This is a genomic window from Streptococcus sp. CCH8-C6 (genome assembly GCF_001557225.1).
Lineage (GTDB): Bacteria > Bacillota > Bacilli > Lactobacillales > Streptococcaceae > Streptococcus > Streptococcus sanguinis_C.
Genome location: NZ_LSJN01000034.1, coordinates 1 through 115,343, shown reverse-complemented (window position 1 = coordinate 115,343; position 115,343 = coordinate 1). Strand labels below are relative to the sequence as shown.

Annotated in this window: 111 protein-coding genes, 1 tRNA gene, 1 other RNA gene and 1 riboswitch (1 of these 114 running past the window's edge); of the genes, 95 read left to right on the top strand and 18 right to left on the bottom strand. The window is 43.6% G+C overall.

Annotation, left to right across the window (positions count from 1 at the left end; all coding sequences use genetic code 11):
• The 3 genes from AX677_RS04545 to AX677_RS04535 form a co-directional block, all read left to right on the top strand.
• Positions 1-758 carry the 3' portion of a DEAD/DEAH box helicase gene (locus AX677_RS04545; RefSeq protein WP_060976315.1) on the top strand. It extends 814 nt beyond the left edge of the window, so 758 of the gene's 1,572 nt are visible here — the last part of the coding sequence; its start codon lies off the left edge, out of view; its stop codon occupies positions 756-758.
• Between the two features lie 385 nt (positions 759-1,143).
• Positions 1,144-1,890, top strand: a complete 747-nt coding sequence (locus AX677_RS04540; RefSeq protein WP_004187784.1) for a DeoR/GlpR family DNA-binding transcription regulator — start codon at positions 1,144-1,146, stop codon at positions 1,888-1,890.
• Between the two features lie 183 nt (positions 1,891-2,073).
• Positions 2,074-2,607, top strand: a complete 534-nt coding sequence (locus AX677_RS04535; RefSeq protein ID WP_002896094.1) for an isoprenylcysteine carboxyl methyltransferase family protein — start codon at positions 2,074-2,076, stop codon at positions 2,605-2,607.
• Between the two features lie 44 nt (positions 2,608-2,651).
• Here the strand turns inward: AX677_RS04535 and AX677_RS04530 are convergent, their stop codons facing one another.
• The 4 genes from AX677_RS04530 to AX677_RS04515 form a co-directional block, all read right to left on the bottom strand.
• Positions 2,652-3,518 carry a DapH/DapD/GlmU-related protein gene (locus tag AX677_RS04530; protein WP_060976314.1) on the bottom strand — a complete coding sequence of 289 codons (867 nt, stop codon included), beginning with the start codon at positions 3,516-3,518 and terminating at the stop codon, positions 2,652-2,654.
• The gene (locus AX677_RS04525; protein ID WP_002910268.1) at positions 3,511-3,774 is read right to left on the bottom strand and encodes a GIY-YIG nuclease family protein; all 264 of its coding nucleotides are present in this window, start codon (positions 3,772-3,774) and stop codon (positions 3,511-3,513) included. The genes AX677_RS04530 and AX677_RS04525 overlap by 8 nt, the downstream gene beginning before the upstream one ends.
• Entirely contained in the window at positions 3,764-4,510 is a 747-nt protein-coding gene (locus AX677_RS04520; protein WP_002921870.1) for a tRNA1(Val) (adenine(37)-N6)-methyltransferase, read from the bottom strand. The genes AX677_RS04525 and AX677_RS04520 overlap by 11 nt, the downstream gene beginning before the upstream one ends.
• A gap of 128 nt (positions 4,511-4,638) precedes the next feature.
• Positions 4,639-6,978 (bottom strand): cation-translocating P-type ATPase, encoded by a 2,340-nt coding sequence (locus AX677_RS04515; protein ID WP_060976313.1) that lies wholly within the window; start codon positions 6,976-6,978, stop codon positions 4,639-4,641.
• Between the two features lie 157 nt (positions 6,979-7,135).
• On the opposite strand from AX677_RS04515, the gene AX677_RS04510 reads away from it, so the two are divergent.
• The 18 genes from AX677_RS04510 to AX677_RS04425 all read left to right on the top strand — a co-directional run bounded on the left by AX677_RS04510 (position 7,136) and on the right by AX677_RS04425 (position 25,183).
• On the top strand, positions 7,136-7,876 hold the full coding sequence (locus AX677_RS04510; RefSeq protein ID WP_060976312.1) for a 1-acyl-sn-glycerol-3-phosphate acyltransferase: 741 nt from the start codon (positions 7,136-7,138) through the stop codon (positions 7,874-7,876).
• 72 nt (positions 7,877-7,948) lie between these two features.
• Positions 7,949-8,497 (top strand): HXXEE domain-containing protein, encoded by a 549-nt coding sequence (locus AX677_RS04505; RefSeq protein WP_060976311.1) that lies wholly within the window; start codon positions 7,949-7,951, stop codon positions 8,495-8,497.
• 147 nt (positions 8,498-8,644) lie between these two features.
• A complete protein-coding gene (locus AX677_RS04500; RefSeq protein ID WP_060976310.1) occupies positions 8,645-9,325 on the top strand; it encodes a helix-hairpin-helix domain-containing protein in 681 nt (226 codons plus the stop codon).
• Positions 9,309-11,549: a DNA internalization-related competence protein ComEC/Rec2 gene (locus AX677_RS04495; RefSeq protein ID WP_060976309.1), complete on the top strand. Its 2,241-nt coding sequence runs from the start codon at positions 9,309-9,311 to the stop codon at positions 11,547-11,549. The genes AX677_RS04500 and AX677_RS04495 overlap by 17 nt, the downstream gene beginning before the upstream one ends.
• A 124-nt stretch (positions 11,550-11,673) precedes the next feature.
• Positions 11,674-12,771 (top strand): DUF805 domain-containing protein, encoded by a 1,098-nt coding sequence (locus AX677_RS09055; RefSeq protein ID WP_082730231.1) that lies wholly within the window; start codon positions 11,674-11,676, stop codon positions 12,769-12,771.
• 251 nt (positions 12,772-13,022) lie between these two features.
• Complete coding sequence (gene holA, locus AX677_RS04480) at positions 13,023-14,069, top strand: DNA polymerase III subunit delta (protein ID WP_060976306.1); 1,047 nt, start codon at positions 13,023-13,025, stop codon at positions 14,067-14,069.
• Between the two features lie 62 nt (positions 14,070-14,131).
• Positions 14,132-14,737, top strand: a complete 606-nt coding sequence (sodA, locus tag AX677_RS04475; protein ID WP_002896081.1) for a superoxide dismutase SodA — start codon at positions 14,132-14,134, stop codon at positions 14,735-14,737.
• Positions 14,738-14,871: 134 nt separating this feature from the next.
• Entirely contained in the window at positions 14,872-15,951 is a 1,080-nt protein-coding gene (locus AX677_RS04470) for a serine hydrolase (protein WP_331709060.1), read from the top strand.
• Positions 15,952-16,141: 190 nt separating this feature from the next.
• On the top strand, positions 16,142-16,930 hold the full coding sequence (locus AX677_RS04465) for a YhfC family intramembrane metalloprotease (protein ID WP_060976304.1): 789 nt from the start codon (positions 16,142-16,144) through the stop codon (positions 16,928-16,930).
• Positions 16,908-17,189 carry an autorepressor SdpR family transcription factor gene (locus tag AX677_RS04460; protein WP_002915637.1) on the top strand — a complete coding sequence of 94 codons (282 nt, stop codon included), beginning with the start codon at positions 16,908-16,910 and terminating at the stop codon, positions 17,187-17,189. Before AX677_RS04465 ends, AX677_RS04460 begins: the two co-directional genes overlap by 23 nt.
• A complete protein-coding gene (locus tag AX677_RS04455; protein ID WP_060976303.1) occupies positions 17,176-17,673 on the top strand; it encodes a DUF1648 domain-containing protein in 498 nt (165 codons plus the stop codon). The genes AX677_RS04460 and AX677_RS04455 overlap by 14 nt, the downstream gene beginning before the upstream one ends.
• Before the next feature lie 47 nt (positions 17,674-17,720).
• Positions 17,721-18,407: a Crp/Fnr family transcriptional regulator gene (locus AX677_RS04450; protein ID WP_060976302.1), complete on the top strand. Its 687-nt coding sequence runs from the start codon at positions 17,721-17,723 to the stop codon at positions 18,405-18,407.
• A 104-nt stretch (positions 18,408-18,511) separates the two neighbouring features.
• Entirely contained in the window at positions 18,512-18,670 is a 159-nt protein-coding gene (locus AX677_RS09515) for a hypothetical protein (RefSeq protein ID WP_002906978.1), read from the top strand.
• Positions 18,671-18,696: 26 nt separating this feature from the next.
• A complete protein-coding gene (gene arcA, locus AX677_RS04445) occupies positions 18,697-19,926 on the top strand; it encodes an arginine deiminase (protein WP_060976301.1) in 1,230 nt (409 codons plus the stop codon).
• A gap of 50 nt (positions 19,927-19,976) precedes the next feature.
• Positions 19,977-20,993 carry an ornithine carbamoyltransferase gene (gene argF / locus AX677_RS04440; protein WP_002900826.1) on the top strand — a complete coding sequence of 339 codons (1,017 nt, stop codon included), beginning with the start codon at positions 19,977-19,979 and terminating at the stop codon, positions 20,991-20,993.
• 166 nt (positions 20,994-21,159) lie between these two features.
• Complete coding sequence (gene arcC / locus AX677_RS04435) at positions 21,160-22,107, top strand: carbamate kinase (protein ID WP_060976300.1); 948 nt, start codon at positions 21,160-21,162, stop codon at positions 22,105-22,107.
• A 205-nt stretch (positions 22,108-22,312) separates the two neighbouring features.
• Positions 22,313-23,824 carry a YfcC family protein gene (locus AX677_RS04430; RefSeq protein WP_060976299.1) on the top strand — a complete coding sequence of 504 codons (1,512 nt, stop codon included), beginning with the start codon at positions 22,313-22,315 and terminating at the stop codon, positions 23,822-23,824.
• A 21-nt stretch (positions 23,825-23,845) separates the two neighbouring features.
• Positions 23,846-25,183 carry a dipeptidase gene (locus AX677_RS04425; protein ID WP_060976298.1) on the top strand — a complete coding sequence of 446 codons (1,338 nt, stop codon included), beginning with the start codon at positions 23,846-23,848 and terminating at the stop codon, positions 25,181-25,183.
• 126 nt (positions 25,184-25,309) lie between these two features.
• On the opposite strand, the gene AX677_RS04420 is transcribed toward AX677_RS04425, so the two are convergent.
• The 3 genes from AX677_RS04420 to AX677_RS04410 are packed head-to-tail and all read right to left on the bottom strand — an operon-like array spanning position 25,310 to position 27,014.
• Entirely contained in the window at positions 25,310-25,780 is a 471-nt protein-coding gene (locus tag AX677_RS04420) for an arginine repressor (protein ID WP_002896068.1), read from the bottom strand.
• Positions 25,781-25,796: 16 nt separating this feature from the next.
• Entirely contained in the window at positions 25,797-26,825 is a 1,029-nt protein-coding gene (queA, locus tag AX677_RS04415; protein ID WP_002897950.1) for a tRNA preQ1(34) S-adenosylmethionine ribosyltransferase-isomerase QueA, read from the bottom strand.
• Between the two features lie 9 nt (positions 26,826-26,834).
• Positions 26,835-27,014, bottom strand: coding sequence for a hypothetical protein (locus AX677_RS04410; protein WP_002897949.1), 180 nt, complete (start codon positions 27,012-27,014; stop codon positions 26,835-26,837).
• 134 nt (positions 27,015-27,148) lie between these two features.
• Between AX677_RS04410 and nagB the strand changes: the two genes are divergently transcribed.
• The 23 genes from nagB (at position 27,149) to AX677_RS04295 (ending at position 52,311) form a co-directional block, all read left to right on the top strand.
• A complete protein-coding gene (nagB, locus tag AX677_RS04405) occupies positions 27,149-27,856 on the top strand; it encodes a glucosamine-6-phosphate deaminase (RefSeq protein ID WP_060976297.1) in 708 nt (235 codons plus the stop codon).
• 150 nt (positions 27,857-28,006) lie between these two features.
• On the top strand, positions 28,007-29,362 hold the full coding sequence (locus AX677_RS04400; protein WP_082730230.1) for a DUF1958 domain-containing protein: 1,356 nt from the start codon (positions 28,007-28,009) through the stop codon (positions 29,360-29,362).
• A 94-nt stretch (positions 29,363-29,456) separates the two neighbouring features.
• Positions 29,457-30,626: an MFS transporter gene (locus AX677_RS04395; RefSeq protein ID WP_060976295.1), complete on the top strand. Its 1,170-nt coding sequence runs from the start codon at positions 29,457-29,459 to the stop codon at positions 30,624-30,626.
• A gap of 115 nt (positions 30,627-30,741) precedes the next feature.
• On the top strand, positions 30,742-31,686 hold the full coding sequence (locus AX677_RS04390) for a competence protein CoiA (RefSeq protein WP_060976294.1): 945 nt from the start codon (positions 30,742-30,744) through the stop codon (positions 31,684-31,686).
• Positions 31,687-31,721: 35 nt separating this feature from the next.
• Positions 31,722-33,524, top strand: coding sequence for an oligoendopeptidase F (gene pepF / locus AX677_RS04385; protein WP_060976293.1), 1,803 nt, complete (start codon positions 31,722-31,724; stop codon positions 33,522-33,524).
• Position 33,525: 1 nt separating this feature from the next.
• Positions 33,526-34,209, top strand: coding sequence for an O-methyltransferase (locus tag AX677_RS04380; RefSeq protein ID WP_060976292.1), 684 nt, complete (start codon positions 33,526-33,528; stop codon positions 34,207-34,209).
• A gap of 113 nt (positions 34,210-34,322) precedes the next feature.
• Positions 34,323-35,330 carry a peptidylprolyl isomerase PrsA gene (gene prsA, locus AX677_RS04375; RefSeq protein WP_002904120.1) on the top strand — a complete coding sequence of 336 codons (1,008 nt, stop codon included), beginning with the start codon at positions 34,323-34,325 and terminating at the stop codon, positions 35,328-35,330.
• A 140-nt stretch (positions 35,331-35,470) separates the two neighbouring features.
• A complete protein-coding gene (locus tag AX677_RS04370; RefSeq protein WP_185756081.1) occupies positions 35,471-36,052 on the top strand; it encodes an LURP-one-related/scramblase family protein in 582 nt (193 codons plus the stop codon).
• A gap of 37 nt (positions 36,053-36,089) precedes the next feature.
• Positions 36,090-38,708, top strand: a complete 2,619-nt coding sequence (gene alaS / locus AX677_RS04365; RefSeq protein ID WP_060976290.1) for an alanine--tRNA ligase — start codon at positions 36,090-36,092, stop codon at positions 38,706-38,708.
• Between the two features lie 241 nt (positions 38,709-38,949).
• Positions 38,950-39,972, top strand: a complete 1,023-nt coding sequence (argC, locus tag AX677_RS04360; protein ID WP_060976289.1) for an N-acetyl-gamma-glutamyl-phosphate reductase — start codon at positions 38,950-38,952, stop codon at positions 39,970-39,972.
• A 17-nt stretch (positions 39,973-39,989) separates the two neighbouring features.
• A complete protein-coding gene (argJ, locus tag AX677_RS04355; protein WP_060976288.1) occupies positions 39,990-41,183 on the top strand; it encodes a bifunctional glutamate N-acetyltransferase/amino-acid acetyltransferase ArgJ in 1,194 nt (397 codons plus the stop codon).
• 11 nt (positions 41,184-41,194) lie between these two features.
• Complete coding sequence (argB, locus tag AX677_RS04350) at positions 41,195-41,932, top strand: acetylglutamate kinase (RefSeq protein WP_060976287.1); 738 nt, start codon at positions 41,195-41,197, stop codon at positions 41,930-41,932.
• Between the two features lie 2 nt (positions 41,933-41,934).
• On the top strand, positions 41,935-43,077 hold the full coding sequence (locus tag AX677_RS04345; protein WP_060976286.1) for an acetylornithine transaminase: 1,143 nt from the start codon (positions 41,935-41,937) through the stop codon (positions 43,075-43,077).
• Positions 43,078-43,233: 156 nt separating this feature from the next.
• Entirely contained in the window at positions 43,234-43,443 is a 210-nt protein-coding gene (locus AX677_RS09605) for a helix-turn-helix transcriptional regulator (protein ID WP_032913376.1), read from the top strand.
• A gap of 97 nt (positions 43,444-43,540) precedes the next feature.
• Positions 43,541-44,305, top strand: coding sequence for a DUF3169 family protein (locus tag AX677_RS04335; protein WP_060976285.1), 765 nt, complete (start codon positions 43,541-43,543; stop codon positions 44,303-44,305).
• Positions 44,306-44,333: 28 nt separating this feature from the next.
• On the top strand, positions 44,334-44,876 hold the full coding sequence (locus tag AX677_RS04330; RefSeq protein ID WP_060976284.1) for a DUF3267 domain-containing protein: 543 nt from the start codon (positions 44,334-44,336) through the stop codon (positions 44,874-44,876).
• A complete protein-coding gene (locus tag AX677_RS04325; protein WP_002896027.1) occupies positions 44,873-45,574 on the top strand; it encodes a CPBP family intramembrane glutamic endopeptidase in 702 nt (233 codons plus the stop codon). Before AX677_RS04330 ends, AX677_RS04325 begins: the two co-directional genes overlap by 4 nt.
• Positions 45,575-45,595: 21 nt before the next feature.
• Positions 45,596-46,249 (top strand): CPBP family intramembrane glutamic endopeptidase, encoded by a 654-nt coding sequence (locus AX677_RS04320; protein ID WP_002896025.1) that lies wholly within the window; start codon positions 45,596-45,598, stop codon positions 46,247-46,249.
• 160 nt (positions 46,250-46,409) lie between these two features.
• Positions 46,410-47,327 carry a diacylglycerol kinase family protein gene (locus AX677_RS04315; protein WP_009659911.1) on the top strand — a complete coding sequence of 306 codons (918 nt, stop codon included), beginning with the start codon at positions 46,410-46,412 and terminating at the stop codon, positions 47,325-47,327.
• A 352-nt stretch (positions 47,328-47,679) separates the two neighbouring features.
• On the top strand, positions 47,680-48,615 hold the full coding sequence (locus AX677_RS04310; protein ID WP_002904132.1) for an XRE family transcriptional regulator: 936 nt from the start codon (positions 47,680-47,682) through the stop codon (positions 48,613-48,615).
• Between the two features lie 192 nt (positions 48,616-48,807).
• Positions 48,808-51,219, top strand: a complete 2,412-nt coding sequence (locus AX677_RS04305; RefSeq protein WP_060976283.1) for a GBS Bsp-like repeat-containing protein — start codon at positions 48,808-48,810, stop codon at positions 51,217-51,219.
• A gap of 94 nt (positions 51,220-51,313) precedes the next feature.
• Complete coding sequence (locus tag AX677_RS04300; protein ID WP_002900765.1) at positions 51,314-51,928, top strand: DUF6287 domain-containing protein; 615 nt, start codon at positions 51,314-51,316, stop codon at positions 51,926-51,928.
• Between the two features lie 77 nt (positions 51,929-52,005).
• A complete protein-coding gene (locus AX677_RS04295) occupies positions 52,006-52,311 on the top strand; it encodes a hypothetical protein (RefSeq protein WP_002900763.1) in 306 nt (101 codons plus the stop codon).
• A gap of 58 nt (positions 52,312-52,369) precedes the next feature.
• Here AX677_RS04295 and nrdF read toward each other — a convergent pair whose 3' ends face one another.
• The 3 genes from nrdF to nrdH all read right to left on the bottom strand — a co-directional run bounded on the left by nrdF (position 52,370) and on the right by nrdH (position 56,024).
• Complete coding sequence (gene nrdF, locus AX677_RS04290; protein WP_002910202.1) at positions 52,370-53,329, bottom strand: class 1b ribonucleoside-diphosphate reductase subunit beta; 960 nt, start codon at positions 53,327-53,329, stop codon at positions 52,370-52,372.
• Between the two features lie 156 nt (positions 53,330-53,485).
• The gene (gene nrdE / locus AX677_RS04285; RefSeq protein WP_060976282.1) at positions 53,486-55,645 is read right to left on the bottom strand and encodes a class 1b ribonucleoside-diphosphate reductase subunit alpha; all 2,160 of its coding nucleotides are present in this window, start codon (positions 55,643-55,645) and stop codon (positions 53,486-53,488) included.
• A gap of 160 nt (positions 55,646-55,805) precedes the next feature.
• Positions 55,806-56,024, bottom strand: coding sequence for a glutaredoxin-like protein NrdH (nrdH, locus tag AX677_RS04280; protein ID WP_002897920.1), 219 nt, complete (start codon positions 56,022-56,024; stop codon positions 55,806-55,808).
• A 598-nt stretch (positions 56,025-56,622) separates the two neighbouring features.
• Between nrdH and AX677_RS04275 the strand changes: the two genes are divergently transcribed.
• The 27 genes from AX677_RS04275 to AX677_RS04145 all read left to right on the top strand — a co-directional run bounded on the left by AX677_RS04275 (position 56,623) and on the right by AX677_RS04145 (position 85,910).
• Entirely contained in the window at positions 56,623-56,886 is a 264-nt protein-coding gene (locus AX677_RS04275) for a phosphocarrier protein HPr (RefSeq protein WP_002896017.1), read from the top strand.
• Between the two features lies 1 nt (position 56,887).
• Positions 56,888-58,621: a phosphoenolpyruvate--protein phosphotransferase gene (gene ptsP, locus AX677_RS04270; RefSeq protein ID WP_060976281.1), complete on the top strand. Its 1,734-nt coding sequence runs from the start codon at positions 56,888-56,890 to the stop codon at positions 58,619-58,621.
• A gap of 234 nt (positions 58,622-58,855) precedes the next feature.
• A complete protein-coding gene (locus tag AX677_RS04265; protein WP_060976280.1) occupies positions 58,856-60,280 on the top strand; it encodes an NADP-dependent glyceraldehyde-3-phosphate dehydrogenase in 1,425 nt (474 codons plus the stop codon).
• 385 nt (positions 60,281-60,665) lie between these two features.
• Positions 60,666-62,576: a 1,4-alpha-glucan branching protein GlgB gene (glgB, locus tag AX677_RS04260; RefSeq protein ID WP_002900750.1), complete on the top strand. Its 1,911-nt coding sequence runs from the start codon at positions 60,666-60,668 to the stop codon at positions 62,574-62,576.
• Positions 62,577-62,582: 6 nt separating this feature from the next.
• Positions 62,583-63,725 carry a glucose-1-phosphate adenylyltransferase gene (locus AX677_RS04255; RefSeq protein ID WP_002897914.1) on the top strand — a complete coding sequence of 381 codons (1,143 nt, stop codon included), beginning with the start codon at positions 62,583-62,585 and terminating at the stop codon, positions 63,723-63,725.
• Positions 63,715-64,854 (top strand): glucose-1-phosphate adenylyltransferase subunit GlgD, encoded by a 1,140-nt coding sequence (gene glgD / locus AX677_RS04250; protein WP_002896012.1) that lies wholly within the window; start codon positions 63,715-63,717, stop codon positions 64,852-64,854. The genes AX677_RS04255 and glgD overlap by 11 nt, the downstream gene beginning before the upstream one ends.
• Entirely contained in the window at positions 64,851-66,281 is a 1,431-nt protein-coding gene (gene glgA, locus AX677_RS04245; protein WP_060976279.1) for a glycogen synthase GlgA, read from the top strand. The genes glgD and glgA overlap by 4 nt, the downstream gene beginning before the upstream one ends.
• 213 nt (positions 66,282-66,494) lie before the next feature.
• Positions 66,495-68,891, top strand: a complete 2,397-nt coding sequence (locus AX677_RS04240; RefSeq protein ID WP_060976278.1) for a glycogen/starch/alpha-glucan phosphorylase — start codon at positions 66,495-66,497, stop codon at positions 68,889-68,891.
• Between the two features lie 142 nt (positions 68,892-69,033).
• The gene (locus tag AX677_RS04235; protein WP_060976277.1) at positions 69,034-69,534 is read left to right on the top strand and encodes a phosphatase PAP2 family protein; all 501 of its coding nucleotides are present in this window, start codon (positions 69,034-69,036) and stop codon (positions 69,532-69,534) included.
• 125 nt (positions 69,535-69,659) lie between these two features.
• Positions 69,660-70,601 (top strand): mannose-6-phosphate isomerase, class I, encoded by a 942-nt coding sequence (manA, locus tag AX677_RS04230; protein WP_060976276.1) that lies wholly within the window; start codon positions 69,660-69,662, stop codon positions 70,599-70,601.
• A 264-nt stretch (positions 70,602-70,865) separates the two neighbouring features.
• Complete coding sequence (locus tag AX677_RS04225) at positions 70,866-71,066, top strand: F0F1 ATP synthase subunit C (protein WP_002896005.1); 201 nt, start codon at positions 70,866-70,868, stop codon at positions 71,064-71,066.
• Positions 71,067-71,101: 35 nt separating this feature from the next.
• Positions 71,102-71,818, top strand: coding sequence for a F0F1 ATP synthase subunit A (atpB, locus tag AX677_RS04220; RefSeq protein ID WP_002896002.1), 717 nt, complete (start codon positions 71,102-71,104; stop codon positions 71,816-71,818).
• Positions 71,819-71,836: 18 nt separating this feature from the next.
• On the top strand, positions 71,837-72,331 hold the full coding sequence (atpF, locus tag AX677_RS04215) for a F0F1 ATP synthase subunit B (RefSeq protein WP_002915584.1): 495 nt from the start codon (positions 71,837-71,839) through the stop codon (positions 72,329-72,331).
• Complete coding sequence (locus AX677_RS04210) at positions 72,331-72,867, top strand: F0F1 ATP synthase subunit delta (protein WP_060976275.1); 537 nt, start codon at positions 72,331-72,333, stop codon at positions 72,865-72,867. The genes atpF and AX677_RS04210 overlap by 1 nt, the downstream gene beginning before the upstream one ends.
• A 15-nt stretch (positions 72,868-72,882) precedes the next feature.
• A complete protein-coding gene (gene atpA / locus AX677_RS04205) occupies positions 72,883-74,388 on the top strand; it encodes a F0F1 ATP synthase subunit alpha (protein ID WP_002895997.1) in 1,506 nt (501 codons plus the stop codon).
• A 15-nt stretch (positions 74,389-74,403) separates the two neighbouring features.
• Entirely contained in the window at positions 74,404-75,285 is an 882-nt protein-coding gene (locus AX677_RS04200; RefSeq protein WP_002895995.1) for a F0F1 ATP synthase subunit gamma, read from the top strand.
• 38 nt (positions 75,286-75,323) lie between these two features.
• Positions 75,324-76,730 carry a F0F1 ATP synthase subunit beta gene (gene atpD, locus AX677_RS04195; RefSeq protein WP_002895993.1) on the top strand — a complete coding sequence of 469 codons (1,407 nt, stop codon included), beginning with the start codon at positions 75,324-75,326 and terminating at the stop codon, positions 76,728-76,730.
• Positions 76,731-76,737: 7 nt separating this feature from the next.
• Positions 76,738-77,160 (top strand): F0F1 ATP synthase subunit epsilon, encoded by a 423-nt coding sequence (locus AX677_RS04190; RefSeq protein ID WP_082730228.1) that lies wholly within the window; start codon positions 76,738-76,740, stop codon positions 77,158-77,160.
• A gap of 175 nt (positions 77,161-77,335) precedes the next feature.
• Entirely contained in the window at positions 77,336-77,566 is a 231-nt protein-coding gene (locus AX677_RS04185; RefSeq protein WP_002895990.1) for a DUF1146 family protein, read from the top strand.
• Between the two features lie 67 nt (positions 77,567-77,633).
• The gene (gene murA / locus AX677_RS04180; protein ID WP_060976273.1) at positions 77,634-78,914 is read left to right on the top strand and encodes a UDP-N-acetylglucosamine 1-carboxyvinyltransferase; all 1,281 of its coding nucleotides are present in this window, start codon (positions 77,634-77,636) and stop codon (positions 78,912-78,914) included.
• Positions 78,907-79,089 (top strand): DNA-directed RNA polymerase subunit beta, encoded by a 183-nt coding sequence (locus AX677_RS04175; protein ID WP_002917490.1) that lies wholly within the window; start codon positions 78,907-78,909, stop codon positions 79,087-79,089. Before murA ends, AX677_RS04175 begins: the two co-directional genes overlap by 8 nt.
• A gap of 58 nt (positions 79,090-79,147) precedes the next feature.
• Positions 79,148-80,008, top strand: a complete 861-nt coding sequence (locus AX677_RS04170) for a DNA/RNA non-specific endonuclease (RefSeq protein ID WP_060976272.1) — start codon at positions 79,148-79,150, stop codon at positions 80,006-80,008.
• Positions 80,009-80,184: 176 nt separating this feature from the next.
• Positions 80,185-80,904, top strand: coding sequence for a matrixin family metalloprotease (locus tag AX677_RS04165; protein ID WP_049553467.1), 720 nt, complete (start codon positions 80,185-80,187; stop codon positions 80,902-80,904).
• A gap of 4 nt (positions 80,905-80,908) precedes the next feature.
• Positions 80,909-81,274 (top strand): hypothetical protein, encoded by a 366-nt coding sequence (locus tag AX677_RS04160; RefSeq protein ID WP_060976271.1) that lies wholly within the window; start codon positions 80,909-80,911, stop codon positions 81,272-81,274.
• Between the two features lie 99 nt (positions 81,275-81,373).
• The gene (locus AX677_RS04155) at positions 81,374-83,269 is read left to right on the top strand and encodes an ABC-F family ATP-binding cassette domain-containing protein (RefSeq protein WP_060976270.1); all 1,896 of its coding nucleotides are present in this window, start codon (positions 81,374-81,376) and stop codon (positions 83,267-83,269) included.
• A gap of 517 nt (positions 83,270-83,786) precedes the next feature.
• Entirely contained in the window at positions 83,787-84,650 is an 864-nt protein-coding gene (locus tag AX677_RS04150; protein ID WP_060976269.1) for an XRE/MutR family transcriptional regulator, read from the top strand.
• Between the two features lie 78 nt (positions 84,651-84,728).
• Positions 84,729-85,910, top strand: a complete 1,182-nt coding sequence (locus AX677_RS04145; RefSeq protein WP_060976268.1) for an MFS transporter — start codon at positions 84,729-84,731, stop codon at positions 85,908-85,910.
• An 18-nt stretch (positions 85,911-85,928) separates the two neighbouring features.
• On the opposite strand, the gene AX677_RS04140 is transcribed toward AX677_RS04145, so the two are convergent.
• The 3 genes from AX677_RS04140 to murT are packed head-to-tail and all read right to left on the bottom strand — an operon-like array spanning position 85,929 to position 88,333.
• Positions 85,929-86,186 carry a LapA family protein gene (locus tag AX677_RS04140; protein ID WP_060976267.1) on the bottom strand — a complete coding sequence of 86 codons (258 nt, stop codon included), beginning with the start codon at positions 86,184-86,186 and terminating at the stop codon, positions 85,929-85,931.
• Positions 86,187-86,204: 18 nt separating this feature from the next.
• The gene (gatD, locus tag AX677_RS04135) at positions 86,205-86,990 is read right to left on the bottom strand and encodes a lipid II isoglutaminyl synthase subunit GatD (protein WP_060976266.1); all 786 of its coding nucleotides are present in this window, start codon (positions 86,988-86,990) and stop codon (positions 86,205-86,207) included.
• The gene (murT, locus tag AX677_RS04130) at positions 86,990-88,333 is read right to left on the bottom strand and encodes a lipid II isoglutaminyl synthase subunit MurT (RefSeq protein ID WP_060976265.1); all 1,344 of its coding nucleotides are present in this window, start codon (positions 88,331-88,333) and stop codon (positions 86,990-86,992) included. Before murT ends, gatD begins: the two co-directional genes overlap by 1 nt.
• A gap of 232 nt (positions 88,334-88,565) precedes the next feature.
• Here murT and cdaA point away from each other — a divergent pair, with 232 nt between their 5' ends.
• From cdaA to AX677_RS09040, 7 genes are all read left to right on the top strand, one after another.
• On the top strand, positions 88,566-89,414 hold the full coding sequence (cdaA, locus tag AX677_RS04125) for a diadenylate cyclase CdaA (protein WP_060976264.1): 849 nt from the start codon (positions 88,566-88,568) through the stop codon (positions 89,412-89,414).
• Positions 89,402-90,166, top strand: coding sequence for a YbbR-like domain-containing protein (locus AX677_RS04120; RefSeq protein ID WP_002921744.1), 765 nt, complete (start codon positions 89,402-89,404; stop codon positions 90,164-90,166). The genes cdaA and AX677_RS04120 overlap by 13 nt, the downstream gene beginning before the upstream one ends.
• 94 nt (positions 90,167-90,260) lie before the next feature.
• Positions 90,261-91,613 (top strand): phosphoglucosamine mutase, encoded by a 1,353-nt coding sequence (gene glmM, locus AX677_RS04115; protein ID WP_060976263.1) that lies wholly within the window; start codon positions 90,261-90,263, stop codon positions 91,611-91,613.
• A gap of 128 nt (positions 91,614-91,741) precedes the next feature.
• Positions 91,742-93,277, top strand: a complete 1,536-nt coding sequence (locus tag AX677_RS04110; protein ID WP_002932998.1) for an Ig-like domain-containing protein — start codon at positions 91,742-91,744, stop codon at positions 93,275-93,277.
• A 117-nt stretch (positions 93,278-93,394) separates the two neighbouring features.
• Positions 93,395-93,523, top strand: a complete 129-nt coding sequence (locus tag AX677_RS09045; RefSeq protein WP_002895969.1) for a DUF4044 domain-containing protein — start codon at positions 93,395-93,397, stop codon at positions 93,521-93,523.
• 50 nt (positions 93,524-93,573) lie between these two features.
• On the top strand, positions 93,574-94,884 hold the full coding sequence (gene obgE / locus AX677_RS04105) for a GTPase ObgE (protein ID WP_002906917.1): 1,311 nt from the start codon (positions 93,574-93,576) through the stop codon (positions 94,882-94,884).
• An 11-nt stretch (positions 94,885-94,895) separates the two neighbouring features.
• Entirely contained in the window at positions 94,896-95,057 is a 162-nt protein-coding gene (locus AX677_RS09040) for a hypothetical protein (protein ID WP_002895966.1), read from the top strand.
• Positions 95,058-95,143: 86 nt separating this feature from the next.
• Here the strand turns inward: AX677_RS09040 and AX677_RS04100 are convergent, their stop codons facing one another.
• Positions 95,144-95,695 carry a hypothetical protein gene (locus AX677_RS04100; RefSeq protein ID WP_060976336.1) on the bottom strand — a complete coding sequence of 184 codons (552 nt, stop codon included), beginning with the start codon at positions 95,693-95,695 and terminating at the stop codon, positions 95,144-95,146.
• 13 nt (positions 95,696-95,708) lie between these two features.
• Positions 95,709-96,680 carry a nucleoside hydrolase gene (locus AX677_RS04095; protein ID WP_060976262.1) on the bottom strand — a complete coding sequence of 324 codons (972 nt, stop codon included), beginning with the start codon at positions 96,678-96,680 and terminating at the stop codon, positions 95,709-95,711.
• A 120-nt stretch (positions 96,681-96,800) separates the two neighbouring features.
• A riboswitch (PreQ1 riboswitch) is annotated at positions 96,801-96,845 on the bottom strand.
• Between the two features lie 132 nt (positions 96,846-96,977).
• Here AX677_RS04095 and AX677_RS04090 point away from each other — a divergent pair.
• From AX677_RS04090 to whiA, 4 genes are read left to right on the top strand one after another with little or no spacing between them, the layout of a single operon-like run.
• Positions 96,978-97,358, top strand: a complete 381-nt coding sequence (locus tag AX677_RS04090; RefSeq protein WP_002895964.1) for a RidA family protein — start codon at positions 96,978-96,980, stop codon at positions 97,356-97,358.
• A 55-nt stretch (positions 97,359-97,413) separates the two neighbouring features.
• The gene (gene rapZ, locus AX677_RS04085) at positions 97,414-98,304 is read left to right on the top strand and encodes an RNase adapter RapZ (RefSeq protein WP_060976261.1); all 891 of its coding nucleotides are present in this window, start codon (positions 97,414-97,416) and stop codon (positions 98,302-98,304) included.
• Positions 98,301-99,278, top strand: coding sequence for a YvcK family protein (locus tag AX677_RS04080; protein ID WP_060976260.1), 978 nt, complete (start codon positions 98,301-98,303; stop codon positions 99,276-99,278). The genes rapZ and AX677_RS04080 overlap by 4 nt, the downstream gene beginning before the upstream one ends.
• Positions 99,275-100,186, top strand: coding sequence for a DNA-binding protein WhiA (whiA, locus tag AX677_RS04075; RefSeq protein WP_060976259.1), 912 nt, complete (start codon positions 99,275-99,277; stop codon positions 100,184-100,186). The genes AX677_RS04080 and whiA overlap by 4 nt, the downstream gene beginning before the upstream one ends.
• Before the next feature lie 33 nt (positions 100,187-100,219).
• On the opposite strand, the gene AX677_RS04070 is transcribed toward whiA, so the two are convergent.
• Together AX677_RS04070 and AX677_RS04065 are read right to left on the bottom strand one after the other, a co-directional pair.
• A complete protein-coding gene (locus tag AX677_RS04070) occupies positions 100,220-101,188 on the bottom strand; it encodes an NAD(P)/FAD-dependent oxidoreductase (protein ID WP_060976258.1) in 969 nt (322 codons plus the stop codon).
• 111 nt (positions 101,189-101,299) lie between these two features.
• Positions 101,300-102,616, bottom strand: a complete 1,317-nt coding sequence (locus AX677_RS04065) for an FAD-containing oxidoreductase (protein WP_060976257.1) — start codon at positions 102,614-102,616, stop codon at positions 101,300-101,302.
• A gap of 189 nt (positions 102,617-102,805) precedes the next feature.
• Between AX677_RS04065 and AX677_RS04060 the strand changes: the two genes are divergently transcribed.
• The 6 genes from AX677_RS04060 (at position 102,806) to rpsU (ending at position 107,253) form a co-directional block, all read left to right on the top strand.
• On the top strand, positions 102,806-103,162 hold the full coding sequence (locus AX677_RS04060) for a DUF1304 domain-containing protein (protein WP_060976256.1): 357 nt from the start codon (positions 102,806-102,808) through the stop codon (positions 103,160-103,162).
• Positions 103,163-103,277: 115 nt separating this feature from the next.
• A complete protein-coding gene (locus AX677_RS04055; protein ID WP_060976255.1) occupies positions 103,278-103,655 on the top strand; it encodes a BlaI/MecI/CopY family transcriptional regulator in 378 nt (125 codons plus the stop codon).
• Between the two features lie 15 nt (positions 103,656-103,670).
• Positions 103,671-105,125, top strand: a complete 1,455-nt coding sequence (locus AX677_RS04050; RefSeq protein ID WP_060976254.1) for a M56 family metallopeptidase — start codon at positions 103,671-103,673, stop codon at positions 105,123-105,125.
• A gap of 377 nt (positions 105,126-105,502) precedes the next feature.
• Positions 105,503-106,234 (top strand): polyphosphate polymerase domain-containing protein, encoded by a 732-nt coding sequence (locus AX677_RS04045; protein WP_060976253.1) that lies wholly within the window; start codon positions 105,503-105,505, stop codon positions 106,232-106,234.
• Positions 106,235-106,245: 11 nt separating this feature from the next.
• Entirely contained in the window at positions 106,246-106,929 is a 684-nt protein-coding gene (locus AX677_RS04040) for a DUF4956 domain-containing protein (protein ID WP_002895949.1), read from the top strand.
• 147 nt (positions 106,930-107,076) lie between these two features.
• On the top strand, positions 107,077-107,253 hold the full coding sequence (gene rpsU / locus AX677_RS04035; protein WP_000048054.1) for a 30S ribosomal protein S21: 177 nt from the start codon (positions 107,077-107,079) through the stop codon (positions 107,251-107,253).
• Between the two features lie 113 nt (positions 107,254-107,366).
• Here rpsU and mscL read toward each other — a convergent pair whose 3' ends face one another.
• A complete protein-coding gene (gene mscL, locus AX677_RS04030; RefSeq protein WP_060976252.1) occupies positions 107,367-107,750 on the bottom strand; it encodes a large conductance mechanosensitive channel protein MscL in 384 nt (127 codons plus the stop codon).
• A 154-nt stretch (positions 107,751-107,904) separates the two neighbouring features.
• Here mscL and dnaG point away from each other — a divergent pair, with 154 nt between their 5' ends.
• The 7 genes from dnaG to AX677_RS09325 form a co-directional block, all read left to right on the top strand.
• Entirely contained in the window at positions 107,905-109,689 is a 1,785-nt protein-coding gene (gene dnaG / locus AX677_RS04025) for a DNA primase (RefSeq protein WP_331709058.1), read from the top strand.
• A 2-nt stretch (positions 109,690-109,691) separates the two neighbouring features.
• The gene (rpoD, locus tag AX677_RS04020) at positions 109,692-110,804 is read left to right on the top strand and encodes an RNA polymerase sigma factor RpoD (protein WP_002897871.1); all 1,113 of its coding nucleotides are present in this window, start codon (positions 109,692-109,694) and stop codon (positions 110,802-110,804) included.
• A 118-nt stretch (positions 110,805-110,922) separates the two neighbouring features.
• Positions 110,923-111,261 carry a metal-sulfur cluster assembly factor gene (locus AX677_RS04015; protein WP_002933024.1) on the top strand — a complete coding sequence of 113 codons (339 nt, stop codon included), beginning with the start codon at positions 110,923-110,925 and terminating at the stop codon, positions 111,259-111,261.
• Between the two features lie 81 nt (positions 111,262-111,342).
• Positions 111,343-111,691, top strand: a transfer-messenger RNA (tmRNA) gene (ssrA, locus tag AX677_RS04010).
• A 166-nt stretch (positions 111,692-111,857) separates the two neighbouring features.
• Complete coding sequence (locus AX677_RS04005) at positions 111,858-112,697, top strand: DUF695 domain-containing protein (protein ID WP_060976250.1); 840 nt, start codon at positions 111,858-111,860, stop codon at positions 112,695-112,697.
• 38 nt (positions 112,698-112,735) lie between these two features.
• Positions 112,736-112,823, top strand: a tRNA-Ser gene (locus AX677_RS04000).
• Between the two features lie 158 nt (positions 112,824-112,981).
• Positions 112,982-115,343 (top strand): accessory Sec-dependent serine-rich glycoprotein adhesin (locus AX677_RS09325; RefSeq protein WP_156445982.1); only part of this gene is annotated, 2,362 nt, incomplete at its 3' end.

The window sequence follows — 115,343 nt, the reverse complement described above, 5'->3', positions numbered from 1 at the left end:
ATTTGGACCAAGGCAAGCGCCTCCGCGTTCTGCGCGACTTTAAAAACGGAAATTTGGATGTCTTGGTGGCGACAGATGTAGCCGCACGTGGATTGGACATTTCTGGTGTGACCCACGTCTACAACTATGACATTCCGCAGGATCCAGAAAGTTATGTTCACCGGATTGGTCGGACTGGTCGTGCTGGTAAGTCAGGTCAGTCTATTACTTTCGTAGCGCCAAATGAAATGGGCTATTTGCAGATTATCGAAAATCTGACTAAGAAGCGCATGAAAGGCCTCAAGCCTGCGACTGCAGAAGAAGCTTTCCAAGCTAAGAAAAAAGTTGCTCTTAAGAAGATTGAACGCGATTTTGCGGATGAAAGCATCCGTTCTAACTTTGAGAAATTTGGCAAGGATGCCCGCAAGCTGGCAGCAGAATTCAGCCCAGAAGAGCTGGCTATGTATATCCTCAGCTTGACGGTGCAGGATCCAGATGCCCTTCCTGAAGTAGAAATTGCCCGTGAAAAACCATTGCCATTTAAACCGTCTGGCGGTGGCTTTGGCGGAAAAGGCAAGGGCAGTCGTGGCGGAAACAGCAACCGTCGCAGCAATGACAATCGCCGTGACCGAGGTGGCCGTCGTGACCAATTTAAGAAAGGTCGCAAAGACGAGCGTTTTGATAAAGATAATCGCTACCGCAAGGACCACAAGAAGCCACGCAATACTTCTAGCGAAAAGAAAACCGGCTTTGTAATCCGTAACAAGGGTGATAAATAAAGCGGGGTGTTAACTGGAGTTGACGACAATTTTAGCGACGAGAGAGAATGCAAGTTCTCTCTTTTCGTTTGTTCAATAAATCTTCTTATTCTCAGTCCTGCAGAAATATAAGTATGAGCCAATGTAGTTTCCTTAATCATGCTGATTGAAGCAGTCCTGTTTATCAAAGTAAATTATAGCCTCCTTATTTCTGCTTTGAACTGTTTCTGGTGTTTTTGCTATAGAACAGGATTCAAAGTATTTCAACTAATTTCGACATCAAAATTCAACATATTAGCTATTTAAAATAAAAAAATTCACAAATCTTTGTTTATATGCTGGAACTGTTGTATAATAAGGTGAAGGTGAGTCTGTAAGAAATTCAGGAGTAAAAGGAGAATGTAAAATGAAAGAAAGTAGACATAGAATCATTCTGCAAGAACTGGATCAAACAGGTGTGGTTGCTGTTAAAAACCTCAAGGAAATGCTGGGTGTCACGGATATGACCATCCGTCGGGATTTGATTGATTTGGAGAAGCAGGGCATGCTGACCCGTGTTCATGGTGGAGCCCATAAGAAGGTCAAGAATGCTCTCAACGAGATTTCTCACTCAGAAAAGCAAATGCTGAATGTTGAGGAGAAGAAGCAGATTGCCCGTAAATGTGCGGATTTGATTGTTGACGGGGATACGGTCTTTATTGGGTCAGGCACCACAACGGATTTTATAGGAGACTATTTGGATGGCAAAAATATCAGCATCGTCACCAATTCGCTACCAATTTTTGAAAAGTTAAAAGAAAGAGCCAATTTAGATTTAATTCTGATTGGCGGACGCTATCGGGCTAAGACTCAAACCTTTGTCGGTCAGTTTGCCAATAATCTTTTGAAAGAAATCAAGGTTTCTAAGGCCTTTATTGGGGCGAATGGTATTGACGGTCATAATGTTACGACCAGCAATGAAGAGGAAGGCAACGGCGACGCGATTATCCTTAACAATGCCATCAGCAAATACATTGTAGCTGATAACAGCAAGTTTGATAGCTATTCTTTCTATTCTTTTTACCGGCTGGACAACCTTAGTGCTGTTGTGACAGACGACAATATCGCTCCGAAAGTTAAGGAAAAATACAGCACTTATGTTGAAATTTTGTGATGTCTGACCGATGAGAGAAACCTGGCTCAAATGAATAATTTATAGATGCTGTGACTGGGATTTTGTCTAGAAATTCTAGTCGCAGCTTTTTTATATCTTGGTCGATTTTTGTAAACAACAGTCTTGACTTTGCTGCGGAATTCCTTATATAATAAAATGTATTATTAAATTTTAGGAGGTCTTATGACAATCAATATAGTGATTTTTGTGGCTGTGTCGCTTTTTCGTTTGGTGTTTTTGAGGAAATCCTCTCAGAATGAGCAGGATATTCTGGCCAAGGGAGGCATGGAGTACGGGGTGAAAAACTCAAATATCATGAAGTACCTGCACATGCTTTTTTATGCGGTTTGCTTTCTGGAATTGCTGCTGAAGAAGCCAGCTTTTGACTTTGTGAGCCTACTGGGAGCTGTCTTGTTACTCTTTTCTATGTTTATGCTCTACCTTGTTGCCAAGCTTTTAGGACCAGTTTGGACCATCAAGCTTATGCTGGTTAAGGATCATAAGTTTGTTGACCATTGGCTCTTTCGCAATGTCAAACATCCTAATTATTTCCTGAATGTTGTACCAGAATTGGTGGGCTTGGCACTGCTCAGTCATGCTTACTTTGCTCTTTTTATCCTCTTCCCGCTCTACTGTATCACCCTCTATGTCCGTATCAAGGAAGAAGAGCAGTTACTCAAGGAAGTTATCATTCCAAATGGAATTGCTGGTGAGTAAAATTAATAAAATGCATATCGACTGCAAAATAAAGGCTAGGACGTTTATGTCCTAGCCTTTTCTTGCATTAATTTTCGTATTTCATCAGCCATTTGTTGGGGTTGGTCCAATTCGAAAAGTAAAGTATTTTCTTCAGGCTGGTGGGCGGTTTGGCTGAAAGCTAAAACTGGCTTCCCCTTGCTGATAGCCCTTTGGACAATCTGGTCTACCTCTCCCCAGTGATTGATATCCAAGTAAATATCTGCCCTATCGAGCAAATCCTCAATAAAGTCATCCTGGTGGATATTGGTGTAGAGGTTGATATTAGGATAGTCCTTAAAGCTAGCCAAGTAAGGCGAAATATTGGTCTTAGCAGCTATGTGAAATTCCAGGTCTGGCAGATTTTCTGCTAAATAGGCCAGCTGTTCCAAAGTATCAGAAGCTGTCAGCGTAAAGGCATGAAAATTGCCCTGTGGACGCTCCTTGATGATAAGCTCTTCCTTGCTCATAGCGATAGAGTTGCTGGGAATATCCTGGAAAATCAAGCAGTTAGCTCCAATGATGACATTATCACCAATGGTCACACCTTTGAGAATCACAGTATTGGCCCCAATCCAGCAGTTAGCTCCAATCTTGACTGGCGCAACACTATAATCAATCTTCTCGATATGGTAATTAGAATACTGATGATTGTGGTCAAAAATACGGACGCCATCACCAAACATGGTGTCCTTGCCGATTTCGATAGAGTGCTGACAGCGGACAGTGCAGTGATCGTTAAAGAAAACCCGGGTTCCTAGCTTGAGTTGTGCGCCGCTGGCTACATTGAGGCTGGTAAAAGATTGGAAGATGACATCTTGACCGATATCAAGATGACTATCTGGGGAAATTTCGATATGATGAAAGTCGCCTTTAAACTGGATTTCAGGCATGTTGAGTCCTTTCTTTGATGTAAGCCAGTTTGGCTTGTCTAGTTTTCTTTTTAAAAAGTGCTTCAGCCGACATGGCAGCCGGCTTGCTAGGGTGTTCTTCTTGGTAAAGTAAGGTAACTGGCAGCCGAGCGCGGGTGTACTTGGCGCCTTTGCCAGCTTGATGTTTTTTGAGTCGGGCTTGGACATTCGTTGTGTAGCCAGTATAGAGGGAGCCGTCCCCGCATTCAAGCACGTACATATATGCTTTATTTTCCATAGTAAATCTCGTGAATCTCCGGAGTGTAGCTGCCGTCCTGATTGTGAATAAAGAGAGGAGGCAGGATTTTTAGACCGTCGCGGGAACCATCTTTAATAGCTTCGATAAGTAGCATATTGGCCTCTTTACCCAACTTTGGATAGACAAACTGGATGCGCTTGGGAGCCAGGTTGTGGGCTTGCATGGTATCTAAAATATCTAAAAAGCGTTCTGGTCGATGAACCATAGCCAACCGACCATTGGATTTGAGGACTCGCTGGGCAATTTTGCAAATCTCTCCCAGATTGGTTGAGATTTCGTGGCGGGCTAAAAGGTAGTGCTGGCTTTCATTGAGATTGGATTTCTTGTCAACCTTGAAATATGGCGGATTGCAGAGAATCATATCAACCTTGCTGCCAGTGATATATTGGCCTAGGTTTTTCAGATCGTCCTGAATGACCTGCATTTGCTGAGTCAAATCATTGAGCTCAATGGAGCGCTCGGCCATGTCAGCCAGACGTTCCTGGATCTCAACTGCCAAAATCTGAGCCTTGGTGCGAGTGCTGGCAAAAAGTCCAACAGCCCCATTTCCAGCACAGAGATCAACGATTAGACCCCGCTGGGGCAGCTTGGGAAAGCGGGAAAGCAGCACGCTGTCTACCGAATAGCTGAAGACCTCACTATTTTGAATAATCTTGACATCCGTCGAAAAGAGCTGGTTGACGCGTTCTCCGTCTTTTAGTTTTGCTTCGTTCATAAGTCAATTATAGCATGATTTAGCAAGGATTCCAAAGGGATATGGGAAGTTTTTGCACAATCAAAAAACATGCGAGGACTCTCGCATGTTTCCATGAGCTTAGATGATAATTCTTTTTTAGCTATTCCTTAATCAAATCTGTATTTCTGCTTGATGGTGCAGGCAACAAAGACAAGTCCGAAAATGACCATGAGAATCAGATAGACTGGCAAAGTTGCGGCTGTCAGCGTTGCAATTTCCAAAAGGTGCTGCAGGACAAAGGCTGATAGATAGAAGCCAAAGACAGAAAAGATAATGAGCAGGCTGCGCCAGAGATTGAGTGGCAGGCAGGCCCGAATGACTGACAGGAAGCTGATGCTGCCTAGCAAGTAGTAGGTCAGGGTGGACATTTCTATGTCGCTCCAGCCATGGCTGCTGCCCCAGATGCGAACAAATAGCACGCTGAAGACAATCATGAGGGAGCTTGGCAGAGCCAGCTGTAGGGAGCGTTTGAGGAAGTGCTTTTCAACCGGCTTAATATTGCGCTCAAAGGTGAGGACAAAGGGTGGGAAACCTTCGACAAACTGGTCAATCAAGGTGATCTGAATCGGGATGAATGGGAAAATCAAGAGGTATTCAGGTTTTCCGAGCAGAATACTGGCGATACAGATAATAGCCAGAATAAAGGAATAGATAGTCTTGATGAAGAAAATCGGAGCAATCCGGCCGATATTGTTAACGACTCGGCGGCCTTCAAAAAGAATCTCAGGGACATCGTTAAAGTCGGAGTTAAGAAGAACCAAGTTGGCAATTTGCCGAGTTGCGGGGTCGCCCTCCGCCATGACGATGGAGCAGTCTGCTTCACGTAAGGCCAAGATATCATTAACCCCATCTCCGGTCATGGCTGTTGTCCGACCAGCGGCCTTAAGAGTCTGGATGAGCAGCTTCTTCTGATGAGGAGAAACACGACCGAAGATGGCTGTTTCTTCTGCTTGCTCAACCAGTTCTTGATTGCTGATTTTAGAGCAGTCGATGTAGCTGTCGTAGTTGGCAAATCCAGCCTGGCTCGCGATATGGGAAACGGTCACAGGATTGTCACCAGAGATGATTTTCAGATCAACATCCTGAGAACGCAGATAGTCCAGTGTCTCAGCCGCTCCCTCGCGAATAGGGTCGGTGATTTCCAGAACGGCTAAAGCGGTCATATCTTCAGGCAGTTGGATACTGTGTTTGTCTAGTACTTGGTCGCTGTGAGCCAGCACCAAAACCCGCGATCCGCGTTTTTGAGCCTCTCCAACCGCTGCAGGATTGCTGTCCAGCAGCATTTCGGGAGCCCCCAGAAAGATAGTTCCGACACTGGATAAATGCATAGCGCCCCATTTTCGGTCACTAGAAAATGGGATGACATTATCGCTAGTATAGGCATGGTCCAGATGGCCGTAGCCCTTGCGGATAGCCTGAGCAGTTGGGTTATTATCCTCGCTGGTTTGGATGTAGGCTGCTAAGATTTGACCGACGGTCTCATCAGAAAACTTATCTGACAGACTATGCAAGGCTTCAACGGTCATCTTACCTTGGGTAATTGTCCCGGTCTTGTCCAGACAGAGAGTGTCTACTCGAGCCAAGGTTTCAACAGAATACATTTCCTGAACAAGAACCTTGCGCATGCCTAGCTTGATGACAGCTGTCAGGAGTGACGTGACTGTCAGCAGGGCAATTCCCTTAGGCAGCATGCCCAAAAGAGCTGTTGAGCTGGTAATGACAGAGTTTTTGACAGGCAGTCCCTTTATCACTAGGGCTTCAAAGAAGAGAGCCAGTCCGAAAGGAATGATGATTTTTCCGGTAAAGCGGGAAATTTTCCCAAGATTGTAAAGAATGCGCGAGTTGATAGGCTTGAGGGTTTTAGCCTCAGTCATGAGCTTGTTGGCATAGTTGTCTGCACCGACATGATGCACCTCAGCATAGATCTGCCCACTGGCCAGAAAGCTACCAGACAGCAGCTCGGCGCCTTCTTCTTTGAGAACCAAGTCACTCTCCCCTGTCAGCATGGCTTCATTGGCCTCGGCAACACCCTCTACTACACGGGCGTCACTGGGAATTTGCTCGCCGGCTGACAGCTTGATCAGGTCACCCAGTACAATTTCTTCTGGCTGAATCTTGATTTCCTGGCCGTCACGGATGACTGTGACCAGTTCTCGGCTGACCAGATTGAGCTTGTCAATCATGTGCTTGGCTCGCAGCTCTGTAATAATACCAGTGACGGCGTTAAAGCTGATTACTGCGAAGAAGACTAGATTGCTCCAGGCTTGGACAGAGACCAAGGCTACAGCAATAACAAAGTTAAGGGCATTAAAAAGGGTGAAAACATTCCGCTTAACGATTTGCCAGTTACTAGTACTGGTGTCACTTGTAAAATCGTTGGTCAAGCCCTGCGAAATTTTTTCATCTACTTGGGTTTGGTTTAAACCGATTAATTCTTTCTTGTTCATGAGATTAATGATACCATTTTTTTATGGAAATGGCTATTAGAATCAGCTGTTACAGCCAAAGTTTGGAAAAATATTGCAGACTATAATGGGATAGGTTATAATGGGAAAGGATGTAATAAATTTCAAGTATAATTTTGGTTTGAAATAAGGAGAGTTTATGTTTTATACTTATTTGCGAGGTTTAGTGATTTTTATCCTGTGGACCTTAAACGGCAATGCACATTACCACAATAAAGAAAAGATTCCTTCAAAAGATGAAAATTATATCTTGGTGGCCCCTCACCGGACATGGTGGGATCCAGTTTACATGGCTTTTGCGACCAAGCCCAAGCAGTTCATTTTCATGGCCAAGAAACAGCTCTTTGAAAATCGCGTATTCGGCTGGTGGATTCGCATGTGCGGTGCCTTTCCTATTGACCGGGAAAATCCTGGTCCGTCAGCTATCAAGTACCCTGTCAATATGCTGAAAAAGAGCAATCGTTCTCTGATTATGTTCCCAAGCGGCAGCCGCCATTCTACGGATGTCAAGGGAGGAGTGGCAGTGATTGCTAAGATGGCTAAGGTCCGTATCATGCCAGTAGTCTATGCTGGTCCCATGAGCCTCAAAGGCTTGGCAGCTGGAGAGCGTGTGGATATGAATTTTGGTAATCCAATTGACATTTCAGACATTAAGAAGATGAATGATGAGGGAGTTGAGGAAGTAGCTCGCCGTATTCATGCGGAGTTTGACCGTTTGGATGCTGAAGTGGCCCCTTACCAGACACAAAAGAAAGGCAATATCTTCTTACGGATTCTACATGCCTTTGTCTTTATTCCTGCTATTTTGATTGGAATTTTGACCATCATTTTCAGCTTTTTTGCTAGCTTTGTCTGGGATCCGGATAAGCACAGAAAATAAGAGACTAATCAGCTTGCTGAGCAATCTTGCTTGGGAGCTGATTTTTTTATGTGAGTGAGCTATAATGTTGGTATGTTTTATAAGGAGGATACTATGTCTCTTGCTTTTTTATCTTTTGTAACCTTATCACTGTTTATGCTGCACGAGTTTGATGAGATTATCCTGATTCGGCCTTGGATTTCTCAGAATCAAGACCATCAAGGCTATCAAAAGGAGATGTTCATTGCCAGAAGAGGAAGTTATCTTTCTGCTGAAAGCATTGCTCTGATGATTGCGGAGGAATTTCTACTGGCTTTTATTCTCTTGCTGCTTGCGATTCTATTTCGTATTCCCGAGCTAGCTTTGGCTATTGGCTTCTGTCATACTCTCCATCTGCTGGGCCATATCATGCAAGTGTTTCGCTTTCGTCGCTGGGTACCGGGCGGCTTCACAGCTCTGACGACTTTTCCTATACTCATCTTAGTCTTCATCCTTTATCTATGTCAGCAGTCAGTTTCTTGGCCGCTGCTTCTGATTCTAAGCGTGCTAGTGATGGCTTTTCTTTTGGCAAATCTGGCTTTTTTGCATAGCAGAGCTAAAAAGTTAGAAGCTTGGATATACAGGATAAGCAAAGCAGATTGATATTACAGCTTCTATTTTCATCAATGCCCTTCTATCTATACGACTACTTGTAAAATAAAGATTTTAAAATATGACAAGCTGAAAATTCTCTCGGTTTGTCATATTTTTTTGCAATCTTTTACGAATAAAAAGACAAAGGAGAAAAATATGCTTGAAGAAATCATTGAAAAGCTGAAAGAATACAAGCTCTTTGTCGGTCTGGCAGTAGTTGGCGCTATGCTAGGTGGTTTTTTCCTCATCAAAGGAAATCACCAGCCGCGAAATCAGGTAGCCGCCTTGAGCCAAGAAATAACTTCCTCATCCAGCTCAGCTGATGAAGAAAGCGAAAAGATTGTCCCTAAGGCTAAGGTGGACGAAGAGGAAAGCGAGCAGGTCACTGTGGATATTAAAGGCGCAGTTAAGAATCCTGGTGTCTATGAGCTGAGAGCGGGAGCGAGAGTCCATGAAGCCATTCAAAAAGCTGGCGGATTGACAGCAGACGCCGAGGCTAAGTCCATTAATCAGGCACAAAAATTAACGGATGAAGCAGTAATCTATGTGGCAAAGATTGGTGAAGAAGGAGCTGATGTCACACAGAGTGGCCAGCATCAAGCAGGAGCTTCTGATTCTGCTGGTGCCAGTGGTGGAAAGTCGGACAAGGTCAATCTAAATACGGCGACAGAGGCTGAATTACAGACCATTTCAGGCATCGGACAGAAGCGAGCTTCTGACATCATAGCCTACCGCGAAAGCAATGGCCGCTTCAAGTCAGTAGATGATCTGAAAAAAGTGTCAGGGATTGGAGATAAGACCTTAGAAAAGCTGAAAGAATATGTCACAGTGGATTAAAAAGTTACCCCTCACCCCTATTTATCTGGCTTTCATTCTTGTATGGGTCTATTTTGCAGTCTATTCTGGCAGTTCCTTGGCTTATTTAGGGCTGGGTGTCCTTCTGCTTCGTCTCTTTTTCAGCTATCCCCTCAAAAAAAGTCTAGCTGCCTTGGCATTCCTTTCCCTTTTTGTCCTCTTTTTCTTGCTTCGTCGGGAAATGGCAGAGCAGGCCTTTAGGCAGGAACCTCCTTCAGCTAGCTCGGTTCAAGTTTTGCCAGATACGATCAAAGTCAATGGAGATTCCCTATCCTTTCGAGGGCGAACGGATGGTCGACTTTATCAGGTCTTCTACAAGATCAAATCAGCCGGTGAAAAGAAAGTTTTTCAGCAACTGACAGATTTGGTCGTACTTGATATTGAAGGAGAGTTTGAACAGGCCCAGCAACAACGAAATTTTTCGGGCTTTGACTATCAGGCTTATTTAAAGAGTCAGGGGATTTATCGTACCTTAAAAATCAATAAGATTCAGTCACTAAGACCAATTTCCAGCCTGAATCCACTGGATTGGCTGTCTGTCTGGCGCAGAAAAGCGCTGGTCTATATTCGAAGTAATTTTCCTAGTCCAATGAGCCATTACATGACAGGACTCTTGTTTGGTGACTTAGATACGGAGTTTGCGGAAATGAGTGACCTGTATTCTAGCTTGGGTATCATCCATTTGTTTGCCTTGTCTGGTATGCAGGTAGGTTTCTTTTTGGATGGTTTTCGCAGAATTCTTCTACGTTTGGGGATGAAGAGGGAGACAGTAAATGCTTTGCAGCTGCCTTTTTCATTTATCTATGCTGGACTGACAGGCTTTTCTGTTTCTGTCGTCAGAAGCTTAGTTCAGAAGTTGTTGGCCCAGCAAGGACTGACCAGATTAGATAACTTTGCTCTGACACTGATGGTTCTCTTTATCATCATGCCCAATTTTCTTCTGACAGCAGGCGGTGTCTTGTCCTGCGCCCATGCCTTTTTGATTTCTATGATGGATTTTGAAAAGTTACCGCCGATTCGTAAGCTTTTAGCGGAAAGTCTGACTATTTCATTGGGGATTTTGCCTATACTAATCTACTATTTTTCTGAATTTCAGCCTTGGTCCGTGATTTTAACTTTTTTATTTTCACTACTCTTTGACCTGCTGATGCTGCCAGGCTTAACCCTCATTTTTATTTTGTCACCACTGATAAAAATCTCTCAAGTCAATTTTTTCTTTCAGATACTTGAAGATGTGATACGTTGGGTAGCTGACTTTGCTCCGCGTCCTTTGATTTTTGGGAAGCCCAACCTCTGGTTACTGTTTGCTCTGCTTTTGGTTTTGGCTTTAATCTATGACTTTCGGAGAAAGAAAAGCTGGCTTTTATCTTTTAGTTTGCTTATTCTTCTTTTATTTTTTCTAACAAAGCATCCGCTGCAAAATGAGATTACAGTAGTGGATATTGGTCAGGGGGATAGCATTTTTCTCAGGGACTGGCGAGGCAGGACGGTTTTGATTGATGTAGGAGGGCGAGTCGAGATAGGAAAGAAAGAGGCTTGGCAGGAGCGACAGACTTCATCCAATGCAGAAAAGACCGTAATTCCCTATCTCAAAAGTCGTGGTGTTGCTAGTCTGGATGTATTGGTCTTGACTCATACCGATACCGACCACATGGGCGATATGCTAGAGGTGGCCAAGCATTTTTCTATCAAGGAAATCTACGTTTCCAAAGGAAGTCTGACTCAGCCTGATTTTGTTCAAAAGCTGGAGCAGATAGAAACTTCTGTCCATGTCGTAGAAGTAGGAGATGAGATTCCGGTATTTGACTCAACTTTGCAGGTTCTCTATCCTAGTGGAACAGGCGACGGTGGAAATGATGATTCGATTGTACTCTACGGAGAGTTCTTTCAGACAAAATTTTTGTTTACAGGTGATTTGGAAAGACAAGGAGAGACTGAACTGCTGCAGCGATTTCCTCATCTGAAAGCAGATGTCTTAAAAGCAGGGCACCATGGTTCCAAAGGCTCTTCCAGTCCAGAGTTTTTAGAGCAAATTCAGCCTAAACTGGCCTTGATATCAGCCGGTCAGAATAATCGTTATCGTCATCCCCATCAGGAAACCTTGCAAAGATTTGAGAAGTTTAATACAGCTATCTATCGAACTGACCAGCAGGGGGCCATTCGGTTTACTGGTTGGAATTCCTGGAGGATTGAAACGGTTCGTTGATAGCAGCGCTAAAGATGCCAACTCATACTTTGTAGACTGCTTAGCTTCAGTCAGGAAGTCATATTGATTTATTTATGCATTTGTGATAAGATAATGGGTATAAAAAATTATAGAGGAGAATTTTATGTTTGCTGCATATAAAAAATTCTGGACACATTATGCTGATTTTTCAAGCCGCTCTAGTCGGTCAGACTATTGGTGGGCGTTTTTGTGTCACATGATTATCATCGTACCATTGTTTATCATTTTTTGGGCATCTGCTTTTGGAAGTATTCTTTCAGCCGCAGTTCAAGACTCAACATATGGATATGAATCAGATCCATCAGCAATCTTGGCTGGAGCAGGATTCGCTGTAATCTTTATTTTCATCTTAATTCTATATGCTCTGGCAACTTTTGTACCTAATTTGGCTATCATTGTCCGTCGTTTACGTGATGCTGGTTATCATTGGGCTTTCCTTTTCTTGTATGTTGGTCCTTTTTTACTATCATTTATTCCAGTTCTAAATATTATTGCAGGAATAGTATCTCTTCCATGTAGTATTGCTTTGATTGTTTTGCTTTGTCAAGGATCTAAGCCTGAAATGGTTGGGAATTCATACGGTCAGCAATATGGTCAGCAAAACTTCCAAGGTCAGCAGTTTGGCCAACAGCCTTACAATCAAGGTTTAAACTATGAAAAACAACCACAACAAGGTGGTTTCCAAGGCCAACAGTTTGGTCAGTCACAACAACCAGTTCAAAATCAACCATTTGGTCAACAACCGCAACAAGGTGGTTTCCAAGGTCAGCAATTTGGTCAACAACCACAGCAACCAGTCCAAAACCAATCATTTGGTCAACAACCACAACAACCAGTTCAAAATCAACAGTTTGGTCAACAGCCGCAACAAGGTGGTTTCCAAGGCCAACAGTTTGGTCAACAACCACAGCAACCAGTCCAAAACCAACCATTTGGCCAACAGCCACAGCAAGGTGGCTTCCAAGATCAGCAGTTTGGTCAACAACCACAACAATCTGTTTCTGAACAAAGCCAGGCAGTGGAGCAAGTAGAACCAGTTCAAAATCCATTTACTGCTGAAACACCTGAGCAATCAACACCTCAGGATTTTGGAACTCAAGCACCTGTTCAAGATAATCCTTTTGTTTCATCAGTTCAAGAGGAGCAGACTTCTACTCCAGCTGAAAACAGTGTAGATGATGCAACTGAAAACCAAGAATAAACAAAGAAAGAGTTGGAATTTTTCCAGCTCTTTTTGTTCTATCGCTTGTAGAAAAGTTTTAAAAGAACGAGGCATTGAATGCTTTTCATAACAAAGAAAAATGAAGCCATTGATAGTTCATATTTATATAGCAGCTCTATTCAAAAATTAGATTTTGTTTGCAAAGAAAAAAGCAGACTTTCCGACTCTTTTTTGTTACAATCAATACATGAAAAAAATTGACAAGAAATATAAAGCAGGGGAGATTTTCGGTGTTAGCTATTGAGGAAATTAAAAAAATCACGCCAAGCAATCTTCCTGCTTTGACCATTTTGGCTGGGGATGACTTGGGACAGTTTGAGTTGATGAAGGAGCAGTTTTTCCGCCAGATTCAGTTTCAACCGGGTGATTTGAACACAGCTATTTTCGATATGAAAGAAGCAAACTACCAGGATGTGGAGTTGGACTTGGTCAGTCTGCCTTTTTTTGCGGATGAAAAAATCGTGATTTTGGACCATTTTGCTGATTTGACAACAGCCAAGAAGCGCTATCTGACTGATGAAGAACTCAAATCTTTCGAAAATTATCTGGAAAATCCAGCAGATACAACTCGCCTGGTTATCTTTGCAGAAGGCAAATTGGATAGCAAGCGCCGTCTGGTCAAACTGCTGAAACGGGACGGGAAAATTTTTGAGGCTGCAGAACTCAAGGAAGCAGATCTGCGGGCTTATTTCAGCAAGGAAGCGCAGACAGAAGGATTACAATTTGCTCCGACAGCTTTCGACCAGTTGCTGCTGAAATCAGGTTTTCAGTTCAGTGAAGTTAGTAAAAATTTAGCCTTTCTGAAAGGATATAAAGAGTCCGGTCAGATTGGTTTAGAAGACATTGCCGAGGCCATTCCCAAGACTCTTCAGGACAATATTTTTGACCTGACCCAGCTGATTTTGCAGCAGAAGATTGATGAGGCCAGAAGCTTGGTGCGAGATTTGACACTTCAAGGCGAGGATGAAATCAAGCTTATTGCTATTATGCTGGGGCAGTTTCGTATCTTTACGCAGGTTAAGGTTTTAGCAGAAAATGGCAGAGCTGAGAGTCAGATTGTGTCTGATTTGTCCGACTATCTAGGCCGCAAGGTCAATCCTTATCAAGTCAAGTTTGCTTTAAAAGATGCTCACTCGCTGAGTTTAGCCTTTCTTAAAAAGACCATGGCCTGTCTGATTGAAACGGATTATCAGATTAAGTCGGGGCTGTATGATAAAGATTACCTGTTTGATTTGGCTCTGCTCAAGATTGCGACGGGTGAGTTACAAGCAAAATAGTTGAAAAATTCTAATGATTGCGTTATCATTTTTATAATCATATAGAAAAAGAGGTCTATCAAATGGCAATTATCTTACCTGATCTTCCTTACGCTTACGATGCGTTAGAGCCTTACATTGATGAAGAAACAATGCACTTGCATCATGACAAGCACCACAATACCTATGTAACGAATGTTAATGCTGCGCTTGAAAAACATCCTGAAATCGGTGAGGATTTGGAAAAATTATTGGCTGATGTTGAGTCTATTCCAGCTGATATCCGTCAGGCAGTCATCAACAATGGTGGTGGTCATCTTAACCACGCTCTTTTCTGGGAATTGATGACACCAGCAGAAACATCACCATCTGCAGAATTGGCAGCAGATATTGAAGCTACTTTTGGATCATTTGAAGACTTCAAAGCAGCTTTCACTGCAGCAGCTACAACTCGTTTTGGTTCTGGCTGGGCTTGGTTGGTTGTCAACAAAGAAGGCAAGTTGGAAGTAACTTCAACAGCAAATCAGGATACTCCTATTTCAGAAGGTAAAACTCCAATCTTGGGACTGGATGTTTGGGAACATGCTTACTATGTGAAATACCGCAATCTTCGTCCGAACTACATCCAAGCTTTCTTCTCAGTTATTAACTGGAAAAAGGTTGACGAACTTTACGCTGCTGCTAAATAAACAGGCAGTTTCAATAGATAAAAAGGCGAATCGATTAGAGATTTGTCTTTTTTGATGTTTAAAAGGACTTTTTTAAGATTTGTCTTGTTATTTGTCCTATATTCTTTTATAATACAAATGCTAGGAGAAATATTTTGAGTAAAAAAATTGTAACGATTATCGTAGCTGTCCTTTCTTGTCTTTGTCTGCTGGGCTTCATCTTCCTGTTTATAACCCAACAAAATAAGGCCATTGAAAAGAAATCACAAGAGGCTGCCCAACTTGCAAAGTTTGGCGAGCAAGAACAGGAGGAGGAGAAAGTCAAGCATGATTCCAAACCAGTTGAAGAAAAGCCAAAGCCTGTTGAAAAAAGTCCAGAGGAGAAGCAGAAGGTCATGGAGGCGGACGGCCCGACTATGGATGCTTTAGGACTTCGATTTGACTATGCAAATTTGGATTTGACTCAGGTCATTCAGGCTTATATGACTGAAATGGGAATTGAACCCTCCCAGGTTGCATTTTCATATAAGGATTTGACGACTGGCAAGACCTTTGCAATGAATGATACCCAGCCTATGACTGCGGGATCGACCTACAAGCTCCCTCTCAATATGCTGGTAGTAGATGAGGTTGTTGCCGGCAAACTTTCTATGGACGAGCGGTTTGATATTACCAATACAAACTATGAATATAGGGGCGAGCATGATAACTATGTTGGTGCTTTCAACGGTGCTATGAGAATATCAGACATGCAGGAATATTCCTTGGTTTATTCTGAAAATACTCCAGCCTACGCTTTAGCAGAGCGTCTAGGCGGCATGGAAAAGGCCTATGATATGTTTAGTCGCTACGGTCAGTCCAAGGCTGATATTAAGACGATCAGCCGTGAGAATAATAAGACCACGACGGACTACTATATTCAGGTCCTTGAGTATTTGTCTAAAAATCAGGAAAAGTACAAGGATATCCTTTATTATATAGGCGAATCCTTCCCAGGTGAGTATTATAAGCGCTATCTGCGTGACATTACCATTTATCAAAAGCCAGGATATGTTCGTGAAGCGCTCAATGTGGATGCTCTAGTCATGGAAGAGAAGCCCTATATTATAGCTCTCTATACGGCTTATTTAGGTGGTAGCACCGAGGCCAGTGATGAGATCAGTGGTGTCGGAATTGAGCAAGTTGGTCAGTTAGCCTACGTCATCAATGAATGGCATCGGGTTAATATGAACTAATCTAATAGAAATCAGAAAAAATACGCTTTAGATGAAAATCTGGGCGTATTTTTTGTTTTAAAATGCAGTAAAGCTTGATGACTTTTAGATTGAAATCTATTTAGAAAAAAATCAAAATAGATTTGACAGAAAGAAAGGAAAGATGTATAATCTATTTAGAAAAAAATCTAAACAGTTCAGGAGAAAAACGATGATTTCCATTCATATCTTGATTGCCATGCTGCTGATTTTAGGGTCAGTCCTTGTTCCTTTGGTTTATTTTAAAAAGACCAAGCACATTTCTCTGCTAGTTTTCCTTTTAGGGGGAGTTGGCTTTTATCTGTCTAGTCAAGTTCTGGAAAATATTTTGCATCGTATCGTTTTACAGCCTCAGGCTGATGGAACTATCGCTTTGCAGACGGAAAATCCTTGGCTATACGTTCTTTATGCTATTGCTGCGGCAGCTATTTTTGAAGAAACAGCCCGCTGGGTCATCTTTTACTGGCTGCAGAAGAAGCGTCCACTGACCTTTAGGGATGGTGTGGCCTATGGCTTGGGGCATGGTGGTATTGAGGCTTTGTTTGTTGGTATTGTCAGTCTCTTAAACTTTTGGGTTATAGCTCAGGTAGTGACTCAGGGGAATGCCCAGACACTGGCTCAAATTCCTCAAGCAGTTATTGACAATGTCCGTTCCATGAACGCTGGCAGCATCTATCTTTTGGCTTTTGAACGGATCTTGGCTATTCTCATTCAAATCCTTCTGACCTTCTGGGTTTGGAAAGCGGTCAAGGAGAAGGCTCCAGTGTATTTTTTAGCTGCGCTGGGACTTCACGCCCTGATTGACTTAGCGCCTGCTCTGGCTCAGGTAGGCTTTCTTCCGCCACTGGCTGTTGAGGCTCTGCTCTTAGTAGAAGTAGTGGCACTAGTCTTTCTGACCAAGAAAATTTTGAAAGTTTACCTGAAAGAAAGGTCTAATCATGGGGATCAGTCAAACGCTTAAAGCCCTAGCTGACCCAGTTCGAAGGGGGATTCTGGAAATGCTCAAGCATGGTCCGAAGTCTGCAGGGGAAATTGCCCAAGCTTTTGAGCTGACGCCTGCGACGGTATCCTACCACCTCTCTCAGCTAAAGAAAGCCGGTCTGCTCATAGAAGAAAAGCAGAAGAACTTTATATATTACAGTTTAGATGTCACTGTTTTTGAAGAAATTCTTGTCTGGTTTCAATCTCTTGGAGGAGGAAAAGAAAATGAAAAAAAATAGTTTTCAAGAATTAGGCTGGGCGCTTTGCGTCATGCTCTTGCCAGTTTTATATGCCATCTGGGTCTATCAGAAGTTACCAGAAAACCTAGCTATTCACTTTGACTTATCTGGAAAAGGTGATTCCTTTTTACCTAAGTTTTTAGTAGTTTCGGCTTTTCCAATTGTCATGATGCTGCTAGAAGTCATGATCTATTGGACAACCATTGCCAAAGATATCTTGAATAGAACCTTTAAGCACCTTATTCGCTGGGTCTTTCCCTTTAGCTTTGTCTTACTCTATATGGCGACTATCTATGGGGGCTTAAATGAGGAATTTGATATCCGTAAAATAGCAGCCATGATGGTTGCTTTGGTTTTCATAATAGTAGGCAATTACTTGCCCAAAAAAGTACAGGCTAACAGAAATCCCATGAATAGAAAATGGGCATACCTCTTTATTTTGTTAGGATTTCTTACTTTTACAGCTAGCATTTTCTATTTGTAAGCGAATTTATGCTATAATGGTATCAAGTATCAAATAAAAGGGTTATCATGATTACCAAGGAGCATTATCAATTTATCCGGCAGCACCCTGCCTTTGTCAATCTGCCAGTGGAGCTTTTCGATAAATTAGCAGTGGAGATTCAGTATCGCAAGATTCCAAAAGGGCAAATTATCTTTTTTGCAGGAGACCGACGAGAGCGCCTTTTTCTCTTGTCTCAAGGCTATGTTCGGATTGAGCAGTATGATTCGACAGACACATTTTCTTATATGGATTATGTCAAGAAAGACAGTGTTTTCCCCTATGGAGGTATGTTTTTTGATGAGCGCTATCATTACACAGCCAGCGCTGTCACCAATGTCGAATATTTCTCCATTCCTATCGATTTGTTTGAAGATTATTCAAAGAAGAGTGTGGACCAGCTGTTGTTCATTACCAAGCGCCTATCGCAAATCCTGGAATTTCAGGAACTTCGTTTGCGCAATGTCGTAGCAGCTAGTGCAAGCGAGCGTGTTATCCAGTCTCTGTCGCTGCTCTGCATGGATTTGTGCAAGGAGGGGGATAGCTTGCCCTTTCCTATCAGTATGAAAGAGTTGGCAAAACTAGGAGCCACAACTCGGGAAACGGTCAATCAAGTTCTGAAAAAGCTCTTGGATGAAGGTCGGATTGAATACCAACATAAAAAATTAACTTTTAAAGAGAAAGAGTATTTTATGAAATACCTTGCTGGAAGCTAATCTATTTTGATTGGCTTCTTTTTTGTCAAATAAATTCAAAATATTCTAATATTAACCATGTACTGATTTTATTTTAAAAAATAAATATTCACAAAAATAATATAATGCATAAAATATTCAAAGAAAACGCTTTAAAGAAGAATATTATAAAAATAGAAATAGAAAAAAGCAAAGGATTTGACATTTGCAATGTAGGCTTTTTCTTGAAAGCGGTAGCATTAAATGCTAGAATAGTACATGTAAACGGGCTTAGAAAAACCTAAACCGCAAAGAAAAAGGAGGATAGTAGATGTCTACACATCCAATTCGTGTTTTCTCAGAAATTGGAAAACTGAAAAAAGTTATGTTGCACCGTCCTGGCAAGGAGTTGGAAAACTTGCAGCCGGACTATTTGGAACGTCTTCTCTTTGATGATATTCCTTTCTTGGAAGATGCACAAAAAGAACATGACAACTTTGCTCAAGCGCTTCGCAATGAAGGAGTTGAGGTGCTCTATCTTGAGCAGCTGGCTGCTGAGTCACTGACTTCCCCAGAAATCCGCGAGCAATTCATCGAAGAATATCTGGAAGAAGCCAATATTCGCGGCCGTGAAACCAAGAAGGCTATTCGTGAACTGCTCCATGGTATCAAAGATAACCGAGAGTTGGTTGAAAAAACAATGGCAGGGGTTCAAAAAGTTGAATTGCCAGAAATTCCTGAAGAAGCAAAAGGCTTGACGGACTTGGTGGAATCTGATTATCCATTCGCTATTGATCCAATGCCAAACCTTTACTTCACACGTGACCCATTTGCTACGATTGGTAATGCTGTATCGCTTAACCACATGTATGCAGATACTCGTAATCGTGAAACTCTCTACGGTAAATACATCTTCAAACATCACCCAGTATACGGTGGAAAAGTGGATTTGGTATACAATCGTGAAGAAGATACACGTATTGAAGGTGGGGACGAGTTGGTTCTTTCAAAAGATGTGCTGGCAGTTGGTATTTCACAACGTACAGACGCAGCTTCTATCGAAAAACTCTTGGTCAATATCTTCAAGAAAAATGTTGGTTTCAAGAAAGTTTTGGCCTTTGAATTTGCTAACAATCGTAAGTTCATGCACTTAGACACTGTCTTTACGATGGTTGACTATGACAAGTTCACTATCCACCCAGAAATCGAAGGCGATCTTCGCGTTTACTCTGTGACTTATGTCGACGACAAACTCAAGATTGTTGAAGAAAAAGGTGATTTGGCAGAAATCTTGGCAGAAAACCTTGGTGTGGAAAAAGTTCATCTGATTCGCTGTGGCGGTGGCAATATCGTAGCTGCTGCGCGTGAGCAGTGGAATGACGGTTCTAACACCTTGACCATTGCACCTGGTGTGGTAGTGGTTTATGACCGTAACACCGTTACTAACAAGATTTTGGAAGAATACGGCTTGCGTTTGATTAAGATCCGCGGAAGTGAATTAGTTCGCGGTCGTGGTGGACCACGCTGTATGTCTATGCCGTTTGAACGTGAAGAAATTTAGAAATCCAGTATTTTACTGATACTCAAAGAAAAGAAAGAGGAAATAATAGAATGACACATTCAGTATTCCAAGGACGTAGCTTCTTAGCAGAAAAAGACTTTAGCCGTGCTGAGTTAGAATACCTTATCGGTCTTTCAGCTCACTTGAAAGATTTGAAAAAACGCAATATTCAACACCACTATCTTGCTGGCAAGAATATCGCTCTCTTGTTTGAAAAAACATCTACTCGTACTCGGGCAGCTTTTACAACAGCAGCTATTGACCTGGGGGCACATCCAGAATACCTTGGTGCAAATGATATCCAGCTTGGTAAGAAAGAATCTACAGAAGATACAGCCAAAGTATTGGGCCGTATGTTTGATGGGATTGAATTCCGCGGCTTCAGCCAACGCATGGTAGAAGAATTGGCAGAATTCTCAGGTGTTCCAGTATGGAATGGCCTGACTGACGAATGGCACCCAACTCAAATGTTGGCTGACTACTTGACTGTTCAAGAAAACTTTGGCCGTCTGGAAGGCTTGACATTGGTATACTGTGGTGATGGACGTAACAACGTTGCCAACAGCTTGCTGGTAACAGGAGCTATCCTTGGTGTCAACGTTCACATCTTCTCACCAAAAGAACTCTTCCCAGAAAAAGAAATCGTTGAATTGGCAGAAGGCTTTGCGAAAGAAAGCGGCGCACGTATCCTCATCACTGAAGATGCTGACGAAGCGGTTAAAGGTGCTGATGTTCTTTACACAGACGTTTGGGTATCTATGGGTGAAGAAGACAAGTTTGCAGAACGCGTTGCCCTCCTTAAACCTTACCAAGTAAACATGGATTTGGTGAAGAAAGCTGATAACGAAAACTTGATTTTCTTGCACTGCTTACCAGCATTCCACGATACAAATACTGTTTACGGTAAAGATGTCGCTGAAAAATTCGGCGTAGAGGAAATGGAAGTAACAGACGAAGTCTTCCGCAGCAAATATGCTCGTCATTTCGACCAAGCAGAAAACCGTATGCACACAATTAAAGCGGTTATGGCTGCAACTCTTGGAAACCTCTACATTCCAAAAGTATAATCTTACCTAAGAAACCGTCTACCAACAGCTATGAGGGCTGCGACTAATAGCTTTAGTCCGGCCCTCTTTTATATGATAAGAAATGCTCATTTTCTTATTGAAAATTAAATAATCTACTAAAATAAATTGGAAGCGCATTCATTGAAGCGCATTTAAGGAGAATTTAATGGCAAATCGTAAAATCGTTGTAGCCTTGGGAGGAAATGCCATCCTTTCATCTGACCCATCAGCGAATGCACAGCAGCAAGCCTTGGCGGAAACTGCTAAACACTTGGTGAAATTGATTAAAAACGGGGATGATCTTATCATTACCCATGGAAATGGTCCGCAAGTAGGGAACTTGCTGCTGCAACAGTTGGCAGCAGACTCTGAAAAGAATCCTGCTTTCCCACTAGACTCTCTTGTGGCTATGACAGAGGGCAGTATTGGCTTCTGGCTGCAGAATGCTTTGCAAAATGCTCTCTTGGATGAAGGTATCGAAAAGAATGTTGCTTCTGTTGTGACGCAAGTAGTAGTTGATAAGAACGATTCAGCCTTTGTCAACCTCAGCAAGCCAATCGGTCCTTTCTACTCAGAGGAAGAAGCAAAAGCGGAAGCTGAAAAGAGCGGAGCGACTTTCAAAGAGGATGCTGGCCGCGGTTGGCGCAAGGTCGTTGCTTCACCAAAACCAGTGGACATCAAGGAAATTGAAACGATTCGTACGCTTTTGAATCAAGGTCAAGTAGTGGTAGCTGCTGGCGGTGGTGGAATTCCTGTCGTCAAAGAAGACAATGGCCATCTTACTGGTGTTGAAGCTGTTATTGACAAGGACTTTGCTTCTCAGCGCTTAGCGGAGTTGGTTGATGCAGACCTCTTCATCGTCTTGACTGGTGTGGACTATGTCTTTGTTAACTACAACAAACCAGACCAAGCAAAATTGGAGCATGTGAATGTTGCTCAATTGGAAGAATACATCAAGCAAGAACAATTTGCACCAGGCAGCATGCTTCCAAAAGTAGAAGCAGCTATTGCCTTTGTCAATGGCCGTCCAGAAGGCAAAGCAGTTATCACATCTCTGGAAAATCTGGGCGCTCTGATTGAGTCTGAGAGCGGTACGATTATTGAAAAAGGCTAGGCATAGAACTGATTGAAAGTCGATAGCAGCTGAACTCTGTCGCTGCTGCAAGTCTTTTCCTGAAAATCTTTGATTATTTTCAAAAATACTGGCTTTTTCAATGTTAATATGGTAAAATAAAAACAAAGTAAGCGTTTTCTTGTTTGCTCATACAGGGAAATGTAGGTTCGTAACCTCGTTAAAAAATTTTTAGGAGGGAATACAAATGAGTGAAAAAACAAAAAAAGGGTTTAAGATGCCTTCATCTTACACCGTATTGTTGATAATCATTGCCATTATGGCAGTGCTGACTTGGATTATCCCAGCCGGGGCTTTTGTAAAAGGTGTTTATCAGCCTCAGCCCCAAAATCCACAAGGAATTTGGGATGTCCTGATGGCACCGATTCGTGCTATGTTGGGTACGCATCCTGAGAAAGGATCCTTAATCAAGGAAACTACTGCAGCGATTGATGTTGCCTTCTTCATCCTCATGGTCGGTGGTTTCCTTGGTGTTGTTAATGAAACTGGCGCTTTGGATGTGGGAATTGCCTCTATCGTTAAGAAGTACAAGGGTCGCGAAAAGATGCTGATTGTTGTCTTGATGCCTCTCTTTGCCCTCGGTGGTACTACTTATGGTATGGGTGAGGAAACCATGGCCTTCTATCCGCTTTTGGTACCGGTGATGATGGCGGTTGGTTTTGACAGTCTGACTGGGGTGGCTATTATCTTGCTTGGTTCGCAAATCGGATGTTTGGCTTCTACGCTAAATCCATTTGCAACTGGTATCGCTTCAGCAACTGCTGGTGTTGGTACCGGTGAAGGGATTGCCCTTCGTCTTATCTTCTTGTTTGTCATGACAGCTCTCAGTACTTGGTTTGTTTATCGCTATGCAGATAAAATTCAAAAGGATCCGACCAAGTCACTGGTTTACAGCACTCGCGAAGAAGATTTGAAACACTTCAACGTTGAAACTTCTTCATCTGTTGAGTCAACTCTGAGCAAGAAACAAAGAATTGTCTTAGTATTGTTCATTTTGACATTCGTTCTTATGGTATTGAGTTTCATTCCTTGGACAGATCTCGGTATTACTATCTTTAAGGATGTCAATACCTGGCTGACAGGTCTTCCAGTACTCGGTAAGATTATTGGTTCATCTACTTCCGCACTGGGTACTTGGTACTTCCCAGAAGGAGCGATGCTCTTTGCCTTCATGGGAATCTTGATTGGTGTTGTGTATGGACTGAAAGAAGACAAGATTATCTCTGCCTTTATGAACGGTGCGGCTGACCTGCTTAGCGTAGCCCTAATCGTAGCAATCGCTCGTGGTATTCAAGTTATCATGAACGACGGTATGATTACAGACACTATCCTCAACTGGGGCAAACAAGGACTCAGCGGTCTATCATCACAAGTATTTATCGTCTTGACCTACATTTTCTACCTGCCAATGTCCTTCCTTATCCCATCATCATCTGGTCTAGCCAGTGCAACTATGGGAATCATGGCTCCAATGGGAGAATTTGTCAATGTCAAGGCTAGCTTGATCATCACAGCTTATCAGTCTGCTTCAGGTGTGCTGAACCTGGTTGCACCAACTTCAGGTATCGTTATGGGAGCTTTGGCACTCGGACGTATCAATATCGGTACTTGGTGGAAATTTATCGGCAAGCTGATTGTAGCTATCATTGCTATCAGTATTGGTCTCTTACTCCTAGGAACTTTCTTACCGTTCTTATAAGCTAGAAGCTGAGGTGATTCCATGAAAAATTTTATAACGGAAGAAGTTAAAGAAGATTTTCTTGAATCTTTGAAAACAATCGTTTCTTATCCTTCAGTACTGAATGAAGGTCAAAATGGAACACCTTTTGGACAAGCTATCCAAGATGTCCTAGAAAAAACTTTAGAAATCTGTCGGGAGCTAGGTTTTACAACCTACCTCGACCCTAAAGGTTATTACGGATATGCAGAAATCGGTCATGGAGCTCAGCTCCTGGCCGTTCTCTGTCATTTGGATGTTGTTCCATCAGGTGATGAGTCGGACTGGCAGACGCCTCCCTTTGAAGCAACTGTCAAGGATGGCTGGATTTTCGGCCGTGGGGTGCAGGACGACAAGGGACCTTCTATGGCCGCTCTTTATGCTGTAAAAGCATTGCTGGATAGCGGAGTGGAATTTAAAAAGCGGGTTCGCTTTATCTTTGGTACAGATGAGGAGACGCTTTGGCGCTGTATGGTTAGGTATAACCAGCTAGAAGAGCAGGCTGCACTTGGCTTTGCACCTGACTCTTCCTTCCCTTTGACCTATGCTGAGAAGGGGCTTTTGCAGCTTAAGCTGGAAGGGCCTGGCTCTGACACTATAGAGCTCGAAGCTGGTCAAGCTTTTAATGTCGTTCCTGCCAAGGCTTCCTATTCAGGCAGCCTACTGGAATCGGTCGTCACAGGGCTGGAAGATTTAGGCTATGAATATAAGCGAACGGCAGAAGAAGTAACGGTTATCGGCTTGCCTAAGCATGCCAAGGATGCTGCCCAAGGAGTCAATGCTATTATTCGCCTAGCCAAGGTCTTGCAGCCCCTGGATTCGCATCCGGCTCTTGCCTTTCTGCTTCAGGCGGTTGCTGAAGATGCGACAGGCAGCCGTCTCTTTGGGTTTGTGTCTGATGAACCGACAGGCTTTCTTTCCTTTAATGTTGCCGGTCTGACTTTAACCTCTGACCGCTCTGAGATTCGGATTGACATGCGGCTTCCGGTATTGGCAGACAAGGATAAGTTGGTTGAAAAGCTGGCAGAGATAGCCAGTCAATACGAGCTGACCTATAAGGAGTTTGATTACTTGGCTCCGCTTTACGTACCTTTGGACAGCGAGTTGGTCAGCACCCTGATGGAAATTTATCAGGAGAAAACAGGAGACGACAGTCCAGCTATGTCTTCTGGCGGAGCGACCTTTGCTCGTACTATGTCTAACTGTGTTGCCTTCGGTGCTCTCTTTCCGGGAGCTGATCAGACAGAGCATCAGGTCAATGAACGATTTCGCCTAGATGATCTGTATCGGGCCATGGATATTTACGCGGAAGCCATTTATCGTTTGGCTACGACACCTTAAATGAGCCATCTTCAAATCATATTTGTAGTGCATTGCTATGGTCAAGTATGGCTTGCTGATTTACTAATGGGTTTCATTGAGGCAAAAATCGTAAATAGAAAAAGCTGAGGCAATTTGTCTCAGCTTTTATTTACTAAAGAAAAATGGTGGGGTGAATTCTTTGAGCTTCTCAAAGCAGTCAAGGGCTCCTTGATCATCTTCGCAGATAATCAGACAGACGTCATCACCGCAGACAGTAGCTACAATCTGCGGCAGCTCTAAGGCGTCTAAGATTGCACCGAAAGACTGGGCCAACCCAGGCAGGGTTTTCATGACGACTTGATTTTGAACTGGCCGCAGCATGACCAAAGCATCCTCCATGTAGAAACGGAGGCGTTTTTCCCAACGGGATGGTGCGATGCTATTGATGATATAGTAGGAAGTATCGTTCTCACTGACCTTGACCAGATTGAGTGCTTTCATATCTCGTGAAAGAGTAGACTGGGTTACAATGACGCCGTTTGCTTCCAAATGTTCCTGAAGTTCTTGCTGGGTATGGATTTTTTTCTCCATGATTAAGGAGCGGATGAGACGGTGTCTGCTTTCAATTTTATTCATAAATTTTCACCTATAGTTATTTGATAAACATAGCATCACCAAAGCTGAAGAAGCGATAGCGCTCAGCAATAGCATGCTCATAAGCTTTAAGTGTTAAGGAACGTCCGGCAAAGGCAGAGACTAACATAACCAGAGTTGACTTGGGCAGGTGGAAGTTGGTTGAAAAAGCATCAACGATCTTCCAATCGTATCCCGGCTTGATAAAAATATTGGTCCAGCCAGAGTCAGCCTGAATCTGCCCCTGGAATTTACTGCCAATCGTCTCCAAGGTGCGGATAGATGTCGTGCCGACTGCAATGACACGTCCGCCATTTGCCTTGACCTGACGCAGTGTCTGGGCAGCTTCCTCGGACAGACTGTAAAATTCGGAGTGCATCTCGTGATCATCTAAGCTGTTTACAGAAACCGGTCGGAAAGTTCCTAGTCCGACATGAAGGGTTAGATAGACCAACTTGACTCCCTTGGCTGCAATCTGCTCCAATAGCTCCTCTGTGAAATGAAGTCCAGCAGTTGGCGCAGCAGCAGAGCCGTTTTCTTTGGCATAGACAGTCTGGTAGCGTTCGCGGTCTGCCAGTTTTTCGTGGATATAAGGCGGCAGCGGCATTTCTCCCAAACTTTCCAAGACTTCTAGGAAAATCCCTTCATAGCCAAAGCGTACGATTCGACCGCCATGGTCAAGCTCCTCTACCACAGTAGCAGTTAAGCGGCCATCGCCAAAGGAAATGTGAGAACCTACTCTGAGGCGCTTGGCTGGCTTGGCTAGCACTTCCCAATCATCGCCCTGGGTATTTTTGAGTAGCAGCAGCTCGACATGGCCCCCTGTCTCAGGCTTGATACCATAAAGGCGGGCAGGCAGGACACGTGTATTATTCATAACTAGGGCATCGCCGGGCTGGAGCTGATCAATAATCTGGTCAAAGTGCTGGTCGGAGAAGGCTCCCGTTTCTTTATCGACCACTAGCAAGCGGGAAGCATCCCTTTTCTCCAAAGGTGTCTGAGCAATCAGCTCTTCGGGCAAGTCAAAATCAAAATCAGCGGTATTCATCGTATCTCCTTATATTGTTTTCATCAGCCAGAGTAGGTAGGCAGCGAGTAGGAAGGGACTGGCTGTCAGCAAGCCTCCTAAAATCAAACTTACAATCTGCCAGCCTGGTTGTTTTTTCATGAGGAAACTCAAGCTGCAGAGTAAGACTCCAACTAAAAATAAAATCAATAAAACAATCAGTAAAAACATGTCTCTATTATAACACGATTTGCCGCAAAAGGAAGCGAGCATGACTAAAAAGTATGTCTATTTTGCAGACTTTTTCTTGACAAAAATTGGTCTATACCATATAATAAAATTAAGAAAAGAAGTGGAGGTAGAAAATGAAAATTATTCAAGTGGAAAACCAAGTAGAAGGTGGCAAAGTGGCTCTTGAGCTGCTCAAAGAAAAGTTAGCTCAGGGGGCAAAAACTTTAGGCTTAGCTACAGGCAGCAGCCCAGAAGGATTTTACAAGCAGATCGTTGAGAGTGACCTTGATTTTTCAGAGATGTTCAGTGTTAATCTGGATGAATATGTCGGTTTGCAGGAGGACGATCCTCAGTCTTATCGCTATTTCATGAACCAGCACCTCTTTAACCAAAAGCCTTTTAAAGAAAGCTTCCTGCCTAATGGCGCAGCGAAAGATTTAGAAGCAGAAGTGGCGCGCTACAATCAGCTTCTTGCAGAGCATACTGCTGATTTGCAGATTTTGGGAATCGGTACGAATGGTCATATCGGCTTTAATGAGCCGGGGACTAGTTTTGAAAGCCAGACTCACTTAGTGGATTTGACACCGTCCACCATTCAGTCCAATGCTCGATTCTTCGACAAGATGGAAGATGTTCCGACTCAGGCTATTTCCATGGGGATTGGCAATATCCTAAATGCTAAGTCCATCATTCTCTTTGCTTACGGTTCAACAAAGGCCAAGGCTATAGCAGGGACTGTTGAGGGTGAGGTGACGGAGGAGCTGCCAGGTAGTGCTCTCCAGAAGCACCCAGATGTTGTGATTATCGCTGATAAGGAAGCACTTAGCTTGTTAAAAGACTAAGATTTTGATATTGATGCTATAAAACTGGCTTTGCCAGATAAAAGTCTCTTAATTTCCTATCTATTTTTTAGGTAGGATTTTTAGATTTATGGTTGACTTTGCGTAAAATATGATATACTAGATAGGTATAATTGTTCTTTGGAGGATCCTGTGAAGAAAAAGCTTTTGTTATTGGGAATTGTGTTCCTGACCTCTTTAGCGCCACTAGCTGCTAGGGCTGATGAATTGGTGGATATGGCTAAAAAGATGTATCCGCATGATAATGTTCAGGCGATTAATCGTCCCAAGTCTTCTCTCGTTATTGACGGCAGTACAGGTGATGTTGTCTGGGAGGATAATGTCGATGAGGTGCGTGATCCTGCTAGTATGAGTAAGCTCATGACGCTTTACTTGGTCTTTGAAGCGATTAAGGAAGGAAAAATAAGCGAAAAGACGGTCATTACAGCTACACCTCAGGATCAGGCCACCGCTAATATTTATGAAATTTCTAATAATAAAATTGTCGCTGGTGTGGATTATACGGTATCTGAGCTGATTACCATGACAATCGTGCCTTCATCCAATGCGACAACCGTTATGCTGGCCAATTATTTATCGGACAATGATCCAGATGCTTTCTTGGATCGGATGAATGCCAAGGCTCAAGAACTGGGCATGACGAATACCAAGTGGTTCAATGCCAGCGGTGCAGCGGCGGTTTCTTTTAAGGGCTATTATAATCCTCAAAACTACGATAATTATGCCAGCAATCAGACAACAGCCCGTGATTTGGCGATTCTGGCCTATAACTTTGTCAATCACCATCCTGAGATTCTAAACTATACTAATAAAGCCAAGGTTACGGTTAAAGCCGGAACTCCTTACGAAGAAACCTTTGAAACCTATAATTACTCTCTGCCGGGTGCTAAATACGCACTCAAGGGCGTAGATGGCATGAAGACGGGTTCTAGCCCTAATGGTGCTTTCAACTATATCGCGACCATTAAGCGTGGAGATCAGCGCATGATTGCTGTGATTATGGGAGTCGGTGACTGGTCTGACCAAGACGGTGAGTATTACCGCCATCCTTTTGGTAATGCTTTGATTGAGAAGGCTTATGCGGACTACGAGTACAAAAAACTCTTATCCAAGGGTGAGCAGGAGATTGATGGACAGAAATATAAGCTGCCTGAGGATTTCTACGCTACTGTTAAAAAGGGAACCGAGCCTAAAGTCAAGGTTGAAAACAATGTTCTCAAGGCTGAAAATGGCTTGAAGACCTTGTCTAGCAAGATCTCTGATGAAATGAAAGTCGAGAAAGTTGAGAATCCAGTTGCTCAGGCTATTGAAAATGTGACTGGCGGCAAGTCGGAAAGCAAGCCTTGGTATGGTGTGTTCTTCAGTGATAAGATGTTGATTCTGCTGCCTGTTGGCATCCTGCTAATCATTCTGTACTTTGAATACCGCAGTCGTCAAAAACGCAAGGCTGCAAAGCAGGAACGTCGTAGAAATACAGATGTTGAATAAAGGGAATTTCCTCTGTCACATACGAACGGAATGACTTTCCAAGCTAAAACTCAGTTCTTTTGCTGAGTTTTCTTTCTGCCTTAAGGAGATTTTCATGCGAAAAAAGTTTCACAACAGCTATCTGGCTCATTTTTTACTCTTTAATTTTTTCTTTCTAGCCTATTCTCTTTTTTCGACTCTGATATCAGTCTATATGCAGGACTTAGGTTATTCTAATGCCCAAGTATCTATGGTAGTGTCAGCTTCCTTCTTTGCTTCCATGTTGGCTCAGCCGCTGTTTGGGATTCTCAGCGATGCTTTGGGGATTAAAAAGATCTTCCTTTTTAGCTTTCTAGTTATGATGGTTGGGGCTGTATTTTTCATGAAAGCGACTCAGCTTTGGCAGTTACTGGTCTGGTATAGTCTGGTCCTCATGCTGGTTAACGGGGTCAATCCAGTCATGGATGTTCTGGCAGCTCAAAGTCCTTATACTTATGGTAAGATTCGGATTTGGGGAACCATTGGCTATGCACTAGGCTCTCAGCTGGCAGGATTGATCTATCAAAGAGTCTCACCGCAGGCTATTTTCCCAGTTTTTATTGGCATGATGCTTATCAGCAGCATAGGACTTTTGGGAATCCAGCCCAAGCACGACCGAGCAGCCCTAGAAAGCAGGAATACCCGCAAGCAGACAGGTCTGGGGAAGCTCTTGACCAACAAAACCTATCTCTTTTACCTGCTTTTGGTCGCCCTTTACTCTGGAGTGGGGAATACTGGTCATACCTATATCCCTGCCATGCTACAGCATAGTGGCTTAGAGGTGGATATGGCTTCGACTGTTGTTGCCCTATCAGTTCTGGTTGAAGCGCCTTTTATCTTTTATTCCTATCTCTTTATGGACAAGATTTCGATGAAGAAGCTTCTTTATATCTGTTTGGGAATCATCTTTCTCCAGTACAGCGTTTATGCCTTGGATCTAGGTTTGATTTCGAAAATCGGGATGACTCTTTTTTCCAAGCACGTGACGGGCATGGTTTTGATTATGGTGACCCTAAAAATCGTAGCCAGCTTGGTCGATGAAAAATACCTAGTTACAGCCATTGCTTTGGTCCAGACAGCCCGCAGTCTAGGAACCATTCTCATTCAAAATCTTGCGGGTCACTTTTTGGACAGTTGGGGCTACGAAGGAATGAACCTCTTTCTAGCAGCTATTATCTGCTTAGTCTGTCTCCTGGCCCTCTTTCTAAAATTGCCAGAACGAAAAGGAAACCAATTATTTGGATAATTAAAAACGAGTCGGAGAGATGTTCTCTTGACTCGTTTTTTGATGGTGTAGATCTTTTCTCTTTTCTTTTGCGAATATTTTAGTAAATGAGAGAAATTTTAGAGGGGGCTAGGATATGTTTGTGGCGAGAAATCATAAGGGGCTTTTGTGTAATACTCTGGAGGAGAAGATTGAGAAGGGGGCTGATTTCGTCTGCCCGGCTTGTTCAGGGGCAGTCCGTTTTAAAAAAGGGAAGGTTATGCAGCCGCATTTTGCGCATGTTTCGCTAGAAGAGTGTCGTTTTTACAGGGAAAATGAGAGCGCTGAGCACCTGAACCTTAAGGCGGAGCTTTTTCGCTGGGCTGTCCAGACAGAAGAAGTTGAGGTGGAGGCTTTTTTGCCTGCTCTGCAGCAGATTGCTGATCTACTGGTTGATGAAAAACTGGCGCTTGAAGTCCAGTGCAGTCCCCTAAGTATAGAACGGTTGCAGGAACGGACGCTTTCTTACCGCCAGCATGGTTATCAGGTTCTCTGGCTTTTGGGGCGAAAACTTTGGCTCAAGGATTCCCTAACCCGCTTGCAGAAGGATTTTCTCTATTTTAGTAAAAATATGGGCTTTCATCTATGGGAGCTGGATCAAGAAAAGCAAGTTCTGCGTCTCAAATACCTGATTCACGAAGATCTGCATGGAAAAGTCCAACACAAGACTAAGAACTTTACCTTTGGTCACGGTCAGCTTTTGGATATTTTGCGTTTGCCCTTTCAAAAGCAGGAGATGAACAGTTTTCTGGCCCAGCAAGATCTGCACATCTGCAATTATATCCGCCGTCAGCTTTATTATCAGCAGCCTAGATGGATGAGGCTGCAGGCCCAGCTCTACCAGAATGGCGATAATCTATTGACTAAGACTGCAGAGGATTTTTATCCGCAGGTTCGGCCAATACAAGCTACCTCCTTCTGTCAGATAACTACTGACCTGACTGACTATTACCAGCATTTTGAGAATTATTACGCCAATCTCCAGCAAAAAAATCTGCAAATTGTTTATTCACCGGCTTTTTATACAAGGATTTTACGTTGATTTGTGATAGAATAGGGGAGTCGGAGGATTTTTTTATGGCAAAACAAAGAAATGAAATTGAAGAAAAATATACTTGGGATTTGAGTACTATTTTCCCAACAGATGAAGCCTTTGAAGCCGAGTTGGCGCAGGTTTCAGAAGAAGTGAAGAAAGCAGCTAGTCTGGCTGGGCATTTGCTGGATTCAGCGGACAGTCTCTTAACAACGACTGAAGTACAGTTAGACTTGATGCGTCGTATTGAAAAGCTTTATTCTTATGCTCACATGAAGAATGACCAGGATACTCGTGTAGCTAAGTATCAGGAGTATCAGGCTAAAGGCATGACTCTTTACAGCGATTTTGGTCAAAGCTTTGCCTTCTACGAGCCCGAATTTATGGCGATTACAGAAGAGCAGTACCAAGCTTTCCTTGCTGAGCAGCCAGGTTTACAGCTTTATCAGCATTATTTTGACAAGCTTTTGAAAAAGAAAGTTCACATCCTAACACAGCGCGAAGAGGAGCTATTGGCCGGTGCTGGTGAAATTTTTGGTGCAGCGGGCGAAACCTTTGCTATCTTGGATAATGCAGATATCGTCTTTCCTATGGTGCATGACGAAGATGGAAATGAAGTTCAGCTCAGCCATGGTAACTATATTACCTTGGTCGAGTCTAAGAACCGAGAGGTCCGTAAGGAAGCTTACGAGGCTCTCTACAGCGTATACGAGCAGTATCAGCATACCTATGCCAAAACTCTGCAGACCAATGTCAAGGTTCACAACTACAATGCGAAGGTCCGCAAGTTTTCATCTGCCCGTGAAGCGTCCTTGTCAGCGGACTTTATTCCAGAAAGTGTCTATGACAGCTTAGTTTCAGCTGTCAATAAGCATTTGCCTCTTTTGCAGCGTTATATCGCTTTGCGAGCGAAAATTTTAGGAATTTCTGACTTGAAGATGTATGATATGTACACACCCTTGTCAGAGACAGACTACAAGTTCACTTATGAGGAAGCCTTGGCTAAGTCTGAGGAAGTTCTGGCTATTCTGGGTGAGGATTATTTGAGCCGAGTCAAGACAGCCTTTTCAGAGCGCTGGATTGATGTTCATGAAAATCAAGGTAAGCGCTCAGGGGCATACTCAGGCGGGTCTTATGATACCAATGCCTTTATGTTGCTCAACTGGCAGGACACGCTGGATAATCTATTTACCTTAGTGCACGAGACAGGCCACAGTATGCACTCCAGCTATACTCGTGAGACCCAGCCTTATGTTTACGGGGATTATTCTATCTTCCTAGCTGAGATTGCTTCAACGACCAATGAAAATATCCTGACAGAGAAGCTCTTGGAAGAAGTAAAAGACGACGCTACTCGCTTTGCTATCCTCAATCACTTCTTGGATGGCTTCCGGGGCACAGTCTTCCGTCAAACCCAGTTTGCGGAGTTTGAGCACGCTATCCACAAGGCTGACCAAGAAGGTCAAGTTCTGACCAGCGAGTTTCTCAATGAACTCTATGCTGATTTGAACGAGAAATACTACGGTTTGAATAAAGAAGACAATCCGCAGATTCAGTACGAATGGGCTCGGATTCCGCATTTCTACTATGATTACTATGTTTTCCAATATTCGACAGGATTTTCAGCGGCTTCTGCCTTGGCTGAAAAGATTGTCCATGGCAGTCAGGAAGACAAGGACAAGTATCTGGACTATCTGAAAGCTGGGAACTCTGACTATCCCCTCAATGTCATCAAAAAAGCAGGGGTGGATATGGAAAAAGAAGACTACCTAAATGCTGCTTTTGCTGTCTTTGAGCGTCGTCTGGATGAATTCGAAGCCTTGGTAGAAAAGTTGGGACTGGCATAAGATGGTCGAGACTTATAATCAAAACTCTAATCCCAATATGCGTCGGCCAGTGGTCAAAGAGGAAGTCGTAGACTTTATGAGACAGCGTCTCCAGCCAGTCACTGGTGGACTCAAGGAACTAGAGGATTTTGCCAGAGCTGAAAATGTGCCCGTGATTCCTCATGAGACAGTGGCTTACTTTCGTTTGCTTCTCGAAAGTCTGCAGCCAGAGAAGATTTTAGAAATCGGTACGGCTATTGGTTTTTCGGCCCTTTTGATGGCGGAGCATGCTCCTCGGGCTCAGATTACAACTATTGATCGCAATCCAGAGATGATTGAGTTGGCCAAGGCTAATTTTGCTAAATATGACAGCCGTCAGCAGATCACCCTGCTGGAAGGTGACGCAATGGATTTGCTTGAGACACTGGAGGATTCTTACGACCTTGTCTTTATGGACTCTGCCAAGTCCAAGTATGTGGTCTTTCTGCCTCAGGTCCTCAAGCGCCTCAATCCTGGTGGTCTGGTTCTCATTGATGATGTCTTTCAAGGTGGCGATGTTGCCAAGCCTTTTGAGGACATTAAGCGTGGCCAACGGGCTATTTACCGCGGCTTGCACAGTCTTTTCGATGCAACTTTGGACAGTCCAGATTTGATTGCCAGCCTGCTTCCTCTGGGGGATGGGCTGCTTATGATTAGAAAAAAATGACATCTCTGATTTTTTCCTAATTTCCAAAAATTTTTAGTAAAATTTAAGATATCAATTCAAATTTGTGCTACAATAGAAAACGTGAACTTTTAAGAATAAGGAGTCAATATAAAATGAAGAAAAAAATATTTGCAGGAGCTGTGACACTCTTGTCAGTCGCTGTATTAGCAGCATGTTCTAACTCAGAAGGCAAGGACATCGTGACCATGAAAGGAAACACGATTACTGTCAATGAATTCTATGATCAAGTGAAAAACAATGGTGCAGCTCAGCAAGTCTTGCTGCAGATGGCTATCAAAGACATCTTTGAAGAAAAATACGGCAAAGACGTCAAAGACAAGGATGTTAAAGATGCTTTCGAAAAGTCTAAAACTGCTTACGGTACAGCTTTTGCCCAAGTCTTGGCTCAAAACGGATTGACCGAAGATGCCTACAAGGAGCAAATCCGCACCAATATGCTGGTAGAGCATGCCGTTAAGAAGGCTGCTGAAAAAGAGCTGACTGACGAAAACTACAAGGCTGCCTTTGAAAACTACACGCCAGAAGTAACAGCTCAAATCATCAAGGTTGACAGCGAAGACAAAGGTAAGGAAGTTCTTGAAAAAGCTAAAGCTGAAGGAGCAGACTTCAGTCAAATCGCTAAGGAAAACTCTACCGATGCTGCCACTAAGGAAAAAGGCGGAGAAATCAAGTTTGACTCTGGCTCTACTGATGTTCCAGATGCTGTCAAAAAAGCTGCCTTTGCTTTGGAAGAAAATGGCGTTTCAGACCTTGTGACTGTGCCAGATTCACAGTACTCAGCAAGCTACTATATTGTTAAGCTGGTCAAGAAGTCAGAGAAATCTTCTAACTGGAAAGACTACAAAGATAAACTGAAAAAGATTATCATTGCGCAAAAAGAAAAAGATACTAGCTTCATCCAAAGTGTTGTGGCGAAAGAGTTGAAAGATGCCAACATTAAGGTTAAGGACAGTGCTTTCCAATCTATCTTTGCTCAGTATATCGAAACGACAGGTTCTTCAACTTCTTCATCAAGTGCTGCCAGCAGCTCAAAGACATCTGAGTCTAGCTCAGCAGCTGAAAGCAGTTCAGCAGAAGCTTCTTCATCAGCCGCAGAATAAGGTTGACGAAAAGACAATAAGCAAGTATAATAAGACTGGTGAGAATTGATTTTTCAAGTTCTTAGTTCAGAGAATTGGCGGTGCTGCGAGCCATCTAAGACGGAGAATCATGCTACTCATCTTGAAAAATAGAATACGAAATGAGAATGACAAGTTCATTGAATGAAGGTGGTACCGCGGTTTTTCGCCCTTCAGACAAGGAGCTTGTCTTTTATGTTGACTGTGGAGGTAACATAATGAAAACCTATCTTGTCAAACAGAAATTTCGCTTAGGCGGCGAACGCTTTGATATCAAGGACGATCGAGGAAATGTGGATTACCAAGTGGAAGGCTCTTTCTTCCAGATTCCTAAGACCTTTACTATCTATGATAGTCAGGGTCAAATCGTCAGTCAGATTACCAAGACCCTTATAACCCTCCTGCCCCAGTTTGAAATCAAACTCAGCAGTGGGCATAGCTTTTATATCCGTAAGAAATTCTCTTTTTTGCGTGATAAGTATAAATTTGATAATTTGGGTCTACGAGTTGAAGGGAACATCTGGGATTTAAACTTTCGTCTGCTGGATGACAGCAATCAAGTCGTTGCAGAGATTACCAAGGAGCTCTTCCATCTAACCTCTACTTATCAGGTGAGTGTCTATGATGTGACTTATTCAGATCTGGTCATTTCCCTCTGTGTCGCTATTGATTATGTCGAAATGCTGGAAAATTCGTCCTCATAATGCAATTATTTTAGAAAAAAATTAAGGAGAAAAAGAAATGAAACAAATGTCAAGTGCTCAGGTTCGTCAAATGTGGCTGGATTTTTGGGCAAGTAAAGGTCATGCAGTAGAACCGTCTGTCAGCTTGGTGCCGGTCAACGATCCAACCTTGCTCTGGATTAACTCTGGTGTAGCAACCCTCAAGAAATACTTCGATGGAACCATTATTCCAGAGAATCCTCGGATTACCAATGCTCAAAAGGCCATTCGGACCAACGATATTGAAAATGTCGGAAAGACTGCCCGCCACCATACTATGTTTGAAATGCTGGGCAACTTCTCTATCGGTGATTATTTCCGCGATGAAGCGATTCAGTGGGCTTACGAGCTTTTAACTAGCCCTGAGTGGTTTGATTTTCCCAAAGATAAGCTCTACATGACCTACTATCCAGACGATAAGGACTCTTACAACCGCTGGATTGCTATGGGCGTTGAGCCTAGTCATTTGATTCCGATTGAGGACAACTTCTGGGAAATCGGTGCGGGACCTTCTGGGCCGGATACAGAGATTTTCTTTGACCGAGGTGAGGCTTTTGATCCAGAAAATATTGGGGTCCGTCTCTTAGAAGAAGATATTGAAAACGATCGCTATATCGAAATCTGGAATATCGTCTTGTCACAATTCAACGCAGACCCTGCTGTACCGCGTAGCGAGTACAAGGAATTGCCACATAAGAACATTGATACGGGCGCAGGGTTGGAGCGTTTGGTCGCAGTTATCCAAGGGGCTAAGACCAACTTTGAGACCGACCTCTTCATGCCAATTATTCGTGAAGTAGAGAAGCTGTCTGGCAAGGTCTATGACCAAGATGGCGACAATATGAGTTTCAAGGTTATCGCAGACCATATCCGCTCGCTTTCCTTTGCCATTGGTGATGGGGCTCTTCCTGGAAATGAAGGTCGAGGCTATGTTCTTCGTCGTCTGCTCCGTCGTGCTTCAATGCATGGTCAAAAGCTGGGGATCAATGAGCCATTCCTTTACAAACTTGTACCAACTGTGGGCAAGATTATGGAAAGCTACTATCCAGAAGTTCTTGAAAAGCAAGAATTTATCGAAAAGATTATCAAGAGTGAGGAAGAATCTTTTGCTCGTACTCTGCACTCTGGTCAACACTTTGCAGAAACAATTGTGGCAGATTTGAAAGCTAAGGGACAAACTGTTATTGCTGGTCAAGATGCCTTCAAACTCTACGATACTTACGGTTTCCCGCTGGAGTTGACTGAAGAAATTGCTGAAGAAGCAGGCATGACTGTGGACCGTGCTGGCTTTGAAGCAGCTATGAAAGAGCAGCAGGATCGGGCGCGTGCGTCTGTCGTCAAGGGCGGCTCAATGGGCATGCAAAATGAAACCCTGCAGGCCATCACTGTAGAGAGTGTCTTTAACTACGAAAAAGAAGAGCTAACTGCTGAACTCCTTGCTATCGTGGCGGATGATGCATCAGTAGAGTCTGTTGAGACAGGAACAGCTGCTCTCATCTTTGCAGAAACACCATTCTATGCAGAAATGGGTGGTCAGGTAGCTGACCACGGTCAAATCTTTGATGGAGCAGGCAATCTGGTAGCGCAAGTTAAGGATGTGCAAAAAGCGCCAAATGGTCAGCCACTGCATACTGTAGAAGTTTTGGCTCCTCTGGCTCTGGGTCAAAGCTATAAACTGGAAATTGACTACAGCCGCCGCCATCGCGTGATGAAAAACCACACGGCAACCCACCTCCTGCATGCTGCCCTGCATAATGTTCTTGGTAACCATGCAACACAGGCAGGCTCTTTGAACGAAGTAGAATTCCTGCGCTTTGACTTTACGCATTTCCAAGCGGTGACAGCAGAAGAGCTGCGCGCTATCGAGCAAGAAGTCAATGAGAAAATCTGGGAAGCCCTTGCTATAGAGACAGTAGAGACAGATATTGACACGGCTAAGGGAATGGGTGCCATGGCGCTCTTTGGCGAAAAATATGGTAAAGAAGTTCGCGTCGTAACCATCGGCGACTACTCTGTCGAGCTTTGCGGAGGAACCCACGTAGGCAATACTTCTGAAATCGGTATTTTCAAGATTGTCAAAGAAGAGGGGATCGGATCCGGAACTCGTCGTATCTTGGCGGTCACCAGCAAGGAAGCTTTCACAGCCTACCGTGAGGAAGAAGAGGCGCTCAAGGCTATCGCTGCGACTCTCAAGGCACCGCAAATCAAGGAAGTACCTCACAAGGTAGAAGCGCTGCAAGAGCAGCTGCGTCAACTGCAAAAAGAGAATGCAGAGCTCAAGGAAAAGGCAGCAGCAGCGGCCTCTGGTGAAGTCTTCAAGAATGTTCAAGAAGCAAATGGACATAGCTTTATTGCTAGTCAGGTCTCTGTTTCTGATGCAGGTGCCCTGCGTACCTTTGCGGACACTTGGAAGCAGAAGGACTATTCAGATGTTCTTATACTGGTCGCAGCAATTGGTGACAAGGTCAATGTTCTTGCAGCCAGCAAGACCAAGGACATCCATGCTGGTAATCTGATTAAGGAATTGGCACCGATTGTAGATGGTCGAGGCGGCGGTAAGCCAGACATGGCTATGGCCGGTGGCAGCAAGCAATCAGCTATCCCAGCCCTGCTAGCAGCAGTTGCTGAGAAGATGTAATATGAGATAACAGATAGATGAAAAGGTCTGCTCTTTGGGCAGACCTTTTTCTGTGCTCTCAGCTCTCTTACTTCTCTGTATGAAAAGTCAATAAGTCGTTTTTCGGCAATAAATTATGAATTGTTTTAGAATAAATAATGATATTTTCAAAAATATTGCATAAAAATACAGAAAACACTTGACAAAGGGAAAATATGCGAGTAAAATAAAACGCATATTTATACGGAGGTGTTTTAAAAATATGCGAATTTCGATTGTAGGAATTACTGGTTACTCAGGAATGGAACTCCTCCGTATTTTGCTGCAGCATCCGCAGGCAGAAGTCGTTTCCCTTCATGCCAGCCAAGATATAGAGGCTCCTGTGTCAGAGCTTTATCCTCATTTGAAGGGGATTTGCGACCTGAAAATAGAAGCTTTCGACAGTCAGGAAATAATGCGACGAGCAGATCTTGTTTTCTTTGCAACGTCAAGCGGAGTGGCTAAAGATTTGTCAAAAGACTTTGTTGAAGCAGGATTTCCAGTCATTGATCTATCAGGAGATCATCGTTTGCCAGGGAATATTTATAAAAAATGGTATCAGAAAGAGCCGGCTGAAGACTATGTTCAAAAAGCGTTTATTTATGGGCTGTCTGAGTTTACAGATATCAGAGGGAAGCGATTTATTGCTAATCCCGGCTGCTATGCGACGGTTACAGAGTTGGCCTTGATTCCCTTGCTGAAGGCTCGGGCTATTGAGCTGGACTCCATTATTGTCGATGCCAAGAGCGGCTTGACTGGAGCAGGGAAAAATCCAGCTGCATCCAGCCATTTTGTTCATGTGCATGACAATTATGTGACTTACAAGCTGAATCAGCATCAGCATATTCCGGAGATTGTGCAGCAGTTGCAGCGTTTTGATGAGAAATTGCAGCAGATTCAGTTTTCAACATCCCTCATTCCACTCAATCGTGGTATCGTGGCGACAGTTTATTGCAAGTTGAAAGAACCTTTGACTCGAGAAGAGCTGGCTGCTATTTACCAGGAATGCTATCAGGATAAGCCTTTTGTCCGTATTCAAGCAGCTCTGCCGAATCTGCACCAGATTGTCGGTACTAATTATACAGATATTGGTTTCGACTATAATCCTGTGACAAATATTTTAACTGTCGTGGCTGTGCTAGATAACCTGATTAAGGGGGCTGCTGGTCAGGCGGTTCAAAATATGAATCTGATGCTGGGCTTTCCCGAAACAGATGGACTACTCAGTCAACCGTCCTATGTCTAGATGAGAAAGGGTTAGATATGAAGATTATTGATGGAACGATTGCCAGTCCGCTAGGCTTTTCGGCTGACGGTTTACACGCTGGCTTTAAGAAAAAGAAGTTGGATTTTGGCTGGATTGTATCAGAAGTACCGGCCAGTGTGGCAGGAGTCTATACAACTAATAAGGTCATTGCTGCTCCACTTCTAGTGACCAAAGCATCAATCCAAAAGAGCCAGAAATTGCAGGCAATAGTGGTTAATTCTGGTGTTGCCAATTCCTGTACAGGCCAGCAGGGACTGGACGCTGCCTATGAAATGCAGCGATTGACTGCTCAAAAGCTGAAGATTGAACCCGACTTGGTAGGTCTGGCTTCTACAGGAGTCATCGGCGAGCAGCTTCCAATGGATACTCTGAAAAATGGTCTGTCACAGATTCTAGTGAGTGGTAAGGCAGAAGATTTTGCTGAGGCTATCTTGACGACGGATACTTGTACCAAGACCTGTGTAGTCACAGAAGAGTTTGGCTCGGATCTGGTGACGATGGCGGGAGTGGCTAAGGGATCGGGCATGATTCATCCAAATATGGCAACTATGCTGGCCTTTATCACTTGTGATGCCAATATTTCCAGTGCTACCTTGCAAAAGGCTCTCAGTCAGCATGTGGAGACAACTTTCAACCAAATCACGGTGGATGGAGATACATCGACCAATGACATGGTGCTAGTCATGGCAAATGGCTGCCGACAAAACGAAGAAATCCTGACAGATACGGAAGAATTTGAAAAGTTTTCCAAGATGCTCCGCTATCTTATGGCTGACTTGGCTAAGAAAATTGCCAAGGATGGCGAAGGAGCAACCAAGCTGATTGAAGTCAATGTTCGGCATGCCAAGGATGAACAGAGTGGCCGTATGATTGCTAAGAGTGTCGTTGGCTCTAGCTTGGTCAAAACGGCTATTTTTGGTCAAGATCCCAATTGGGGCCGAATCTTAGCAGCTATCGGCTATGCGGGAGCAGATGTCTCGGTGGATTATATTGATATTTGGATTGAAGGGATTCCAGTTATGCAGGCTTCTAGCCCTGTGGCTTTTGACCCCGAGGAAACAAGTGATGCCATGGCTGGAGAGCTGCTAACCTTGACCATTGACCTACACGATGGGGACGCTGAAGCTCAGGCCTGGGGCTGCGATCTATCCTATGATTATGTGAAAATCAATGCCCTTTATAGAACCTAAGGAGAAATGCGATGAAAGATGTGATTGTTATAAAAATTGGCGGTGTTGCTGCGCAAAAGCTGTCTGATAAGTTTATCAAGCAGATGCAAGAGTGGATAGCAGCTGGTAAGAAAATCGTGGTCGTTCATGGGGGCGGTCTGGTCATAAATCAACTCATGAAAGAGCGCCAGCTGCCTACTCGCAAGGTTAAGGGGTTGCGGGTGACAGCTAAGTCTGACTTACCCATTATTGAGCAGGCCTTGCTAGGTCAAGTCGGCCGGACGCTGACACAAGAACTGAACGACTCAGATATTGAAAGCCTTCAGCTGGTTTCACATTTGGGAAAGACAGTTTCGGCAGATTTTATCAATAAAGACCTCTATGGCTATGTCGGTGATGTGACGGCGATTCAAACATCCTATCTAGAGCAGCTGCTAGCTGAGGACATCGTCCCAGTGCTGGCTTCGCTAGGGGAAAATGCTACTGGCGAGCTCTTAAATATCAATGCAGACTATCTAGCAGCGGCAGTTGCCAGCAGCTTGCAGGCAGAGAAGCTGATCCTGATGACAGATATAGAAGGGGTTCTAGAGGACAAAAAGGTCCTGCCTCAGCTTCTGACTAGTCAGGTTTCCAAGAAGATTCAGACAGGTGTCATCAAGGGCGGCATGATTCCTAAGATTGAGAGTGCTGTTCAGACCGTGCTTTCCGGTGTCGGGCAGGTTCTGATTGGTGACAATCTTTTGACGGGCACCTTGATAGCAGAGGGATAACGATGACTTATTTATTTGAAAACTACAAGCGGGCGCCTATTGAGTTTGTTAAAGCAGAGGGCTCCTATCTGATTGACAGTGAGGGAAAGGCTTATTTGGACTTTTCGTCGGGGATTGGCGTAACCAATCTTGGCTTTCAACCGCAGGTCCAGCAGGCTTTGATCCAGCAGGCCGGGCGCATCTGGCACAGTCCCAATCTCTATCTTAGCTCTCTGCAAGAGCAGGTGGCTCAGGAACTGGCTGGTTCTTATGATTATTTGGCATTTTTCTGCAATAGCGGAGCGGAAGCCAATGAAGCAGCTATTAAGCTAGCCCGCAAAGCTACTGGCAAGCAAGGCATTATCACTTTTCAGCAATCCTTTCACGGTCGGACCTTTGGTGCTATGGCCGCAACAGGACAGGATAAGATCAAGAAAGGATTTGGTGATGGGGTGCCTCATTTCAGCTATGCGGTTTACAATGATCTGGCCAGCGTAGAAGACTTGGTCAATGAGGATACGGCAGCTATCATGCTGGAATTGATCCAAGGAGAATCGGGTGTTCGTCCAGCAGAAGCAGCTTTTGTAAAAGACTTGGCTGATTTTTGCCGACGAGAGGAGATTTTGCTGATTGTTGATGAGGTCCAGACAGGTATGGGGCGCACTGGTCAGCTTTATTCCTTTGAGCATTATGGGATTGTACCGGATATTGTGACCCTGGCTAAGGGGCTGGCCAATGGCCTGCCCGCTGGTGCTCTATTAGGAAAATCAAGCTTGGCTCCCGCTTTTGGGCCGGGCAGTCACGGCTCCACATTTGGTGGCAATAAATTAGCCATGGCAACTGCCTTGGAGACCTTGCATATCATGAAAGAGACGGGATTTATGGAAGAAGTCAGGTCTAAGAGTGCCATCTTACTGGAGCAGCTGCAGCTTGCTTTTAAGGATCATCCAAAGATTTCTGCTGTTCGCGGTCTGGGCATGATGATTGGTATTGAAACAAGTGCCGGTTTGTCAAGGCTTGTTGAAGCCGCTCGCCAGAAAGGCTTGATTATCCTGACAGCCGGAGAGAATGTTATCCGTCTCCTGCCGCCTTTGACTATCAGCAGGGAGGAAATCCAGCAGGGTATTGCTATTTTAAAAGAAGTATTTTCAGAAGTAGATGAATAAAGGAAAAGGATTCAGTTTGAGCTGGATTCTTTTTTGTCTATGATAAAGGCATTTTTGACAATGATTATTATTTTTTTGACAAAGATACTTGTCAAAAAGAAAAGAATCTGTTACAATGATTTTATCCAAGGGAGAATAATAAATAAGGAGTTTATGATGCAGCTTAGAAATCGACTCAAGGAGTTGAGGGCGCGTGACGGTCTCAACCAGACAGAACTGGCTAAGCTGGCCGGTGTTTCCAGGCAGACAATCAGCCTTATAGAGAGAGGCGAATATACCCCATCGATTGTGATTGCCTTTAAGATTGCCCATATTTTCAACGAAAACATTGAGAATGTCTTTCGGCTGGTGGAGGAAGCAGAATGAAGAACCAATTAAGATTCATTTCAACAGGAGCTAAAACAGTCCTTCAGCCTCAGCATTCTTGTATCATCTATTGTAAAAAAATAAAGGAGAAGAAGTCGTGAAAGAGCAAAAACGTATATCTAAACAGAAAAGAGTTTTATATAATGTCCTTATATTGCTAGCTGGAGCTTTTATAGGTGCTCTGTCTATTTTGTTTTCTGAAACTGGTCTGCTAAAAAATATCAGTTGGTCGACTATTTTTACTGTTCAACTGCTGCGACAGTTAGGTCGGGCTAGTCTAATTATTCTTTATCCTTTAACTTTTTTCTTGATTTATCGGACTCGTAAATACAATGAAGCCTATGAAAAAGAAGCAGATGAGGATAAGAATTATGAATGGTACCGGCTAACCTTTAAAAATCTGGAATATGCGACTATTGTCTTTAATATCAGCAGTGCTATCGTTCTTTTTACGATTTTAGTTGGAGTTGTTTTTATTGGAAATATCACTAATCATAAGAGCTCTCTTCAGTGGAGTCTTATAGATTATGCGATTGCCTTTCTTTATATTATTTTGCAAGTTGTCTTTTTAAAGACAGTTCAGAAGGTGCGGCACTATAAGTTATCAGCCTTTCCGACTACTGAGGAAATAAAAGAATTTGTGCTCTCTTATGATGAATCAGAGCTGCAAGCCAATTATGAACAGTGCTATCTCATTCTCTTCAATGTAAATCAGAGACTTCTGCCAGCCCTCTATGTCATTTTAGGGATAGTGGGAACTTTCACACCCCTCAATGTCATTTCCGGTTTTGTCATCCTAGTGGTGATCCATATCTATATCAATCTTATGTATTATCCAATGGTAAGAAAATATTTCAAATAAGCTTATTTCCCGATGAAAGGCGGAAATTATGAAACTACTGAAAGAACTTGATTTTATCCATAATAAAAAGGTCATTCTGGCTCTGAATATAACGGCCGTGCTGCTGATCTTCCCTTTTCTAGCCCTCTTTACTTGGATTGCTATTCTGATGTATGGCAAGGGTAGCGAAGTTTTTCATTTCTTTGACTTATTCTACCTCCTTGTTCTAATGGTCATTCATGAGCTGATCCACGGCTTTTTCTTCAAGGTCTTGGGGGATGAAAATACCAAGGTCAAGTTTGGTTTTAAGAGCGGCATGGCCTATGCGACCAGCCCAGGCAGTCGTTACAGTCGGAAAAGAATGCTCGTCATTATTCTGGCACCTTTCTTTCTGATTAGCCTAGCCCTGACCTTGATCTATGCCTTGCATATTCTGACTGCGGCTTCTTATATCGTTCTTGCTAGCTTCCATGCAGCTGGCTGTGCAGGGGATTTTTTCCTCGCTGCCGCTATTCTCCGGCAGAAAGGGGAAATCGCTGTTGAGGATACGGAGGTCGGTATTAATATTTATCAAAAGGAGAGTACAAAATGAACAACTTCAAATCAACTGCTTTAGGACTTGTAAAATGGATAGGCTTAATTGCTCTTAGCCTCCTTATAAATGTTGCTCCGATGCTATTCTTAAGGCTCGGGAAGAGTTTACCTATTTATGCAGAAATCTTATTGGTAGCCTTGTATCTGGTTTTAGTTTTCCTTATTTTTCGTAGCTTATGGCGGCGATACCAAAAGCATGTACCTGAAGAAAAGAAAAAATTTAAACTGTCTGGCAAGGACATCGGTTTTGCTTTTCTATTCTTTTTCCTTGCCAGAGTGGCTGCTATTGTTGGTGTTTATCTTAATCTCATCCTGAGCGGCAATTCCCAGACCAGTAATGACAGTGCCATACAAGGGCTAGGGGGAATGATGTCTTCGCAGCATATCTTCTTTGCTTTGCTCTTTGTTGCAACGATTGCTTTTATTGCTCCTATCATGGAAGAATTAATTTTCCGCGGTTTTGGAACTGCCTTCTTTTTCAAAAATAATCAAAAAGTTTTGCCTGCTATTGTGACTTCTGTGGTCTTCACTCTGCCTCATATCACCCAATTGACAGAGTTCCCAATTTATTTTGCACTTGGACTGGTTCTTTATTTGTCCTATGCTCGTCGGGGGAATATAAAAGATTCCATGTTGGTGCATATCCTGAACAATCTCCCCATGGCTATAATACTGCTGCTAGCTATGTTTAAGTAAATCAATCTATAAGGAATCACTATGAAATTAAAAACTTTCTTTACTAATTTTGGCCTTTATATTCTTGTCCTCTTGGCCTATTTTTATATCTTTTCGGCTATAGTTGTCTTCACTATAGGTTCCCTGACAGGAGGACTTTCTCAATTATTGATTTTGCTGATTTTTGTCATACTTGCGAGTCTCTATTCTTTTGCCATGTGGAAATGGTACCAGAAAGATTTGAAACTGGAAATCAAAAATACCAAGCTGACCAGTTCTATCTGGCTTCCCAGCGCCCTCTTGCTTGCTTTTATTATCTTCCAGCAGCTCGTTCCTATTGAATCTTCTGCCAATCAGAATGCTGCTGTGCAGTTGATTCAGCAGCAGCCAGTCTTTGCCTTCCTATACATGGTAATCTTTGCTCCTATTCTTGAGGAGTTGCTGACACGAGGATTTTTGGCTAAGTTTCTCTTTCCCGACCAAAATAGTTTGGCGAAAATCATGCTCTATTTAACTGTATCTGCCAGCTTCTTCTCTCTTCTGCACATGCCGGGCAATCTAGTCCAGTTTCTGGTTTACTTCATCTTGGGGGCAATCTTTGGCTTAGGCTATCTATCTAAAAAGGATCTGCGCCACTCAATGGCCTTACATCTGGCCAATAACCTCATTGCCTTTGTTCTCATTGTCTTCTTTTAATAGAAAAACTAAATATAAGACAGCACTTCTCAAGTTAACTTGACAATCTAATGGCGGAAGTGTTTTTCTGTGGAATAGAGTTTAAATACCAAACTGCTTTTCTGGTTTTTCTAAAGCCAGCAGTTTCAAATAGTTGTGAAAGTGTTTTCCAGATGGTATAATGAGCTATCAAATGAAAAGAGGTTTCCTTATGTCTAAAGTCCTATTAATTGTCAACCCTAGCTCGGGAGGCGAAAAAGCCAAGTCCTATGAAGACTTGGCAAGGGAAAAGCTGGCAAAATGTTTCGATGAGGTAGTGGTCAAGCATACTGAAAAAGGCGGAGACGCAGCAGCTTTTGCTAAGCAAGCAGCAGAAGACCATTATGATAGCGTCTTTGTCATGGGCGGCGATGGAACAGTCAATGAAGGAATCAGCGGCCTGGCTGAACTAGACTATCGTCCGACTTTTGGTTTCTTTCCACTTGGTACAGTCAATGATTTGGCGCGTGCTCTCGGCATTCCTCTAGACGCTGAAGAAGCCATCCAGAATCTGGATATCAACAAAGTCAAGCCACTTGATATCGGCAAGATTAATGACCAGTACTTTATGAATGTGGTTGCCATTGGAACTATTCCTGAGTCAATCAACAACGTAGATTCAGAAGACAAGACCAAGTGGGGCAAGTTTGCCTACTTTATCTCTGGTTTCAAGCAGTTGATGGATACTAGTTTTTACGAATTTCACTTAAATATTGATGGAGAAGAGCGTACGATAAAGAGCAGTACACTCTTGATTGGCTCTACCAACTCTATCGGAGGTTTCGAGAGCATTCTCCCTGAAGCTACTGTCAATGACGGCTTGCTCCATCTTTTGTATCTTAAGGATAAAAATCTCTTGGACACCTTGGTTTCTGTGCCGGATTTGATTTCGGGCAATGGAGAAGAAAGTGATAATATCGAGTATCTGACCTTTAGGGAAATCACAGTTGAGTTGGCTGATGACAAGGCAGAGCTCAGCGTCAACGTTGACGGAGATGAGGGTGACCAACTGCCAGTAACGATTCGTGTCTTGCCTTCTCACTTGAATGTGTATTACTAGTTTTTTTGTGTTTAGACTCAAAAAAGAATATGGTAGAAGGACTCTAAACTTTTAAGTTTGGGGTCCTTTAATACTTGTAATATACTAATTTTTAGATTTACATGCTTTTCTCAAGTGATGGCGGATGTCAGCGACCTCCTGCAGAGTTCCATGACTAGCTATTGAGCCTAAGGTCTCAATAGCTCCGCTCTACCTAACTGTTGCAACAGTTAGGTAGATTTCATCACTGAGAAAAGGAAGTAATCTTTTTGGAATTTTATTAGTAAAATCTTTCCAATTATGCTATAATAAATCTAGAATAACATGATAACATAACCAAAAGTTTCCTGATTTATTTGGGAGGGGATTGACGATGCAAGGAAAAGAATTTGGACAGCATTTGAAACAGCTTCGATTAAATAGGGGCTGGACTAAGGAGCAATTGTGTGGTGATGAGTCAAAGCTTTCTATACGGCAGTTAACCCGTTTGGAGTCAGGCATTTCCCAGCCTACTCTTTCTACTTTAGAATATCTGGCTTTCTGTCTAGAGGTCGATTTGACAACTTTGACAGGAAGTAAAAAAGAAGATGTAGCTCTACCTACTGACTATCAGCGCTTGAAGTATAAGCTGATTCGGACGACCACTTATGGCAATACCGAAGCTTTGTTCGAATTGGAGCATATCATAGATGAAATTTTTGAAGTTTATTATGATGATTTGCCAGAAGCTGAGCAGAATGTAATGGATATCTTGCAATCAAAGATTTATACTTATACTTCTGAGAAATTCCATAAGTATGGAATGACTCTCTTTGCCCAGCATTTGGACGATTTGCAGAGTAAAAAGCATTATGACGTGAATGATTTACTCTACATCCAGCTCTATCAGATCTATGTGGGAGATGAAGAGGAGATTCGGTCAGCTAAGTTTGATAAGGAATTATATGCAAGAATCGCTCAGCGATTACTGCAGTCAGTTGACTATATTCCAAATGAATATCTCTTTCTCATGCGAGATGCTCTACTGACAATCCCAGGTATTGAGTGCGAGCGAAAAGAGTTCATTTATACAAAAGATACGCTCAACAAACTTAATGTAATCATGGAATTGACAGAGGACTATCAAAAGAAACCGCTGATAAGAATGTTAGAGGGAGAATATGAGCTTTTCGTACACAAGGACGAGAAAAAAGCTCAACAATACTATGAAGAGGGACTGACACTGGCAAGATTGTTAGGTCATACTTTTCTATCTAAAAAAATGGCTGAGGAGTGGAATAAAGAACTTCGGCTCTATCATCAAGGCTAGCAGGACATCTATGTCCTGTTTTTTATTTGTAATTGAGTCTATAATTGAAACATGGAAAAAGTTAAATAGGAAAGGAGAGAATCACATGTTTAGGATTTCTTATTATCTCGCCATGATTTGGTTTTGGCTTTAGGAAATTAAATGTTGTCGTGCACAAAGATTAATAAAGGGAGCAAATAAAATGAAAAATCAATTTTTAATAAGCAGGTTCAACGTTTTTCTATTCGTAAATATTCTCTAGGAGCAGTTTCAGTGCTTCTAGGAACATTATTATTTGCAGGGACTCAAACAGTTGCTGCTGATCAAGTAATTTCGCCAACTGGTACTGATTCAGTAGTTTCTACAGCACCTTCTGACATAGCTGTGGACACAAATCAGAGTGTTTCAGAAAAGTCAAATGCAACAGTAAGTTCTGATATTGAATCGGAAACAAAAAATGCTGTAAATAACAATTTAGTTAGTATTGAAAATGGAGTAACTTCTGAAGTTCCTGAACCACTAGAAACTGAAAATAAAGCGACAAATGCAAATGATATTCCAATCAACACTGAGCCTGTTTCTGATCAAACTTCAACAGTTAATGAAAAACAGAAAACTGTTGAAATAAATCCAGTTATAGATGATCCTACTAATCCTAAACATTTAGTAACACGTGGCTATGCCGCTTCGAATGTAGATAAGCCAGCCACCTCAATTGTTAATGATGTCAGCCGCCGCCGTGCAACTAAAGAAGAAAAAACAACTCTCAAAACAACTGTTGGTAAAGTTGCAAACGGGACTGGACATACGACTTTACTGGCTACAGGGAATGGTTCAATCGCTCGAGGCGATGATTATCCAGTAAGGTTTAAAAATCTCCCTGATTATGCTGCGGACGATTGGGGACTTATTGTTAAAAATTGTACTTCATTTACTGCTTATAGATTAAGTTCAGTTAATGGTTTTAACATTCCTCGTGCGTACGGAAATGGCGGTGAATGGGGATATCGGGCAAGAAGAGAAGGATACAGGGTAGATAATCATCCAGCTCTTGGCTCAGTCGCTTGGATTGATGATGGAAGTTACGGACATGTAGCATGGGTGTCCAATGTATTGGGAAATAATGTAGAAATTGAAGAATATAACTATGCTTGGAGTAAAAGTTATAATCGCAGAGTAGTTGCTGCAAGTTCAATCTCAGGCTTTATACATTTTAAAGATATCATTGGAGGTACATCCACACCGATTTCCCAGCCTTCTGATAATCAAGGAATCCCTGCCAGTGGAGTGTATCATTTCACTCAAAGAGCCTCCATTAAAGCTGAGCCTAAGATGTCTAGTCCTGAATTAGCTTATTATGATGCAGGACAAACTGTTACATATGATCGTAAATTGGAAGCAGATGGCCATCAATGGATTAGCTATCTCTCCTTTGCTGGAAATCGTAGATATATTGCCATTGGAGTAACAAAGACAAAGGCTCCTTTAAAGGGAACCTTGACTATCCAAAACAATAATGCTCAGACAGGGACTTTTGATGTCATTGTATCTGATGTCTCTAGCCCGTATGGTGTGAAAGAAGTGAAATTACCAACTTGGTCAAGTGAAAATGGACAAGATGATATTGTTTGGTACACTGCTGCTAAACAGCCTAATGGAACATATAAAATAACTGTCAATGCAAATAAACATAAAGGTTCTACGGGAGAGTATAATATCCATCTATATTATGTTCAAAATAATGGGGAAATGGTTGGAGCTGGGGGAACGAAGACTACCGTTTCTATTAAGAAGCCTGAAGGGAAAATTACTATTCAAAATAATAATTCAAAAACAGGAACCTTTGATGTTGTTATATCTAACATTTCCAATCCTGGTGGTGTAAAAGAAGTAAAAGTACCTACATGGTCTAGTGCGAATGATCAAGATGATATTATTTGGTATACTCCTAAAAGACAATCGGATGGCACTTACAAATTGACAATAAAGGCTAGCGATCATAAATATTCCACTGGAAAATATAATGTGCATTTATACTATGTTCAAAATAATGGCCAAATGATTTGTGTAACAGGAACGACGACAGAAGTCTCCTTGGATAAGGAATTAATCCGGCCGACAGGAACTATTACTATTCGGAATAATACTTCAAAGACAGGTACCTTTGATATTATTGTGTCTAATGTTTCTAATCCTGGTGGTGTAAAAGAAGTAAAGGTACCTACATGGTCTGCTGCCAATGACCAGGATGACGTGGTTTGGTACACTGCTAGCAAGCAACCAGATGGGACTTACAAACAGACTATTAAAGTAAGTGATCATAAAAATTCCACAGGGAAATACAACGTCCACCTGTACTACGTTCAGGATGATGGAAAACTTGTAGGTGCCGGCTCAGCTACTACGGAAGTCGCATTACCAACTATATCTATTCCATCAAAAGGGAATTACGTTTTTCAAGGCTATGCTTCTATTCGGTCTGAAGCTAAAATATCAAGTCCAGAACTAGCAAACTTTGACAAAGGGAGCACAGTCTTTTATGATCAAACTTTTATTGCAGATGGTCATCAGTGGATTAGCTATGTTGGGTATAGTGGTAGCCGTCGTTATGTAGCAATAAATTAATTTTATAATATTTCAATATGATTATTGATTTTATTAATTCAAAATGTTACAATAAGATTACAAAAAGGTATTAATTCATGAGGAGGCCTCTTTTATGAAAAATGCAAAATTAATGTTTCTTGCGACTGCACTCACTTCTTCCATTATCTTGCTTGGTGCTTGCAGTAAACAGCAGGACAAGCAAACATCTCAAAGTAATAGCTCTAGCCAAACAGTTCAAACTTCTAAATCAGATTCTAAGTCTGAAGCGAAAGCTGTTCCATCAGCTAGCCCAGATGAAACTGATGCAGCGTCAGTATCTTCTGAAGCTCAGCCTAAAAATGAAACAAAGTCTGACACGAAAGACCCAGCCACTCCAGCAGCGGGTATCGACGTCAATGCTTTGGCAGCAGGAGATTTTTCGACTGTAGCCGGTACTTGGCAAAATGATTTGGGGGATGCGATAGTATTGAATAATCAAGGGGTCGTTTCTCATACTCTGAATGGAAAAGAATCCAGCGATTATACTTTACTAAAAGGTCAAGTAAGCGATGGTAGTTATGTATCTACTCTTGCTTATACTGCTGGTAGCAGTAGCGCAACCTTTTTAGTAATTCCAGAAGGAGCTGTTTTGCCTGATACTGGAAACGAGAATCCTAAAGCACAGATTCGAGTTGGACAAGATGCTATCACTGCTTCCCAGCATCCGTATTATCGCGTATCTAATTAGTGACTGCATAAGTGGAGTTAGGGATGATGTTCCTAGCTCCACCTTTATTTGGATAAAAAACATGAAGGGAGGAAAAGATGGCTACTTTAATGATGAAAAAAATAGCTGAGGATTTAAATAAGACTAGAGTATTGGATGAAAATGGAGCTTTGGTAGCTTATTATGCCCTTCTGCCAGCTGACTTTTCTGGTGGTGACAGCAAGCTTTATCTTGAAAATCCAACGAGTCAAAGGCGGATGTATAGAATTTATCAAAATATGAAGCCCTTTTTATTTCCTATTGTCCCAGCTCATGACTGTACCGTGATTTATCTAACATCTGATGTTGGAGTTGAGATTACAGTCGCAGAACATCTGGAAGAATATATCTATGATAGTCAATAGATTAATAGTCAGTCAAAGACCCCCTCTTTCCGTATTTTGGAAAGAGGGGGTCTTTGTCTTATAAACCGTAATTATAGTCGTCATCCTGCATGGCTTCAACTTCGCCTAGCAGGTAGCCGTTACCCACTTGGGAGAAGAAGTCATGGTTGGAAGTACCGGTTGAGATACCGTTCATGACGATAGGATTGACATCGTCTGCTGAGTCAGGGAAGAGCGGATCTTGCCCTAGATTCATCAGAGCCTTGTTGGCATTGTAGCGCAGGAAGGTCTTGACTTCTTCAGTCCAGCCGACTGTGTCATAGAGGCTTTCAGTGTAGCCTTCTTCATTTTCATAGAGGGTGTAGAGCAGGTCGTACATCCATTCTTTGAGTTTTTCTTGCTCGTCTTCTGGCAGCTCGTTAAAGGCTAGCTGGAACTTGTAGCCGATATAGGTTCCATGGACAGACTCGTCACGGATAATCAGCTTGATAATTTCAGCAACGTTGGCCAGTTTGTTATTACCCAGATAGTAGAGCGGAGTGAAGAAACCAGAGTAGAAGAGGAAGGTTTCCAAGAAAACGCTGGCTATTTTCTTTTCCAGAGCTGTACCGTTCAGGTAAATCTCATTGATAATCTCAGCTTTCTTTTGCAGGTATGGATTGGTGTTGGTCCAGTCAAAGATTTCATCGATTTCTGACTTGGTGTTGAGCGTAGAAAAGATAGAAGAGTAGGACTTGGCGTGAACGGACTCCATAAATTGGATGTTGTTGAAGACAGCTTCTTCGTGGGCTGTGCGGACATCCTTGCGCAGGGCATCCACACCAGACTCAGACTGGAGGGTATCCAGCAGGGTCAGGCCACCGAAGACCTTGCCGACTAGGTCTTTTTCCTTGTGGGACAGCTTTCTCCAGTCATCCAGGTCATTGGATAAGGGAATCCGCGTATCCAGCCAAAATTGCTCAGTCAGTTTTTCCCAGGTGGACTTATCGATGACATCTTCGATAGCGTTCCAGTTAATGGCTTTGTAGTAAGTTTGCATTCTTTCTCCTTTAGTAGATGGTACGACCTGATGGGGTATCAGCTATCACTTCTTGGATACTACCCCAATACTCCACGATTTTACCTTCCTGTCCATAATGAGGAAAGTAAAATTATGACATGGTCGAATTTCCTTTTCTTTTTCTAAAATCTCTTGTTAGATGACACAGCTTTCACATTGGTTGGCACCGACTTCGCCACCATCGTCAGTGAAGGTACGGACGTAGTAGATGGATTTGATACCCTTGTTGAAGGCATAGTTGCGCAGGATAGAAAGATCGCGGGTCGTCTGCTTGCTTTCTTTTTTCCATTCGTAGAGGCCTTTAGGGATATCGCTGCGCATAAAGAGAGTCAGGGAAAGACCTTGGTCCACGTGCTCAGTTGCGGCTGCATAAACATCGATAACTTTGCGCATATCCATGTCATAGGCGCTGGTGTAGTAAGGGATAGTCTCAGTTGACAGACCAGCAGCAGGATAGTAGATCTTACCGATTTTCTTTTCTTGACGTTCTTCGATCCGTTGAGTGATTGGATGAATTGAAGCAGAAACGTCATTGATGTAGCTGATAGAGCCATTTGGTGCAACAGCTAGGCGGTTTTGATGGTAGAGACCATCAGCCTTGATCTTGTCACGCAACTCTGCCCAATCCTCTGCAGATGGGATAAAGATGCCTGCAAAGAGTTCTTTGACACGGTCAGACTTAGGTACAAATTCACCCGTCAGGTACTTGTCAAAGTAAGTTCCGTTAGCATAGTCAGATTTTTCAAAGTTATGGAAGGTCACGCCACGCTCGCGAGCGATATTGTTAGACTCAACCAAGGTCCAGTAGTTCATGAGCATAAAGTAGATGCTAGTGAACTCTACAGCTTCCGCTGATCCATAATCGATCAGCTGCTGTGCCAAGTAGCTGTGCAGTCCCATAGCTCCCAGACCAAAGGTATGCGCCAGACTGTTACCATTGTCGATAGAAGGCACAGCTGTGATGTGCGAGCTGTCTGTGACAAAGGTCAAAGCGCGTGTCATAGTTCGGATGGATTTTCCGAAGTCAGGCGAAGTCATCATGTTGACAACGTTAGTAGAGCCTAAGTTACATGATACATCTGTTCCTAGGTGAAGATACTCTTGCGCATCATTCAAAAGGCTAGGCTCTTGTACTTGCAGGATTTCAGAGCAAAGATTACTCATGACGATTTTACCGTCGATTGGATTTGAACGGTTGGCCGTATCAATGTTTACGACATAAGGATAGCCGGATTCTTGTTGGAGTTTGGAAATTTCTGTTTCCAAATCACGGGCCTTGATCTTGGTCTTAGTGATATTTGGATTAGCGACCAACTCATCGTATTTTTCAGTGATGTCAAGGTAGGCAAATGGCACTCCATACTCGCGTTCAACAGAATATGGGCTGAAGAGGTACATTTCTTCATTTTTACGCGCTAATTCGTAGAATTTATCTGGAATGACAACACCGAGTGAGAGGGTTTTAACCCGAACTTTTTCGTCAGCATTTTCTTTCTTAGTTGAAAGGAAAGCGATGATATCTGGGTGGAAGACATTGAGGTAAACAACCCCAGCTCCCTGACGTTGGCCCAGCTGGTTAGAGTAGGAGAAACTGTCCTCAAAGAGTTTCATAACAGGTACAACGCCAGACGCAGCTCCTTCATAACCCTTGATAGGTGCTCCAGCTTCCCGCAGATTGCTGAGGGAAATACCGACCCCGCCTCCGATACGAGACAACTGCAGGGCAGAGTTGATGGAGCGGCCGATGGAGTTCATATCATCTGTTACTTGGATGAGGAAGCAGGAAACCAATTCACCGCGACGGGCCCGACCAGCGTTGAGGAAGCTTGGTGTAGCCGGTTGGTAGCGCTGGTGGATGATTTCATTAGCAATATCCTTGGCAATGGCTTCATCTCCGTTGGCAAAGTAGAGGGCGTTGAAGAGTACCCGATCTTCCATGCTTTCCAGATAGTATTCACCATCATTTGTCTTCAGTGCATACTGGTTGTAGAACTTATAAGCAGCCATGAAAGATTTAAACTTGAAATCTTGAGCATGGATAAAAGCAGTCAGCTCCTCGATATATTCCGGAGAATAGAGCTGGATAAATTCCTTCTCCAAATAGTTTTCTTCTATTAAATACTCAATCTTTTCTGTAATAGAAGAAAATTGCTTTGTGTTCGGCTCAACGTTTTCTTTAAAAAAAGCTTTTAAGGCTTCTTGATCTTTATGAAGCATAATCTGACCATTAACTGGACGGTTGATTTCGTTGTTGAGTCGGAAGTATGTCACATCCTCTAAATGTTTGAGTCCCATGTTTTTCCTTTTCTATACAAATAAGATAATTAGCTAGCGGAAAAATATCCGCCTTACAAAAGAAACGGCCCCTATGAGCATAGGAGCTGCAGTTTGCCCTGATAATCTGTCTTTTAGTTTATCTCCCAATCAAGGCGCGCCGCCCTCAAAATAAACTACATTAAGACAATTTTTTCAATTTACCAGGTTGGAAACCAGAAAATGCCTCAGTTGCTGTCTGAATCACAGGAGCAGCATTGAAACCAAGATCTTTGACATGGTCAATAAATTCTGGCTGTTCGTCCAAATTGATTTCGCGGTATTCTACATGATTAGTATCTAAGAAGCGCTTGGTCATTTTGCACTGAACGCAGTTGTTTTTTGAGTAAATAGTTACCATTAAAAATTCCTCTAAACTTTCGTTTTTTCTTTTAAATAATACGAAACTAGTATATCTAAAAGAAAATAGAATGTCAATAGTTTTGAACTAAATATTGTGTGATATTTTGTTATAGGATAGATTGCAATACAATATATAGTGTTTATATAAGCAGTAAAAAGAAGTGAAAAATTGCAGAAAAGGAGCAAAATGCTGATGCGGCAATGCTTAAACAAGTCTTGAAATATTAGAAAAATGACTGGCAGCTTTTCCACCAAAAAACCAAAATCCAATATCTTGTGTTACAGAATTTAGGGAATCACAAGGAGGAGTGGAGGGAGGAGTTTATATTCTTATTTTATAACAATTAGTTTCTATAAAATAAGAAATTAACAATTGAAAATTTGGTGGCAGACATTTTTGAATAAAGCTTGGGAAATGTGGGATTTAGCTCGAAAATTCTCTCTTCAATATAATAAGAAGAGTTTTCATTTCCTAAGAAATATTTTGTAAGCGGGCTATAAAATTCTTGAAAAAGATTTCAAAAGGTGATATAATATCAATTTGTAAGGGTTATCACAATAACTCAAAAAGAATTATTTAAAAGGAGAGTCTAACTATGGCTTCTAAAGATTTCCACATTGTAGCAGAAACAGGTATTCACGCACGTCCAGCAACTTTGTTGGTTCAAACTGCTAGCAAATTCGCTTCAGACATCACGCTTGAATACAAAGGTAAATCAGTAAACTTGAAATCTATCATGGGTGTTATGAGTCTCGGTGTTGGCCAAGGAGCTGATGTTAAGATCTCAGCTGAAGGTGCAGATGCAGACGATGCTATCGCTGCAATCTCTGAAACAATGGAAAAAGAAGGATTGGCTTAATATGACAGAAATGCTTAAAGGAATTGCAGCATCTGACGGTGTTGCCGTTGCTAAGGCATATCTATTAGTTCAACCGGATTTATCATTTGAGACTGTTTCAGTCGAAGATACGAATGCAGAAGAGGCTCGTTTGGATGCAGCTCTTGAAGCTTCACAGAACGAGCTTTCTGTTATCCGTGAGAAAGCAGTAGATAGCCTTGGTGAGGAAGCCGCTCAGGTATTTGACGCTCACTTAATGGTACTTGCTGACCCTGAAATGGTTGGGCAAATCAAAGAAACAATCCGTGCGAAAAAGACCAATGCAGAAGCTGGTCTGAAAGAAGTAACGGACATGTTTATCACTCTCTTTGAAAACATGGACGACAATCCATATATGCAGGAACGTGCGGCAGATATCCGCGACGTGACGAAGCGTGTTCTTGCTAACCTTTTGGGTAAGAAATTGCCAAACCCAGCGTCTATCAATGAAGAATCAGTTGTGATTGCTCATGACTTGACTCCTTCTGATACAGCACAGCTGGATAAGAAATTTGTTAAAGCTTTTGTAACCAATATCGGCGGACGGACAAGCCACTCTGCTATCATGGCACGCACGCTTGAAATCGCAGCAGTATTGGGAACTAATAACATTACTGAGCTTGTAAAAGACGGCGATGTGATTGCAGCTAACGGTATCACTGGTGAAGTGATTATCAACCCAACTGAAGAGCAAATCGCAGCATTTAAAGCAGCTGGTGAGGCTTATGCTAAGCAAAAAGCTGAATGGGAATTGCTTAAGGATGCTCAGACTGTGACTGCAGATGGCAAGCACTTCGAATTGGCAGCCAATATCGGTACGCCAAAAGATGTTGAAGGTGTCAATGCTAACGGTGCAGAAGCAGTTGGTCTTTACCGGACTGAGTTCCTTTATATGGATTCTCAAGACTTCCCGACAGAAGATGAGCAGTATGAAGCATACAAGGCTGTGCTTGAAGGCATGAATGGAAAACCAGTTGTTGTTCGTACGATGGACATTGGTGGAGATAAGGAACTTCCTTACTTCGATATGCCGCGTGAAATGAACCCATTCCTTGGTTTCCGTGCTTTGCGTATCTCTATCTCTGAAACTGGCGATGCTATGTTCCGTACACAAATCCGCGCTCTCTTGCGTGCTTCTGTACATGGACAATTGCGCATCATGTTCCCGATGGTAGCCCTTCTAACAGAATTCCGCAAAGCTAAAGCGGTTTATGACGAAGAAAAAGCTAAGTTGCAAGCTGAAGGCGTTGCAGTAGCAGACAATATCCAAGTAGGTATCATGATTGAAATCCCAGCAGCAGCTATGTTGGCGGATCAATTTGCCAAGGAAGTAGACTTCTTCTCTATCGGTACCAACGACTTGATCCAGTACACTATGGCAGCTGACCGGATGAATGAGCAAGTCTCTTACCTCTATCAACCATACAACCCATCTATCCTTCGCTTGATTAACAATGTTATCAAGGCAGCTCATGCTGAAGGCAAGTGGGCAGGTATGTGTGGAGAAATGGCCGGCGATCAAACTGCGGTGCCATTGCTCGTAGGTATGGGCTTGGATGAATTCTCTATGAGTGCGACTTCAGTTCTTCGGACTCGTAGCCTCATGAAGAAGCTGGATACGAAGAAGATGGAGGAACTGGCTCAGCGTGCACTGACTGAATGTGCAACGATGGAAGAAGTTCTTGAACTTGAAAAAGAATATCTGGACTTCGATTAATCTGAAAAATTAAGATCAGGGAGATTTTCCTGGTCTTTTTAGTTTTCTTCAGGGGCATAGTGAAGATTGTGCAGAAAGTTGAAATCAAAGAAAACAGAAAATAAGCAGATCTAATATGAACAAAATTAGATAATCTATCTTAATTGTGAAAAAATTCTTTAAATTTATAACTTTTGGTTGAAATTTTCAGAAAATTTGGTAAAATAATATTTAATAACATTTTGGAGGGGACAAGTGACACAATATAAAAACTATATAAATGGAGAGTGGAAAGTTTCTGAAAATGAAATTACCATCTCATCTCCTATCAACAATGAGATTTTAGGAACTGTGCCTGCCATGACTCAGGCAGAGGTTGACTATGCGATGGCAAGCGCTCGTGCGGCTTTGCCAGCTTGGCGAGCTCTTTCAGCAGTTGAACGTGCAGCTTATTTGCATAAGGTTGCGGATATTTTGGAGCGCGATCAGGAGAAGATTGGCGAAATTCTTGCAAAAGAAGTTGCCAAGGGGATCAAAGCGGCAGTTGGAGAGGTAGTCCGGACAGCAGACTTGATTCGCTATGCGGCTGAAGAAGGCATTCGTATTCACGGTCAGGTTATGGAAGGTGGCGGATTTGAAGCTGCCAGTAAGAAAAAACTGGCTGTGGTCCGTCGTGAGCCTGTAGGAGTTGTATTGGCTATTGCGCCATTTAACTACCCAGTTAATCTGTCAGCTTCGAAAATTGCTCCTGCCCTTATCGGCGGAAATGTCGTGATGTTTAAGCCACCTACTCAAGGCTCAATCTCTGGTTTGCTCTTGGCTCAGGCTTTTGCTGAGGCAGGTCTGCCTGCTGGTGTTTTCAATACCATCACAGGCCGCGGTTCAGAAATCGGGGACTACATCATTGAGCATAAGGAAGTAAACTACATTAACTTTACTGGTTCCACTCCAATCGGTGAACGCATCGGTAAGTTGGCTGGTATGCGTCCAATTATGTTAGAATTGGGTGGTAAGGATGCTGCCGTTGTGCTGGAAGATGCCGACTTGGAGCATGCGGCTAAGCAGATTGTTGGCGGGGCATACAGTTATTCCGGCCAGCGCTGTACGGCTATTAAACGTGTCATTGTCATGGAGAGCGTAGCAGATAAATTAGCGGCGCTGATTAAGGCAGAGGTAGAGAAACTGACGGTTGGTGATCCCTTTGATAATGCGGATATCACACCAGTCATTGATCATGCATCAGCAGATTTCATCTGGGGCTTGATTGAAGATGCTCAGGAAAAGGGAGCGTCAGCCTTGACAGAAATCAAACGTGAAGCAAATCTCATCTGGCCTGCCTTGTTTGACCATGTGACACTGGATATGAAATTAGCTTGGGAAGAGCCATTTGGTCCTGTTCTTCCGATTATTCGTGTGACTTCCGTTGAAGAGGCTATTCAGATCTGTAACCAGTCAGAATTTGGTCTTCAATCTTCAGTCTTTACAAATGATTTCCCGAAAGCATTTGAAATTGCTGAGAAACTGGAAGTGGGTACTGTACACATCAATAATAAGACCCAACGTGGTCCAGATAACTTCCCATTCCTCGGTGTTAAGGGATCTGGAGCAGGAGTGCAAGGGATTCGTTACAGTATCGAAGCGATGACACAAGTGAAATCCATCGTGTTTGATGTGAAATAATGAGAAAGGCGGCTTTGTGCGGCCTTTTTTCTTACATTGATGAACTTGTAAATTTAATAAGATTACCTCATGATTTGAAAAGAATTAATCATTTATATGTTTAATTGCTTATTATTTTAAAATGTAAATTTACATATTGGTCTATATCTTTATGAAAATTTTCATCTTTTTCTTGTTTTGGATAGCTCCTATATTTAGTGAAAAAGGAATTAAAATATACTGAGAGGCACAAAATGCAGTGTTTTCTCTCTCATTTATTACTAATTTCAGCTAATGTTCGGTTTTAGTGATTTTCCGTAAGGATATTTGAAATTTACTTGAAAAAGAGATAAAAATAATGTAGAATAGTATTATAGAAAACGCTTACAAATAGAAAGGTGATTGCATGGATAAGAACGAAGCATTAAGAACCTTTACAACAGGTGAAAACTTTCATTTGCAGCATTATCTAGGGGCGCATCAGGATGAAGTGGACGGCAAGTCTGGCTACTCTTTCCGCGTTTGGGCACCTAATGCTCAGAGTGTCCATTTGATTGGAGATTTCACCAATTGGTATGAAGAGCAGATTCCAATGGTCCGAAATGAAGCGGGCGTTTGGGAAGTCTTCACAGAGCTGCCTAAGGAAGGAGATATTTACAAGTACAATATCAAGCGCAGCAGTGGTCAGGAAATTTTGAAAATTGATCCGCTGGCTATCTATCTGGAAGAGCGTCCGGGCACGGGAGCAGTCATTCGCACTATTCCTGAGAAGAAGTGGAAAGACGGTCTTTGGCTGGCACGCCGGAAGCGTTGGGGCTTCTTCTCTCGGCCGGTCAATATCTATGAAGTGCATGCCGGATCTTGGAAACGCAATGAAGACGGCAGTCCTTATAGCTTTGCCCAGTTAAAAGAAGACTTGATTCCTTATCTGGTGGAGATGAACTACACACATGTGGAATTCATGCCGCTTATGGCTCATCCGCTAGGACTTAGCTGGGGCTATCAGCTTATGGGCTACTTTGCTTTTGAGCACACCTATGGCACGCCTGAGGAGTTTCAGGACTTCGTCGAAGAATGTCACTTGAACAATATCGGTGTCATTGTGGACTGGGTACCAGGTCATTTTACTATTAATGATGATGCTCTGGCCTACTATGACGGGACACCGACTTTCGAGTATCAGGACCACGATCGGGCTCATAACTATGGCTGGGGTGCTCTCAACTTTGATTTGGGTAAAAATCAGGTTCAGTCTTTCTTGATTTCCAGCATTAAATTCTGGATTGATTTTTATCATCTGGACGGAATTCGGGTTGATGCTGTCAGCAATATGCTCTATCTGGACTATGACAGCGGTCCTTGGCAGCCAAATAAAGATGGAGGCAATCGCAATTATGAAGGCTATTACTTCCTGCAGCGTCTCAATACGGTTATCAAATTAGCTCATCCTGATGTCATGATGATTGCAGAGGAAAGTTCCTCAGAGACCAAGATTACTGGCATGAGAGAGCTGGGTGGTCTAGGTTTTGACTACAAGTGGAATATGGGCTGGATGAATGATATCCTTCGTTTCTACGAGGAAGATCCGATTTATCGTAAGTACGATTTTAATCTGGTAACCTTTAGCTTTATGTACGTATTCTCTGAAAACTTCCTACTGCCATTCTCGCATGATGAAGTGGTTCATGGCAAGAAGAGTCTCATGCACAAGATGTGGGGCGACCGTTACAATCAATTTGCAGGGCTCCGCAACTTGCTGACCTACCAAATCTGCCATCCGGGCAAGAAATTGCTCTTTATGGGATCAGAATTTGGTCAGTTCTTAGAATGGAAGTCAGAAGAGCAACTAGAATGGTCTAATCTGGACGATCAGATGAACAAGAAGATGCAGGGCTTTACTGCTGCACTCAATGCCTTCTATAAAGACAATCGTCCACTTTGGGAGATTGATCTGAGCTATGATGGCATCGAAATCATAGATGCAGATAATACTGATCAAAGTGTCCTCTCCTTTATCCGTAAGACAGAAAAAGGAGATATGTTAGTTTGTGTATTCAATATGGCGCCGGTAGAGCGGAAGAACTTTACCATTGGTGTTCCAGTGGAAGCCATTTATGAAGAAGTATGGAACACTGAATTAGAAGAATGGGGAGGTGTTTGGAAGGAACATAACGAAACAGTTCAGTCTCAAGAAGGACTTTGGAAAGATTATCCACAGACCTTGACCTTTACACTGCCAGCTCTTGGAGCCAGCATCTGGAAGATCAAGCGTCGGATTGCTCGTAAAAATGTTAAAAAAGATTCCACAAAGGAGTAATAGTCTATGAAGAATGAAATGCTAGCTTTGATTCTTGCCGGCGGGCAAGGAACTCGTCTTGGAAAGCTCACACAGAGTATCGCAAAACCTGCGGTACAGTTTGGCGGTCGCTATCGTATTATTGACTTCGCCTTGTCTAATTGTGCCAACTCCGGTATTCACAATGTCGGTGTCATTACTCAATACCAACCACTAGCTCTGAACAGTCATATCGGAAATGGTTCTAGCTGGGGGCTCGATGGTATTAACTCAGGCGTGTCCATTCTTCAGCCTTATTCTGCGAGCGAAGGAAATCGATGGTTTGAAGGTACCAGCCATGCGATTTATCAAAATATCGACTATATCGACAGCATCAATCCTGAGTATGTCCTGATTTTGTCTGGGGACCATATCTACAAGATGGACTATGATGACATGCTTCAGTCACACAAGGACAACAATGCCAGCCTGACAGTTGCCGTTCTGGATGTGCCTCTCAAAGAAGCCAGCCGTTTTGGTATCATGAATACAGATGCTAATAATCGGATTGTTGAATTTGAAGAAAAACCAGAACATCCTAAGTCAACCAAGGCTTCTATGGGGATTTATATCTTTGACTGGCAGCGTCTGCGCAATATGCTGGTAGCTGCTGAAAAGAGCAATGTGGATATGTCTGACTTTGGTAAGAATGTTATCCCTAACTACCTAGAATCTGGCGAAAGCGTTTATGCTTATGACTTTGCAGGCTATTGGAAAGACGTTGGTACAGTAGAGTCTCTCTGGGAAGCCAACATGGAATACATCAGCCCAGAAAATGCTCTGGATAGCCGCAATCGTCGCTGGAAAATTTATTCTCGCAACTTGATTTCTCCGCCAAACTTCATCAGTGAAAATTCCCATGTGGAAGACTCGCTGGTCGTTGATGGATGTTTCGTTGACGGTACAGTAAAACACTCTATTCTTTCTACTGGTGCTCAAGTCAAAAAGGGCGCAGTCATTGAAGACTCTGTCATCATGAGTGGAGCTGTTATTGGCAAAGACGCTAAGATCAAGCGGGCCATTATCGGCGAAGGTGCTATCATCTCTGATGGTGTAGAGATTGATGGCACAGAGGAAGTATATGTTGTCGGATACAACGAGAAAGTGGGGGTACCAAAAGATGAAGATTGATAAATACTCAGCAATTTTAGGAAACACAGTCGGCTTCCATGATATGTCAACTCTGACAAATCATCGTCCAGTAGCCAGCTTGCCATTCGGTGGGAAATACCGCTTGATTGACTTCCCGCTTTCAAGTCTTGCCAATGCTGGTATCCGCAGTGTCTTTGGTATCTTCCAGCAGGACAATATCAGCTCTGTCTTTGACCATATTCGTTCGGGTCGTGAGTGGGGTCTGTCTACCTTGCTTAGCCACTATTACTTGGGAATCTACAATACTCGTGTAGAAAGCTCTACAGTCGGTGAGGAATACTATAAGCAGCTTTTGACCTACCTCAAACGTTCTGGTTCCAACCAAACTGTTGCACTTAACTGTGATATCTTGGTTAATATTGACCTCAATCAAGTTTTCCATTTGCACAATACAACAGAACAGCCAATCACAGTTGTCTATAAGAAATTGCATAAGGAAAATATTTCGGATGTGAATGCTGTCCTAGATATTGACGAAACGGACCATGTCAGAGGGCATAAACTTTTTGATGGTCGAGAAGATGCTGAGCTCTTCAATATGTCTACAGATATCTTTGTAGTGGATACTCCTTGGCTAATTGAAAAGCTGGAAGAAGAAGCTAAGAAAGAGCATCCGCAAAAACTTCGCTATGTCCTGCGTGATTTAGCAACTCAGGAAGGGGCATTTGCCTACGAATATACAGGCTATCTGGCGAATATCTATTCTGTAGAGACCTACTACAGATCCAATATCGATATGCTGGAAAGTAAGAAATTCTACTCTCTCTTCAGTCCGAATCAAAAGATTTACACCAAGGTTAAGAATGAAGAGCCAACTTACTATGCTGAGTCTTCAAAAGTATCTCGCTCCCAGTTTGCGTCAGGAAGCATTGTGGAAGGTGAGGTCATCAATTCTGTAATTTCACGGAATACCAAGATTAAGACTGGAAGCAGTGTCAAACACAGTGTTCTCTTCCCTCGAGTGAAAGTTGGAGAAAATGCAACTGTTGAGTACGCGATTGTGGACAAGGGTGTTGAAATTGGCGAAGGAGTGGTGATTCGCGGAACTGCAGAAGACCCAATCGTAGTCAAGAAGGGCCAAAAAGTTACAGAGGACATAATTCGATGAAGATTTTATTTGCAGCAGCAGAAGGAGCCCCATTTTCTAAGACAGGTGGTTTGGGAGACGTTATCGGCGCTCTACCCAAATCACTGGTCAAGGCTGGCCATGAAGTTGGTGTCATTCTGCCATACTATGACATGACTGATGCCAAATTTGGCGACCAAGTGGAAGACCTTTTCTATTTTGAAGTCAGCGTTGGCTGGCGCCGCCAGTATGTTGGGGTCAAGCGCCTGGTCTTGAACGGTGTGTCCTTCTATTTTATTGACAACCAGCATTATTTCTTCCGCGGCCATGTTTACGGGGACTTTGATGACGGTGAGCGCTTTGCATACTTCCAGTTAGCAGCAGTAGAGCTGATGGAGCGGATTGATTTCATTCCAGATGTTCTGCATGTTCACGATTATCATACAGCTATGATTCCTTTCTTGGTTAAGGAAAAATACCATTGGATTCAAGCATATCAGAATATCAAGACTGTCTTGACCATCCATAATCTGGAGTTCCAAGGTCAATTTCCTGACAGCATGCTTTGGGAACTATTTGGAGTAGGCTATGAGCGCTATGCAGACGGAACCCTGCGTTGGAATGACTGTCTCAACTGGATGAAAGCTGGCATTCTCTATGCAGACCGAGTGACAACTGTATCACCAAGCTATGCAAGTGAAATTCGTACACCAGAATTTGGTTGCAATTTGGATCAAATTCTGCGGATGGAGTCCGGTAAGCTGGTCGGAATTGTCAACGGTATTGATACAGATATCTATAATCCAGAAACGGATCCGCTATTAGCCCATCACTTTGACAAATCTGACTTATCTGGTAAACTAGAAAACAAGCGAGCTTTGCAAGAGAGAGTTGGTCTGCCTGTGCGTGACGATGTGCCGGTAGTTGGGATTGTTTCCCGTCTGACCCGTCAGAAAGGCTTTGATTTGGTAGTGGAAGAGCTGCACAATCTCCTCCAGGAAGATGTGCAGATTATCCTATTGGGAACAGGCGATCCAGCTTTTGAGCAGGCTTTCGCTTGGTTTGGTCATGCCTATCCTGATAAGCTTTCAGCCAACATTCTCTTTGATGTGACCTTGGCTCAGGAGATTTACGCTGCCAGCGATATTTTCCTCATGCCAAGCCGCTTCGAGCCTTGTGGACTGTCACAAATGATGGCTATGCGCTACGGAACCTTGCCTTTGGTGCATGAAGTGGGCGGTCTGCGTGATACCGTCGAGCCTTACAATGTCTATACAGGAAAGGGAACTGGCTTTAGCTTCAATAACTTTTCTGGCTACTGGCTGACTTGGACCTTCAAGGAGGCACTCAAGCTCTATGCCGATGACAAGGAAGCTTGGAAATCTCTGCAAGAGCAGGCGATGGAGAGAGACTTCTCTTGGGATACAGCCAGCAAGGCATACAGTGATTTATATCAATCACTCCTATAACATTTACTTTGGAATCAGTATAAGCAAATCCTCTCTTGTCCATTGGACAAGGGAGGATTTCCGTGAGAATTACATTTTTATATATTATCATACTGTATTGGAGCCCTGTTTTTAGCTTGTGGCTGAAGTGAGCGATTCCCATCTTGATTGAAAAAAGTATTTCTACGTTTAAATCTGCTTCCCGCTATTAAGAAAGGGAGATAACCATCCACTATGGAACTAACAAAAGAACGTTTTATTCGAGATTTTAAGGATATTCTACATGAAAGACAGCTGATTAAGGTTGCTGATGCGACTTCAGTGGAGCTTTTTCAGGCTTTAGCCAGCACTGTCCGCAAGTATATCACGCCCCTGTGGCTAGAGCGACGCAATCAGTTGATTGAGCAGCAGCAAAAGACAGCTTATTACTTTTCTATTGAGTTTCTTCCAGGTCGCATGCTGGAAACCAATCTGCTCAACTTAGGTATCCTCGATACGGTCAAGGAGGGCTTTGCCGAGTTGGGCGTTGACTTTGAAGATGTCAAGAATGCTGAGTATGACATGGCCTTGGGCAATGGCGGTCTGGGCCGCTTGGCGGCTGCCTTCATGGACTCGCTGGCAACCACTGGCTATCCAGGATTTGGAAATGGGATTCGCTATCGCTATGGCCTCTTTAAGCAACGCATCGTAGATGGCTATCAGGTAGAAATTCCTGATGCTTGGTTTGGCAGTCTAGGCAATGTCTGGGAGACCCGTAAGGACCATGATATTGTTGATGTTAAAATCTTCGGAAATGTTTCCCTCCATGCCAATGAAAAGGGCCGGATTGTGCCACTTTATGAGAATTCCAAAATCTTGCGGGCCGTTCCTTACGATGTGCCGCAGATTGGCTTTGGCAATGACAATGTCAACAATCTCCGTCTTTGGGATGTTGAAATTCCAGAGGAGTATGAATTGGACTATCCGACCATTGAAGCTCGTCGCCGGGTGCAAGACATCACTGCTATTCTCTATCCAGACGACTCTAGCTACGAAGGAAAAGAGCTGCGCCTGATCCAGGAATACTTCATGACCAGCGCAGGTCTGCAGACCATTATCAAATCCTACCTCAAGCAGGGTCGTCCGCTCAAAGATATTCATGAGAAGGTCTCTGTCCATATTAACGATACTCACCCAGCTGTTGCACCGGCTGAATTTATGCGTCTCTTGGTGGATGAGTACGACCTGGAATGGGCAGATGCTTGGAATGCTACGGTTAAAACCATGAGCTATACCAACCATACCATTCTGTCTGAAGCCTTGGAAAAATGGGATGCAGAGCTCTTTAAGAATGTCCTGCCGCGGGTTTATCAGATTATCCTAGAAATTGACAACCGCTATGTAGCTGAAATGGCTGGGCGTGGCCTTGATCCGCAAGTCATCGAAAACACTCGGATTGTCAAGGACAATCAAATCCACATGGCTCACTTGGCTATCATCGGTGGTCATTCAATCAATGGTGTTGCCAAACTCCACACCGAACTGCTCAAAGAAGACACCTTGCGTGATTTCTACAGCATTTACCCAGAGAAGTTTAACAACAAGACCAATGGCATTATCCAGCGCCGCTGGCTGCAGATTGCGGACCAGCCTCTGTCAGCTGAGATTGATAAGCTAATTGGTAAGGGCTGGAGAAGTGATATCCATGAATTGCGTAAGCTTTTGGAATTCAAGGACAATCAGCAAGTGCTGGGCGATTTTTATCGAGTGAAGCAAGAAGCCAAGGCTCGTCTGGCTGACTTCATCAAGGAATCAACAGGAGTGGAAGTCTCTACAGAAGCCATCTTTGATGTCCAGGTGAAACGTCTCCACGCTTACAAGCGTCAGCTACTCAACCTGCTTCATATCATCAAGCTTTACTGGGACCTCAAGGACAATCCTGACAAGGACATGGTACCACGCGTCTTTATCTTCGGTGCCAAGGCTGCTCCAGGCTACCACTTTGCCAAGTCTGTTATCAAGCTGATCAATGAAGTGGCCGATCTGGTCAACAAGGATGAAACCCTGCAAGGCAAACTCAAGGTTGTCTTCCTAGAAAACTACCGGGTCAGCCTGGCTGAGCTCATCATTCCTGCAGCAGATGTATCAGAGCAGATTTCTCTGGCTTCCAAGGAAGCTTCTGGCACTTCCAATATGAAGTTTATGATGACAGGTGCCATTACCTTGGCTACTTTGGACGGAGCCAATATCGAAATCAAGGATGAGGTCGGTGACGACAACATTGTCATCTTTGGGATGGACAAGGATCAAGTTTATGAGCATTATGCCCGCCATGATTACTACTCACGCGGTGTCTATGAAAGCAATCCAGATATTCGTCGAGTGGTCGATACCTTTGTCAACGGCACCATTCCAAATGTCCGTGAAGAAGGCTCTGAAATCTACGAAGCCCTCATCACCCACAATGATGAATATTTCCTCTTGGAAGATTTCCACTCCTATGTAGAAGCTCAAGAGAAGATTGATGCCCTCTATCGTGACAAAGAAAAATGGGCCCGCATGAGCTTGATTAATATCGCTACATCTGACAAGTTCACCTCAGACGATACCATTAAGCAATATGCCAAGGAAATCTGGAACTTGGAGAAATAATACTCCTGAGAAAACATAAACAATTAGAGATTGGGGCTGGGGTCTCAGTCTCTTTTGCTATCCATCTACCATCTTGTCTAGAAATATGCTATAGTAGAGAAAGTATGAGAGTCCAACTTTTAGAAAAGCAGGGTAAGCAAGTATGAAAGACTACACGATTTTTTATCAACAATTAACAACTCCCTTTCGCAGTCGCCCTCATTGGCTGAAAGGGCTGGTTTACTTCAATCGGGGAATGACCCTCTTCATACCTATCGTTTATGGTCTCGTTCTAATCAGTGCCTTTCTGACGGAAGGCTGGAAAGGGCTGCTTGCTTCTTTCTTCCTGCCAGCTATTGGATTTGGTTTGTTGTCAGCGATTCGTAAACGGCTGAATCAAGCACGCCCTTACGAGAAATGGGCTATTCAACCCTTGCTGGCTAAGGATACATCAGGCAAGTCCATGCCCAGCCGCCATGTCTTTTCGGCGACAGTGATTTCCATGTGTCTACTCTACTTTTTCTGGCTGCCGGGACTTATCTGCCTCTTGCTTTCAGCAGGGCTGGCCGTAGTGCGCGTGATTGGCGGAGTGCACTATCCAAAGGATGTGCTGGTAGGCTATCTTTGCGGCATTTGCTGGGGAGCTTTACTCTTTTTACTCTAAAGTACTTGCTTTCAGCAGAGAGTAGACAAAGGACCTCCAGCTATATTATAATAGAAGCAGCAACAACCGTTTCGACACCAAGGGTTATTCCTTGCTGGATGTAAAAAATATTTAAGGAGTCTACTATGTCAGAACCATTATTTCTACAGTCTGTGATGCAGGAGAAGATTTGGGGTGGGACCAAGCTGCGCGATGTCTTTGGCTATGAGATTCCCAGCGACCATGTAGGGGAGTACTGGGCTATCTCGGCTCATCCTAATGGTGTGTCAACTGTCAAGGATGGACGCTTTGCAGGCCAGAAGTTAGATGTTCTCTATGCCGAGCACCGTGAGCTTTTTGGCAATCGTCCGGAACCTGTCTTTCCACTTTTGACGAAGATTTTAGATGCCAATGACTGGCTTAGTGTTCAGGTCCATCCTGATGATGCCTATGGACTAGAGCACGAAGGGGAGCTTGGTAAGACTGAATGCTGGTATGTCATTGCTGCAGACGAAGGAGCAGAGATTATTTATGGTCACAATGCCAAGAGCAAGGAAGAGCTGCGCCAGCAGATTGAGAGCAAGGACTGGGACCATCTTCTGACCAAAATCCCAGTCAAGGCTGGTGACTTCTTCTATGTACCAAGTGGCACCATGCATGCCATTGGCTCGGGGATTCTGATTTTAGAAACTCAGCAGTCCAGTGACACAACCTACCGTGTCTATGACTTTGATCGTAAGGACGATGCTGGTAATCTTCGTGAGCTGCATTTGGAGCAGTCGATTGATGTTTTAACTATCGGTGAGCCAGCCAATAGCCGTCCTGTTACCATTCAGGCAGATAGTTTAGCTTCTACTCTTTTGGTGGCCAATGACTTCTTTGCTGTTTACAAGTGGGATATCGCTGGTTCGGTTAATTTTAAAAAGACAGCAGACTATAGCTTGGTCAGTGTCTTGGAAGGTGTCGGTGAGCTAGAAGTTGGTGGGGCAGTTTATCCTCTTGAAAAAGGGGGGCATTTCATCCTGCCTAGTGATGTTACAGAATGGACCTTGTCTGGGGATTTGCAGCTGATTGTCAGCCATCCATAATCATAGAAAAATCAAGAGCAAATAATCACTTTGCTCTTTTTTCTTTAAAAAACATATGAAATAAGTGAAATTTTAATCACTTTCTTCTTATTTATATAGCAGAATAGTTTGTATATCAACAATAATTCAATTGTTTTGACAGGAAAATTTATAAATCAAAAGAATGAAACAAAAAACGCTTACAATGGTGGCAAAAGATTGACTATTCGATATTTTAGGAGTAAACTAAGGAAGTAAATTTTAAAATATAAAGGAGAAGTCATCATGAATTTAACATATTTAGGACTTTGTTTGGCCTGCTTGGGCGTATCAATTGCTGAAGGTATGATTATGAGTAATCTATTTAAGGCAGCAGCTCGTCAGCCAGAAATTATCGGTCAATTGCGAAGCCTCCTAATCTTGGGAGTAGCCTTCGTTGAAGGTACTTTCTTTGTAACGCTGGCTATGTCCTTTGTTATCAAATAAGAAAGGATTCTCTTTAGAAAAGGGGGTGTCATCTGTTGGAAGAAAGTATCAATCCAACTATCAATATAGGTCCTGTGACCTTTGATTTGACCCTGCTGGCCATGACTCTGCTGACGGTGTTTGTAACTTTTGGGCTTGTTTATTGGGCAAGTCGAAAGATGACGATTAAGCCGTCAAGAAAGCAGAATGCTTTGGAATATATCTATGACTTTGTCATTGATTTTACCAAAGGAAACGTTGGCGAGCATTATATGAAGAATTACTCGCTTTTTCTATTCTCCCTCTTTCTTTTCGTAGCTGTGGCGAATAACTTGGGATTAATGGCTAAGGTTCAGACAACCAATGGTTTCAATCTCTGGACATCACCGACAGCAAATCTCGCTTTTGACCTAGGCTTCTCTCTTTTAGTGACGGTATTCTGTCATGTAGAAGGAATCCGTCGTCAAGGTATAAAAGGATATCTAAAAGGTTTTGTGACTCCAGGTATCATGACACCCATGAATATCTTGGAAGAATTTACCAATTTTGCTTCGCTAGCCTTGCGGATTTATGGAAATATTTTTGCAGGTGAAGTATTGGCTGGTTTGCTCTTGACTTGGGCACATCAAGCAGCGTATTGGTATCCGATTGCCTTTATTATGAACATGGTTTGGACTGGTTTTTCCATCTTTATTTCCTGTATCCAAGCCTATGTTTTTACCATGCTAACATCTATGTATCTTGGTAAAAAGATTAATGGTGAGGTAGAATAAAAAGAAAGGATAGATAAAATGAATATAACCGTAGGTGAAATTATTGGCAACTTTATCTTGATTGCCGGCTCCTTTCTTCTTTTAGTATTTCTCATTAAGAAGTTTGCTTGGGGCAATATTATCGGGATTTTAGACCAGCGTGCTCAAAAGATTTCAGACGATATTGATGGTGCAGAAGCTGCACGTCAGAAAGCAGAAGACTTGGCGCAAAAGCGTGAGGAAGCTCTAGCAGGCAGTCGGGTCGAAGCAGTTTCTATCGTTGAGACAGCTAAGGAGACAGCTGAGAAGAACAAGGCTGGCATCCTAGCAAATGCAGCAGAAGAAGCAGGGCGCTTGAAGGCTAAAGCCAATCAGGAAATTGCCCAAAATAAGGCAGAGGCTATGAGCAGCATCAAAGGAGAAGTGGCTGACTTGACAGTGACTCTGGCTAGTAAGATTTTGAGCCAGGAGCTGGATAAGGAAGCTCAAAGCGAGCTCATTGACCGCTATATCAAACAGTTAGGAGATGCCTGATGGATAAGAAGCAATATGCAATCATTGAGAAATATGCTTTGCCTTTTGTTCAGACGGTCTTTGAAAAAGGTCAGCAAGAAGATGTTTTTGAAAAACTGAGTCAGATTAAGGCTGTTTTCGAGGAGACCGGCCTTGCTGACTTTTTGTCACATATCGGCATCAGTGACCACGAGAAAGAAAAGAGTCTGCGGCTCTTTCAAAACTCAGGCTCCCAGCTGCTTGATAATCTGATTGAAATCGTCATTCTCAATCATCGTGAGGACCTCTTTTATGAGATTGTGCTGGAGAGTCAGCATCAGCTTGAAAAGATCAGCAATGAGTTTGAGGTGACGCTCCGCTCTGTTCAGCCTTTGACAGCCAGTCAGAAGGAGAAGATTCGACCGATTATTGAGCAGAAGATGGGCCTAAAAGTCCGCTCGCTCAAGGAAGAATTGGACAGCAGCTTGATTGGCGGCTTTGTCATCTCTGCCAATAACAAAACAATTGATGCAAGCATAAAACGTCAATTGCAAGTCGTAAAAGAAAAATTGAAATAGAAAGTGGTGTGAATTTTGGCGATTAACGCACAAGAAATCAGCGCTTTAATTAAGCAACAAATTGAAAATTTCCAGCCAAATTTTGACGTCACAGAAACAGGGGTCGTCACTTATATTGGTGATGGAATCGCGCGTGCTCATGGTCTGGATAAGGCTATGAGCGGAGAGCTGTTAATCTTTGAAAATGGCTCTTATGGTATGGCGCAAAATCTAGAGTCGACCGATGTTGGGATTATCATCTTGGGAGACTTTACAGACATTCGTGAGGGAGATACCATTCGCCGGACTGGCAAAATCATGGAAGTTCCTGTCGGAGAGGCCTTGATTGGGCGGGTTGTTGATCCGCTGGGTCGTCCTGTTGATGGACTTGGTGACATTGTCACGGACAAGACACGTCCAGTTGAAACGCCGGCTCCGGGTGTCATGCAGCGTAAGTCAGTATCTGAGCCTTTGCAGACAGGTCTCAAGGCAATTGATGCCTTGGTTCCGATTGGCCGTGGCCAGCGGGAGCTGATTATCGGGGACCGTCAGACTGGGAAGACGACCATTGCCATTGATGCCATCCTGAACCAGAAAGGTCAGGATATGATTTGTATCTATGTGGCGATTGGTCAGAAAGAATCTACCGTTCGTACGCAGGTAGAAACGCTCCGTCAGTATGGTGCTTTGGACTATACGATTGTCGTGACAGCCTCTGCTTCACAGCCGTCGCCCTTGCTTTTCCTAGCGCCTTATGCTGGTGTAGCGATGGCAGAAGAGTTCATGTATAATGGCAAGCATGTTTTGATTGTCTATGATGACTTGTCTAAGCAGGCGGTGGCCTATCGTGAACTGTCCCTCTTGCTCCGCCGTCCGCCAGGCCGTGAGGCCTTTCCAGGAGATGTTTTCTATCTGCATAGCCGTCTCTTGGAACGTTCAGCCAAGGTTTCTGATGAGCTGGGCGGTGGTTCGATTACAGCTTTGCCATTTATTGAAACGCAGGCAGGAGATATTTCAGCTTATATCGCGACCAACGTGATTTCAATCACTGACGGACAAATTTTCCTCAGCGACAGCCTGTTCAATGCTGGGGTACGTCCAGCTATTGATGCAGGTTCTTCTGTATCACGGGTTGGGGGCTCTGCCCAAATCAAAGCTATGAAGAAAGTAGCTGGAACCCTGCGTATCGACCTGGCTTCTTATCGGGAGCTGGAGGCCTTTACTAAGTTTGGTAGTGATTTGGATGCAGCAACGCAGGCCAAACTCAATCGTGGACGCAGGACTGTAGAAGTCTTGAAACAGCCGATTCATGAGCCGCTGCCGGTTGAAAAGCAGGTAGTGATTCTCTATGCTTTGACCCATGGTTTCCTAGACAGTGTGCCAGTAGACGATATTCTGCGCTTTGAGTCAGAACTATTTGCCTACTTTGATGCACATCAAGAAAGCATTTATGAAACCATTCGGACAACGAAAGACCTTCCAAGTGAGGAAGTCTTGGATGCTGCCATTACTGAGTTTATTGACCAGTCTAGCTTCAAATAAGAATAGAGGTGTCAGATGGCAGTTTCGTTAAATGATATTAAAAATAAAATTGCATCCACGAAAAACACCAGTCAAATCACCAATGCCATGCAGATGGTTTCTGCTGCTAAGCTGGGAAAATCTGAGGAAGCAGCTAAGAATTTTCAGGTCTATGCCCAGAAAGTGCGTAAGTTAGTTACGGATATGCTGCATGGCCACGAGGCAGAAAATGCCCGTCATCACTCGATGTTAATCAGTCGGCCAGTTAAGAAATCAGCCTATATCGTCATTACTTCTGACCGCGGGCTGGTAGGTGGCTACAATGCGACTATCCTTAAGGCTTTGATGGAGCTGAAAGCTGAGTACCATCCGACAGGAGAGGACTTTGAAGTCATCTGTATCGGAAGTGTTGGTGCTGATTTCTTCCGAGCTAGGGGCATTCAGCCAGTTTATGAGCTGCGTGGTCTAGCCGACCAGCCTAGCTTTGATGAGGTCCGTAAAATCATTAGCAAGACCATTGAGATGTATCAGAATGAGCTCTTTGATGAGCTCTATGTCTGCTATAACCACCATGTCAACAGTCTGACCAGTCAGATGCGGGTGGAGCAGATGCTGCCAATCATTGACTTGGATCCTAATGAAGCTGATGAAGATTATACGCTGAATCTGGAACTGGAGTCCAGTCGGGATTCTATCTTGGACCAACTGCTACCCCAGTTTGCAGAGAGCATGATTTACGGTGCCATTATTGATGCCAAGACGGCTGAGAATGCTGCCGGTATGACTGCTATGCAGACAGCGACAGACAATGCTAAAAAGGTTATCAGCGATTTGACTATTCAGTACAACCGCGCTCGGCAGGCTGCCATTACGCAGGAAATTACTGAAATCGTGGCGGGTGCAAGTGCCCTAGAATAAGGCCACAAATGAATTAGAAATTAAACGAGGGAAAAAACATGAGCTCAGGCAAAATTGCTCAGGTTATCGGGCCGGTCGTAGACGTTGCGTTTGCTGCCGGAGACAAACTACCTGAGATAAATAATGCACTTGTAGTCTATAAAAATGATGAGAAAAAATCAAAAATCGTCCTTGAAGTAGCTCTTGAGCTTGGTGACGGTGTGGTGCGGACCATTGCCATGGAGTCGACCGATGGTTTGACACGTGGTTTAGAGGTCTTAGATACTGGTCGTCCGATTTCTGTGCCGGTCGGCAAGGAAACTCTGGGCCGGGTGTTCAATGTCCTTGGGGATACTATTGACTTGGATGCGCCTTTTGCAGAAGATGCAGAGCGCCAGCCGATTCATAAAAAGGCACCGACCTTTGATGAACTATCAACTTCATCAGAAATCCTGGAAACAGGGATCAAGGTTATCGACCTTCTGGCACCTTATCTGAAAGGTGGGAAGGTTGGTCTCTTTGGTGGTGCCGGAGTAGGGAAAACAGTCCTGATTCAGGAATTGATTCACAACATTGCCCAAGAACACGGGGGGATTTCTGTCTTCACAGGTGTTGGTGAACGGACGCGTGAAGGGAATGACCTCTACTGGGAAATGAAAGAGTCTGGCGTTATCGAAAAGACGGCTATGGTCTTTGGTCAGATGAATGAACCGCCAGGAGCTCGGATGCGGGTTGCTCTTACCGGACTGACTATTGCGGAATATTTCCGCGATGTGGAAGGTCAGGACGTGCTGCTCTTTATTGACAACATCTTCCGCTTTACGCAGGCTGGTTCGGAAGTGTCTGCCCTTTTGGGACGCATGCCATCAGCCGTTGGTTACCAACCAACACTTGCTACAGAAATGGGACAGTTACAAGAACGTATTACCTCAACTAAGAAAGGTTCCGTTACTTCCATCCAGGCTATTTATGTGCCAGCGGATGACTATACTGACCCAGCACCAGCGACAGCTTTTGCTCACTTGGACTCTACGACCAACCTGGAACGGAAATTGGTTCAGCTGGGGATTTATCCAGCCGTGGATCCACTCGCTTCCAGCTCTCGTGCCCTTTCACCAGAGATTGTCGGAGAAGAGCACTATGCAGTGGCAGCAGAGGTTAAGCGGGTTCTGCAACGTTATCATGAATTGCAGGATATCATTGCTATCCTTGGTATGGACGAGTTGTCTGACGATGAGAAGACACTGGTAGCACGTGCGCGGCGGATTCAGTTCTTTCTGTCACAGAACTTCAATGTGGCGGAGCAGTTTACTGGTCAGCCAGGTTCCTATGTGCCAGTAGCTGAAACGGTTCGTGGCTTCAAAGAAATCCTTGAAGGTAAGCACGATAAGCTGCCAGAAGATGCCTTCCGTGGTGTGGGCTCCATCGAGGATGTATTGGCCAAGGCTGAGAAAATGGGATTCTAAGAGGTGAATGATGGCTCAAATGACAGTACAAATCGTGACACCGGATGGTCTTATTTATGATCACCATGCTGCATTTGTTTCCGTAAAGACCATTGATGGTGAGTTGGGGATTTTGCCCCGCCACATCAATACCATCGCTGTTTTAGAAGTAGATCAGGTCAAGGTACGTCGGGTTGATGATGACATGCATATCGATTGGATTGCGGTTAATGGCGGAATCATTGAAATTGCAGATAATGTCATTACCATTGTGGCGGATTCAGCTGAGCGTGAGCGAGATATCGACATTAGTCGGGCTGAGCGGGCTAAACTCCGAGCTGAGCAAGAAATCGAAGAAGCACATGATAAGCATTTGATTGACCAAGAACGCCGGGCTAAGATTGCCCTGCAGCGGGCGATTAACCGGATCAATGTCGGAACAAGATTATAAGAAGCTATTTTGCCTAGATTGATGGAAGTCATCTTTCATCTGACGAGATTTGGTTTCTTGAATACAAACTGAATACGAAAAACTGAGGCAGATCTGTCTCAGTTTTCTTTTCCAAAGAAAAAGGGGGGACTATTTAGTTCGTCCCTGACTGGAGTCTTGTGGTATAATAAAAGTTATGGTAGAAGTTGTTTTTAAATTATGCAGTCATTTGCTCTTTATTTTCTTTGCCTTTCATCTGCTGTCAACGGTTGTTGAGTGGGAGAGGTTTTTCAAGGTTAATGCCGATAATGCGATGAAGATTCGCTTTTTGATTCTCTTGTTCAGTATTGCCTTGGGCTATTTAGTCAGCCTTTTCTTCATTGGTATTTACGATATGAGCCGGGCGATTTTTAATGGTACTTTATAAGGTCATATTTTTGATTTTATGGTATGATAGTATGGATGATTTTAAAAATTTAGAGTAAGGAATCGGTATGGAAAAAATTATTATTCAAGGTGGAGATAATCGCTTGGTCGGAAAGGTCAAGATTGAAGGAGCAAAAAATGCGGTGCTGCCTCTCTTGGCAGCGACAGTCTTGGCTAGTGAAGGCCAGTCTGTTTTGAAAAATGTTCCGGTCTTGTCTGATGTCTTTACCATGAACAATGTGGTCCGCGGTTTAAACACTCAGGTGGATTTTAATCAGGAAGAAAATACAGTTGTTGTGGATGCCACCCAGCCCTTGTCTGAGGAGGCGCCTTACAAATACGTCAGTAAAATGCGGGCATCTATCGTTGTTTTGGGGCCAGTTCTGGCTCGTAATGGTCATGCTAAGGTTTCCATGCCAGGCGGCTGTACGATTGGCAGTCGGCCTATTGACTTGCACCTGAAGGGCTTAGAAGCCATGGGCGCGCAGATTACCCAGACAGCGGGTTATATCGAAGCGAAGGCAGATCGGCTCAAGGGTGCTCACATTTACATGGACTTTCCTAGTGTGGGAGCAACGCAAAACATCATGATGGCTGCAACTCTGGCTCAAGGAACGACAGTGATTGAAAATGCCGCTCGGGAGCCTGAAATTGTTGACCTAGCCCTCTTTTTAAATGAAATGGGAGCCAAGGTCAGAGGAGCAGGTACTGAGACTTTGACTATTGTCGGAGTGGACCAGCTGCACGGGGCCAAGCATAATGTAGTTCAAGACCGTATCGAAGCAGGAACTTTTATGGTTGCTGCAGCTATGACCAGCGGTGACTTGCTGATTGAGGATGCCATTTGGGAGCACAATCGTCCCCTGCTTTCCAAAATGCAGGAAATGGGAGTGGAAGTGACAGAGGAAGATGAAGGGATTCGGATTCGTTCCGATGTTTCGAAACTTAGACCGGTTGCGGTCAAGACCCTTCCTTATCCAGGCTTCCCAACGGACATGCAGGCTCAGTTTACGGCTCTCATGGCTATGGCCAAGGGCGAGTCTACGATGATTGAGACTGTCTTTGAGAACCGCTTCCAGCATCTAGAGGAAATGCGTCGGATGGGGCTGCACTCTGATATCATGCGTGACACAGCTCGTATCTGGGGCGGTGGCAGTCTTCAGGGAGCTGAAGTCATGTCAACAGACCTTCGGGCCAGTGCGACTTTGATTCTGATGGGCTTGATTGCTGAAGGCGAGACTAAGGTCAGCAAGCTCGTACACTTAGACCGAGGCTACTATAAATTCCATGAGAAATTGGCAGCCTTGGGAGCCAAAGTGAAGCGTGTAAAGGAAGAAGACGATGAGTGAAAATCTAAAATATTTAGGTCGGCAAATTGGCCTTGTTTTACTGGTTCTTTTGGTAGCTGTGATTCTCTTTTTCGTGGCTTTGATGATTGGTTATAATGTTATCGGAAACGGTAAGGGCTCTATCTGGTCACCAGAAACCTGGCAAGAATTAATCGGGAAGTTTACTGGAAACTAGCTCCTAGTCGAAAAGACTGGCTGAAATGAATCCAGTTTGCTAAGTTGAAAGAAAAAAGATGAAAAGAAAGACTAGTCAGAAAAGGAATTCTAAGAGCCTGCAAGGCTGGGCTGGGCTGACTCTGGCTTTGATTTTAGCTCTGGCTGGCTATTTCTGGGGACAGGAAGGTCAGCAGCCACTTCAGAGTCCAAATTCAAAAATCAGAGTTGGGCAAGTCCAAGATCAGGGCACCCCTAGCCAGGAATTGGCTGAGAGCGTTCTGACGGATGCTGTCCGAGCTCAGCTTAAAGGCAGCATTGAATGGAATGGAGCTGGCGCCTTTATCGTGAATGGGAATAAGACAGACTTGGATGCGGGGATTTCTAGCAAACCCTACGCTGACAATAAGACCAAGCTTGTACAAGGGCAAACCCTTCCGACAGTGGCGAATGCCTTTTTATCCAAGTCTACCCGCCAGTACAAAAAACGGGAAGAAACTGGAAATGCCAACACTTCATGGGTACCGGCAGGCTGGCATCAACTCAAGAACCTCCCTGGTGAGTACAATCACGCTGTGGACCGCGGACATCTCTTGGCCTATTCGCTGATTGGTGGTTTGAAGGGCTTTGATGCTTCTACTAGCAATCCTGCCAATATCGCTGTGCAGACGGCCTGGTCCAACCAAGCCAATGAAGCGGATTCGACAGGGCAGAATTACTATGAGACAAAGATCCGGAAGGCTTTGGATAAGAACAAGCGAGTGCGCTACCGGGTAACCTTGATTTATGCCACGGAGACTGATTTAGTGCCAGTTGGTTCTCATCTAGAGGCCAAGTCCAGCGATGGCAGTCTGGAATTCAATGTCTTTATTCCGAATGTGCAAAAAGGGATTCGTTTGGACTATAATAGTGGCAGGGTCAGTCTGGATAGAGGTTCTTAATTTGATACTCAAAAATGGATTTGCAAAGAGTATTCAATAGTATGAAAAGAAATGGTTGCAGATTTGTAGTCATTTTCTTTTATACTAATAGATGAAAGAAGGCGAATTTTTCAGTCTTTTTTAAGAAAGCGGTGGTAAAATCAACGTTCTCTTACAATCTAGTAAAGGAGGTTGCGATGGGACTTATTTTTAAAAGCATCCGGTTCCTCATGCGTCTGATTGGGCGCGTGGTTTGGGGACTTGCCTGGTCCTTTGTCCTGAGCTTTATGGTTATTGTCGGAATTTTCTATTTTACCACTTCGACAGAGCCGGGCACCGAGGGACTGACGCAGGCTGTTCAGACAGCTGTTGGCAGAGTGGATCAATTTTTAAATCACCAAGGCATTTCCACGGGGCTTCACAGCAGTGAGGAGACGCAGACGGATCAGCTGACAGATGAGCATGCAACAACAGGGGCTCGTTGGGATCAGCCAAGTGCCACGATTTATATCGATACAAATAATGAAACCTTCCGTTCAGCCTATAAGGAGGCCATTGATTCTTGGAATCAAACAGGTGCCTTCACCTTTCAAATCATCAATGACAAAGACAAGGCGGACATTGTTGCGACAGAGATGAATGATGGCAACGTCAGTGCAGCTGGTGAAGCTGAGTCGCAGACCAATCTCCTAACCAAGCGGTTTACCCATGTTACGGTTCGCCTTAATAGTTACTACCTGCTGGACAGTCGCTATGCTTATTCTCATGAGCGGATTGTCAATACAGCAGCGCACGAATTGGGCCATGCTATCGGATTAGACCATAATGAGGAGGAATCAGTGATGCAGTCAGCGGGCTCATTTTACAGTATCCAGCCGACAGATATCCAGGCTGTAAAAGACTTGTATCAATCGTAAGCCTATGTTAAAATCTATTTTTTATTTGATTCGACATTTTCCAGAGCAAGTTTTTCTCTTTGTTTTTAACTCAGGAATCTTTGTCTGGCTATGGAAAAGCGGCAATGAGATTGCCAACCATCTAGGAGTGACAGCGGCTTGGGAAAATCATGTTCCGGCGCCCATTCAGGTCTTCTTCGGCCAGAATATTGAGGCAGTTCAGGGATTTTTTCACAATTCCGCCTTTATGTGGCTAGTCGGGTCCATGATTATCCTTCTGGTTATTCGTCTGATCAAGGGAATGATTAAATTTGTTGTCTTTGCGGTTCTGATTCTGCTGGGAATTTATCTGATTTTGCAGAATCAATCTATTCTCAATAGTTTTATGTAAGGCAGTCTGGTATGACTGTCTTTTTTCTTTTGGGGAGCTGAGTTCGCTTTCTCTTGAATTCTGATAGCTGTGCTTCTGGAAATCTGCTATAATGGTCTTATGATTATTTTACAAGCAAGCAAGATTGAACGCTCTTTTGCAGGGGAGCTTCTTTTTGACAATATTAACCTGCAGGTGGATGAGGGCGATCGGATTGCCCTCGTCGGTAAAAATGGAGCTGGGAAGTCAACCCTGCTCAAGATTTTGGTGGGCGAGGAAGAGCCTACTTCTGGTCAGATCAATAAAAAACGAGATCTTTCCCTGTCCTATCTGGCACAGGACAGCCGCTTTGAGTCGGAGAATACTATCTACGACGAGATGCTGCTGGTCTTTAATAGTCTGCGCCAGCAAGAGAAGCGTTTGCGGCAGATGGAGCTGCAAATGGGAGAATTGTCGGGGGAAGCCCTGACTGCACTCATGACCCAGTACGACCAGCTGTCAGAGGACTTTCGCCAGAAAGGTGGTTTTACCTATGAGGCTGATATTCGAGCGATTTTGAATGGCTTCAAGTTTGACCAGTCCATGTGGCAGATGAAGATTTCTGAACTGTCAGGCGGGCAGAATACCCGTCTGGCGCTGGCTAAGATGCTGTTGGAAAAACCAGAGTTGCTGGTACTGGACGAGCCGACCAACCACTTGGATATCGAGACCATTGCCTGGCTGGAGACTTACTTAATCAACTACAGCGGTGCCCTGATCATCGTCAGCCACGACCGCTATTTCCTAGACAAGGTTGCGACCATCACGCTGGATTTGACCAAGCATTCCTTGGATCGCTATGTGGGTAATTACTCTAGCTTTGTGGTCCAAAAGGAGCAGAAGCTAGCCACTGAAGCCAAGAACTATGAAAAGCAACAGAAAGAAATCGCTGCGCTGGAGGACTTTGTCAATCGCAATCTAGTTCGAGCCTCCACTACCAAGCGAGCTCAGTCCCGTCGCAAGCAGCTGGAAAAGATGGAGCGTTTGGACAGGCCGGAGACCGGCAGTCGCTCGGCTAATATGACCTTCCAATCCGATAAAGTTTCAGGCAATGTTGTGCTGACCTTGGAAGATGCAGCTATTGGCTATGGCGAGGAAGTCCTGTCGGAGCCAATTAACCTTGATATTCGCAAGTTTAATGCGGTAGCTATTGTCGGGCCAAATGGGATTGGAAAGACGACCTTGATTAAATCACTAATCGGTCAAGTGCCCTTCATCAGAGGCAAGGAGCAGCTGGGAGCTAATGTGGAAGTGGGCTACTATGACCAGACCCAGAGCAAGCTGACTCCCAGCAATACGGTTCTTGATGAGCTATGGAATGACTTCAAGCTGACGCCAGAGGTCGAGATTCGCAATCGCTTAGGCGCTTTCCTCTTCTCGGGAGACGATGTCAAGAAGTCTGTCGGCATGCTATCAGGTGGAGAGCGGGCGCGTCTGCTCCTAGCCAAGCTGTCTATGGAAAACAACAACTTCCTCATCCTCGACGAGCCGACCAACCACCTGGACATTGACAGCAAGGAAGTGCTGGAAAATGCCCTGATTGACTTTGACGGTACCCTGCTCTTTGTCAGCCATGACCGTTACTTTATCAATCGCGTGGCCACCCAGATTATCGAGCTCTCTGAGACAGGCTCTACCCTTTATCTGGGTGATTATGACTACTATCTGGAGAAAAAGGCAGAGCAGGAAGCCTTGCGTGAGGAGACGGAGCAGGTCGATTCTGATAAGCCTGCCCCAGCCAATGACTATCAGCTTCAAAAGGAAAACCAGAAAGAACAGCGCCGACTGGCCCGCCGCTTAGAACAACTGGAAGCGCAAATTGAGGATTTGGATAGTCAGATCAGTCAGCTTCAGGAAGCCATGCAGGCTACCAACGACGCCAGTGAACTCATGGAGAGCCAGCAGCAAATCGACCAGCTGACTGCCGCCCAAGAAGAAGCCATGCAAGAGTGGGAAGAACTTGCGGAGAAGGTGTAGAAGTATGCAGTTCCTGTGAGAAATGAGCTCCCCAGAGCTCAGAATGCTTAATTCACATATGAAATCAGCCAAAAAAGATTAAAAAACGAATTTTTACAGGTGGAATTTCTGATTTTATGGCAAAAAGGAAGATTCTTCATGAAAGATTTTTTCCCCTGAGAACAAGAGACGAATTTTTACATATGTTCTGAGATTTTTTCGAGGAAAATAAACTATTCTTCAAGCAATCTAAGTTCTTTTAAAGACAAGTCAGTCCGTCAGATTTTCTGAAAAGCTATTTTGGAGCGAAATGACTCTGTCAGATTTTCTGACGATTGCTCTGAGAGCAAATCCCGAACTTTCTATTTTCTGACGAGCTCTTTTAGCAGAATTTGCCTTTTCCAATTTTCAGCCGATAAGATTTTGACGAAAAGAGCTTCGTCTGAAAATAAAATCCGAACAAGGAGCGGTGAAGGTAGTTTTGAAAGAGCGACAAGGGGAGCGAAACAGCAATTAAAGGAATTTAAGTGATAAACAAATGGAAGATTTAGGCAAAGTTTTTCGTGATTTTCGTTTAAATGGACATTATTCTTTGAAGGAAGCGGCGGGTCAGGTTTGCTCGACTTCTCAGCTGTCTCGTTTTGAGCTGGGTGAGTCGGACATGACCCTCTCAAAATTTTTAGATCTCTTGGACAATATTCATGTGACCCTTGAAAATTTTATGGACAAGGCAAGGAATTTCCAGCAGCATGAGCATGTGGCCATGATGGGTAAGATTATCCCTCTTTACTACTCAAATGACATCAAGGGATTTCAGGACTTGCAAGCGGAGCAGTTGGAAAAGGCCAAGGCCAGTAGCGCTCCTCTTTACTATGAGCTGAATTGGATTTTGATGCAGGGCTTGATTTGTCAGCGAGACAGCCAGTTTCGTATGAGGCAAGAGGATTTAGATAAGGTGGCTGATTATCTTTTCCAAGTGGAAGACTGGACTATGTATGAGCTGATTCTTTTTGGCAATCTCTATAGCTTCTATGATGTGGACTATGTCTACCGTCTGGGCAAGGAAGTTATGGAGCGGGAGGACTACTACAAAGAAATCGGTCGCCATAAGAGACTAGTCTTGATTTTAGCGCTCAATTGCTACCAGCATTGTTTGGAAAGCTGTTCTTTTGATATGGCTAGTTATTTTGAGGCTTACGTAGAGAAAATCATTGGCAAGGGCATCAAACTCTATGAACGCAATGTGTTCCTCTATCTCAAGGGTTTTGCGGCTTATCAGAAGGGACAGAAGAAGCAGGGAATCAAGCAAATGCAGGAAGCCATACACATCTTTGAAGTGCTGAATTTACCTGAGCAAGTCGCCTATTATCAAGAGCATTTCGATAAGTTTGTAAAAGCATAATTTCCCAAATATGGGAAAAATAAAGAACCTCCCTCCATTCCTGATACAATAGTTTCAGAAATGGAAGGAGGTATTTTTATGAATCGACAGGCAGCACAGCTGATTACACGGGCTGCTATTAATAAAATTGGGAATATGCTTTATGACTATGGAAATAGCGTCTGGCTTGCTTCTTTAGGAGCTCTGGGACAGACAGTCTTGGGCATTTATCAGATATCAGAGCTAGTTACTTCCATCTTATTCAATCCTTTGGGGGGAGCTATTACGGACCGCTTTTCCAGGCGTAAGGTTTTGATGGTAACAGATTTGATTTGTGCAGGTCTTTGTCTGCTGATTTCTTTTATTTCAAATGACCAGCTCATGATTGGAGCGCTGATTTTTGCCAATGTAGTTCAGGCTATAGCCTTTGCTTTTTCTCGGCCAGCTAATAAGTCTTATATTACCGAAATTGTAGACAAGGAAGACATTGTAATCTACAATTCTCATCTGGAATTGGCCTTGCAGGTTATCAGTGTCTCAGCTCCTGTTTTATCTTTTATTGTGATGCAGTATGCAAATTTGCGCGTGACCCTTCAGCTAGATGCTCTCAGCTTCTTTCTGGCTTTTGCCTTGGTTTACTTTCTACCTAATCATGAGCCAAGCAAGCAGAAGTCTCCCATCAATCTTGGCAATATCCTGAGAGATATCAAGGAAGGGCTAGTCTATATCTGTCAGCAAAAAGAAATTTTCTTTCTGCTCTTGGTAGCTTCTGCAGTCAACTTTTTCTTTGCGGCCTTTAATTATCTATTGCCTTTTACTAATCAGCTCTATGAAAAGACAGGCTCTTATGCAACTATTCTGAGTTTGGGTGCTATAGGCTCAATCATCGGAGCCATTCTAGCCAGCAAGGTTAAGGCCAGTATGGGCAACTTACTTGTAGCCCTGCTATTGACTGGTGTCGGAGTCGCAGTCATGGGTGTCTCTGCATTGCTACCAGTTCATCCCTATTTTTCTTATTCTGGTAATCTTATCTGTGAGCTCTTTATGACTGTTTTCAATATTCATTTCTTCAGCCAAGTTCAGACCAAGGTGGACAAGCAGTATCTAGGTCGCGTTTTCTCAACGATCTACACACTGGCAATTTTTTTCATGCCTCCTGCGACTTTTCTGATGACTCTTCTGCCGAGTGTCCATACCTTTTCCTTTCTTCTGATTGGTTTCGGAGTGATGGGATTGGCTTTGATTTCCTACCTTTATCAAAAGAGAATACAAAAAGACTAGGCTGGAATAATTTCCAACCTAGTTTTCTGTATGGGAATTTTTAAGTGCTTCTTTGTTTTTTTTAAGTTCTTTTTTCAGCGAGAAATTTTTTAACATGCTGATGAGAAAGGTCGTGACAGAGCCTAGGAGCACTGAGACCAAAATCAATATGATTAAGGGAAGTTTGAAGCTGAACAAGATAAAGCTAACATTGACGCTCTGCATATTGGCTAAGGAAATACCAGCAACCAATAGAATGGTAATTAAAAGCAGAATATAATGCAATTTTTCTTTCATGGTGATTCTCCTGTTTATCTATTCAAACTCGGCCTTGCTCTTGATATCTCCATATTCTTCTGGGATTTCTTGGGCTAGGATATCTTCATAAGCGGCCAGTTCAATATCTGAGCCATACTTATTTTTCAGAGCTGTGGTCACCAGACGGTAGGCCAAGTTCGCATTGCGGGACAAGATAGGGCCGTGAAAGTAGGAGCCAAAGACATTTTTATAATGAACACCTTCGCAACCATCCTCTTGGTTGTTGCCATTTCCATAGACGACTTTGCCCAGAGGTTTTTCATTGTCAGCGAGGAAAGTCCGTCCTTGGTGATTTTCAAAGCCGTAGTAGGTTTCATCGAATTCTTCGTTATGAATCTTGATGTCACCGATATAGCGGTTTTTGGTCTGGTTGAGGGTATAGTGACCCATGATGCCCAGACCTTCAATTCGACGGCCAGAAGCCTCGATATAGTATTGGCCTAAAAGTTGGAAGCCACCGCAGATGGCTAGCACTACGCCGTTTTCATTAATAAAGCTTTCCAAAGCTTCTTTTTTAGCTGGCAAGTCACGAGCCACGATCGTTTGCTCATAGTCTTGACCTCCGCCAAAGAAGACGATGTCGTAGCTGTCCTTGTCAAAGTCATCTTCTAGAGAGACGATATCGACTTCAACCCTAGCGCCTAGCTTTTCAGCCACATACTTGAGCATGAGGACATTGCCGTTATCGCCGTAGGTATTCATGAGATTGCCATAGAGATGAGCAATCTTTACTTCGTAGCGATAGTCCTGGTTTTCAGGAGAAGTGAGGGATCTGTATACCATTAGTTCATCTCCTTTCTGACCACTTGTCGTTCTGCTAGCAACTCGCGGAATTCTAGCATGGCAGTATAAGTTGCTAAGATATAGGCATGCTTGGTTTCTTGCTGTTCAATGGTCTTAAAAACTGCATCCAAATCTTTGACTTCAGTAATCTGATCTGCTGGATAGCCCGTTACCCGCAGTCGACGCGCTATCTCAGAGTGGCGTACACCGCCTGCGATGACATGAGGAATCTCCATCTCTAGAATCTTCTCAAAGTTAGCATCCCAGATCCAGCTGGTATCAATGCCGTCTGCATAGTTGGCATTGAGGAGGACGGACAAGCTAAAGTCAAAGGGTGCCAGTCCAATCATATCCAGTGCTTGGGTGGCTCCGACCGGATTTTTAATCAAGACTAAGGTACATTCCTTATCGCCGATTTTAAAAGTTTCCTGACGGCCAAAGACAGCCCGGCTCTTGTCAAAGCCAGCCTTAATAGTAGCCGGCTCAACACCAAAGAACTGAGCCACTGATACAGCGGCCAAGGCATTGTAGATATTATAAAGACCGCCGATATTGATTTGATAGTCTTGACCATCAATGGTAAAGGCAGAGCGGTTATGCTCAAGCGTTTTGAGAGCGGTCAGGCTGTAGTCAAGCTTAGGACGTTTGAAGCCGCAGTCCTCACAGATATAAGCCCCCAGATTGGCATAGGTGTTGAGCTCGTATTTGAGGATATGCTCGCACTTGGGACAGAGGATGCCCTCAGTATTGTAGTGAGCCAGCTGAGGCTGACCTTTCTCGGTATCAAATCCATAGTAGCGGACAGGATTCTTCAGGCTGACCGAGTTAAAGAGGGGGCTGTCGCCATTCATCAGCACAGTCGCTTGAGGCACTTTAGCTGCAGCATCCAGAATCATTTGGTAGGTCGTATAGATCTCGCCATAGCGGTCCATCTGGTCTCGGAAAATATTGGTAAAGACGAAGAGGCTAGGCTTGATATAATCACAAATCCGAGATAGGCTGGCTTCGTCTATTTCCAGCACAGCGATATTTTTTTCAGATTTGCCTTTCTTAGCGGTCAAGAAAGTTGTCGTAATCCCCGTAATCATGTTGGCACCGCTGGGATTGGTCACCACTTCTCCGAAGGCTTCCTTGAGAATGCCTACTGTCAGAGCTGTAGTCAGAGTTTTACCATTAGTTCCGGTAATAACCACGACCTCATAGTTCTTTGCTAGGTTTTGCAAAATATTTTTATCAAATGTCAGGGCAACTTTCCCCGGCAGAGTCGATCCACGCCCCATTTTGCTGAGAACAAAGTGGGAGGACTTGCCCGCCAAGAGGCCCAAGGCTGTATTTATCTTCATAAGAAATATTTTATCATAAAAAAGTAAAGAAGGTTACAGAAAAATATTGACAAACGTGATATAATGGGTTGGTAAGTCTTTAAGCATTAAGACCCACTGTAAAATAAAAAGAGAGAAGTTAATTGAGTGAACTCTAATTACAAGATAAAATCAGGCTGTTACTAGATTTAATAAGTTCGATTTGTTGCTACAGCTGTTTGATTTTGCTTGTAGAGGAGTAGGAAGTCTAAGTATGAATTTTCAACAACTAACCAATCTCCAATATTGGGCCAGTTTGTTTTCTGACCCTTGGAGGATTGTAATTAATATTATTGACGTCGCTATCGTCGCATGGATTCTATATTATCTAATCAAAGCCATTGCCGGTACCAAGATTATGATTTTGGTCCGCGGGGTGCTCTTCTTTATCTTGGCACAGTTTTTTGCCAATATCATCGGCTTGACCACCATTTCTTGGTTGATCAATCAGGTCATCACTTACGGGGTCATTGCGGCCGTGGTGATTTTCTCGCCTGAGATTCGGGCAGGATTGGAAAAGCTTGGCCGAGCAACGGATATTTTTTCTGCGACGCCCATCAGTAACGAAGAAAAAATGGTTCAGGCCTTTGTCAAGTCCGTTGCCTATATGAGTCCGCGGAAAATCGGGGCTTTGGTGGCCATTCAGGGAACCCGCACCTTGCAGGAGTACATTGCGACAGGGATTCCCTTGGATGCAGATGTATCGGGAGAGCTACTAATCAACATTTTTATCCCAAATACGCCATTGCACGATGGAGCTGTCATTATAAAAAACAATAAAATTGCGGCTTCCTGTGCCTACCTGCCTCTGACAGAAAGCAGCGGTATCTCTAAGGAGTTTGGAACCCGGCACCGCGCAGCTATTGGCCTGTCTGAAGTATCCGATGCGTTTACTTTTGTTGTTTCAGAAGAAACAGGTGGTATTTCTACCACGCACAATGGAATTTTCAAGCATGATTTGACTTTGGATGAGTTTGAGACAGAGCTGAGAAAGGTCTTCTTATCAGAGCAGGACAAGCCAGCAGGTTTGAAAAAACGCTTCATGGGAGGATGGAAGAAATGAAAAAACGTAAAAAAATTCTTTATATCATCTCTTCGTTTTTCTTTGCCCTAGTGCTTTTTGTCTATGCAACCTCTAGCAGTTATCAAAACAATACTGGAGTTCGACAGGTCACATCTGAAACTTATACCAATACGGTTTCCAATGTGCCGATTGATATCAAATATGACAGCGAGAATTACTTTATCAGCGGCTTTACTTCTGAAGTTTCCGTCGCTCTGACAGGCTCCAACCGGGTCAATCTAGCCAGTGAAATGCAGGAAAGCACTCGAAAATTTAGAGTCGTTGCTGATCTTTCCAAGGCTACAGAAGGCACAGTAGAGATTCCGCTAAAAGTGGAAAACCTACCGAGCGGTCTGACTGCTACAGTCACTCCGCAGAAGATTTCTGTTAAGATTGGTAAAAAGGCCAGCAAGAAGGTTGAAGTTCGCTACCTCATCACAGACAGCCAGGTGGCTGAAAATGTGTCTATCAGTGGTGTGACCTTGGAAAATAAGGAAGCTACAGTTACCAGTGACGAGGAGACCCTGTCTAAGATTGAATATGTCGTAGCTATTCTTCCGACCAATGTCATTATCACTGGCAACTACAGCGGGACAGCACCGTTGCAGGCGGTTGATGGACAGGGAAATGTCATGCCGAGCGTGGTGACACCATTTGAAACGACTATGCGTGTCAACACTAAAACAGCAGACAGCTCAGGCTCGTCCTCCTCTAACAGTAGCTCAAATACGAGCTCATCAAATAAAAACTAAATAAAATTTTGAAAATAAACTTGGATTAAAGCGTTCTGCCTTGCTTGCAGCCTAAATCTTTACATCCAGGTCTTATGAAAGGAAACTATTTATAATGGGTAAATACTTTGGAACTGATGGTGTTCGCGGAGAAGCAAATGTGGAATTAACGCCGGAATTGGCCTTTAAACTTGGCCGCTTTGGTGGTTATGTTCTGAGTCAGCACGAAAGTGAAGTTCCTCGGGTCTTTGTTGGCCGGGACACTCGAATTTCAGGAGAAATGCTGGAAAGCGCCTTGGTTGCAGGACTTTTGTCCGTTGGGATTCATGTCTATAAATTGGGTGTCATTGCAACGCCTGGTGTAGCTTATCTGGTCAAGTCAGAGAAAGCCAGCGCCGGAGTCATGATTTCTGCCAGCCACAATCCAGCTTTGGATAATGGTATCAAATTCTTTGGTGGTGACGGCTATAAGCTGGATGATGAGTGTGAGTTGGAAATCGAAGCTTTGCTGGATGCAGCAGAAGATACTTTGCCACGTCCAAGCGCAGAAGGATTGGGTGACTTGGTGGACTATCCAGAAGGACTGCGCAAGTACCAACAATACTTGGTTTCAACTGGCTTAGAACTAGAAGGAATGCATGTAGCTTTAGATACGGCCAACGGTGCGGCTTCAACCAGCGCCCGTCAGATTTTTGCGGATCTAGGCGCACAGTTGACGATTATCGGAGAAAATCCAGATGGCCTCAATATCAATCTGAATGTTGGCTCTACGCATCCAGAAGCTTTGCAGGAAGTAGTTCGTGAGTCTGGTGCAGCGATTGGTCTGGCCTTTGATGGAGATAGCGACCGCCTCATTGCAGTGGATGAGAATGGTGAGCTGGTAGATGGTGACAAGATTATGTACATTATCGGTAAGTACCTGTCTGAGAAAGGCGAGCTGGCGCAGAATACCATTGTTACGACCGTCATGTCTAACCTAGGCTTCCATAAGGCTTTGGAGCGTGAAGGTATTCAAAAGGCTGTGACCGCAGTCGGTGACCGCTATGTTGTAGAGGAAATGCGCAAGAATGGCTACAATCTAGGTGGCGAGCAGTCTGGGCATGTTATCATCATGGACTACAATACGACAGGTGACGGTCAGCTTTCAGCTGTGCAATTGACCAAGGTCATGCAGGAAACAGGTAAAAAACTATCTGAATTAGCTTCTGAAGTAACCATCTATCCGCAGAAACTAGTCAATATCCGTGTGGAAAACAGCATGAAAGATAAGGCGATGGAAGTTCCAGCTATCAAGACGGTGATTGAGAGAATGGAAGCCGAAATGGCTGGCAATGGTCGAATTTTGGTTCGTCCGAGCGGAACAGAGCCTCTGCTGAGGGTCATGGCTGAAGCACCAACTGACGAAGAAGTAAATTATTATGTAGATACCATTGCTAATGTTGTTCGAGATGAAATTGGGATTGAGTAATAAACGTAAAGAAACTGAGACATAATGTCTTGGTTTTTTGGGTCTTAGTTGCATAATTAAACACTTTAAGGCAAAATGTTGCAAAAAAGACATGTAATTGGTATAATAAGCATTGAAAGGAGCATAAAATGAAAGATAAAAATAATATTTTTCTTAAAATTTTAATTTTATTAGCCGCTATTATTGTAGGTGGTCGTTTTGCTGCGAATGTTAATGCATCAGAAATTACTGAGTATACTAATGAAGTAATTATGACTAAGAACGGGGCACAAATAACTAAAGATACTACCGTTATTAGTAATGAAGCTTTGGAAGTTACAAGTAACTTTGCTTTTCCTGATTCTCAAGTAATTAGTTCTGGAGATACTTTGACATTTGCTTTGCCAAAAGAGTTAACTTTAATCACACCATTGAATTTTCAGGTCTTTGATGTGGTAAATGATAAAGGAGAAGTCGTTGGTTCAGCTAAAGCAGATCCAACAACTCAGGCAGTTACGGTCACTTTCTCAGACTACTTTACTCGATTGCCTGAGAATAAGAAAATGTCGTTGAGATTCAACGTAAAAGTTAATAATGAGACTGTACCAAATTCTACAGCACTTCAGTTCAGATTTGGTCAAACAGAGTTTTCTTTCCAATATAAAAAAGACGATGGTTCTGCTGGTGAGTATGAGATGAAATACGGCTATCAGGATAAATCCGATCCGAACATTGTTAAATGGCGTATTATCTTGAATGCAAGACAAGATATGCTTCGTGATATGGTAATTTCTGATAACTTTGGTGATGGCCTGACATTAGTTCCAGGAACACTGCGTGCAGTTCGTTATGCTCCTGTAGATGGTGGGATTCGTAATGAAGCACACTTGCTGAGCTTGCCTGTTCTGGATAATTTCACTAAAAAAGCAGTTCTCTCAAAAAATGACAAAGGCGAAGCTAATGGTTTTACCATTAATTTTGGTGATAACTACAATTGGCCAATGTACATTGAGTATTCTACTCGTGTGCCTGAAGGCACAAAAGTAGGAAGTGTGGTTAATAACCAGCTTTCTTGGACTGCAAGTAATTTTCCAACAGCTAGAACGATTACTAAATCAGTTCGTTTGGAAGAAGGTTCTGGTAATGGTAGTGCAGAAATTCAAAAGGATGTCCTAATTCACGCTAAGAAAATATTAGTAGGCGAGAAGAAATTAGAAAAAGGTCAGTTTACTTTCGGACTCTATGATGCGGATGGTAATTTGGTACAGACTGCAACTAACGAAGCTGATGGTTCGATTAACTTTAACGCTTTAAACTATAATGCTGAGGGTACTTATAGCTATACCATCAAAGAGATTCCTGGGGACAGTCCAGATTATATCTATGATGATAAGGAAGCTAAATTAACTGTTAAAGTAACAAATGTGAAAGGTGAATTCTTAGGTGCTGTTACTTATGATGCAGAGCCTACATTCACTAATACTTATCGAGCTCACGATCCTGGACAATCTAAAGAGAAAGATCCAAAAGGGGAAGATCCAAGTAGTCAAGAAACAGGAAAACCAGCTACTAAGAAAGTTTTACCAAAAACTGGTCAAGAAACGACACTTTGGCTGTCAGTTGCAGGTTTGGCAATCTTAGTTGGCTTTGGAAGCTATGTCTTTCTTCAAAAAAAGACTAGATAAAATTCAAAGGTTTTAAGAGTTTTCTCTTAAAGCCTTTTTACATACTTTTCCATTTGAAAAAACGGAGTAATCATGTTAGAATAGACCTAGTAATTTTTAAAGGATAGAGGTGTTATCGTGGCTTTTGGAGATAACGGACAACGTAAAAAAACAGGATTTGAAAAATTGACGATGCTGGTCGTGATTATCATGCTCATCGTGACAGTTGGAGCTATCTTTGCTTCCGCTCTCAGCGCAATCTTTTAATCCAAACGCTTCAGGGCGTTTTTTTAGACTAGAAAAAGAGAATAGAAAAAATGAGTATGTTTTTAGATACGGCCAAGATTCAAGTTAAGGCTGGCAATGGTGGCGATGGCATGGTGGCCTTTCGCCGTGAAAAATATGTTCCTAATGGCGGTCCTTGGGGCGGTGATGGCGGTCGTGGCGGCAATGTTGTTTTTGTTGTAGACGAGGGCCTGCGCACCCTGATGGATTTTCGCTACAATCGCCACTTCAAGGCTCAGTCTGGTGAAAAGGGTATGACCAAGGGTATGCATGGCCGTGGAGCTGAGGACTTGATTGTTCGTGTACCGCAGGGGACGACGGTTCGTGATGCTGAGACGGGCAAGGTGCTGACGGACTTGGTAGAAAATGGCCAAGAATTTATCGTAGCGCGTGGTGGCCGAGGTGGTCGTGGAAATATCCGCTTTGCAACGCCTAAAAATCCTGCTCCAGAGATTTCTGAGAACGGAGAACCAGGTCAAGAACGGGAGCTTCTGCTTGAGCTTAAGGTCCTAGCAGATGTTGGTCTGGTTGGCTTCCCATCTGTCGGAAAATCAACTCTGCTTAGTGTTATCACAGCAGCTAAGCCTAAGATTGGTGCCTATCATTTTACGACAATCGTGCCCAATCTAGGAATGGTTCGTACTCACTCTGGAGAGTCCTTTGCAGTAGCAGATCTACCAGGTTTGATTGAGGGAGCCAGCCAAGGGGTCGGACTGGGAACTCAGTTTCTCCGTCATATTGAGCGGACACGGGTCATCCTGCATGTCATCGATATGTCAGCTAGTGAGGGGCGTGATCCTTATGAGGACTATCTAGCTATCAATAAAGAGTTGGAATCCTATAATCTTCGTCTTATGGAGCGCCCGCAGATTATTGTTGCTAACAAGATGGATATGCCAGATAGTGCTGAAAATCTCAAGGTATTCAAAGAGAAATTAGCGGCTAATTATGATGAGTTTGCGGAGCTGCCACAAATCTTCCCAATTTCCAGTCTGACTAAGCAAGGACTTGCGACTCTCTTGGATGCGACTGCAGAGTTACTGGATAAGACACCAGAGTTCTTGCTTTATGATGAGTCTGAAATGGAAGAAGAAGCTTACTATGGCTTTGACGAAGAAGCACCAGCCTTTGAAATTTCTCGTGATGATGATGCGACTTGGGTGCTGTCTGGTGATAAACTTGAGAAACTTTTTAATATGACTAACTTTGACCGCGATGAGGCAGTCATGAAATTTGCCCGTCAGCTGCGTGGTATGGGCGTTGATGAAGCCCTTCGTGATCGCGGAGCCAAGGATGGGGATTTGGTTCGCATCGGCAAGTTTGAGTTTGAATTCGTTGACTAAGGAGGCTTGCAATGGGTGATAAACCAATATCCTTCCGCGATGAAAATGGAAATTTTGTCTCTGCAGCCGACGTCTGGAATGCAGAAAAACTAGAAGAGCTCTTTAATAAACTCAACCCCAAACGCAAGCTGCGTCTGGAAAGAGAAGCATTAGCGAAAGCAGAAGAGGAATAAGATAAAAAGCAGCTGAGCAGGAAATAATCCTACTCAGCTGCTTTTTTGCGCCAAAGATGTATTCGTTAAGGTAATTAACCTTTGTTTTAAGCAAAGATTTTAGGGCTGACTGCTTTTATTCGAGGGAGAGCAGCTAGGCAGACACCTAGAACGATAAGCTTGTCTGCATAGTCAGTTAGTATTTGTACGAGGACGATACTAAGGACGGGGTTGACTCCCATTCCCCGCAGGGCTTGGACGATGAGGCTGGATCCGCTGGATGTTATGCCCCCGAAGAGCAGGACAGTGATTGCAGAGGCTACTAGGGTACCCGGAAGGGCTACCAATAGGGTTTTCCAGAGAAGACTGAGCTTTAAGCTTCCTTTTTCTTTAAAAAACCAAGCTGCTGAAAGAGCAATGATGATAGCGGCTGGCGAGTAGTAGAGAGAAAAGATATCGGTTGTCATCCAGCCAATGAGGGCGCTGAGAAAGGCAACGCCAGCCCCAGCAAGAGGCCCTAAGGTCAAGCTAGCTAGAATCGTTCCAAAGGTATCTAGATAGATAGGTAATTTCAGAAATAGTGCAATATTAGCTCCCACGTAGTTGAGAGAGATACAGATAGACAAGAAGCTTAGGATAAGGGGTGTCGATTTTTTCATGATAAAATTTTCCTCATAAAAGTGATGATAGGTCTCGAGCAATCGTTTCCTTAGGCTGATTCAGGAGGATAGCTAAGAAGTCTTGGAAGAAGAGTGAGGGACTGACTTGAGTTGCAATATAGGCATTGGCTGGTTTATGATAGAAGTTATAAGCATCAACCACGGTCTGTCCAAGAGCAATGCCTTCGGTCACGATTTCAACATAGGAGTCGAAGCCCATACAAAGATCTTCATGCAGAAAATGAGCAATAGCCAGCGGATCGTTGATGACACAGCCGATGATGTGTTCATATTCCCAGTGAAAGTCCCAGTAGAAACGCGTGATACGACCGACAAACTCAGCTACTTCTGGCTGTAGAAAACGCATGTACTCTAATAGATTGGGGGTGAGGACGATGGCGCGTGTGACATCTAGTCCAACCATCTCGATTTTTCGGCCTAACTTTTGATAGACAAATTGAGCGGCGTGTGGGTCACACCAGTAGTTATACTCGGCTACAGGTGAGCAGTTGCCATGAGATTTGTAGCTGCCGCCCATACTGACAAAGCGTTTGATATGTTTTCCAATTTGGGGATTTTGCTTTATTGCCATTGCTAGATTAGTCAATGGTCCCAAGGCGATTAGTGAAGTGTCCTGAGCCTTCTGGAAATAGGTAGCCAGAAATTCAGATGCTTTCTGAGGCTGGGGCTGACAATTGCTTGTTCGATTGATTCTGCTCTCGCCTAAACCATCCATACCGTGGGTATCTTGAGCTGAAACAAAATCGCGGACTAGAGGTTTTTCTGCCCCTGCATAGACTGGTATATCTAGCCGGTTCAGTTTTTCTAATATTTTAAAGGCATTTTCAACACCAAGGTCTACTGGGACATTTCCAGCGACGATGGTCAGTGCTACTACTTCTAGATTGGGATGTTGAATTGCATAGATTAGGGCTAGACTATCATCTATACCAGGGTCGCAGTCGATAATGACTTTTCTTTTCATGAGTTCTCCTTTGCTTATATAAAAATGAGGTTGAGACAATCGGTCCCAACCTCTTAACTGTCTGACTAATCGAGGAGACAGCAAAAAAACTATGCGCAAGACATTTTATATACAATATAAAGGCACTTAGTTTTTTATTCTGGGAAGTTTTCGAACCAGTCCAAAACCGAGGTTTTGATTTCTCTATTTTTCTATCATAAATAAAAATAAGGAAAAAGTCAATGGGAGTAAGCCTAACATGGTCACCCCCATCTTTTTATGGTATAATGAAAAAAATAAGTAGGAGAAGTGATAATTATGGCAAAAACGATTCATACAGATAAAGCACCAGCAGCGATTGGACCTTATGTTCAAGGAAAAATTGTCGGCAATCTTTTGTTCGCGAGCGGGCAAATTCCCCTGTCTCCTGAAACTGGAGAAATCATTGGGACGACTATTGAAGAGCAGACCCAGCAGGTGCTGAAAAATGTTTCAGCCATTTTGGAAGCCGCTGGAACAGATTTTGACCATGTAGTCAAGGCTACTTGCTTCTTGAGTGATATCAATGATTTTGTGGCCTTTAATGAAGTTTACAAAACGGCCTTTACAGAAGCATTTCCAGCTCGTTCAGCAGTCGAAGTGGCTCGCCTGCCTAAGGATGTGAAGATTGAGATTGAGGTTATTGCCGAGATTCTCTAAAAAAGAGCGGGGGAAAACCACTCTTTGACAGATTCTATCTGATGAAAGGATTATTATGTCTGAGAAGAAAATTCAGCTTGTCATTGTGACTGGAATGAGCGGGGCGGGGAAAACCGTAGCCATCCAGTCCTTTGAAGACTTAGGTTATTTTACCATCGACAATATGCCGCCAACTCTGGTGCCGAAGTTCTTGCAGCTGGTCGAAGGGACTACTGACAATGATAAATTGGCTCTGGTTGTCGATATGCGCAGCCGTTCCTTCTTTTTGCAAATCCAGAACGTTTTGGATGATTTAGAGCAAAATGAGAATATAGATTTCAAGATTCTTTTTCTAGATGCGGCGGATAAGGAGTTAGTGGCTCGTTACAAGGAAACGCGTCGCAGCCATCCGTTGGCAGCTGATGGACGGATTTTAGATGGGATTAAACTGGAGCGTGAACTCTTAGCCCCTCTGAAGAATCTCAGCCAAAATGTTGTGGACACAACAGATTTGACACCACGGGAGCTCAGAAAGACCATCTCTGAGCAATTTTCAAATCAGGCTGACATGCATAGTTTCCGCATTGAGGTTATGAGTTTTGGTTTCAAATACGGTCTGCCCTTGGATGCTGACTTGGTTTTTGATGTGCGCTTTCTGCCTAATCCCTACTATAAGCCTGAGCTACGCAATCAGACAGGCTTGGACAAGGATGTCTTTGACTATGTCATGAACCATGCCGAGTCAGAAGAATTTTACCAGCATCTGCTGGGCTTGATCGAGCCCATTTTGCCAGGCTATCAGAAGGAAGGAAAGTCTATCCTGACGATTGCTGTTGGCTGTACAGGTGGTCAGCACCGCAGTGTAGCCTTTGCTCAGCGCTTAGCAGATGATTTGGCTAAAAATTGGCCGGTCAATGCCAGTCACCGCGACAAAAACCGTCGGAAAGAAACGGTGAACCGCTCATGAGAAAGCCACGAATTACAGTCATTGGCGGTGGAACAGGAATTTCAGTTATTTTAGACAGCCTGCGTAAAAAGGACGTAGAGATTACAGCCATTGTTACAGTAGCAGATGATGGCGGCAGTTCTGGTGAGCTGCGGAAAAACATCCAGCAGTTAACTCCGCCAGGTGACTTGCGAAATGTCCTGGTAGCTATGTCCGACATGCCAAAGTTTTATGAGAAGGTCTTCCAGTATCGCTTTGCGGAAGGAGACGGTGTTCTAGCGGGGCATCCCTTGGGCAATCTGATTATTGCCGGCATTTCCGAAATGCAGGGCTCAACTTATAATGCCATGCAGCTTCTGACCAAATTTTTCCATACGACAGGAAAAATTTACCCTTCTAGCGACAATCCACTAACTCTGCATGCTGTGTTTGCAGATGGGACGGAAGTTGTAGGTGAGAGCAATCTGACCAGCAAGAGCGGGATGATTGAGCGGGTCTATGTTACCAATACCTATGATGACAAGAAGCCTGCTGCTAGCAAAAAGGTGGTTGAAAGTATCCTGGAAAGCGATATGGTGGTTCTGGGACCAGGTTCGCTATTTACCTCAATCTTGCCTAATCTCGTTATCGAGGAAATTGGTCAAGCTCTTTTGGATACCAAGGCAGAAGTGGCCTATGTCTGCAATATCATGACCCAGCGCGGCGAAACAGAGCATTTTTCAGACAGCGATCACGTCCAAGTCCTGCACCGTCATTTAGGCAGGAAGTTTGTAGATACAGTCTTGGTTAATATCGAACCTGTCCCTCATGAGTACATGGACAGCAACCAGTTTGACGAATATCTGGTACAGGTGGAGCATGATTTTCAAGGATTACAAGAGCAGGTTCCGCGCGTTATTTCTTCGAACTTTCTTCGTTTGGAAAATGGCGGAGCGTTCCATGATGGTGAGTTGGTCGTTGACGAATTGATGCAGATTATACAGGTACGCAAATGAGCTTTACAGTAAAAGTAAAAGAAGAACTGTTGAGTCTGGCAAGCAGAGATAAAAATGAGCTGTCAGCCATGATCAAGATGTCTGGCAGTTTGGGCTTGGCCAGCAGTGGTTTGACCCTGTCTGTCACAACAGAAAATGCTAAGATTGCCCGCCATCTCTATGAGTTACTGTCGGACCTTTATCAGGTCAAGTCAGAAATCCGCCATCATCAGAAGACCAACTTGCGCAAGAATCGAGTTTATACAGTATTTCTAGATCAGAAAGTAGAAGAAATCCTTTCTGATCTGCACTTGGCTGACTCCTTTTTTGGTATCGAGGCCGGGATTGACCAGGCCATTTTGTCAGATGACGAAGCTAGCAGATCCTACCTCCGGGGAGCCTTTCTCTCAAATGGCAGTATGAGGGAGCCAGATTCAGGTAAGTACCAGCTGGAAATCCTGTCCGTTTATCTGGATCATGCTGAGGATTTGGCTGCCTTGATGCGCCGTTTTCTGCTGGATGCCAAGACCATTGAGCGCAAGAAGGGGGCTGTCACTTATCTGCAGCGGGCTGAAGACATCATGGATTTTCTCATTGTCATCGGTGCTATGGAAGCCATGGCTGAGTTTGAGTCTCTTAAGCTCATGCGGGAAGCGCGCAATGACCTCAACCGCGCTAATAATGCGGAGACAGCGAACATCGCTCGTACGGTCACAGCCAGTATGAAAACCATCAACAATATTGCTAAAATCAGCGATAATATCGGCATTGAGAGTTTACCTGTAGACCTGCAGGAGGTAGCCCAGCTTCGTATCCAACATCCAGACTACTCCATCCAGCAGCTAGCTGATAGTCTGAGACAGCCACTGACTAAGAGCGGTGTCAATCATCGCTTGAGAAAGATTAATAAAATCGCAGATGAATTATAAAAGCTGCTGAGCTCGAGCTCAGCAGCTGTTTTTTTATAGGCTTGTAGAATGTTTGGGTTGGACTTTTTGCTCAGGATAGATATGGTTAATGGCATTGTTGACAGCAGTAGGTGCCTCACCCAGCCCAGTCGCAATCAGGTCAATTTTCCCCTCATAGCTACAGCAGTCTCCAGCCGCATAGATACCTGGCATGGAAGTTTCTTGCTTGCTGTTGACTAAAATCTTGTGACGGTTAAGTTCCAAGCCCCAATCTTTGAGATTGCCGACAGAGGATTTAAAACCGTAGTTGACAAAGAGGTGATCCAGAGGCAGAAGCTGACTTTCCTCTCCTTTGACTTGGCTGATTTCCAAGTGGGTTATCTTGCCATTTTCACCAACCAATCGACTGGGTACAAATGGTGTCTTAATCTCAACACTAGAAGCCTTGAGTTCTTCCACACTATGCTCTAAAGCCCGGAAGTTATCCCGACGGTGAACCAGGCTGGTTTTTGCGATTTTTTCAAAAGCTAGTGCCCAGTCAACAGCCGAGTCACCACCTCCCAGAATAACAACCTTTTTGCCAGCATACTGACTGATGTTTGAAACGTGATAGTGGAGGTTGCTGAAAGATTCAGCATCGTCTAACTCCAAAGCCCTCGGTTTGAAGGCGCCGCCTCCCATGGCAATGATGATGGTTTTGGTTTGATGCTGGGCTTGAGAAGTCGTGATGGTGAAGCCATCATCAGATTTAACGATATCCAGCACCGTTTCATTGAGGCAAATCTCAGTCTGGAAAGTTTCCAACTGCTCAATCAGACGCTGTGTCAGTTCTTCGCCACTTAGATTGGTAAAGCCCGGTACATCCAGAATCTTCTTCTCTGGATAGAGAATGGCCGGCTGACCACCCAGCTGAGGCAGGGAATCAATGATTTTAACCTTGGCTTGGCGCAGATGAGCGTAAAAAGCTGCGAATAGGCCAACTGGACCGCCACCGACAATCGTAATATCATACAGTTCAGACATAATTTTCCTCAATCTTTTTAAAATAAACTAGCATTATTGTACCACAAAAAGGGGTTGAGATGTAAGCAAATGTTTTGAAGCCATCTTAAAAGCCCCATCTGGGGCTTAAAATTAGATAACAAATAAATCATTGAGGTTTTCAGCCAACGTTGGGTGGGTGAAGATTTGCTTGCTCAAGTAGGTGTAAGGAATCTTATTATCCATGGCTACAGTCAGGATATTGATAATTTCCTGAGCCCCAGCTGAGAAGATAGTCGCTCCGACGATTTCCTTGGTTTCAGTGTTGACAACAGCCTTGAAGGCACCGCGTAAGTCAGCATTGACATGTCCACGAGGCATTGCTGCGACTGGAATCTCCTTAACTGCAATCGGCAGGCCTTGCTCTTTGGCTTCCTTTTCAGTCAATCCGATTTGAGCCAAAGGTGGTGTGATGAACATGCTGGTAGGGACGTTTTTACGGTCTTCCAGTGTGTAGCTGCCATCGCCAGCCAGATAGCTATAAAGGATACGGAAGTCATCCAATGAGATATAAGTAAACTGCAGACCGCCATTGACATCGCCCGCTGCAAATACACCAGGTACAGATGTTTCCAAGTGCTTATCGACCTTAATCGCTCCGCGCTCTGTCAGCTCGATATCTGTATTTTCCAACTGTAGTGGTTCAACATTCGGCTTACGACCGGTAGCATAGAGTAGGGCATCAAAGCGGAATTCTCCAGATTCTGTCACAACTACAACTTCGTCACCATCATTTTTGACCTGTGTGGTACGTACATTTTGTAAGAGTTGGATTCCGTCTTCTTCCATGTATTGCTTAGCTAGAGCAGCGATAGAAGGCTCTACTCGAGGGAGAAAGACAGGTGCAGCATCCAGCACAGTCACCTGACTGCCCAATTTGTTGTAGAGTCCAGCGAATTCTAGTCCGATGTTACCGCCGCCCAGAACTCCCAAGCGTTTAGGAAGTTCCTTCAGATTTTGAATGCCAGTTGAGTCATAGACATGCTCGGTTTCAGTCAGTCCAGGAATTGGCAGGACATTGGAAACGGCACCGGTATTGATAACAATAGTTTCAGCAGTCAGTTCCTCTTTTTCATCGCCAACTGTGATTTCGATGACCTTATTTGAAAGAAAATGAGCTTCCGCATCAATGATGTCGACACCAGCGCCACTGATTGCTGCGTAGTTCTTCCCGTTGAGACGGCTGGTTACAGCATTCTTTTCAGCCATGACTTGGTCGAAAGCCAGGCCTTTTTCAGCTGCGATAAGCAGGGTCTTGGTTGGGATGCAGGCGATATTGATACAGGTTCCCCCGTACATAGCCTTGCTTCGCTCAATCAAAGCAACTTTTTTTCCTTGGGACGCCATTTTGGCTGCCAATGTTTTACCGGCCTTCCCAAAGCCGATGACAATTAAATCATAGGTTAACATAATTTACCTCCATTTTTCAAAAAAGATTGTATCACATCTAGTCAGAAATTGCTGATTTCTGCTACGCTTTTTTTCTTCAGTATTTTTAGTGTTTGTTTTTATACAGACCGTCCATTTTTGAGCGATGTTTTCGCAGTTCCAGTCAGTCTGTGTTATACTAAGTTTCATTATTTATTTTAGGAGGGCAAAATGTCTATTATTACACTTATTTTGGCAAGCTTGGTTGCCTTGGAATTTTTCTACATCCTGTACTTAGAGACCTTCGCGACGACTTCTGCGGCGACAGCTCGGATTTTCGGCATGTCGCAAGAGGAGTTGGAGCAGCAGTCGGTCAATACTCTTTTCAAAAACCAAGGAGTTTATAACGGATTGATAGCTGTTTTGGTCTTGATTGCGTCCTTTGTACAGCCTAGTTCGTTTTGGCTGGGAATTTTTATGGTTTATATCATTTTGGTAGCTGCTTACGGTGCAGTGACCAGTGACCCCAAAATCCTGTTCAAGCAGGGAGGGCTGGCTATGCTGACCCTGCTTAGTTTATTTTTCTAAATAGAGTGAGGAAAATTGATTTCCCACTCTTTTTTTATATAATGATTGACTTTTTTATTAGACAAGTGTAGAATAAAATTAGAAATAGCATTAATTTAGAAAGTGCGTGGGAACGATGAAAAGATCTATTAAACGTTTGCCAGACGGGGAATTTACTATTTTAAAGGTAATTTGGCAACTGCCTACCCCGACGACTTCTGCCCGTATCATGGAAAAGCTGGGACCAGACAATCACTGGAAGCCCCAGACTTTGCTGACAGTCTTGGCTCGCTTGACTGAAAAGGGCTTTTTAGAAAGTGTCCGTAAGGGGCGTGAAAGGCAGTATACAGCCTTGATCTCAGAAGATGAGTATCTGGAAGTTGAGGCTTCGGATTTCTTGAAGCGTCACAGCGGCCGTTCAATGGGCGGTTTTGTCAAAACACTCTTTTCTTCTAACTCCTTTTCGGAAAATGAATTGAATGAGCTGCGCAGTCTGCTCAACCAAGGAAAGTAGGATGGAGGGATAAGCATGAAACAGTTCCTTCTTTCTTTTCTTCTGACCAGTTTGTCGACATCCATTTTGGTGCTTTTGCTTAGTCTGCTTTTTACGGCCTTTAAGACTAAGATTTCGGTCAGAGTGAAGTATTTTATTTGGTTTCTGATATTGCTGAGTTTTCTGTTTCCGTTCCGTCCTCAGTTTGGCTCAGGCCTGATTCGGCTGAATACAGGATCGGTAGTTCAGACAGCAGTGACTGCCACCCAGACAGGTGGAACGCAGGGCGCCTCTCAAACTGTTGAAAAGGCTGCCCAGACAAATCTGTGGGAGGCTTTTCTAAACCTGCCTTGGTTTGAAATTCTCTTTACCATCTGGCTGATTGGCTTTGTCTTTAGTATAGGAAGATACGCCTATTCTTATATTCGCTTCAGAAAGATGCTGAAGCGCTGGGGTACGGAGTTTCAGGACGAAGAAGCGATGGCTCAGCTACGAGCTGTTCAGCAGGAGATGGGAGTTAAGGGCCGGATTCGTCTGCTCCACTATCCTATGTCCCAAAGTCCTATGCTGCTAGGTTTCAGAGATATTTTAATCGTGCTGCCAGAGTTGGACTACACAGAAGAAGAGCTGCAGCTGATTTTCAAGCATGAGCTGACTCACTATAAGCACCGCGATGTTTTAGTTAATCTTTTGGGAATTTTTGCCAAGAGTCTGCACTGGTTTAATCCAGTTGTCCGCTTTGCCTGCCGGGAAACCCAGGAAGCAGGAGAAATGTACTGTGACTACGATGTTCTGAGCAGTAGAGATACAGAGTATCGGACTTTCTACGGTGAAACGATTTTGACCATGATAGACCGCAGTAAGAAGACTCCAATTGCTCTGACAACCTGCTTTTACTCTGACAAGTTTAATCTCAAGCGGCGGATTGTCGGTATTATGGATAACCGCCTGCCTAAGAGGTTTCTGTCTGCAGCCTTTGTAGTAGCAGTCCCTCTCCTTTTGCTCTTGACTAGCTCGGTCTTTGCCTTAGAAAGCCCAGAAGCTCAACAAAGCAAGCCTGTGACGGGACAAAAACAGTCTCAAGGACTCAGTCAGCGTCAGGCTTTAGCGTCCGTCTTAAAAGAGCTATCTCTTTCTGAAAAAGATATTAAAGATTTACAAATTTCGCGTGAGAAAGACACCTATAAAATCCGCTTCTCACATGGGCAAACAGCCCATGAAACCATTGTCAATGCTAAGGATGGAAAACTAATCCAATCCAAGCAGCATACCATTGTCGAAAAGACAGTAACGGTCGAAAAAGAAGTCAGTCCATCCTCGTCTGCTGCATCAACTCCAGCTGACAACAGCGCTACTGCAGGCACAGGTAATACTGGAGCAGCGGGCTCTACTGGAGCCAGTACAGCGACTGTTCAAACTCCGACTCAGAACAGTTCCTCTCATACGACAGACACCGATGATCCGGACGATGATGACCATGATGACGATTAAATAAAGGATTCTGCCAGTTTAAGTTTCTTAAAAGCTTAGACTGGTAGAATTTTATTATCTTCTCAAAGGGGGATTTTACAATCCTCCAAGAGCAGTTTGTCATCAGTTTATCTTTATTTTAGGTCGATTTTGCTTACAGTTTGTACTTAGTTTCCTAATGCTAAAAAAACTGAAAGATTATTTATCTTTTTTCTTGACATTCACAAACGACAATTGTAGAATATACTTATAAACTACATTTGTAGAATGTTTTTGAAAAATACTGCTTGGAAAGGAGAAGAAAGCAAAGCTTATCCAGACGCTTGTAGGATGCAGAGCGGAAGCTCTATTTCTTTTAAAAGCATAAACTACACTTGTAGAATCAAAGGAGAATTCAAATGAAACAAAAGCAAATCCAAACAAATTTCCAACGAATCGAAACGAAGTATATTCTTGACCGGGCAATGCTAGCTCGTCTTGAAGCTGACATGAGACCTTACCTCACCGCAGATGATTATGCGACATCAACCATTTCTAATGTGTATTTTGATAATGATGAGTTCCAGATGATTCAGGATTCTATTGCCAGAAAAGGCGGTCGCGAAAAAATGCGGATGCGGACTTATGCTGAGCAGCCGAATGATGATAGTCAAGTTTTCTTGGAAATCAAGAAGAAACGGGATGAAGTAGGTTTCAAATACCGTTTGGTTTCGAATCCTCTCTCTGTGACCAACTATATTGTGAACGGTGTGGCAGACCATACTATTTCTGATGATTGGGTCAAGGCAGAAGTGGAGCAGTTACAGGAGCGCTATATAGACTTGAAGCCAAAAATGGTGATTAGCTATGATCGCTACTCTATGAGAGGCTTGGAAGATAAAAAAGTCCGTGTGACAGTTGATTCCAACATCCGCTACCGTGATTATGATGTAGACTTGGCTTTAGGCCGCTATGGACTGCCCTTGCTGGATGACGACAAGGTAATTATGGAAATCAAGGTTCCTGGTCAATATCCTCAGTGGTTGGCTGATATTCTGAACAAATACGGTCTTGAAGACCAGTCCTTCTCAAAATACGGCAATGCCTACCTGAAAACTAAAGAAAGGCTGACTCAAACAGTCAAGGCCTAAGGAGGTAGTCTATGCTCAATCAGTTATTTAACAGTATCTACTCCTCTACGGAAGTCAAGATAAATCCTTTAGCATTGATTTTTTCACTAGCAACTAGTGTGGTTTTAGGAATTATCTTGGCCAAGGTCTATAAGCGCCAAACCATTTATACCAAGGAATTTGTCGTCACCCTCTCCCTTTTGCCAGCCATTATTTCCATTATCATCTTCTTGGTTAATGGAAATTTGGGCACCAGTGTCGCCGTAGCAGGGACTTTCAGTTTGATTCGCTTCCGGTCGGCCGCGGGTGGCTCCAAGGAGCTTCTAGCCATCTTTATGGCGACGGCTATTGGGATTACAACGGGGATGGGCTTTGTAGCACTGGGAATTGTCTTTACTCTAGCTATTTCAGGCATCTGGATGCTCTTTGAAAAGATGAGCTTTACTTCAGTCAGTCCGACCAGACGTTATGTCCAGGTTCAGGTTCCAGCTGACTTTGACTACGAAGTACTCTTTGATGCTATCTTTGAAACGACTTGTAAATCAGCCGAACTGACATCTCTCAAGTCGGCTGAAAAGAAGTCTATCAAGCTGGACTATGTTGTTGACTTGAATCCTGACATGAGCGACAGAGAGCTCATTCAGCAGTTCCTGTTCTATGATAAGGTGCAGGACATTTCCCTTTCCAAAGCTGCTAAGAAGCGTAAAACCCTCTAAGCAAAAGAAGACCAGCTGCAGCAGAGCAGTTGGTCTTCTTGTTTGTATCATAAAAAGGAGCTACATTATACTTACAGAAAATACTTGACACTCTTTTCTATATGTGGTATGATTATATAGATTTTGGACTTGAAGGGAGTGAAAAAAATGTCAAAAACAGTAGTACGCAAGAATGAATCACTTGATGATGCACTTCGTCGTTTCAAACGTGCGGTTACTAAAGCTGGTACTCTTCAAGAAACACGCAAACGTGAATTCTATGAAAAACCTTCTGTAAAACGCAAACGCAAATCAGAAGCAGCTCGTAAACGTAAAAAATTCTAATTGAACAAAAAAGCAGACTCCGGTCTGTTTTTTGTTTTGGTTATTTGGAGAGAAGAGGATGATTATGAGCAACATGAAAGAAAAAAACACTGATTTTCATCAGTGAATTCTCTTTATTTTTTCTCAGCCAACAAAGCTTTGATTTCTTGCAGGACTTCCAATTCAGTTGGTCCAGCTGGCGCTTCTTCAACTTCTTCCTTCTTCTTAGCAAGGCTTTGTGCTTTTTCAGCAGACTTGACGATGAAGAAGAGAACAGTACCGATTACCAAGAAGTTAATTACAGCGCTCAAGAAGTTACCATAAGCGATCCCGTTCCATTTCAGATCAGCAATTTGCTCCAATTTTGCAGCTTTCAAAATTGGGTTGAGGAAGAGAGGAGTGATTACGTCAGTAATCAATGAAGTGACGATTGCTCCAAAAGCGTTGGCGATGATTACACCGACTGCCAAATCAATCACGTTCCCGCGCAGCAAGAATTCTTTAAGATCCTTTAACATTCTTTCTTTCCTTTCAAGAATTTATTAATGAGATTATATTATAGCTTATTTATATGACATCCTCAAGATATTTGCTTGTCAAATATTTTACATTTGCATCATTTTAGTATAAAATATAGAATGATATTCTATGATAAATTGGAGGTATTGTCTCTTGATTGATAAAGAAATCATTTCTGAAATTAAAAACAGCGTCAATATCGTCGATGTCATAGGAGAAACAGTGGCCTTGACTAAGGCCGGGCGGAATTATCTGGGACTCTGTCCCTTTCATGGCGAAAAGACGCCCTCTTTTAACGTTGTAGAGGACAAGCAGTTTTATCACTGTTTTGGCTGCGGCAAGTCGGGCGATGTCTTCAAATTCATTGAAGATTATCGAGGCGTTTCCTTTATGGATGCTGTGCAGATTGTAGCAGAGCGGGCAGGGATTCCCTTGGCTGTAGAGACAGCGGGCAATGACCGACCGAGACAAAGCCATCCGCATCAGGCTCTCTACGATATCCATACTGAGGCAGCGAAGTTTTACCATGCGGTCCTGATGACGACTAAGATGGGAGAGGAAGCGCGGGCTTATCTCTACCAGCGGGGTCTGACAGATGATGTTCTTAAGCATTTTCAAATCGGGCTGGCTCCTAATGAGGGCAATTATCTTCATAAGAGTATGGCTGGCAAGTTTGATGAGAATACCATCATGAACTCAGGCCTCTTCAATCTAGCGGAGAATAATCTGGTCTATGATGCTTTTCAGAACCGGATTATGTTTCCCCTGACCAATGACAGTGGGCAGGTTGTGGCCTTTTCCGGGCGGATTTGGCAAGAGGCGGCTTCAGACGGCCATCAGGCCAAGTACAAAAACAGTCGTAGCACCGCTATTTTCAATAAAAGCTACGAGCTCTATCATCTGGATAAGGCCAAGCCGGTTATCAAGAAGAGCCATGAGGTTTATCTGATGGAAGGCTTCATGGATGTGATTGCGGCTTATCGAGCTGGGATTGAAAATGCGGTGGCCTCTATGGGAACTGCTCTGACGCCTGAGCATGTCCAGCATCTGAGTAAGTATTGTAAGAAGATTATCCTGTCTTACGATGGAGATAGGGCTGGGCAGGCGGCGACTGCTAAGGCTTTGGATGAGCTGAGAGATATGACGGTGGAAATTGTTCGGATTCCTGATAATTTGGACCCCGATGAATTTCTCGCTAAAAATTCTGAGGAAGATCTGCAGCATTTGCTAAGTAAAACGCGAATAAGTAATGTGGAGTTTCTGCTGCATCATCTGAAACCAGATAATATTGAAAATCTACAGGCTCAGATTGAGTTTGTAGAGAAGATGGCGCCGATTATTGCGAAGACCAAGTCCATCACAGCTCAGAACTCCTATATTTACATGCTGGCTGAGTTGCTGCCGGACTTTGACTATCAGCAGGTGGAGCAGACTGTAAATAACAGTCGGCTGGCTGAGCGATCTAGTCGCAGTCAGGAGGTGCTCACTCAGCAGTCTCAACCAGTCGTCATGCAGTTTTCGCCTTCGAACCGGCTGACTCGTCTCATGAGGGCGGAAAATCATATCTTCCACCGCATGATACATCATCCTTTGATTTTGAACCAATACAGGCTGAGAGAAGACTTTGTCTTTGACTCAGAGGACTTGCAGGTCTTGTATGAGATTTTGCTGGCGAATGGTGAGGTGACACCGCAGGATTTATCCCAGCTGCCAGATCATGTTCAGCAGGCTTGGTACCGCGTTTTAGAAGAAGACTTGCCGGATGAGGTTTTGGAAGATGAATTGAAAGAAGTGGAAGCAACCAGAGAGCGGGAGATTTTGCGCAAGCATAATCAGTTTATTAGTAAGAAGATTCGAGAAGCCTCTCACAGCGGAGATACGGATACGGCCCTGTCCGAGCTGGAGCGCTTGATTGAGCAAAAAAGAAGAATGGAGTAGGAATGGCTACAAAACAAAAAGAAGTAACAACATTAGACGTTCAAATTGCAGAATTTATCCGCAACCACAAGCAGACAGGGGTTGCGACAGATGATGAAATCAATGACCAGCTGGTCATCCCTTTCACTTTGGACGCTGATGGAATTGAGGATTTGCTGCAGCGCATCCAGGATGCTGGCATCTCAATTACAGATAAGGAAGGAAATCCCAGCGCGCGCGTCTTAAATAACGAAGAGGAAGAAGCGGAGTTGACGGATGAAGAACTCCTAGGTAGCAATTCAGCTAAGGTTAATGATCCAGTCCGCATGTATCTGAAAGAAATCGGGGTTGTGCCCCTTCTCAGCAATGAAGAAGAGCAGGAACTGGCTATCTTGGTAGAACAGGGAGACTTGGAAGCCAAGCAGCGTCTGGCTGAGGCCAACCTTCGTCTGGTTGTTTCCATTGCTAAGCGTTATGTCGGCCGTGGTATGCAGTTCCTTGACTTGATTCAAGAAGGAAATATGGGGCTGATGAAAGCCGTTGATAAGTTTGACTACACCAAAGGATTTAAGTTTTCAACTTATGCGACTTGGTGGATCCGTCAAGCCATTACCCGTGCGATTGCTGACCAAGCTCGGACCATTCGGATTCCGGTCCATATGGTGGAAACCATTAACAAGCTGGTCCGCGAGCAACGCAATCTCTTGCAGGAATTGGGTCAAGACCCGACGCCAGAGCAAATCGCTGAGCGTATGGATATGACCCCTGACAAGGTTCGTGAGATTCTCAAGATTGCTCAAGAGCCAGTTTCCTTGGAGACCCCTATCGGTGAGGAAGATGACAGTCATCTGGGAGACTTTATCGAAGATGAAGTGATTGAAAACCCAGTCGACTATACTACTCGTGTCGTCCTTCGTGAACAGCTGGATGAGGTCTTGGATACGCTGACAGACCGCGAGGAAAACGTCTTGCGTCTGCGCTTTGGTCTGGACGATGGAAAAATGCGGACACTAGAAGATGTCGGCAAGGTCTTCAATGTAACCCGCGAGCGGATCCGCCAGATTGAAGCCAAGGCCCTGCGTAAACTTCGCCATCCAAGCCGTAGCAAACCACTCAGAGACTTTATTGAAGATTAAAAAGTGAAGAGCAAGGAGGGGCAGAGCAGGAAAGCGTCAAGTCGGCAATCCTAGCTGCAAAGAAAAGCCTCCTCGAGCTAACTTGAAATTTCTGCTATATCTATAAGGAGGATATTGTATGTCAGAAAAAAAATACACCCCTGAAGAAGTTGAAAAGATTAAAACGCGTATTTTAGAGAGCTTGGAGCAGGTCATCGACCCAGAGTTGGGGATTGATATTGTCAATCTAGGTCTAATCTATGAAATCCGTTTTGATGAGACCAATGGGGAAACGGAAATCGATATGACCCTGACAACCATGGGGTGCCCTCTGGCGGATCTTCTGACGGACCAGATCTATGATGCCATGTCAGATGTTCCAGAGGTTACCAAGACGGATGTTAAGTTGGTTTGGTACCCTGCTTGGACGGTGGAAAAGATGAGCCGCTATGCTCGAATTGCTTTGGGGATTCGTTAAGAACTGATAGTAAGTGCTGGCCTGCTGTTTGCAGGCTTTTGCTTTCTTTAGTAGATTCTGTTATAATGTTCTTATTGTCTTGGGGTCGTTACGGATTCGACAGGCATTATGAGGCACATTTTGCAACCCATCTAGCGGATGTAAAACGCCAGTTAAATATAACTGCAAAAAATAACAATTCTTACGCTGTAGCTGCCTAAAAACCAGCCAGCGTGACCCGATTCGGATTGCTTGTGTCTGATGACAGGTCTTATTATGAGCAAGCTACGGCAAAATCTAGTCTAGGGATTTTGCAAGAGATTGATAGACTCGCTTGACTTGGGCTTGAGCTATGTGTCAAAGTGAAGTTAAACCAATACATAGCCTATGGTTGTAGACAAATGTGTTAGCAGGTGTTTGGACGTGGGTTCGACTCCCACCGGCTCCATTATTTTAAGGTCTTTCTAAAACGTTGAGAAATCAGCGTTTTTTGCTTTTACGATGTTCAGGAAATCTTGATTTCTATCTGAAAAAGTAATACAATGATGTTAGTGACGACAAAGGAAATATTTGTATTTCTATTGGGTTGATTTCATAAGTATTAAGGGAAGTTTGATATGAGTTTTTTTAAGAATCTGTTTGGTAAGAAGCAAGAGGAAGAGAAAGTAGAAAAGGTTGAAGAAGCAGTGCTTGATGTGCCTTCTGAAGATCCTTTTCCGAGTGAGTGGGGCTCTTTCTCAACCTATATAGATGACAAGTTGGCTAGTATCCGTCTGAATCTAGCTTTGGCTGATGAGGCTCCCTATCCTCTCTATGCTTATGCTATGAGGCTCAAGGTAACGCTCCTCCAGTACGATGGGGAGACAGGTTTTCCATCTAGTGATGAGTTTAAAGAGCTGAATGTGATTGAGGACCGGCTTTCTGAGGCTTTAGGGCAAGTCGGTGGCATTCATGTTGGTGTGATTACGACAGATGGAAATATTGAGTTTTACTACTATCTGCAAGACAAGAAAAGCCATCTGGAGCCAATTGCGAACGTGATGCGCGACTTTCCAGATCGCCGCTATGACTCGGCAACCCTAGAAGACGAGGAATGGAATCAGTACTTTGACTTTCTCTATCCTAATGAATACGAGTATCAGACCATTCTTAACCAGCGGGTCTGGTACCAGCTAGAGCAGGATGGCGATGATCATAGTCAGGAGCGCGAGATTGACCATTGGGCCTATTTTGCTTCGGAGGAAGATCGAGATGGTTTCCTAAAGGATGTCGAAGAGCTGGGCTATAGCCTCGTATCTGCTGAAAAGATAGAAGATGCGGACAAACCATATCAGCTGCACGTGATTCGTATGGATACGACGGAAATCTTTGAATTGAACCAGAATGTTTGGACTTTGGTTGAATTTGTGAAAAAATTTAACGGAAACTATGGCGGTTGGGGCTGTAATGTGGTATAATGGTTAAAGTTTTGAGAAAGCTGGGCTTTCTCTTTTATGGAAGATTACTCAAGAGGCTTAAGAGGCTGTGTTGGAAACGCAGTAGGCGTGTAAAAGCGTGCGTGGGTTCGAATCCCATGTCTTCCGTTCAATTCAGAAACGCTTCGGCGTTTTTTTGCTATTCTAGACTTTTTTATAATTTTCACATAATTGTAATAAAGGATTCTGCCCTTTTTTATTAGCTTGTGATAAAATAGAACAGTATAATATTTTTAATAGTGATAAGATTATTATGAGGGGAATACATGTTTTTTAAACGCCAAAAAGGTAAGTATCATGAAGTAGAGCGTGTGACTCGTTTTAAGCTGATTAAATCGGGTAAGCATTGGCTGCGTGCTGCGACATCACAGTTCGGCCTTTTTAGATCAATGAAGGGGGGAGGCCTTTCATCGATCGAGCTCAAGGTAACGGAAGAACAAGTTACCGATAAGAAGAGCGGCATAGACTTTTTGAGGGGCATTGTCGCCACGGGAGCGGTGCTGGGCGGAGCTGTTGTGACAAACACAATCGTCCATGCGGAAGAAGATCTGGCTTTGGAAAAAGTCATTGACACGACAGACGTTTTAGCGACACGTGGTGAAACAGTTTTAGGAGAAGAAAGCAGTGCTGCTGAAGCAGCAACCGCAACGGCAAGCTCACATACTGAGTCAGAGTCTCTATCAGATACATCCTCAGCCAGTGCCAGTGCTTCTGTCAGTGCATCTATCTCTGCCAGCATCTCAGCTTCAGAGTCAATGTCACAGTCTAGCTCTGCCTCTATCAGTGCCAGCACATCTCAGGCAGTCTCAGATTCCTTAAGTGCATCAGAGTCTCTTTCAGTGTCTTCAAGTACATCTGATTCAGTGAGTGCAAGCGCTAGTGCATCAGAGTCAGTCTCTGCCAGTCAGTCACCTATCTCTTCTACATCGGAGAGCGGGGCTTCTACAAGGAGCCAGAAACAAGCATCAGAAGCTTCTAGCCAGACAGGTCGGAGAAGAACGCGTCGGGCAGTAATTGAAGCTGGTCCTAATGTTGAATATCATGATGTAAAAGGGGACATGATTCAAAGTGTCACAACAAGTTTTGATGATACTACTCGACTTTTGACTTGGACGATTAACCTAACACCAAGACAAGTGAAGTCTAATCTTGGTGCACTAGTATCTATAAGTGGTAATCAGGAAACTCGTACAGTAACGATAAACGGTAAAAATGCTGCAAATGGTGGAGTCTACAATTCAGGCGGCGCTTGGAATCTGTATACTAGTGAATCTGTTAACAATAATGTTCTCAGAATTACTACTCAAGTAAACGATACCGGTGGGGAAGTCAAACTTGGACTCCGCTTAGTAACAAGTGATAAAAAAATTACCAATACAAACCTACCGCTTGAGTTTGAACAAGTTGCTGCTACGACAAATGGAAGTTGGGATAAAGCAGGATATAACACAACGGTTGTTGAAAAGGACACAGAAAGACCAGTTGTTGATGTTCCAAGTGAAATTACTGTTTATCGTGGTGAGTCATTTGAATATTTTGCGACAGTAACAGATAATTCAAATGCTTTTGATTTGGCTAAAACGGTTGTTCGCTGGTTATATAATAACCAACCTGGTAGAGGCACTGAATGGTTGCAGTATTCTGTGACTCAAGTAGGGAATCAGTTAAAAGTTAGAATTTTTGGTAATGTTCCAATAGACACAACAATTGGTGATTACACTCGTTATGTTGTAGCTACGGATGCCGCGGGAAATGTAAATGTAACTCGGAAAGAAATGGATGATGCTGCGAAGGTAGCTGAAGTCAATGGTCAGTTTAAACTGATTATTCGATTTAGAATTAAGACACCCGAAAATACCGTATTTGTCAATAATCCAAATCAATTAACAGAAGTAGAAAAAAATTTAGTTCGTGAAGCTGTCAAGAAGAGCAATCCCGATTTAAGAGCTCAAGATGTTTTAAATTCCAATTACGTCACTGGTATTACTGTCTCAAACAATGGTACAACGACTATCACATATAGAGATGGTAGAAAAGACATTATTGACGGAAGTAAATTTATTGATACAAGAGATGGAAGTACTTCCAAATCTGCAAGCACCTCCGCATCCGTCAGTGCCTCTACCTCAACAATCGAATCTATTGCGGAAAGTAAGTCAGCCTCTGCTAGTGCCTCAACTTCAGCAAGCAGTTCGGCGTCTACGAGTGCTTCTGTGTCAATTAAGACCTCTGCGTCCACTAGCGCATCGGTAAGTGCTAGTACTTCGGCATCAACGAGTGCGTCTACAAGCGCAAGTACGTCTGCGTCGACTAGCGCGTCAGTAAGCGCAAGCACGTCTGCGTCAACCAGCGCGTCCGTAAGCGCAAGCACCTCCGCATCAACGAGTGCGTCTGTAAGTGCAAGTACCTCGGCATCAACGAGTGCGTCTGTAAGTGCAAGTACGTCTGCTTCAACGAGTGCGTCAGTATCTGCAAGTACATCCGCTTCAACCAGCGCGTCAGTATCTGCAAGTACGTCTGCATCGACGAGTGCATCAGTGTCTGCAAGCACGTCCGCTTCAACGAGTGCATCCGTAAGCGCCAGCACCTCAGCATCGACGAGTGCATCTATAAGTGCCAGTGAGTCCG

Excerpts from the sequence above, each read along its gene's own strand:
- queA (WP_002897950.1), bottom strand. The coding sequence starts at position 26,825 with ATGAATACCGCTGATTTTGATTTTGACTTGCCCGAAGAGCTGATTGCT.
- AX677_RS04450 (WP_060976302.1), top strand. The coding sequence starts at position 17,721 with ATGATTACCAAGGAGCATTATCAATTTATCCGGCAGCACCCTGCCTTT.
- AX677_RS04160 (WP_060976271.1), top strand. The coding sequence starts at position 80,909 with ATGTTAAAATCTATTTTTTATTTGATTCGACATTTTCCAGAGCAAGTT.
- rpsU (WP_000048054.1), top strand. The coding sequence starts at position 107,077 with ATGTCAAAAACAGTAGTACGCAAGAATGAATCACTTGATGATGCACTT.
- murA (WP_060976273.1), top strand. The coding sequence starts at position 77,634 with ATGGAAAAAATTATTATTCAAGGTGGAGATAATCGCTTGGTCGGAAAG.
- AX677_RS04505 (WP_060976311.1), top strand. The coding sequence starts at position 7,949 with ATGTTTTATAAGGAGGATACTATGTCTCTTGCTTTTTTATCTTTTGTA.
- nrdH (WP_002897920.1), bottom strand. The coding sequence starts at position 56,024 with ATGGTAACTATTTACTCAAAAAACAACTGCGTTCAGTGCAAAATGACC.
- nagB (WP_060976297.1), top strand. The coding sequence starts at position 27,149 with ATGAAAATTATTCAAGTGGAAAACCAAGTAGAAGGTGGCAAAGTGGCT.
- AX677_RS04395 (WP_060976295.1), top strand. The coding sequence starts at position 29,457 with ATGCGAAAAAAGTTTCACAACAGCTATCTGGCTCATTTTTTACTCTTT.
- manA (WP_060976276.1), top strand. The coding sequence starts at position 69,660 with ATGTCAGAACCATTATTTCTACAGTCTGTGATGCAGGAGAAGATTTGG.
- nrdF (WP_002910202.1), bottom strand. The coding sequence starts at position 53,329 with ATGCAAACTTACTACAAAGCCATTAACTGGAACGCTATCGAAGATGTC.
- mscL (WP_060976252.1), bottom strand. The coding sequence starts at position 107,750 with ATGTTAAAGGATCTTAAAGAATTCTTGCTGCGCGGGAACGTGATTGAT.
- argF (WP_002900826.1), top strand. The coding sequence starts at position 19,977 with ATGACACATTCAGTATTCCAAGGACGTAGCTTCTTAGCAGAAAAAGAC.
- AX677_RS04255 (WP_002897914.1), top strand. The coding sequence starts at position 62,583 with ATGAAGAATGAAATGCTAGCTTTGATTCTTGCCGGCGGGCAAGGAACT.
- AX677_RS04190 (WP_082730228.1), top strand. The coding sequence starts at position 76,738 with ATGATGGCTCAAATGACAGTACAAATCGTGACACCGGATGGTCTTATT.
- atpF (WP_002915584.1), top strand. The coding sequence starts at position 71,837 with ATGAATATAACCGTAGGTGAAATTATTGGCAACTTTATCTTGATTGCC.
- AX677_RS04495 (WP_060976309.1), top strand. The coding sequence starts at position 9,309 with ATGTCACAGTGGATTAAAAAGTTACCCCTCACCCCTATTTATCTGGCT.
- gatD (WP_060976266.1), bottom strand. The coding sequence starts at position 86,990 with ATGGTATACAGATCCCTCACTTCTCCTGAAAACCAGGACTATCGCTAC.
- AX677_RS04225 (WP_002896005.1), top strand. The coding sequence starts at position 70,866 with ATGAATTTAACATATTTAGGACTTTGTTTGGCCTGCTTGGGCGTATCA.
- AX677_RS04515 (WP_060976313.1), bottom strand. The coding sequence starts at position 6,978 with ATGAACAAGAAAGAATTAATCGGTTTAAACCAAACCCAAGTAGATGAA.
- AX677_RS04090 (WP_002895964.1), top strand. The coding sequence starts at position 96,978 with ATGGCAAAAACGATTCATACAGATAAAGCACCAGCAGCGATTGGACCT.
- glgB (WP_002900750.1), top strand. The coding sequence starts at position 60,666 with ATGGATAAGAACGAAGCATTAAGAACCTTTACAACAGGTGAAAACTTT.
- AX677_RS04530 (WP_060976314.1), bottom strand. The coding sequence starts at position 3,518 with ATGCCTGAAATCCAGTTTAAAGGCGACTTTCATCATATCGAAATTTCC.
- argJ (WP_060976288.1), top strand. The coding sequence starts at position 39,990 with ATGAAGATTATTGATGGAACGATTGCCAGTCCGCTAGGCTTTTCGGCT.
- alaS (WP_060976290.1), top strand. The coding sequence starts at position 36,090 with ATGAAACAAATGTCAAGTGCTCAGGTTCGTCAAATGTGGCTGGATTTT.
- AX677_RS04535 (WP_002896094.1), top strand. The coding sequence starts at position 2,074 with ATGACAATCAATATAGTGATTTTTGTGGCTGTGTCGCTTTTTCGTTTG.
- AX677_RS04240 (WP_060976278.1), top strand. The coding sequence starts at position 66,495 with ATGGAACTAACAAAAGAACGTTTTATTCGAGATTTTAAGGATATTCTA.
- prsA (WP_002904120.1), top strand. The coding sequence starts at position 34,323 with ATGAAGAAAAAAATATTTGCAGGAGCTGTGACACTCTTGTCAGTCGCT.
- AX677_RS04295 (WP_002900763.1), top strand. The coding sequence starts at position 52,006 with ATGGCTACTTTAATGATGAAAAAAATAGCTGAGGATTTAAATAAGACT.
- AX677_RS04310 (WP_002904132.1), top strand. The coding sequence starts at position 47,680 with ATGCAAGGAAAAGAATTTGGACAGCATTTGAAACAGCTTCGATTAAAT.
- AX677_RS04370 (WP_185756081.1), top strand. The coding sequence starts at position 35,471 with ATGAGAATGACAAGTTCATTGAATGAAGGTGGTACCGCGGTTTTTCGC.
- AX677_RS04275 (WP_002896017.1), top strand. The coding sequence starts at position 56,623 with ATGGCTTCTAAAGATTTCCACATTGTAGCAGAAACAGGTATTCACGCA.
- AX677_RS04420 (WP_002896068.1), bottom strand. The coding sequence starts at position 25,780 with ATGAATAAAATTGAAAGCAGACACCGTCTCATCCGCTCCTTAATCATG.
- AX677_RS04455 (WP_060976303.1), top strand. The coding sequence starts at position 17,176 with ATGAAAAAAAATAGTTTTCAAGAATTAGGCTGGGCGCTTTGCGTCATG.
- AX677_RS04210 (WP_060976275.1), top strand. The coding sequence starts at position 72,331 with ATGGATAAGAAGCAATATGCAATCATTGAGAAATATGCTTTGCCTTTT.
- AX677_RS04520 (WP_002921870.1), bottom strand. The coding sequence starts at position 4,510 with ATGAACGAAGCAAAACTAAAAGACGGAGAACGCGTCAACCAGCTCTTT.
- AX677_RS04095 (WP_060976262.1), bottom strand. The coding sequence starts at position 96,680 with ATGAAAAGAAAAGTCATTATCGACTGCGACCCTGGTATAGATGATAGT.
- AX677_RS04065 (WP_060976257.1), bottom strand. The coding sequence starts at position 102,616 with ATGTTAACCTATGATTTAATTGTCATCGGCTTTGGGAAGGCCGGTAAA.
- AX677_RS09040 (WP_002895966.1), top strand. The coding sequence starts at position 94,896 with ATGGGTGATAAACCAATATCCTTCCGCGATGAAAATGGAAATTTTGTC.
- ptsP (WP_060976281.1), top strand. The coding sequence starts at position 56,888 with ATGACAGAAATGCTTAAAGGAATTGCAGCATCTGACGGTGTTGCCGTT.
- AX677_RS04050 (WP_060976254.1), top strand. The coding sequence starts at position 103,671 with ATGAAACAGTTCCTTCTTTCTTTTCTTCTGACCAGTTTGTCGACATCC.
- AX677_RS04390 (WP_060976294.1), top strand. The coding sequence starts at position 30,742 with ATGTTTGTGGCGAGAAATCATAAGGGGCTTTTGTGTAATACTCTGGAG.
- AX677_RS04500 (WP_060976310.1), top strand. The coding sequence starts at position 8,645 with ATGCTTGAAGAAATCATTGAAAAGCTGAAAGAATACAAGCTCTTTGTC.
- AX677_RS04155 (WP_060976270.1), top strand. The coding sequence starts at position 81,374 with ATGATTATTTTACAAGCAAGCAAGATTGAACGCTCTTTTGCAGGGGAG.
- AX677_RS09055 (WP_082730231.1), top strand. The coding sequence starts at position 11,674 with ATGTTTGCTGCATATAAAAAATTCTGGACACATTATGCTGATTTTTCA.
- AX677_RS04540 (WP_004187784.1), top strand. The coding sequence starts at position 1,144 with ATGAAAGAAAGTAGACATAGAATCATTCTGCAAGAACTGGATCAAACA.
- AX677_RS04170 (WP_060976272.1), top strand. The coding sequence starts at position 79,148 with ATGAAAAGAAAGACTAGTCAGAAAAGGAATTCTAAGAGCCTGCAAGGC.
- AX677_RS09605 (WP_032913376.1), top strand. The coding sequence starts at position 43,234 with ATGCAGCTTAGAAATCGACTCAAGGAGTTGAGGGCGCGTGACGGTCTC.
- AX677_RS04055 (WP_060976255.1), top strand. The coding sequence starts at position 103,278 with ATGAAAAGATCTATTAAACGTTTGCCAGACGGGGAATTTACTATTTTA.
- rpoD (WP_002897871.1), top strand. The coding sequence starts at position 109,692 with ATGGCTACAAAACAAAAAGAAGTAACAACATTAGACGTTCAAATTGCA.
- argC (WP_060976289.1), top strand. The coding sequence starts at position 38,950 with ATGCGAATTTCGATTGTAGGAATTACTGGTTACTCAGGAATGGAACTC.
- murT (WP_060976265.1), bottom strand. The coding sequence starts at position 88,333 with ATGAAGATAAATACAGCCTTGGGCCTCTTGGCGGGCAAGTCCTCCCAC.
- AX677_RS04100 (WP_060976336.1), bottom strand. The coding sequence starts at position 95,695 with ATGAAAAAATCGACACCCCTTATCCTAAGCTTCTTGTCTATCTGTATC.
- AX677_RS04465 (WP_060976304.1), top strand. The coding sequence starts at position 16,142 with ATGATTTCCATTCATATCTTGATTGCCATGCTGCTGATTTTAGGGTCA.
- arcA (WP_060976301.1), top strand. The coding sequence starts at position 18,697 with ATGTCTACACATCCAATTCGTGTTTTCTCAGAAATTGGAAAACTGAAA.
- AX677_RS04015 (WP_002933024.1), top strand. The coding sequence starts at position 110,923 with ATGTCAGAAAAAAAATACACCCCTGAAGAAGTTGAAAAGATTAAAACG.
- AX677_RS04325 (WP_002896027.1), top strand. The coding sequence starts at position 44,873 with ATGAACAACTTCAAATCAACTGCTTTAGGACTTGTAAAATGGATAGGC.
- arcC (WP_060976300.1), top strand. The coding sequence starts at position 21,160 with ATGGCAAATCGTAAAATCGTTGTAGCCTTGGGAGGAAATGCCATCCTT.
- AX677_RS04060 (WP_060976256.1), top strand. The coding sequence starts at position 102,806 with ATGTCTATTATTACACTTATTTTGGCAAGCTTGGTTGCCTTGGAATTT.
- AX677_RS04235 (WP_060976277.1), top strand. The coding sequence starts at position 69,034 with ATGAAAGACTACACGATTTTTTATCAACAATTAACAACTCCCTTTCGC.
- pepF (WP_060976293.1), top strand. The coding sequence starts at position 31,722 with ATGGCAAAACAAAGAAATGAAATTGAAGAAAAATATACTTGGGATTTG.
- AX677_RS04150 (WP_060976269.1), top strand. The coding sequence starts at position 83,787 with ATGGAAGATTTAGGCAAAGTTTTTCGTGATTTTCGTTTAAATGGACAT.
- AX677_RS04430 (WP_060976299.1), top strand. The coding sequence starts at position 22,313 with ATGAGTGAAAAAACAAAAAAAGGGTTTAAGATGCCTTCATCTTACACC.
- nrdE (WP_060976282.1), bottom strand. The coding sequence starts at position 55,645 with ATGGGACTCAAACATTTAGAGGATGTGACATACTTCCGACTCAACAAC.
- AX677_RS04080 (WP_060976260.1), top strand. The coding sequence starts at position 98,301 with ATGAGAAAGCCACGAATTACAGTCATTGGCGGTGGAACAGGAATTTCA.
- AX677_RS04510 (WP_060976312.1), top strand. The coding sequence starts at position 7,136 with ATGTTTTATACTTATTTGCGAGGTTTAGTGATTTTTATCCTGTGGACC.
- rapZ (WP_060976261.1), top strand. The coding sequence starts at position 97,414 with ATGTCTGAGAAGAAAATTCAGCTTGTCATTGTGACTGGAATGAGCGGG.
- glmM (WP_060976263.1), top strand. The coding sequence starts at position 90,261 with ATGGGTAAATACTTTGGAACTGATGGTGTTCGCGGAGAAGCAAATGTG.
- whiA (WP_060976259.1), top strand. The coding sequence starts at position 99,275 with ATGAGCTTTACAGTAAAAGTAAAAGAAGAACTGTTGAGTCTGGCAAGC.
- AX677_RS04165 (WP_049553467.1), top strand. The coding sequence starts at position 80,185 with ATGGGACTTATTTTTAAAAGCATCCGGTTCCTCATGCGTCTGATTGGG.
- AX677_RS04185 (WP_002895990.1), top strand. The coding sequence starts at position 77,336 with ATGGTAGAAGTTGTTTTTAAATTATGCAGTCATTTGCTCTTTATTTTC.
- AX677_RS04330 (WP_060976284.1), top strand. The coding sequence starts at position 44,334 with ATGAAACTACTGAAAGAACTTGATTTTATCCATAATAAAAAGGTCATT.
- AX677_RS04040 (WP_002895949.1), top strand. The coding sequence starts at position 106,246 with ATGCTCAATCAGTTATTTAACAGTATCTACTCCTCTACGGAAGTCAAG.
- cdaA (WP_060976264.1), top strand. The coding sequence starts at position 88,566 with ATGAATTTTCAACAACTAACCAATCTCCAATATTGGGCCAGTTTGTTT.
- AX677_RS04410 (WP_002897949.1), bottom strand. The coding sequence starts at position 27,014 with ATGTTTTTACTGATTGTTTTATTGATTTTATTTTTAGTTGGAGTCTTA.
- AX677_RS04120 (WP_002921744.1), top strand. The coding sequence starts at position 89,402 with ATGGAAGAAATGAAAAAACGTAAAAAAATTCTTTATATCATCTCTTCG.
- AX677_RS04140 (WP_060976267.1), bottom strand. The coding sequence starts at position 86,186 with ATGAAAGAAAAATTGCATTATATTCTGCTTTTAATTACCATTCTATTG.
- AX677_RS04460 (WP_002915637.1), top strand. The coding sequence starts at position 16,908 with ATGGGGATCAGTCAAACGCTTAAAGCCCTAGCTGACCCAGTTCGAAGG.
- AX677_RS04145 (WP_060976268.1), top strand. The coding sequence starts at position 84,729 with ATGAATCGACAGGCAGCACAGCTGATTACACGGGCTGCTATTAATAAA.
- AX677_RS04425 (WP_060976298.1), top strand. The coding sequence starts at position 23,846 with ATGAAAAATTTTATAACGGAAGAAGTTAAAGAAGATTTTCTTGAATCT.
- AX677_RS04315 (WP_009659911.1), top strand. The coding sequence starts at position 46,410 with ATGAGCTATCAAATGAAAAGAGGTTTCCTTATGTCTAAAGTCCTATTA.
- AX677_RS04345 (WP_060976286.1), top strand. The coding sequence starts at position 41,935 with ATGACTTATTTATTTGAAAACTACAAGCGGGCGCCTATTGAGTTTGTT.
- AX677_RS04045 (WP_060976253.1), top strand. The coding sequence starts at position 105,503 with ATGAAACAAAAGCAAATCCAAACAAATTTCCAACGAATCGAAACGAAG.
- atpD (WP_002895993.1), top strand. The coding sequence starts at position 75,324 with ATGAGCTCAGGCAAAATTGCTCAGGTTATCGGGCCGGTCGTAGACGTT.
- obgE (WP_002906917.1), top strand. The coding sequence starts at position 93,574 with ATGAGTATGTTTTTAGATACGGCCAAGATTCAAGTTAAGGCTGGCAAT.
- AX677_RS04525 (WP_002910268.1), bottom strand. The coding sequence starts at position 3,774 with ATGGAAAATAAAGCATATATGTACGTGCTTGAATGCGGGGACGGCTCC.
- AX677_RS04300 (WP_002900765.1), top strand. The coding sequence starts at position 51,314 with ATGAAAAATGCAAAATTAATGTTTCTTGCGACTGCACTCACTTCTTCC.
- AX677_RS04320 (WP_002896025.1), top strand. The coding sequence starts at position 45,596 with ATGAAATTAAAAACTTTCTTTACTAATTTTGGCCTTTATATTCTTGTC.
- glgD (WP_002896012.1), top strand. The coding sequence starts at position 63,715 with ATGAAGATTGATAAATACTCAGCAATTTTAGGAAACACAGTCGGCTTC.
- sodA (WP_002896081.1), top strand. The coding sequence starts at position 14,132 with ATGGCAATTATCTTACCTGATCTTCCTTACGCTTACGATGCGTTAGAG.
- AX677_RS04005 (WP_060976250.1), top strand. The coding sequence starts at position 111,858 with ATGAGTTTTTTTAAGAATCTGTTTGGTAAGAAGCAAGAGGAAGAGAAA.
- AX677_RS04175 (WP_002917490.1), top strand. The coding sequence starts at position 78,907 with ATGAGTGAAAATCTAAAATATTTAGGTCGGCAAATTGGCCTTGTTTTA.
- AX677_RS04380 (WP_060976292.1), top strand. The coding sequence starts at position 33,526 with ATGGTCGAGACTTATAATCAAAACTCTAATCCCAATATGCGTCGGCCA.
- argB (WP_060976287.1), top strand. The coding sequence starts at position 41,195 with ATGAAAGATGTGATTGTTATAAAAATTGGCGGTGTTGCTGCGCAAAAG.
- AX677_RS09515 (WP_002906978.1), top strand. The coding sequence starts at position 18,512 with ATGCATAAAATATTCAAAGAAAACGCTTTAAAGAAGAATATTATAAAA.
- AX677_RS04070 (WP_060976258.1), bottom strand. The coding sequence starts at position 101,188 with ATGTCTGAACTGTATGATATTACGATTGTCGGTGGCGGTCCAGTTGGC.
- AX677_RS04200 (WP_002895995.1), top strand. The coding sequence starts at position 74,404 with ATGGCAGTTTCGTTAAATGATATTAAAAATAAAATTGCATCCACGAAA.
- glgA (WP_060976279.1), top strand. The coding sequence starts at position 64,851 with ATGAAGATTTTATTTGCAGCAGCAGAAGGAGCCCCATTTTCTAAGACA.
- AX677_RS04110 (WP_002932998.1), top strand. The coding sequence starts at position 91,742 with ATGAAAGATAAAAATAATATTTTTCTTAAAATTTTAATTTTATTAGCC.